Annotated in this window: 97 protein-coding genes, 1 tRNA gene and 2 pseudogenes (1 of these 100 running past the window's edge); 15 read left to right on the top strand and 85 right to left on the bottom strand. The window is 69.5% G+C overall.

Annotation, left to right across the window (positions count from 1 at the left end; all coding sequences use genetic code 11):
• The 10 genes from smc to NXI30_24660 all read right to left on the bottom strand — a co-directional run.
• A protein-coding gene (smc, locus tag NXI30_24705) for a chromosome segregation protein SMC (GenBank protein ID MCR9097431.1) crosses the window boundary here: on the bottom strand, positions 1-3,284 show its 5' portion. It extends 505 nt beyond the left edge of the window; 3,284 of the gene's 3,789 nt are visible here — the first part of the coding sequence; the start codon lies at positions 3,282-3,284; the stop codon falls past the left edge of the window.
• Positions 3,285-3,892: 608 nt separating this feature from the next.
• Complete coding sequence (locus tag NXI30_24700; GenBank protein ID MCR9097430.1) at positions 3,893-4,897, bottom strand: hypothetical protein; 1,005 nt, start codon at positions 4,895-4,897, stop codon at positions 3,893-3,895.
• Positions 4,898-4,937: 40 nt separating this feature from the next.
• Positions 4,938-5,468 carry a pilus assembly PilX N-terminal domain-containing protein gene (locus NXI30_24695; GenBank protein ID MCR9097429.1) on the bottom strand — a complete coding sequence of 177 codons (531 nt, stop codon included), beginning with the start codon at positions 5,466-5,468 and terminating at the stop codon, positions 4,938-4,940.
• Complete coding sequence (locus NXI30_24690; GenBank protein ID MCR9097428.1) at positions 5,468-6,568, bottom strand: prepilin-type N-terminal cleavage/methylation domain-containing protein; 1,101 nt, start codon at positions 6,566-6,568, stop codon at positions 5,468-5,470. The genes NXI30_24695 and NXI30_24690 overlap by 1 nt, the downstream gene beginning before the upstream one ends.
• Positions 6,565-7,014, bottom strand: coding sequence for a prepilin-type N-terminal cleavage/methylation domain-containing protein (locus tag NXI30_24685; GenBank protein MCR9097427.1), 450 nt, complete (start codon positions 7,012-7,014; stop codon positions 6,565-6,567). The genes NXI30_24690 and NXI30_24685 overlap by 4 nt, the downstream gene beginning before the upstream one ends.
• Positions 7,011-7,727: a prepilin-type N-terminal cleavage/methylation domain-containing protein gene (locus tag NXI30_24680; protein ID MCR9097426.1), complete on the bottom strand. Its 717-nt coding sequence runs from the start codon at positions 7,725-7,727 to the stop codon at positions 7,011-7,013. Before NXI30_24680 ends, NXI30_24685 begins: the two co-directional genes overlap by 4 nt.
• 368 nt (positions 7,728-8,095) lie before the next feature.
• Positions 8,096-9,628 (bottom strand): aldehyde dehydrogenase family protein, encoded by a 1,533-nt coding sequence (locus NXI30_24675; GenBank protein MCR9097425.1) that lies wholly within the window; start codon positions 9,626-9,628, stop codon positions 8,096-8,098.
• An 88-nt stretch (positions 9,629-9,716) separates the two neighbouring features.
• The gene (locus tag NXI30_24670; GenBank protein ID MCR9097424.1) at positions 9,717-11,669 is read right to left on the bottom strand and encodes an ABC transporter ATP-binding protein/permease; all 1,953 of its coding nucleotides are present in this window, start codon (positions 11,667-11,669) and stop codon (positions 9,717-9,719) included.
• Positions 11,666-13,486, bottom strand: a complete 1,821-nt coding sequence (locus tag NXI30_24665) for an ABC transporter ATP-binding protein/permease (protein MCR9097423.1) — start codon at positions 13,484-13,486, stop codon at positions 11,666-11,668. Before NXI30_24665 ends, NXI30_24670 begins: the two co-directional genes overlap by 4 nt.
• Positions 13,483-14,223, bottom strand: coding sequence for a TIGR04283 family arsenosugar biosynthesis glycosyltransferase (locus NXI30_24660; protein ID MCR9097422.1), 741 nt, complete (start codon positions 14,221-14,223; stop codon positions 13,483-13,485). Before NXI30_24660 ends, NXI30_24665 begins: the two co-directional genes overlap by 4 nt.
• A 150-nt stretch (positions 14,224-14,373) precedes the next feature.
• On the opposite strand from NXI30_24660, the gene purM reads away from it, so the two are divergent.
• The 3 genes from purM to NXI30_24645 all read left to right on the top strand — a co-directional run bounded on the left by purM (position 14,374) and on the right by NXI30_24645 (position 18,926).
• Complete coding sequence (gene purM / locus NXI30_24655) at positions 14,374-15,525, top strand: phosphoribosylformylglycinamidine cyclo-ligase (protein MCR9097421.1); 1,152 nt, start codon at positions 14,374-14,376, stop codon at positions 15,523-15,525.
• Between the two features lie 127 nt (positions 15,526-15,652).
• Positions 15,653-17,107 carry an FAD-binding protein gene (locus NXI30_24650; protein ID MCR9097420.1) on the top strand — a complete coding sequence of 485 codons (1,455 nt, stop codon included), beginning with the start codon at positions 15,653-15,655 and terminating at the stop codon, positions 17,105-17,107.
• A 10-nt stretch (positions 17,108-17,117) separates the two neighbouring features.
• Positions 17,118-18,926 (top strand): ABC transporter ATP-binding protein/permease, encoded by a 1,809-nt coding sequence (locus NXI30_24645; GenBank protein ID MCR9097419.1) that lies wholly within the window; start codon positions 17,118-17,120, stop codon positions 18,924-18,926.
• Positions 18,927-18,990: 64 nt separating this feature from the next.
• On the opposite strand, the gene NXI30_24640 is transcribed toward NXI30_24645, so the two are convergent.
• The 8 genes from NXI30_24640 to NXI30_24605 all read right to left on the bottom strand — a co-directional run bounded on the left by NXI30_24640 (position 18,991) and on the right by NXI30_24605 (position 27,487).
• Entirely contained in the window at positions 18,991-21,183 is a 2,193-nt protein-coding gene (locus NXI30_24640) for a bifunctional (p)ppGpp synthetase/guanosine-3',5'-bis(diphosphate) 3'-pyrophosphohydrolase (GenBank protein MCR9097418.1), read from the bottom strand.
• Between the two features lie 150 nt (positions 21,184-21,333).
• On the bottom strand, positions 21,334-21,987 hold the full coding sequence (gene gmk / locus NXI30_24635) for a guanylate kinase (GenBank protein MCR9097417.1): 654 nt from the start codon (positions 21,985-21,987) through the stop codon (positions 21,334-21,336).
• The gene (locus tag NXI30_24630) at positions 21,984-22,235 is read right to left on the bottom strand and encodes a DUF370 domain-containing protein (GenBank protein ID MCR9097416.1); all 252 of its coding nucleotides are present in this window, start codon (positions 22,233-22,235) and stop codon (positions 21,984-21,986) included. The genes gmk and NXI30_24630 overlap by 4 nt, the downstream gene beginning before the upstream one ends.
• 90 nt (positions 22,236-22,325) lie before the next feature.
• A complete protein-coding gene (locus NXI30_24625) occupies positions 22,326-23,213 on the bottom strand; it encodes a YicC family protein (GenBank protein ID MCR9097415.1) in 888 nt (295 codons plus the stop codon).
• The gene (locus NXI30_24620; protein MCR9097414.1) at positions 23,210-24,292 is read right to left on the bottom strand and encodes a PfkB family carbohydrate kinase; all 1,083 of its coding nucleotides are present in this window, start codon (positions 24,290-24,292) and stop codon (positions 23,210-23,212) included. The genes NXI30_24625 and NXI30_24620 overlap by 4 nt, the downstream gene beginning before the upstream one ends.
• The gene (locus tag NXI30_24615) at positions 24,289-25,299 is read right to left on the bottom strand and encodes a glycosyltransferase family 2 protein (protein ID MCR9097413.1); all 1,011 of its coding nucleotides are present in this window, start codon (positions 25,297-25,299) and stop codon (positions 24,289-24,291) included. Before NXI30_24615 ends, NXI30_24620 begins: the two co-directional genes overlap by 4 nt.
• Positions 25,296-26,375, bottom strand: a complete 1,080-nt coding sequence (waaF, locus tag NXI30_24610; protein ID MCR9097412.1) for a lipopolysaccharide heptosyltransferase II — start codon at positions 26,373-26,375, stop codon at positions 25,296-25,298. The genes NXI30_24615 and waaF overlap by 4 nt, the downstream gene beginning before the upstream one ends.
• The gene (locus tag NXI30_24605) at positions 26,372-27,487 is read right to left on the bottom strand and encodes a glycosyltransferase family 9 protein (GenBank protein MCR9097411.1); all 1,116 of its coding nucleotides are present in this window, start codon (positions 27,485-27,487) and stop codon (positions 26,372-26,374) included. Before NXI30_24605 ends, waaF begins: the two co-directional genes overlap by 4 nt.
• Before the next feature lie 117 nt (positions 27,488-27,604).
• Between NXI30_24605 and NXI30_24600 the strand changes: the two genes are divergently transcribed.
• The gene (locus NXI30_24600) at positions 27,605-28,735 is read left to right on the top strand and encodes an LptF/LptG family permease (protein MCR9097410.1); all 1,131 of its coding nucleotides are present in this window, start codon (positions 27,605-27,607) and stop codon (positions 28,733-28,735) included.
• A gap of 50 nt (positions 28,736-28,785) precedes the next feature.
• The gene (locus NXI30_24595; GenBank protein MCR9097409.1) at positions 28,786-29,589 is read left to right on the top strand and encodes a phosphotransferase; all 804 of its coding nucleotides are present in this window, start codon (positions 28,786-28,788) and stop codon (positions 29,587-29,589) included.
• Here the strand turns inward: NXI30_24595 and lpxK are convergent.
• The 16 genes from lpxK to NXI30_24515 all read right to left on the bottom strand — a co-directional run bounded on the left by lpxK (position 29,586) and on the right by NXI30_24515 (position 50,669).
• On the bottom strand, positions 29,586-30,731 hold the full coding sequence (lpxK, locus tag NXI30_24590) for a tetraacyldisaccharide 4'-kinase (GenBank protein MCR9097408.1): 1,146 nt from the start codon (positions 30,729-30,731) through the stop codon (positions 29,586-29,588). The two genes, NXI30_24595 and lpxK, sit on opposite strands and share 4 nt — an antisense overlap.
• 88 nt (positions 30,732-30,819) lie before the next feature.
• On the bottom strand, positions 30,820-32,100 hold the full coding sequence (locus tag NXI30_24585; GenBank protein MCR9097407.1) for a glycosyltransferase: 1,281 nt from the start codon (positions 32,098-32,100) through the stop codon (positions 30,820-30,822).
• Positions 32,081-33,253, bottom strand: a complete 1,173-nt coding sequence (lpxB, locus tag NXI30_24580; GenBank protein MCR9097406.1) for a lipid-A-disaccharide synthase — start codon at positions 33,251-33,253, stop codon at positions 32,081-32,083. The genes NXI30_24585 and lpxB overlap by 20 nt, the downstream gene beginning before the upstream one ends.
• Before the next feature lies 1 nt (position 33,254).
• A complete protein-coding gene (locus tag NXI30_24575; GenBank protein MCR9097405.1) occupies positions 33,255-34,175 on the bottom strand; it encodes a Gfo/Idh/MocA family oxidoreductase in 921 nt (306 codons plus the stop codon).
• 1 nt (position 34,176) lies between these two features.
• On the bottom strand, positions 34,177-35,010 hold the full coding sequence (gene lpxI, locus NXI30_24570) for a UDP-2,3-diacylglucosamine diphosphatase LpxI (protein MCR9097404.1): 834 nt from the start codon (positions 35,008-35,010) through the stop codon (positions 34,177-34,179).
• A 51-nt stretch (positions 35,011-35,061) separates the two neighbouring features.
• The gene (gene lpxA / locus NXI30_24565) at positions 35,062-35,874 is read right to left on the bottom strand and encodes an acyl-ACP--UDP-N-acetylglucosamine O-acyltransferase (GenBank protein MCR9097403.1); all 813 of its coding nucleotides are present in this window, start codon (positions 35,872-35,874) and stop codon (positions 35,062-35,064) included.
• 16 nt (positions 35,875-35,890) lie between these two features.
• Entirely contained in the window at positions 35,891-36,412 is a 522-nt protein-coding gene (locus NXI30_24560; GenBank protein ID MCR9097402.1) for an OmpH family outer membrane protein, read from the bottom strand.
• A gap of 187 nt (positions 36,413-36,599) precedes the next feature.
• Positions 36,600-39,974 carry an outer membrane protein assembly factor BamA gene (gene bamA, locus NXI30_24555; protein ID MCR9097401.1) on the bottom strand — a complete coding sequence of 1,125 codons (3,375 nt, stop codon included), beginning with the start codon at positions 39,972-39,974 and terminating at the stop codon, positions 36,600-36,602.
• Positions 39,975-40,243: 269 nt separating this feature from the next.
• Positions 40,244-40,984 (bottom strand): ABC transporter ATP-binding protein, encoded by a 741-nt coding sequence (locus tag NXI30_24550; protein ID MCR9097400.1) that lies wholly within the window; start codon positions 40,982-40,984, stop codon positions 40,244-40,246.
• Positions 40,977-43,007 (bottom strand): ABC transporter permease, encoded by a 2,031-nt coding sequence (locus NXI30_24545; GenBank protein MCR9097399.1) that lies wholly within the window; start codon positions 43,005-43,007, stop codon positions 40,977-40,979. The genes NXI30_24550 and NXI30_24545 overlap by 8 nt, the downstream gene beginning before the upstream one ends.
• A gap of 5 nt (positions 43,008-43,012) precedes the next feature.
• Positions 43,013-44,201, bottom strand: a protein-coding gene (prfB, locus tag NXI30_24540; protein ID MCR9097398.1) for a peptide chain release factor 2 whose coding sequence is annotated in 2 segments (ribosomal slippage) — positions 43,013-44,104 and positions 44,106-44,201 — 1,188 coding nt in all. Because the reading frame shifts where the segments join, the coding sequence is not laid out codon by codon here.
• A gap of 97 nt (positions 44,202-44,298) precedes the next feature.
• Positions 44,299-45,924 carry an apolipoprotein N-acyltransferase gene (lnt, locus tag NXI30_24535; protein MCR9097397.1) on the bottom strand — a complete coding sequence of 542 codons (1,626 nt, stop codon included), beginning with the start codon at positions 45,922-45,924 and terminating at the stop codon, positions 44,299-44,301.
• Positions 45,921-46,364, bottom strand: coding sequence for an rRNA maturation RNase YbeY (gene ybeY / locus NXI30_24530; protein ID MCR9097396.1), 444 nt, complete (start codon positions 46,362-46,364; stop codon positions 45,921-45,923). Before ybeY ends, lnt begins: the two co-directional genes overlap by 4 nt.
• Positions 46,361-47,362 (bottom strand): PhoH family protein, encoded by a 1,002-nt coding sequence (locus NXI30_24525; GenBank protein ID MCR9097395.1) that lies wholly within the window; start codon positions 47,360-47,362, stop codon positions 46,361-46,363. Before NXI30_24525 ends, ybeY begins: the two co-directional genes overlap by 4 nt.
• 295 nt (positions 47,363-47,657) lie before the next feature.
• Complete coding sequence (locus NXI30_24520) at positions 47,658-48,755, bottom strand: DUF4388 domain-containing protein (protein ID MCR9097394.1); 1,098 nt, start codon at positions 48,753-48,755, stop codon at positions 47,658-47,660.
• Between the two features lie 18 nt (positions 48,756-48,773).
• Positions 48,774-50,669: a hypothetical protein gene (locus tag NXI30_24515; protein MCR9097393.1), complete on the bottom strand. Its 1,896-nt coding sequence runs from the start codon at positions 50,667-50,669 to the stop codon at positions 48,774-48,776.
• Between the two features lie 241 nt (positions 50,670-50,910).
• Here NXI30_24515 and rpsT point away from each other — a divergent pair, with 241 nt between their 5' ends.
• Positions 50,911-51,180 (top strand): 30S ribosomal protein S20, encoded by a 270-nt coding sequence (gene rpsT / locus NXI30_24510; protein ID MCR9097392.1) that lies wholly within the window; start codon positions 50,911-50,913, stop codon positions 51,178-51,180.
• Between the two features lie 87 nt (positions 51,181-51,267).
• On the opposite strand, the gene holA is transcribed toward rpsT, so the two are convergent.
• The 25 genes from holA to NXI30_24385 all read right to left on the bottom strand — a co-directional run bounded on the left by holA (position 51,268) and on the right by NXI30_24385 (position 76,562).
• Complete coding sequence (holA, locus tag NXI30_24505) at positions 51,268-52,248, bottom strand: DNA polymerase III subunit delta (protein MCR9097391.1); 981 nt, start codon at positions 52,246-52,248, stop codon at positions 51,268-51,270.
• Complete coding sequence (gene lptE / locus NXI30_24500) at positions 52,245-52,817, bottom strand: LPS assembly lipoprotein LptE (protein MCR9097390.1); 573 nt, start codon at positions 52,815-52,817, stop codon at positions 52,245-52,247. Before lptE ends, holA begins: the two co-directional genes overlap by 4 nt.
• A 151-nt stretch (positions 52,818-52,968) precedes the next feature.
• Positions 52,969-53,349 (bottom strand): response regulator, encoded by a 381-nt coding sequence (locus tag NXI30_24495; protein ID MCR9097389.1) that lies wholly within the window; start codon positions 53,347-53,349, stop codon positions 52,969-52,971.
• 53 nt (positions 53,350-53,402) lie between these two features.
• Entirely contained in the window at positions 53,403-54,236 is an 834-nt protein-coding gene (locus tag NXI30_24490; GenBank protein ID MCR9097388.1) for a GAF domain-containing protein, read from the bottom strand.
• Entirely contained in the window at positions 54,233-55,333 is a 1,101-nt protein-coding gene (locus tag NXI30_24485; protein ID MCR9097387.1) for a chemotaxis response regulator protein-glutamate methylesterase, read from the bottom strand. The genes NXI30_24490 and NXI30_24485 overlap by 4 nt, the downstream gene beginning before the upstream one ends.
• Positions 55,333-56,265: a protein-glutamate O-methyltransferase CheR gene (locus NXI30_24480; protein MCR9097386.1), complete on the bottom strand. Its 933-nt coding sequence runs from the start codon at positions 56,263-56,265 to the stop codon at positions 55,333-55,335. The genes NXI30_24485 and NXI30_24480 overlap by 1 nt, the downstream gene beginning before the upstream one ends.
• Positions 56,266-56,274: 9 nt before the next feature.
• Entirely contained in the window at positions 56,275-58,374 is a 2,100-nt protein-coding gene (locus tag NXI30_24475) for a HEAT repeat domain-containing protein (protein ID MCR9097385.1), read from the bottom strand.
• Positions 58,371-59,576 carry a zinc-ribbon domain-containing protein gene (locus tag NXI30_24470; GenBank protein MCR9097384.1) on the bottom strand — a complete coding sequence of 402 codons (1,206 nt, stop codon included), beginning with the start codon at positions 59,574-59,576 and terminating at the stop codon, positions 58,371-58,373. The genes NXI30_24475 and NXI30_24470 overlap by 4 nt, the downstream gene beginning before the upstream one ends.
• 41 nt (positions 59,577-59,617) lie before the next feature.
• On the bottom strand, positions 59,618-62,116 hold the full coding sequence (locus NXI30_24465) for a methyl-accepting chemotaxis protein (GenBank protein ID MCR9097383.1): 2,499 nt from the start codon (positions 62,114-62,116) through the stop codon (positions 59,618-59,620).
• Entirely contained in the window at positions 62,113-62,616 is a 504-nt protein-coding gene (locus NXI30_24460; protein ID MCR9097382.1) for a chemotaxis protein CheW, read from the bottom strand. The genes NXI30_24465 and NXI30_24460 overlap by 4 nt, the downstream gene beginning before the upstream one ends.
• A 29-nt stretch (positions 62,617-62,645) precedes the next feature.
• A complete protein-coding gene (locus NXI30_24455) occupies positions 62,646-63,170 on the bottom strand; it encodes a chemotaxis protein CheW (protein MCR9097381.1) in 525 nt (174 codons plus the stop codon).
• A complete protein-coding gene (locus tag NXI30_24450; protein MCR9097380.1) occupies positions 63,167-65,374 on the bottom strand; it encodes a chemotaxis protein CheA in 2,208 nt (735 codons plus the stop codon). The genes NXI30_24455 and NXI30_24450 overlap by 4 nt, the downstream gene beginning before the upstream one ends.
• Positions 65,375-65,380: 6 nt before the next feature.
• The gene (locus tag NXI30_24445) at positions 65,381-65,767 is read right to left on the bottom strand and encodes a response regulator (protein MCR9097379.1); all 387 of its coding nucleotides are present in this window, start codon (positions 65,765-65,767) and stop codon (positions 65,381-65,383) included.
• A gap of 199 nt (positions 65,768-65,966) precedes the next feature.
• Complete coding sequence (locus NXI30_24440; GenBank protein MCR9097378.1) at positions 65,967-67,952, bottom strand: DUF4388 domain-containing protein; 1,986 nt, start codon at positions 67,950-67,952, stop codon at positions 65,967-65,969.
• Between the two features lie 314 nt (positions 67,953-68,266).
• Positions 68,267-68,845: a hypothetical protein gene (locus NXI30_24435; protein ID MCR9097377.1), complete on the bottom strand. Its 579-nt coding sequence runs from the start codon at positions 68,843-68,845 to the stop codon at positions 68,267-68,269.
• Positions 68,842-69,273 (bottom strand): transcription antitermination factor NusB, encoded by a 432-nt coding sequence (gene nusB / locus NXI30_24430; protein MCR9097376.1) that lies wholly within the window; start codon positions 69,271-69,273, stop codon positions 68,842-68,844. The genes NXI30_24435 and nusB overlap by 4 nt, the downstream gene beginning before the upstream one ends.
• Positions 69,274-69,434: 161 nt before the next feature.
• A complete protein-coding gene (gene ribH, locus NXI30_24425) occupies positions 69,435-69,914 on the bottom strand; it encodes a 6,7-dimethyl-8-ribityllumazine synthase (GenBank protein ID MCR9097375.1) in 480 nt (159 codons plus the stop codon).
• Positions 69,911-71,089: a bifunctional diaminohydroxyphosphoribosylaminopyrimidine deaminase/5-amino-6-(5-phosphoribosylamino)uracil reductase RibD gene (gene ribD / locus NXI30_24420; GenBank protein ID MCR9097374.1), complete on the bottom strand. Its 1,179-nt coding sequence runs from the start codon at positions 71,087-71,089 to the stop codon at positions 69,911-69,913. Before ribD ends, ribH begins: the two co-directional genes overlap by 4 nt.
• Entirely contained in the window at positions 71,086-71,598 is a 513-nt protein-coding gene (nrdR, locus tag NXI30_24415; protein MCR9097373.1) for a transcriptional regulator NrdR, read from the bottom strand. Before nrdR ends, ribD begins: the two co-directional genes overlap by 4 nt.
• A 29-nt stretch (positions 71,599-71,627) precedes the next feature.
• Entirely contained in the window at positions 71,628-72,899 is a 1,272-nt protein-coding gene (locus NXI30_24410) for a serine hydroxymethyltransferase (GenBank protein ID MCR9097372.1), read from the bottom strand.
• Positions 72,900-73,048: 149 nt separating this feature from the next.
• A complete protein-coding gene (gene fabF, locus NXI30_24405; protein MCR9097371.1) occupies positions 73,049-74,317 on the bottom strand; it encodes a beta-ketoacyl-ACP synthase II in 1,269 nt (422 codons plus the stop codon).
• Positions 74,318-74,365: 48 nt separating this feature from the next.
• Entirely contained in the window at positions 74,366-74,602 is a 237-nt protein-coding gene (acpP, locus tag NXI30_24400) for an acyl carrier protein (GenBank protein MCR9097370.1), read from the bottom strand.
• A 117-nt stretch (positions 74,603-74,719) separates the two neighbouring features.
• On the bottom strand, positions 74,720-75,685 hold the full coding sequence (fabD, locus tag NXI30_24395) for an ACP S-malonyltransferase (protein ID MCR9097369.1): 966 nt from the start codon (positions 75,683-75,685) through the stop codon (positions 74,720-74,722).
• A gap of 27 nt (positions 75,686-75,712) precedes the next feature.
• Complete coding sequence (gene rpmF, locus NXI30_24390) at positions 75,713-75,895, bottom strand: 50S ribosomal protein L32 (protein MCR9097368.1); 183 nt, start codon at positions 75,893-75,895, stop codon at positions 75,713-75,715.
• 82 nt (positions 75,896-75,977) lie between these two features.
• A complete protein-coding gene (locus tag NXI30_24385; protein MCR9097367.1) occupies positions 75,978-76,562 on the bottom strand; it encodes a YceD family protein in 585 nt (194 codons plus the stop codon).
• Positions 76,563-76,756: 194 nt separating this feature from the next.
• Here NXI30_24385 and gltX point away from each other — a divergent pair, with 194 nt between their 5' ends.
• Positions 76,757-78,178, top strand: coding sequence for a glutamate--tRNA ligase (gene gltX, locus NXI30_24380; GenBank protein MCR9097366.1), 1,422 nt, complete (start codon positions 76,757-76,759; stop codon positions 78,176-78,178).
• Positions 78,179-78,185: 7 nt separating this feature from the next.
• Here the strand turns inward: gltX and NXI30_24375 are convergent, their stop codons facing one another.
• The 5 genes and pseudogenes from NXI30_24375 to NXI30_24355 all read right to left on the bottom strand — a co-directional run bounded on the left by NXI30_24375 (position 78,186) and on the right by NXI30_24355 (position 82,523).
• Positions 78,186-79,058, bottom strand: coding sequence for a prepilin peptidase (locus tag NXI30_24375; protein ID MCR9097365.1), 873 nt, complete (start codon positions 79,056-79,058; stop codon positions 78,186-78,188).
• A gap of 85 nt (positions 79,059-79,143) precedes the next feature.
• Complete coding sequence (locus NXI30_24370; protein MCR9097364.1) at positions 79,144-79,920, bottom strand: ABC transporter permease; 777 nt, start codon at positions 79,918-79,920, stop codon at positions 79,144-79,146.
• The gene (locus NXI30_24365) at positions 79,920-80,891 is read right to left on the bottom strand and encodes an ABC transporter ATP-binding protein (GenBank protein MCR9097363.1); all 972 of its coding nucleotides are present in this window, start codon (positions 80,889-80,891) and stop codon (positions 79,920-79,922) included. Before NXI30_24365 ends, NXI30_24370 begins: the two co-directional genes overlap by 1 nt.
• Positions 80,888-81,871, bottom strand: coding sequence for a hypothetical protein (locus NXI30_24360; GenBank protein MCR9097362.1), 984 nt, complete (start codon positions 81,869-81,871; stop codon positions 80,888-80,890). The genes NXI30_24365 and NXI30_24360 overlap by 4 nt, the downstream gene beginning before the upstream one ends.
• 511 nt (positions 81,872-82,382) lie before the next feature.
• Positions 82,383-82,523 (bottom strand): annotated as a pseudogene (locus NXI30_24355) (prepilin-type N-terminal cleavage/methylation domain-containing protein).
• A 371-nt stretch (positions 82,524-82,894) separates the two neighbouring features.
• Here NXI30_24355 and NXI30_24350 point away from each other — a divergent pair.
• Positions 82,895-82,970, top strand: a tRNA-Glu gene (locus NXI30_24350).
• Positions 82,971-83,146: 176 nt separating this feature from the next.
• Positions 83,147-83,728 carry a 3'-5' exonuclease gene (locus NXI30_24345; GenBank protein ID MCR9097361.1) on the top strand — a complete coding sequence of 194 codons (582 nt, stop codon included), beginning with the start codon at positions 83,147-83,149 and terminating at the stop codon, positions 83,726-83,728.
• Here NXI30_24345 and NXI30_24340 read toward each other — a convergent pair.
• The 8 genes from NXI30_24340 to NXI30_24305 all read right to left on the bottom strand — a co-directional run bounded on the left by NXI30_24340 (position 83,677) and on the right by NXI30_24305 (position 92,534).
• Positions 83,677-84,324, bottom strand: coding sequence for a hypothetical protein (locus NXI30_24340; GenBank protein MCR9097360.1), 648 nt, complete (start codon positions 84,322-84,324; stop codon positions 83,677-83,679). The genes NXI30_24345 and NXI30_24340 overlap by 52 nt on opposite strands.
• Entirely contained in the window at positions 84,321-84,896 is a 576-nt protein-coding gene (locus tag NXI30_24335; GenBank protein ID MCR9097359.1) for a hypothetical protein, read from the bottom strand. Before NXI30_24335 ends, NXI30_24340 begins: the two co-directional genes overlap by 4 nt.
• Positions 84,897-85,082: 186 nt before the next feature.
• A complete protein-coding gene (locus NXI30_24330; protein ID MCR9097358.1) occupies positions 85,083-85,514 on the bottom strand; it encodes a hypothetical protein in 432 nt (143 codons plus the stop codon).
• Between the two features lie 234 nt (positions 85,515-85,748).
• Entirely contained in the window at positions 85,749-86,432 is a 684-nt protein-coding gene (locus NXI30_24325; protein MCR9097357.1) for a TetR/AcrR family transcriptional regulator, read from the bottom strand.
• 338 nt (positions 86,433-86,770) lie between these two features.
• The gene (locus NXI30_24320; protein MCR9097356.1) at positions 86,771-87,370 is read right to left on the bottom strand and encodes an RNA polymerase sigma factor; all 600 of its coding nucleotides are present in this window, start codon (positions 87,368-87,370) and stop codon (positions 86,771-86,773) included.
• Between the two features lie 426 nt (positions 87,371-87,796).
• Positions 87,797-88,354 carry a hypothetical protein gene (locus NXI30_24315; protein ID MCR9097355.1) on the bottom strand — a complete coding sequence of 186 codons (558 nt, stop codon included), beginning with the start codon at positions 88,352-88,354 and terminating at the stop codon, positions 87,797-87,799.
• Complete coding sequence (gene ppdK, locus NXI30_24310; protein MCR9097354.1) at positions 88,351-91,227, bottom strand: pyruvate, phosphate dikinase; 2,877 nt, start codon at positions 91,225-91,227, stop codon at positions 88,351-88,353. Before ppdK ends, NXI30_24315 begins: the two co-directional genes overlap by 4 nt.
• Entirely contained in the window at positions 91,224-92,534 is a 1,311-nt protein-coding gene (locus tag NXI30_24305) for a glycine--tRNA ligase (GenBank protein MCR9097353.1), read from the bottom strand. Before NXI30_24305 ends, ppdK begins: the two co-directional genes overlap by 4 nt.
• A 514-nt stretch (positions 92,535-93,048) precedes the next feature.
• Between NXI30_24305 and NXI30_24300 the strand changes: the two genes are divergently transcribed.
• Positions 93,049-93,312, top strand: a complete 264-nt coding sequence (locus tag NXI30_24300; protein MCR9097352.1) for a hypothetical protein — start codon at positions 93,049-93,051, stop codon at positions 93,310-93,312.
• Positions 93,313-93,367: 55 nt separating this feature from the next.
• Here NXI30_24300 and recO read toward each other — a convergent pair whose 3' ends face one another.
• The 4 genes from recO to NXI30_24280 form a co-directional block, all read right to left on the bottom strand.
• On the bottom strand, positions 93,368-94,174 hold the full coding sequence (gene recO, locus NXI30_24295) for a DNA repair protein RecO (protein MCR9097351.1): 807 nt from the start codon (positions 94,172-94,174) through the stop codon (positions 93,368-93,370).
• A 7-nt stretch (positions 94,175-94,181) separates the two neighbouring features.
• Positions 94,182-94,772 (bottom strand): helix-turn-helix domain-containing protein, encoded by a 591-nt coding sequence (locus NXI30_24290; protein MCR9097350.1) that lies wholly within the window; start codon positions 94,770-94,772, stop codon positions 94,182-94,184.
• A 99-nt stretch (positions 94,773-94,871) separates the two neighbouring features.
• Positions 94,872-95,708 carry a tetratricopeptide repeat protein gene (locus tag NXI30_24285; GenBank protein MCR9097349.1) on the bottom strand — a complete coding sequence of 279 codons (837 nt, stop codon included), beginning with the start codon at positions 95,706-95,708 and terminating at the stop codon, positions 94,872-94,874.
• A gap of 55 nt (positions 95,709-95,763) precedes the next feature.
• A complete protein-coding gene (locus tag NXI30_24280) occupies positions 95,764-96,804 on the bottom strand; it encodes a hypothetical protein (GenBank protein ID MCR9097348.1) in 1,041 nt (346 codons plus the stop codon).
• A 427-nt stretch (positions 96,805-97,231) separates the two neighbouring features.
• Between NXI30_24280 and NXI30_24275 the strand changes: the two genes are divergently transcribed.
• The 5 genes from NXI30_24275 (at position 97,232) to NXI30_24255 (ending at position 103,775) form a co-directional block, all read left to right on the top strand.
• Complete coding sequence (locus tag NXI30_24275) at positions 97,232-99,082, top strand: 2-oxoacid:acceptor oxidoreductase subunit alpha (protein ID MCR9097347.1); 1,851 nt, start codon at positions 97,232-97,234, stop codon at positions 99,080-99,082.
• An 82-nt stretch (positions 99,083-99,164) separates the two neighbouring features.
• The gene (locus NXI30_24270) at positions 99,165-100,190 is read left to right on the top strand and encodes a 2-oxoacid:ferredoxin oxidoreductase subunit beta (GenBank protein ID MCR9097346.1); all 1,026 of its coding nucleotides are present in this window, start codon (positions 99,165-99,167) and stop codon (positions 100,188-100,190) included.
• Positions 100,178-101,419 (top strand): MFS transporter, encoded by a 1,242-nt coding sequence (locus NXI30_24265; GenBank protein ID MCR9097345.1) that lies wholly within the window; start codon positions 100,178-100,180, stop codon positions 101,417-101,419. The genes NXI30_24270 and NXI30_24265 overlap by 13 nt, the downstream gene beginning before the upstream one ends.
• Before the next feature lie 540 nt (positions 101,420-101,959).
• Positions 101,960-103,366 carry an ATP-binding protein gene (locus NXI30_24260; GenBank protein MCR9097344.1) on the top strand — a complete coding sequence of 469 codons (1,407 nt, stop codon included), beginning with the start codon at positions 101,960-101,962 and terminating at the stop codon, positions 103,364-103,366.
• Between the two features lie 10 nt (positions 103,367-103,376).
• Positions 103,377-103,775: a response regulator gene (locus tag NXI30_24255; GenBank protein ID MCR9097343.1), complete on the top strand. Its 399-nt coding sequence runs from the start codon at positions 103,377-103,379 to the stop codon at positions 103,773-103,775.
• A gap of 138 nt (positions 103,776-103,913) precedes the next feature.
• Here the strand turns inward: NXI30_24255 and sucD are convergent, their stop codons facing one another.
• From sucD to dnaK, 9 genes and pseudogenes are all read right to left on the bottom strand, one after another.
• On the bottom strand, positions 103,914-104,792 hold the full coding sequence (gene sucD / locus NXI30_24250) for a succinate--CoA ligase subunit alpha (protein ID MCR9097342.1): 879 nt from the start codon (positions 104,790-104,792) through the stop codon (positions 103,914-103,916).
• A 4-nt stretch (positions 104,793-104,796) separates the two neighbouring features.
• On the bottom strand, positions 104,797-105,963 hold the full coding sequence (sucC, locus tag NXI30_24245) for an ADP-forming succinate--CoA ligase subunit beta (protein ID MCR9097341.1): 1,167 nt from the start codon (positions 105,961-105,963) through the stop codon (positions 104,797-104,799).
• A 9-nt stretch (positions 105,964-105,972) separates the two neighbouring features.
• Positions 105,973-106,902, bottom strand: a complete 930-nt coding sequence (gene mdh / locus NXI30_24240) for a malate dehydrogenase (protein MCR9097340.1) — start codon at positions 106,900-106,902, stop codon at positions 105,973-105,975.
• A 102-nt stretch (positions 106,903-107,004) separates the two neighbouring features.
• Entirely contained in the window at positions 107,005-108,840 is a 1,836-nt protein-coding gene (aspS, locus tag NXI30_24235) for an aspartate--tRNA ligase (GenBank protein MCR9097339.1), read from the bottom strand.
• 355 nt (positions 108,841-109,195) lie between these two features.
• Positions 109,196-110,641 carry a sensor domain-containing diguanylate cyclase gene (locus NXI30_24230; GenBank protein MCR9097338.1) on the bottom strand — a complete coding sequence of 482 codons (1,446 nt, stop codon included), beginning with the start codon at positions 110,639-110,641 and terminating at the stop codon, positions 109,196-109,198.
• A 131-nt stretch (positions 110,642-110,772) separates the two neighbouring features.
• Positions 110,773-112,215 carry a YCF48-related protein gene (locus NXI30_24225; protein MCR9097337.1) on the bottom strand — a complete coding sequence of 481 codons (1,443 nt, stop codon included), beginning with the start codon at positions 112,213-112,215 and terminating at the stop codon, positions 110,773-110,775.
• A gap of 38 nt (positions 112,216-112,253) precedes the next feature.
• The gene (locus tag NXI30_24220; protein ID MCR9097336.1) at positions 112,254-113,201 is read right to left on the bottom strand and encodes a PAS domain-containing protein; all 948 of its coding nucleotides are present in this window, start codon (positions 113,199-113,201) and stop codon (positions 112,254-112,256) included.
• Between the two features lie 4 nt (positions 113,202-113,205).
• Positions 113,206-113,769, bottom strand: a complete 564-nt coding sequence (locus tag NXI30_24215) for a hypothetical protein (protein ID MCR9097335.1) — start codon at positions 113,767-113,769, stop codon at positions 113,206-113,208.
• Between the two features lie 77 nt (positions 113,770-113,846).
• Positions 113,847-115,343 (bottom strand): annotated as a pseudogene (dnaK, locus tag NXI30_24210) (molecular chaperone DnaK).

Below are 115,343 nucleotides of genomic sequence, written 5' to 3'. Positions count from 1 at the left end.
TCGAGGTCTTCCTTCTGCTCCGACAGGAAGCGGAAGCGCTCGGCCAGCTCCTCGTGCTCCTCGATCGCGCCGAGGTTGACGTCACCGAGGGACTGGAGCGACTTGCGGACCTTCTCCGCCTCGCGCTTCCGGTCCGCGGTCGGAAGCATCGCGAGCTCGACGTTGCGCTTCGCCTCGCGGAGCGCCGCGGCCGGACTCATCGCCGTCTCGTCTTCGTCCTCGCTCTCTTCGGCGGCTGCGTCTGCGGCCATGCCGCGGGCGGCGAGCGCGTCGCTGGGAGCGGTCGCCGCGGCGGGCTCCGCGCCGTCGGACTCGGCCCCGTCGGAAGCCGCCTCGCCGTCCGCCGCGGTCTCCGTGTCCGCGGCCGGACGCGTGTCGAGCTCCGCGCCCGCTTCGAGCTCCTCGATCGTGGGCAGCTTCCAGTGCTCGATCTCGACGCTCCAGCGTTCGCGCACACTCGAGGCCTGGTGGTCGAGGCGCATGCGCGCTTCGGAGAGCTTGAGCTCCGCCTGACTCGTCTTCTCACGAGCAGCGCCGAGATCCCCCCGCATCTCGCGGGCACTGTCGTCGATCTCGGTCACCTTGGCCTGGATCGCCTCGAACTTCTCCCGGAGCGTGTCGCTCTCGACCCGAGCGACCTCCTCGGTCTCGAGTCGCCCGGCGAGCGTGTGCTCGGCCTCCTCGATCTCTTCGCGCAGGGTCTCGCGGCGGACCCGCGCGTTCTCGATCTCCGCGTTGCGGCGCTCGATCCAGGTCCGCGTCTCGCGCTCGGACTGTTCGGCGCGGGTCGCCGTCTCCCGGAGCCGGAGTCGTTGCTCGTCGCGGGCGCGGTAGGCGACGCGAAGCTCGGCGACCCGACTCTCGCGGCGTGAGAGCTCCCGGCCGGCGCTGCTGATCTGGAGACCGATCGCGTCGACGGCCCGCTGGCTCGCCTCGCGCTCCTGACGGCGATCCTCGAGCTGCCGGGTCAGCGTCTCGAGTTCCTCGCCGACGGCTTCCTGCTCGGCGAGCAGATCGGAGCGTTCGGCGGTCCGCGTCTGCTGAGCCTCACCGATCCGCTTCACCTTCTCGGTCGAGCGCTCGAGGTCCTTCTCGTGGTTCGCGACCGCGAGGGCGGCCGTGTGATGTCGGTTGCGAAGGTTCTCGAGCTCCTCGCTCGCCTTGGCGAGCCGGTCCTCGGCGGCTTCCTGGGCCGCCCGCTTCTGCTCGGCGACCTGATCGAAGCGCGCGACCTCGACCTCGAGCTCGCGCACCTCGCGCGCGCGGGTCAGCATGCCGCTCGCCGACGAGTCGCCGCCGCCCTGAACGACACCATCCGGTGTCGCGAGGTCACCTCTCGGCGTCACGAAGGTCGCCGGAAGACGCCCCGTCCCGAAGTGTTCGAAGGCCTGCTCGAGGCGATCGATCAGGTAGACGTCGCCGAGCAGCGAGCGGGCCACGCCCTCGCTGCCCGCTCGCGGGCGCACTCGCTTGAGGAGCGGATCGCCGAGCGGAACGAGACCGGCGGGCACCTCGGGCTGGGCGCGCTGGACGACGAAGACGCCGCGCCCGGCCTCGTCCCGCCGGAGCGCCTCCAGAGCGGCGAGTGCGCCTCGGCTCTCGTCGATCACGATCGCCTCGGCGCGGTCGGCGAGGACCGCCTCGACCGCGCGCTCGACCTCGGGGTCGGCTTCGAGGAGCTCACGGACGAGGCCGCGCAGGCCGTAGCGATCCGCGGCCTCCTGTCCGCCGCTCAGGAGATGACGTGCGCCGGCACCGATGTCCTGACGACCCTCGACGACCTCGCGCAGCGAGTCGTAGCGAGCCTGGCTCGTCTGCGCGGTCTTGACCGCCTCCTGTGCGGCTTCGGTCGCCGCCGCGAGGCCCTCCTTCGCCTCTTCGTGCGCGCGCATCGCCTCGCGTAGCTGATCTTGCAGGCGGTCCCGGTCGGCGAGCAGGTTGCGCAGCCCCTCCTCGAGGCTCGTCTGCTCGCGCCCCGCTTCGAGGGCCTGGGTCTGCTGGGCTTCGACGTCGGCGTCGACACCGCGCATGCGCTGATCGATCGAGGCGCGCCGGTCGCCGAGCCCCGCGATCCTGTCCTCGCTTCGTGCAACCGCAGTCAGCAGCTCGACGTGGGCCGTGTTCTTGGCATCGCGCTCCGCCTCCCGCGCGCGGAGCGCCTCCTGCGCGCCCTGGACCTCGCGCTCGGCCTCTTCGATCCCGGCCTGCTCCTGGGCGAGACCGCGCTCGAGTTGCTCGAGCTCTTCCTTGGCCGAGCGGTGCTCCTGCTCCGCGGTCGCGAGCTGCTCGCTGAGGGTCTCGAGCTCGCTCTTTCTGGAGGCGCTCGACTCCTCGAGGTTGTCGCGTTCGCGGCGCGCGAGCTCGATTCGACCTTCGAGGTTCTTGATCTCGCTGCGAAGGCCGTAGAGCTTCTCGGCGCCCGCGCTGACGGCCTTCTCCGATTCCGCCAGGGCGATGCGGTGTTCCTGGGCAGCGAGCTCGCGCTCGGCGAGATTCGCCTCGAGCGCGGTCATCTGATCCTTGAGCGTGCCGAGCGATCCGGACTCACGCTCGACTTCTTCGAGGAGTGCCGCGCGTTCGTCGGCCGCGAGGGACAGCTCGAGCACGCGCTGGGTCTCCTGGAGACGCTTGTAGCGCGCGGCCTTCTTCGCCTGGCGCTCGAGACTGGTGATCTGGCGACGGATCTCGTTCAGGACATCGTTCACGCGCGTCAGGTTCTGTTCGGTCGAGCGCATCTTGCTCTCGGCCTCTCTCCTGCGCGCCTTGTACTTGCCGATCCCGGCTGCTTCCTCGATCAGCCCTCGCCGATCCTCCGGCTTCGAAGAGACGATCTCGGCGACCTTGCCCTGCTCGACGATCGTGTAGCCACGCAGACCGATCCCGGTGTCCCGGAAGAAATCGTGGACGTCCTTCAGGCGCGCGGGCGCCTTGTTCATCAGGTACTCGGACTCCCCCGAGCGGTAGAGGCGGCGCGAGATCTCGATCTCGCTGTACGCCGCGTACGCGGCGGGGGCCTGGCCATCGCGGTTGTCGAAGGTCAGGCAGACCTCGGCCATGCCGATCGGCGGGCGGTTCTCCGAGCCGGCGAAGATCACGTCGTCCATGCCCTTGCCGCGGAGCTTGCGGGCCGACTGCTCGCCCATCACCCACTTGATGGCGTCGACGACGTTCGACTTGCCGCAGCCGTTCGGTCCGACGACGCAGGTCATGCCGTCATCGAAGCTGAAGACCGTGCGGTCGACGAACGACTTGAATCCGTGGAGCTGGAGACTCTTGATGCGCAAGCAACCCTCGATCGATCGACTGTCTACCGAGGTCGGGACGCAATTCGGGGGTGTTCCCCCCATCTACGTGTCGCGATCCCGAACCTCGTCCCTTCCCTGTGCATCACCGGACCGCGTGGGCTCTCGATGTCGCGCGCGAGAAGGAGTGGTTCTTCACCCCCGATTCTAGGCGTTTCCGCTTCGAACCGGTCTAGCCAGCCAGGCCAAGAGAACGAGTTTTCCCTGCCAGATCAGGTCCTTGCCGTGCTTCGGGAGCACGGCGGAGGCGCGAGCGGGCGGGGCTGGATTCGTTCTCGATCCGGGGATCTCCAAGGTCGACGAAGGCTGACTCGTCGACCGGAATCGTCTCTCAATGGGGGGATACGGAGTAGGTACCCCAATCTCGCGAGCCACGCCAAGCTCGGGAACGGAACATTTCCACGAGCCTTCTGTCGAAGAACGGCGTTTGGAATGCGCGGTCCGCTGCGCATTCGAGCAGAATGCGCACTGCGCGCGCCGGACACACCGCGGCACCGCGACCGATCCCGGATTCCGGTCCAGCGAACCGGCTCGAGAGCCGCGGGCCCGCGCCGATCGCGCAGAAGAGAGTCCGCTGAGACGCGCCGGACTCAGCGGGCGCTGGCGGGCGGCGCCGGGTCGTCGACCGTGATCGAGAAGGTCTGGGCGGCCCCGCTCCCCCAGCGATCGAGCGCTTGGACCTCGATGTCGAAGCGGCCGCGCTGGTCACGACCGGGGCGCCAGACGACGACGCCGCTCTGCGCATCGACGGTCATGCCGTCCGGCCCCTCGGCGAGGACGTACCGGACGTCGGCGGCGGCGTCGGCCACGCGAAGCTGATAGCGGAAGAGGCCGCCCTCGAGCGACGACGGCGGCTCGCTCGCGATCCGGGGCGAGCCCCCGCCGGAGAGCGTGAACGGCCTCGAATGAACGGGCCGCGTCACGCGGTCGTCGAACTCGAGGCGCGCGGAGAGGACGATCGGCAGGCCGGGCGCGATGTCCGACGTGTCGAGCTCGTCGTCTTCGCCGACGACCTCGTTGCCCACGCGCCACGTGTAGAGGATGTCGAAGGGCTGGGATTCGTCGGTCGTCTCGACCACGGCCTCGAGGATCGCTCCAGGACGCGCCTCGTCGGGGGCGTCGATCGCGACGAGGTCGATCGCGGCGGCCTGCTCACCCAGCTCGATCTCCACGGACCAGGGCTCGCTCTCGTTCTCGCCGTCGGTCGCGACCGCGACGAGCTCGATCGTGTCGCCCGACTCGAGACCGGTGGTCCGGAAGCGGCGTCCTTCTCCGATCTCGCGGCCATCGGCGGCGAGCCACCGGTAGGTGACCGTCGTGCGGTCGCCGTCGGCGTCGGAGACGGAGGCCTCCGCCTCGATCGTGCGGCCCGGCATCGGCGCACGCGGGGACCAGGACAGGTCGTCGATCTCCGGCGCACTCCCGCCGGATCGGCGCTCCTGCGCGGCCGGCGCCTGCCCGACCATCGTCGCGACACGCTCGGGCTCGCCGCCGCTCCCGCCCTCGCCGCAGGCGAAGAGGAATGTCGAGGACGTCACGACGAGTCCCGCGACGAGCATACGCGCAGACGCGCGGCGAAGGATCGACCCGGTCATCCTGTCCCCTCCCAGAGGATTCGAAGCGACTCCGCTCGGGCTAGTAGCCGACGGCCAGAAGCCGCGTGGCCACGACCTCGAGCCGTTTCTGGTCGCCGGAAGGCGACTCCCCGACGACGTTCACCTGCCACTTCGTGTGATTGAACTTGAGACCGCCGAGGGTCATGTTGCAGCCCTCGGTGCAAGGCGCGCCCTCGCCGACATACATGATCGGCGCTGCGGTCGGCGGATTCGGGTCCGCGTAGTAGATCGGCTGGTCGCCGGTCTCGAACTCGCTCGGATTCGAGAGCTCTTCCGGGTTGTCTTCGTCCGGGAAGTCGGCGGGGTAGTCCGGGACCTCGGAACGCTCGCCCATGTTCCGGATGACGGCCCGGGCATCGGCGATCCCGGCCTCGGCGGCATAGAACGCGATCTGTTCCTGATTCTGGAAGCCCGCGACCGTGCCGTCGCTCGCCGCCGTCTGCATCGTCGACAGCGCCAGCGCCGAGACCGCGACCAGCAGCAGGACCGACAGCATCAGGGCGATGCCTTCCTCTCGTCGGCAATTCGTTCGCGTTCGGCGATCACTCATCAGATGCTCCCATCGTTCACGACGTTGCGCGGTCGAACAGCACCGATCAGCACGCGGCGACGGAAGTTGTCGTTGCCCAGCACGTCGGCGCGGTTCTCGAACTCAATGAACTCCCCGTCGTCGTAGTCCGGATCATTCGACGCCGCACGAAGCACAATCGAGAAACGGACTTCGGCGAGCGAAGAGTTGTCCTGATCGGCCGGGTCGTACAAGCGCGTGGCGAGGTCGCCCCGCTCCTCGTCCGGCGGCGCGGGCGGTGGCGCCGACGCGTTGTCGATCACGCCGTCCCCGTCGTCGTCGAAGAAGTACGAGATCTGGAAGTCGTCTACGTCCTTGACCAGCAGGTCACTGTTTCGCTGGAGTCGTCCAGTAGCCACGTCCGAGACCCAGTAGTGCGCGGCGGGCACGATCACGACCTCCTCCGGTGCGTCTGAAGTCGCAGAGTGAGCCGTCAGCTGCCCAGCTCTCACGCGAAGCGTGATCGAGGTCGAGGAGGATTCTTTCACCGTGCCGCACACCGTTCCTCGACCGGGATTCGCCATGTCAGCGAGAATGAACCCGCCGTCATCGCGAAAGTCCGATTCAGGCGTACCGCTGTCGTCGTTGTCGTAGAAGTAGCTCCCGTCGTCGTCGAGGTCGGTGGTCGTAGCATCGAGGGCGAGCGTGACCTCCGTTCCTCCACCGATCGGAAGGAGCGGGCTGGCGGGTGGCGGCACGGTACCAGCAGCCCAGGAATTCAAGGCCGAGAGTCGCGCACCGAGCGTGCCGGCTCGCTCATCGTCCGGAACGATCATTTCGACCTCGGACAGGAAGAGTTCGTCCGGCGCGTCGGTCCGATCGACGCCGCAGACCGAGACCGCCGCCGGGACCATGAAGCCCGCCATGCGGATCTCGCGCTCGAGGAGCGACGAGACCGCGCGCACGTTGTTCTGGACCTCGACGATCTGCTCCGTGACGATCGAGGTCGTCTTCTGGCTGCGCAGACTGTCCAGCGTCAGATACATCACGACCGACAGCATGGTCACGACCAGCATCAGCTCGATGAGCGTGAAGCCGGCCCCGCGCCGGTGTTCGATCTCGTGAAGCTGGACGCGGCTCATTCGTCGACCTCCCGGAGGCGAGCGCTGGTGAGCAGCACCTGTCGGTTCTGGCGCTTCTCGTCGTCCCAGGTCACCCGGACCTCGATCGACTTGAGCTGCACCTCCGCCGGATCCGCATCGTCCCAGTCGATCCGGTCCGCGAGCGTGTAGGCGACGCCATCGAGACCCGTGATCGGGGTCGGGTCGGTGACCCAGGCGCCCGCCGAATCGTCGAGGTCGGTGTCGTCCCACGCGAGACGGCCGAGCTCTTCCACACGATTGCGCGCCATCGCGCTCGCTTCGGAGAGATGGCGCCCGCCCGAACCCTCGGTGATCGCGCGGACCTGCAAGCCGGCGACGCCGAGGAGCCCGATCGAGAGGATGATCATGGCGATCATCATCTCGACCAGGGTCAAGCCGCGCTGGGATCGCGTGCTTCGAATTCGTTCCGGCCGATCGAGACTCACGACGTCCACGCTCCGTTGTTCGCGTTCCAGGTATGCACGCGCACGCCGCCGAGCGGCGACAGCGTGATCGCGAAGTCCCGGTTCGACGTCCAGAGATAGATCGTGCCACCACCCGAACCGAGCTGGCCGGCGTTGCAGGCCGCATCGATCGCCACGGGGACGCCGTCCGGTCGGAACTGGACCCAGGTGGTGACCGCGCCGGTGGGGAGTCGGAGACTCGAACCGGCGGCGGGAATGTTCGCGAGCTCTTCGTCCGGCGGTGTGCTCGCCGCCGGCGGACCGTTGAAGCCCCAGCCGACGCCATCCTGCGCGTTGAAGGTCACCGTCTCTTCGCCGGCGTCGATCTCGCAGTTCTGGTCCGCGGAGCCGGGCCGTCCGTCGTTGAGCACGAGGATCGGGACGAGCCCGCCGTCGGGACGCTCGAGGTTGTTGCCCGCCGTGTCACCAGCCCCCCCGATCGAGAAGAACACGACGTGGTTGGCGCCGGTCCGGATGGCCTGGGCGCGGGCGTGCTGAAAGGCGTTGGCGACGGACCGCGCGGCCGCGCGGCCGTTCACCGCCTCGAAGTAGCGGTCCACGTTCGGCATGGAGACCGCGGTCACGATGCCGATGATCGCCAGGACGATCGCGACCTCGACCAGGGTGAACCCCGACGTCCGCCGGGCCCAGAGGTCCGCGTCCGCTCGCAGCTCTTTCGTCGCCTGCCGGTCCATCACGCTCCTCCGGTCGGCCCCTCGGCATCGCGCAGCGCGAACCGGAGGAAACCGACACGTCCTCGGAGTGTGTTTCGGCAATCCAGCGAAATGATTGAGTGTTTCGGCCCACTCGGTGCGACCTGGCGCACCCCACGCGCGCGCACCGCACGTGCATTTCCGCCCTCGCGGCCCTCAGCGCGCCTGGGGCGAACCCCCTACCCCGCCGACAGCAAGCAGCGTGTCCGCCAAGCGCCCCGGACGAGAAGTCCCGGCCCCGCAGAGCGCCCGCAAGCGATGGCCCGGCAGAAGCACAAGAACGCGCCGAGCGCCCGCAGGCGACGGCCCCGCAGAAGCCCGAAAATCGCCGAGCGCCCGCAGGCGACGGCCTAGACGAAGAGCTTCCGCAGGAACTTGTTGCCGAAGACGGTCCGCACCATCTTGCGCAGTCCCTCGGCGCTCTCTTCGGTGTACGGGTAGCCGCCCTGGGCCTTCTTCGTGGTGTCCACGATGACGGGGTGGACGTGGCAGTAGCCGCGAATGCCCACCTCGCCGTTCACCTGGCCGACGCCGCTCTCCTTGACGCCGCCGAACGGCGTCTCCGGGACGCCGTAGGTCACGGCGATGTCGTTCACCGACACGCTGCCGGTCACCATGCGCGCGCCGAGCCGTGCGCCCTTTTCCAGGTCCCGGGTCCACACGTTGCCGGAGAGTCCGTAGTCGGAGTCGTTGGCGAGCTCGAGCGCTTCGTCCTCGTCCCGGACCTTCTGGATCGCCACGATCGGCCCGAAGGTCTCCCGGCGCATCAGGTCCATCGTGTGATCGACGTCGGTCACGACGGTCGGCGGGAAGTAGTAGCCGGAGAGGCTCCGGTTGCGTTCGCCGCCGACGCGCACCTGCGCGCCCTTCTCCCTGGCGTCGCGCATGTGGTCCTCGATGATGTCCATCTGCTTGTCCCAGAAGACGGCGCCGACGTCCGAAGCCCCGCTCGACGCCTGGGTCAGGGGCTTCGTCATCTCCACGACCTTGTCGACGAAGGGCTCGTAGATCGATTCCGGCACGTAGACGCGCTCCGTCCCGCAGCAGTAGTGCCCCGTGTTGAAGAAGGAGCCGCGCACGGCCCCGTCCGCCGCGCGATCGAGATCCGCGTCCGCGCAGACGATCATCGCGTCCTTGCCCCCGAGCTCGAGGGTGCACGGGATCAGGTTCCGTCCGCAGGCCTCGCCGACCTTTCGCCCGGTCGCGACGCTCCCCGTGAAGGACACCTTGTCGACGCCCGCGTCGATCAGCGCCGCCCCGGTCGCGCCGTCGCCCTGGACGACCTGGTAGAGATCCTTGGGCAGCCCCGCCTTCTCGCAGATCTCCTGGAGGAGCACCGCCGAGAACGGAGTGACCTCGCTCGGCTTGTGGACGACCGCGTTCCCGGCCATCAGCGCCTGGGCGAGCGGGTTCGCGGCGAGGGCCACGGGACCGTTCCAGGGCGTGATGAGCCCGACGACGCCGAGGGGCTGGTAGTGGAGCGTGACCTTCTTGGCGAAGCGCATGACGCCCGACGGCCGCTTCGTCTTCGTCGCGAGGTACTTCTTGCCGTACTTCGCGTAGTGGGAGATCTGCATGCAGGGCGCGAGGACCTCCATGCTGATCGCCTCGTTGAGCGCCTTGCCCGTCTCCTTGATGACGAGATCGACGATCTCGTCCTGGCGTTCGACGAGACCGTCCACGATCGCCCAGAGGACCTGCGCACGGTCGTCGAAGGAGCGCGTCGCCCACTCGCGTTGGGCCTTGCGCGCGCGGTCGACCGCCGCCTTCACCTCGTCGGCGGTGGCCGACTGGAACTGCCCGATCGACTCGAGGGTGACGGGGCTCTTGATGTCGTAGCGACGGGCGTCGCCTTCGGAGGGGATCTCGGCGAAGAGGGCCATGACGGGAGACTCCTTTGAACCGTGCGCGGGTGGGGCGCATGGGGTCAGCGCCCGCAGTCTATCGAATGGAACCGGAGGCGGGCGGCGCTCAGGCGGGCTGGACGCTCGCCTCCGCGGCGCCCTCCGCGCCCCCCTGGTTCTCGGACTGGAGCTGGTGGAGCCGCGCGTAGTGACCGCGCTGGGCGAGCAGGACGTCGTGGGAGCCCGACTCGACCAGGCGGCCGTCCTTGAGCACGTGGATCGTGTCGACGTCCCGGATGGTGGACAGGCGGTGGGCGATCGCGATCGCGGTCTTGCCCTCCATCAGGACGTGGATGCCGCGCTGGATCGCGGCCTCGGTCTCCGTGTCGATCGCGCTGGTCGCCTCGTCGAGCACCAGGACGTGGGCATCGTGGGCGAGGGCCCGGGCGAAGGACAGGATCTGGCGCTGTCCGGTCGAGAAGTTCGCCCCCCGCTCGAAGACCTCGGTCTCGTAGCCCTCGGGCAGCCGTTGGATGAAGGGATCGGCCTCGACGGCCCGGGCGGCGCGCAGGACGGTGGTCTGGTCGAGGTCACCGCGGCCGAGGGCGATGTTCCTCGCGACGCTGCCGCTGAAGAGGAAGACGTCCTGGAGGACGGTCGCGACGCGGCGGCGGAGATCCTGCTGGGGAAGCTCCCGCACGTCGATCCCGTCGACGCGGATCGTCCCGCGGTCGACGTCGTAGAGGCGGGTCAGGAGCTTGATGATCGTCGTCTTGCCGGCGCCGGTCGCCCCCACGAAGGCGACCTTCTGGCCGACGTCGACGGTGAAGCTCACGTCCTGGAGGATCCAGTCGACCTCGTCGTCGGGCACGCCCGCGGTGTCCTGGTAGCTGAACCACACGTGGTCGAACTCGACGAGGCCGCGCTTCGCCGGATCGCCTTCGGGCGCGCGCTCCACGAGGTCGGCCACCTGCGGCTCGGTATCCAGGACCTGGAAGATGCGCTCCGCCCCGGCCATCGCCGACTGCATGACCGAGTACTTGGCGGAGAGGTCCCGGAGCGGCATGAAGAAGCGCTGCATGTAGTCGATGAAGACGTACATGATGCCGATCTCGGCGATCCCGGTTCCGGCCCAGATGATGACCGCGATCGTCACGTTGCCCGCGACCTCGACCGTGGCGAAGAGGAGCGAGTCGTAGCGGATCGACTTGTTCCACGCGTTGCGGTGGTCCGCGTTCATCGCGTCGAACTCTTCGAGGTTCCGCGTTTCCCGGCTGAAGAGCTGGACGACCTTCATCCCGGTCACGCTCTCCTGGATGTAGGTGTTGATCCGAGCGATCCGGACGCGGACCTCACGGAAGGCCTCGCGGACCTTCAGCCGGAAGAAGAAGGCGGCGATGGCGAGCACCGGTACGATCGCGAAGGACCAGAGCGCGAGCTTCGGCTGGAGCAGGAAGAGCACGGCCGCATAGCCGAACATCTTGATCACGTCGGTGATCAACGCGACGAGGCCCTGGGCGAACATCTCCGCCACGTTCTCGACGTCGTTGGTCGCGCGAGTGACGAGCCGGCCGACCGGAATCACGTCGAAGTAGCTCATCTGGAGCTTCTGGATGTGCTCGAAGACGTGCTGGCGCAGCTCCGCCATCGCGTACTGCCCCGTCGACGCCATCAAGACCTGATAGACGTATTGAAGGGCGCCGAGGATCAGGGTCGTGAGCACATAGACGAAGGCGAGCCATCCCGCGACCGACCAGCCCTCGGGCGCTTCGAGGACGCTGCCCACGACGCCGTCCACCGAGTCGCCGAAGCTCGACATCACGTTGCCCGGCGCCTCGCTCCGGTCGCCTTCGAGGGGCATCAGATCGTAGACCTCGACCACGTGGTCGATGCCGGACTTCACGATCCAGGCCGGTGCCAGCTCGAGGGCGAAGAGCGGCACGAAGAGCAGGAGCGTGCCGGCCACCTGCCGCCAATAGGGGCGCACGTAGGGCCACAGGCGCATGAGGATCCGCGTGTCGTAGGCCTTGCCGAGCTCGTCCTCGGAGAACGCTTCGCTCTGGGGATCGGCTGCGCTCATGCCCCCGCCCCTCCCGCCGCCTGGCGCCGTTCCTCTTCGGCCTGCTCCTCCGCGAGACGCGCGTAGAGACCGCCCTTCGCGAGGAGCTCCGCGTGGTTGCCGCGCTCGACGATCCGCCCACCGTCGAGGACGACGATCTGGTCGAGCTCGCGGACCGAGTTGACGCGACTCGCGACGACGACCACCGTTCGCCCGGCGAAGACGCGGCCCAGCTCCCCCTGGATCCGACGCTCGGTCTCGGCGTCGACCGCCGACAGCGTGTCGTCGAGGATCAGGATGCGCGGATCGAGGGCGAGCGCGCGAGCCAGGGCCGTTCGCTGGCGCTGGCCGCCGGAGAGCATGACGCCCCGCTCGCCGACCAGGGTGTCGTAGCCCTGGGGCAGGTCCTCGATGTCGTCCGCGAGCTGGGCCCGGGCGGCCGCGCGCTCGACGTCCTCGCGGCGGTAGTCCGCCGAGAGCCCGTAGGCGATGTTCGCGTGGATCGGGAGGGAGAAGAGGAACGAGTCCTGCGGGACCATCGCGATCGAGCTGCGAAGACGAGACAGCGAGATCTGGTTGACGTCGATCCCGTCGATGAAGACCTGGCCGTCGTCCACTTCGTAGATCCGCGGGATCATCGCGGCCAGGGTCGACTTGCCGGAGCCGACCGGGCCGACGACGCCGAGGGAGCTCCCGGCGGGCACCTTGAGCGACACGTTCTCGAGCGCGTTCTCCCGCGCGTCCTCGCCGTAGCCGAAGGACAGGCCTCGCAGCTCGACCTCGCCGGCGAGCTCACCGGGGTCGACGGCATCGGAATGGTCCGCGATCGCGGGCTCGATCGAGAGGATCTCGTCGATCCGCTGCATCGCCGACGAACCGCGCTGGAGCAGACTCACCGAGTAGCCGAGCATCATCGTCGGAAAGGTCAGCACCCGCGCGTAGATCGTGAATGCGAAGAGCGCACCCGGCTTGAGCGTCCCCGCGGCGATCATGTCGAGCCCGAGATAGAGGACCATGCCGAGACCGGCCGCAGGCAGGAGCCCCGTCACCGCCGGCATCGCCGAGCTCGCCCGCACGAGGGCGAGCTGCCGGGCACGGAGGTGGTGGTTCGCCTCTTCGAAGCGCGCCGCCTGATCCTCTTCCATCGCGTAGGCCTTCACGACGCCGATCCCGGCGATGTTCTCCTGGACCAGATTCGACATCGAAGCGAGGGATTCCTGGGCGGCGAGGCTTCGGTGGAAGAGGCGCGACCCGATCACCCGGGACACGACGATGAAGAGCGGATAGGGCAGGATCATGACCGTCGCGAGCGTCGTGCTGTAGGTCGACATCGCGACGAACGCGCCGAAGAAGAGGATCGGGCTCTGGGCCACCGACAGGAGCCCCGGCCCCAGCAGCAGACGGACCGAGTTGAGGTCGTTGACGCAGCGGCTCATGAGGTCGCCGGTCCGCCATCGGAAGTAGAAGGACTGCGGCTGTTTCTGGAGGTGGTCGAAGAGATCGTTGCGAATCTCGTACTCGACCTCGCGCGCGGCATCGAAGACGAGCTGCCGGGTGAAGAAGCGCAGCAGGCCACCGACGAGGGCCAGACCGAGGAGGACGTAGCACTGCTCGATCACGACCTCGGCCGGAACTTCGGGGTCGATCAGGCCGTCGATCGCGACGCCGACGAGGCGCGGAATCGAGACGAAGATCGCGACGTAGGCGACCACGGCGACGAACCAGCCCAGGTAGTAGCGCCAGTTTCGCCGCAGGTAGAAGGAGAGCCGCCGGAGCGCGTGGCGGACCGGGGATTCGCCTTCGGCGGGCGGTGCGATCGTCGTGCCCAGCGCGCTCATCGCCCCATCCTCGCTGCGAGCTTCGCGCGGTCCACACCGAGGAAGAAGCCGCCGAGCGCGACCGCGTGCCAGAAGACCGTCCTGAGCGGGCCGCGGCTCCGATAGCGCCGGGAGGACGTCGTCGCGGGCTCGGCGAGCACGGCGAGCCGCCCCGCGCGCTTGATTCCACGCACGAGGTCCAGGTCCTCCATGATCGGCACGATCGCGATTCCGCCCATCTGCTCCAACACGCTCCGGCGCACGAAGAGCGCCTGATCACCATAAGGAAGGCCGAAGACCGACACGCGGCGGCCGACCCACCACTCGATCCAGCGTTCCCAGCCGCCGCGCTCCGCGAAGCGGAACGTGAACGCTCCTCCCGCGCAGCCCGGCTCGGCCATCGCCGCCGCCACCGCCCGCGGCCAGCCCGTCGGAAGCCGGGTGTCCGCATGCAGGAAGAGCAGCGTCTCTCCTTCTGTTCTTTCACTCCCCAGCCGGAGCTGGTGGGCGCGTCCCCTCCCCGGCGGACGAGCGCCCTTCGCATCCGGGCACGCTTCCGCGAGCTCGAGGACCCGAGCTCCGGCCTCGCGGGCGAGCTGACAGGTCGCATCGCGACTGCCCCCGTCGACCACGAGCACGTCGACTCCGATCACGCCGTCCGCTCCGTCCGCGGCAGAACGTCGGTCGAGGGCACTCTCCACCGCCCCGACGATCTGCGTGGCTTCATCGAGGGTCGGGATCACCACCGAAATCGACACCGGGTCAGCCTAGCCCGGAAGCAGCGACCCGTCTCCGGCACACCCGGAACAGCGCGTTCCAGCGCCGTACCGAGCCCTCGAGGGCACGCCCCTTCGTGACCCCGGGGACCACGTTTGACGGGCCGGGGGGCTTTGCTCTATCACTGCGCCGTGAGCCGTACCCCCGACGACCCGAAGACGCCCTCGGGCAACACCCGCGGACAGACGTTCAGCGAGACTTCTGCACCCGCCTATGCGGCTGCCGGCGTCGATCTCGACCACGACGAGGCGTTCATCGACGACGTCAAGGCGATCGCCAAGGGCACGTTCCGACCCGAGGTGCTGAGCTCGATCGGCGGCTTCGCCGGGATGTTCAAGGCCCCCGAGCGGTACCAGAGCCCGATCTTCGTCGCGGCGACGGACGGCGTCGGAACGAAGCTGAAGCTCGCCGCGCAGATCGGTCGCTACGACACGATCGGGATCGACTGCGTCGCCATGGTCGTGAACGACCTGGTCGTGCAGGGGGCCGAGCCCCTCATCTTCCTCGACTATATTGCGATGGGGGACCTCGAGAAGACCACGGCTTCCGATGCCCTCCGCGGCGTCGTGGAAGGGTGCAAGCGCGCAGGCTGCGCGCTCCTCGGCGGAGAGACGGCGACCATGCCCGGGGTCTATCCGAAGGGCGAGCTCGAGATCGTGGGCTTCTCGGTGGGCGTCGTCGAGCGCGAAGCGGTGATCGACGGCTCGACGATCTCCGACGGGGACGTCCTGATCGGCCTGGCCTCGAGCGGCTTCCACAGCAACGGATACTCCCTCGTCCGCGCGGTCCTCGACGCGGGACTCGAGGCGGGCAAGTTCGACCTCTTTTCGGAGCCCGAAGGGATGCGGACGAGTCTCGCGAGCGCGCTGCTCGCGCCCACGAAGATCTACGTGAAGCCGCTGCTCAACCTGATTCGTGACTTCGACGTTCACGGCATGGTCCACGTCACCGGCGGCGGCTTCGAGGGCAACATTCCGCGGGTGCTGCCCGCCGGCGTGCGCGCCCGGATCGACACGAAGGCCTGGCCCCGTCCCGAGGTCTACGACTGGATCGCCCGGGAGGGAGCGCTCCCGGAGACCGAGCTGCTGCGCGTCTTCAACTGCGGAATCGGGATGATCGTCGCGGTCCCTGCGGAGCAGGCCGAGGACGTACTCGACCGTCTGCGCGGGCTCGGCGAGCGCGGCCATCGGATCGGCACGATCGAACGGAAGGCCGACGACGAGCCGCCGATCCTCTTCGACCCCGGCTTCCTGGGCATCGAACCGGGCATCGACCCGTCGTAGTCGCCCGCGGGTACGACTCGTCGACGAGCCGACACCGCCGAACTCCCCGATCCCCCCGAACCCCCAGAGCCCCTGAGACCCAAACCCCGGGCGCCCCGGCGGCACCCGGCGCCCCAGCGAGAGAGAGATGGTCGAGATTCCGACACTCGATCCGAGCGAGGCACCGCGAGCGCGCCGATGGGATGCGCTCGTCCTCGGCAGCGGCCTGTCCGCGCTCGTGGCGGCGGCCCGGATCAGCGCGGCGGGGCAGCGGGTGCTCGTCGTCGAAGAGGAAGCCCGCGCGACGCTGCCCGCGGCGCTGAAGGAGCCCTTCTTCCTGGGCGGGCTGCGCGACCAGGGGCTCCTCGACGCGACGCTCCGTGCGCTGACCGTCCCGCTGATCGACCGCCGACGGATCGCGAACGAACGCCTGGCCTATCAGGTGCTCGCCGACCCGATCCGGGTCGACATCGGCCAGCCCCTCGCGACCGCCGACGAGCTCGTCGCGTGGGGACTCGCCAAGCCCGACGAGGCCCAGCAGCTGATCCGGCGACTCGTCGAAGCCGCCGAGGCGGAGCGGACCCTCCTCTACGAAGCACACTTCGTCCGGATCGGCCGGCGCGCGAGTGGCGCCATCACGATCCCGCCCGGCGGCGTACCCCAGGCGGCCGAAGCCGGTGCGGCTCGACGAGGACTGCCCGGCGAGGTCTCCGCCGCGGAGGGGGCCCTCGCCCAGGTGATCGCGGCGCAGGTCCGCGCCCTCTCGAATACCGCGGGTGACGGGATCGCGCCCGAGGCCCAGGCGCGGCTCCTCGGACTCGGTCTCGCCGGCGGCGCGGGCTTCGCCGACGACCCGCCGTGGCTCGTCGACCTCTTCCGCAAACGCGTGACCGCGCTCTACGGTGACATGCGGATCGTGTCCGGGGACTTCGAGCTCGTCCAGGTCGCCGGCCAGCCCGGAATCCGGATCGCCCGGACGGGCGAGATCTGGCTGGGTCGCTGCCTCGTCCTCGGGGCCGCGTCGACGGCCGTGCGCGACACCTACGGCGACGATCCGCTCCGGCCCGCACCGAGCGTGCTCGACCGCCCCGGCCCACGCGCCTACCGCGGGGCGTTCCTCTTCCGCGTGCCGACCCGGATCCTGCCCGAGGGCATGGGCGCCCGCGTGATCCTGCCCGGGACCGAAGGCCCGGACGGGACCCGTTCGCCCACGGCGGCGGTCACCGCGTTTCCCTGCCAGACCCACCCGTCGCGGGTCGACCTCGTCGCGCGAGCCGTCCTCCCGGACGCGACCCCGGACACCCTCCACGAGCGCCTCGCGACGCTTCGAGCCGACGTGGCGGAACGACTCCTCGCGCTGATGCCCTTCTGTGGCGACGATCTCGATTGGGTCGACTACGACCGACCGACCTGGGACAGCGACGACGGCTGGCTCGAGACGGCCGCCCCGGACCAGGGGTGGCCTTCCGACATCGATCTCCGTCGGTCGACGCGCCCGACGGTCTACGGCCTCGACCGGGCGGCCGCGGGCGGACTCGGTCTCGAGGGCGACCTCCTCCTGGGCTGGCGGGGCGGCGACGCGATCGCGGCCGAGCTCGGGTGAAGCGGGCCCGATGACCGCGTCGGCCGAACCGACGAACGCCGGCCCCGCGCAGACGGAGGCGAAACCAACGTCCGCGCGCGCCCTGCTCTGGCGCCTGCTCCGGCGCGCGCGGGGCTACCGACTCGTGATCACCGCCCTCTTCGTCCTCGGCCTGATCGTGGCGGGCGTGCGCTACGGCCGCGCCTGGCTGATCCAGCCGGCCCTCGACGAGGTCGTCGTCCCCTTCTCGAGCGGACGCTCCGAGGCCGGTGAGGTCGGCTCCCTCGCCCTCTCCCTCGCCCTCGTCTACGCGGTCACCTACGTGATCCAGCCCTTCGCCGTCTTCTTCCGCTCGTACTCGGCCCACTGGGTCGTCGCGAGCGTCCGCCGCGACCTCGACCAGGACATCGCCCGCCGACTCCTGGCGGCGCCGCTCCGGGCCCACCGCAGCGGGACGAGCGGCGACTTCCTGGCGCGCGCGCTGACCGATGCCCAGCTCGCCTGCCAGGCCGTCCTGCTGGTCTTCAACGAGGTCATCCTCAACTCGCAGATCGTCCTGATGGGCTTCGTCGCGCTCGTCGTGACGAGCTGGCCGCTGACCCTCCTGACCCTCCTCGGCATGCCGATCCTGCTCGTCGTGCTCTCGTATTTCGGCAAGCGGGTCGAGACCCAGGCCCAGCGACGCCAGGAGACCCAGGGCGACCTCTCCCAGCGGCTCCTCGCGATCCTGTCGGGCATCAAGGTCATCAAGGCGTTCCAGGGACAGGAGGTCGAGGAGTCGGCCTACACCGTGCAGACCGGGAAGTATTTCCGACGCCACATGAAGGTCGTCTGGAACGGCGTCGCGTCCCGGGCCGTCGGGGAGTTCATCAATCCCCTGATCGCCTGCATCGTGCTCGGCGTCGGACTCTGGGCCGTCCTCGGCGAACGGCTCTCGCTCGGCGTGCTCTTCCAGTTCGGCGCCTGCCTCGGGATCATCTACAAGCCGCTCAAGACGCTGATCCAGCACTACCCGAAGATCGTGGAAGCCAGCGCGGGCGCGCGGCGGGTCTTCGAGGTGCTCGACCTCGAGGACGAGCCGCCGGATGCGCCCGGCGCACGCGCGATGGAAGGCCTGTCCCACCGCATCACCTTCCGCGACGTCCACTTCGACTACGGCGGCGATCCCGTCCTCCAGGGCATCGACCTCGAGATCGCCCCCGGCGAAGTCGTCGCCTTCGTCGGCCGGACCGGGACGGGCAAGTCCACGTTGATGGACCTCGCGCTCCGCTTCCACGACCCGACCCGGGGCGCGATCGAGATCGACGGTGTCGACCTCCGCGACTACGCCCGTCGCTCCTTCCTCGACCAGGTCGCCGTCGTGACCCAGGAGCCCTTCCTCTTCGACGTCTCGGTCGCCGAGAACATCCGCTACGGGCGACGCGACGCGACCGACGAGGAAATCCGTGCGGCCGCACGGGCGGCCTCCGCCGACGAGTTCGTCCAGGCGCTCCCCGACGGCTACGACACGACCGTCGGCGAGTTTGGCCTCCGCCTGTCGGGCGGCCAGCGCCAGCGCCTCACGATCGCCCGCGCGATCCTGGCGGACCCGGCGATCCTGATCTTCGACGAGGCGACGAGTGCCCTCGACGCCCGGACCGAGGCCGCCGTCCAGGAGGCGATCGAGTCCCTGCGCGGCGAGCGGACGATCTTCCTCGTCGCCCACCGCCTCTCCACGATCCGTCGGGCCGACCGGATCGTCGTCCTCGACGGGGGCCGCATCGTCCAGACCGGCACCCACGACGAGCTCGCCGGCCAGCCCGGCGTCTACCGCGACCTGATCGGCGCGCAGGCGGCGTAGTCGGCGCGGTCGGCGGGAAGTCCGCAGGCCTTCCCCGCCGAGCGCCCGCAGGCAGCGGACGAGCCTAGCCGCGAACGCGCTCCACGCTTCGGACGCCCCTGACCTTGCGGATCTCGCGCATGAGCTTGGCCAGGGTCTCGACGTCCTGGACCCAGAGCTCGAAGGTGAGCTCCGCGCCCTCCCCCGTCGTCGCGCCGGACCCGTCGGTCTCCGCGGTGGACACCCGCGCGGATCCGATGTTGATCGACGCGGCGGAGATCGTGTTCGTGATCTTCGCCAGGATCCCGGGCTCGTCCCGGCAGAGGACGCGGATCGCGATCGCCCGACGGGCCTCCGATCCCTCGTCCCAATCGACTTCGATCCGACGGTCCGGATCGAGGGCGAAGACCTTGACGCAGCCGCGGGTGTGGACGGTCACGCCCCGGCCGCGGGTCACGAAGCCGATGATCTCGTCGCCCGGGAGCGGCTCGCAGCAGCCGGCGAAGCGGACCATCACGTCGGACGTGCCGGAGACGCGCACGCCGGAGTCCGACTTGCGCCGCTCGCGCTGGAAGAGACGTCGGATGCGCTTCGGGACGACGTTCGCGGCGGAGGTCGCGACCGGCTCGGGCGCCTCCTGGCCGGCGAGCTTCCGCACGAGGGCGCTGGCGGCGACCTTTCCGTAGCTGATCGAAGCGAAGAGGTCGTCGACCGACTTGCCGCCGAACTCCTGCTCGACGTAGCGATCGAGAGAGCCGTCTTCCTGGACCGCGCCGAGCGAGAGGTCCGCCTTCTTGAGCTCGCGGCTCAGGATGTCGCGTCCGAGGTTGACGGCGCGCTCCTTGCCCGCCTGACGGATCGAGTGGCGGATGTGGTTGCGCGCCTTGCTCGACACGGCGAACTCGAGCCAGTCCTTGCGCGGGACCTGGTTCGCCCGCGTGATGATCTCGACCGTGTCGCCGTCCCGCAGCCGCGTCCGCAGCGGCATGAGCCGTCCGTTCACCTTCGCACCGGAGCACTGGGACCCGACCTCGCTGTGGATCGCGTAGGCGAAGTCGATCGGCGTCGCGCCGGCCATCAGGTTGATGACCTCGCCGGTCGGCGTGAAGACGAAGACCTCGTTCGGGAAGAGGTCGAGCTTGACCGCATCGAGGAACTCGTGCGGGTCCGAGAGCTCCTTCTGCCACTCGATCAGCTGGCGCAGCCAGTCGAACTTCGAATCGTCGCTCTCCGGCCCGAGCCGGCCTTCCTTGTACTTCCAGTGCGCGGCGATCCCGAGCTCCGCGTCGCGGTGCATCTCGCGGGTCCGGATCTGGACCTCCATCCGCTCGCCGAACTCGCCGATCACCGTCGTGTGGAGCGAGCGGTAGCCGTTCGGCTTGGGCAGCGCGATGTAGTCCTTGAAGCGGTTCGGAACCGGAGGCCACATCGCGTGGATCTGGCCGAGCACCGCATAACAGTCCTCGACCTCCTGGTCCACGACGACGCGGAACCCGATCGCGTCGTAGATCTGCTCGATCTCGAGGTCCTGACTCTTCATCTTGGCGTAGATCGAAGAGATGTCCTTGACCCGCCCGAGGACCTCGCCGGAGATCCCGACCTCCGCGAGCTTCGCCGAGATCACCCCGATCACGTTCTCGATGTAGGTCTCGCGCTCGTCGCGGGAGACGTGCAGCTGAGCCTCGAGCTCTGCGGCGGCGTCGGGCTCGAGGCACCGGAAGGCGTGGTCCTCGAGCTCCTGCTTCATCCAGTACACGCCGAGCCGGTGGGCGAGCGGGACGTAGATGTCCATCGTCTCCTGGGCGATCCGCCGGCGGCTCGACTCCTTCATGTACTGGATCGTCCGCATGTTGTGCAGTCGATCCGAGAGCTTGATCATCAGGATCCGGATGTCCTCGGACATCGCGATCAGCATCTTGCGGAAGTTCTCCGCCTGCTTCTCGCGCGCACTCCGGAACTCGATCCGCGCGATCTTCGTGAGCCCCTCCACCAGGAAGGCCACGCGCTCGCCGAAGAGACGCTCGATCTCCTCGCGAGTCGTGAGCGTGTCCTCGAGCGTGTCGTGGAGGAGGCCCGCGATCACCGTGTCCTCGTCGACGCGGAGATCGAGGAGGATCCCGGCGACTTCGAGGGGATGGATCAGGTAGGGCTCGCCGGAGAGGCGCTCCTGCCCGTGGTGGACCTTCGCCGTGAAGACGTAGGCACGCTGGAGCCGCTCGACGTCCGTGTCCGGATTGTATTCGAGCATCTGGTCGACGATGTCGTTGACGCGCAGCATGCGAGCGGGCTCGCCTCGACGGAGCGCGGGTCCGGGACCTGGGCGCTCCGACAGTTTCGCGAGGAGAATCGGGCAGTTGGCGCCCTTCTCCCACGGCGTGGGGCCCTCCGAAAGTAACGGTCGCCCTGCCCCCGGGCAAACGAAGCGCGTCTACCCGCCGGGCTGCGTCGCTTCCCAGGCGGCCAGAACGCGGGCCCGCCCGTGCTCCGCCGCCATTTTCTCGCGGGCGCCCTCGCGCACGCCGGCGATCACGTCGAGGACCTGCTGGACCGCGACCTCGAGGTCGTCGTTCACCACCGCGAAGTCGAAGTGCTTCGCCGCCGCGAGCTCCCGGTCGACGAGCGCCAATCGCTTCGCGATCACCGCATCGCTGTCGGTCTTCCGCCCGCGCAGGCGCTCTTCGAGCACCGCGAGGCTCGGCGGCAGCAGAAAGACGAGGATCGCATCGGGCATCCGCTCGCGGACCTGCTCCGCGCCCTGGACCTCGATCTCGAGGATGACGTCCCGGCCTCCTTCGAGCGGCGCTTCGATCGCGCGCCAGCTGGTGCCGTAGTTGTTCCCGTTGTACTCCGCGTGCTCGAGGAACCCGTTTTCGCGCACGAGTTCGAGGAAGGCCTCCTCGTCCACGAAGTGATAGTGGACGCCGTTCTCTTCGCCGGTCCTCGGCGCGCGGGTCGTGTGGGAGACCGAGAGGGTGAGCCCCGGGTCCTCCTCCAGCACGCGGGCGCAGAGCGTCGTCTTCCCCGTCCCGGACGGCGCGGCGACCACGAATACGTGTCCCTTCTTCGATCCGCCCCCGCTCACTCGTTCGACTCCCCGTCGAAGTCCGGCGCGAGGCGGGTCGCGATCGTCTCGGGGGTGATCGCCGAGAGGATCACGTGATCGCTGTCGGTCACGACGATCGAGCGCGTCCTCCGCCCCTCGGTCGCGTCCAGCAGCTTCCCGTTCCGGCCCGCCTCTTCGCGAAGCCGGCGCATCGGCGACGAGCTCGGCGAGACGATCGCGATCACGCGGGCGGCGGTGACCAGGTTGCCGTAGCCGATGTTCACCATCGTCGGCGCAGCGGCGACGTGACGGTCACGGACGCCGGGCTCCGGGGTTCGACTCTTGGGCGGCGGATTCTCGGGACTCACGGGGCGGCCCTACTCGACATTCTGGACCTGTTCCCGGATCCGCTCGAGCTCGGTCTTGAGCTCGACCACGTCCTGAGCGAGCGGCGCGTCGTTCGCCTTGGATCCCACCGTATTCGTCTCGCGTCCGAGTTCCTGGAGCAGGAAGTCGAGCCGCCGCCCGACCGGCTCGCCGGGGCCCGCACCGGCCAGGGTCTCGCGGAACTGATCGACGTGGCTGCGAAGCCGGACCAGCTCCTCGGTGATGTCGAGCCTGTCCGCCGCGATCACGATCTCCTGGTGCAGGCGGGCCTGGTCCATCAGACCGACCTCGCGCTCGATCTGCTCGGCGCGTTTGCGAAGGCGTTGCTTCGCGACTTCGACGACCTCGCCGGCCCGGGCCTCGAACGCGTCGGCGAGGCCCGCCACGGTCTGCAGTCGTCCCTCGAACTCGGTGGCGAGAGTCTCGCCCTCCGCGCGCCTCATCGCGATCAAGGCGTCGATCGCTTCGTCGACCGCCTCGTCGAGGGGACCGAGCAGGTGTTCGGGCTCGACCTCGGTCTCGACCAGGGTCGTGACCCCCGGCAGCGAGAGCAGCGAAGACACGTCGAGTCCCTCGCCGAGATCGTGCGCCGCGCGCAGGCGCCCCGCGGCCTCGACGTACTGAGCCGCGATCGCCTCGTCGATCTCGAGTCGCGTCGCCGCCGTTCCCATCACGAGGTTCACGGTCACGTCGACCTTGCCTCTGGAGAGACGGCTCCCGATCCGCTGCTTGAGGCGGTTCTCCTGGTCGGCGAAGGCGCGCGGCAGGCGGATGCGCAGATCGAGGTGTCGGTGATTCACGCTGCGCGCCTCGACCTCGAGACCGATGCGTCCGTCCTCGCGCGTCGCGCGACCGAATCCCGTCATACTGTGGATCACGATCTTCTCTCGTCCTCGTGCTGGGCTGCGTGCTGGGCCGTGTCGTGGGCATCGTCGCCCGACCGGTCCGCGCCGGCGACCGCGAGCACGCGCGGCAGGCGCGCGCGGAGCTCCGCTGCCGAAACCACCGCCGTCCCGATCTTCGTGACGGCCACCGACGCCGCGGCGTTCGCGACGATACAGGCCTCGCCCAGGGACGCACGGGCCCCTTTCGCGAGGGCCAGCGCCGCGACCGTCGTATCGCCGGCGCCCTGAACGTCGAAGACGGCCCGGGCCTCCGTCGGAACGTCGATCAGCACCCCGTTCCGATCGAGCGCGAGCATGCCCTCGCTCCCGCGCGTGACGACGATCTCGCCGCCGCCGATCGCCTCACGAAGCTTCTCGAGCAGCGCGCGGTCGACCTCCGGCCCGGCGCCGAGGGCCCTCCCGAGCGCCTGCGCTTCGGAGGCGTTCGGCTTCGCGAGCGCGACGCCCCGGAACCGCGTGAGATCCTGTTTCGGATCGGCGATGACGGGAAGATCCCGGGCGCGGGCGAGCGCGATGACCGATTCCGCGAGCCCCCCGGCCAGAAGCCCCTTGCCGTAGTCCTGAAGGATCACGGCGTCGCAGCCCTCGATCGACTCGAGGCAGGCTGCACGCAGCCGGGTCGTCTCGGCCTCCTCGAGCGGCCGGGTCTCCTCGCGGTCGAGGCGTACGACCTGACGATCTCCCGAGGCGACGCGCAGCTTGTGGGTCGTCGGTCGGGAATCGAGCGGTACGACCCCCGAGGCCTCGATCGACTCGGCCGCGAGTGCGCGCAGGAGCGTCTCTCCTTCGGCGTCGCGCCCGACCACGCCGACCAGGCGACAGCGCGCACCGAGGGACGCGATGTTCCGCGCCACGTTTCCGGCGCCCCCCGGTGCGGTGCGAAGCGATGTGACGCGCACGATCGGCACCGGCGCCTCGGGGCTCATCCGCTCGACCTCGCCCCCGCGGTCCTCGTCGAGCATCAGGTCGCCGACGACGAGCACGCAGCACCCCTGCCAGGCTCGGGTGAGGTCCTCGAGGGCGGCCAGTCCATCCGGCTCGATCGCGCTCATCGCTCCCCCTCCGCGCGCCCGGCGATCGGGCCATCCGGCACGGGCGCCTCGGCGAGGGCCCCGGCCAGGGAGGGCTCGGGCGGACGCCCCCGAAGATGCCACAGCACGAGACCGGCCCGCTCTCTCAGGCGGCGACGATCCCGCTTCGAGAAGGGCGCGGCCACGAGCGCGACGAGGATGCCGCCGGCGGCGCGGGCGAAGCGGATCGCGCGCACGACCCGCGCGACGGTCTCGCCGCGGTGACGACGGAGTGCGCGATCGAGGGAGCGCAGGTACTCGACCCGCGTCGCAAGCGGGGCGCGCGCCTTGCTGCTCGCGCCGAGGGCGTGCGGGACGACGAGACCGGGCACGAAGGCGACGCGATGGCCCGCAGCGCGGACGCGCGCGCAGAAATCGGTCTCCTCGAGGAAGAAGAAGAAGCCCTCGTCGAGCGGACCGACCTTCTCGAGCAGATCGCCTCGCAGGAAGAACACGGCCCCCCGGACCGCCTCGACCTCGCGCCAACCGAAGGGCGGCCCCACGTGGTCCCGCTCCGGCGCGCGAAGGCGCCGCGCGGCCCTCTCGCCCAGGAGCTCGCTGTCGAGTCCCGGCAGGACGTGCACCGATCGCTGGGGCCGTCCGTCCGGATGCGCGAGGGCGGGGCCGACGACGCCGACCCGCGGTTCGGCGTCGAGGAGCGCCACCCCGCCGCGCAAGGCTTCGGCCGTCAGCAGGACGTCACTGTTCAGCAGGAGCGCGTGGCGGCCGCGGGCGAGCCGGAGCCCGGCGTTCGCCGCGGCGGCGAAGCCCCGGTTCCGCGCGAAAGCGACGACCCGCGCGCCCGCTCCCCGCGCGTAGTGCGCACTCCCGTCCCGCGAGCCGTTGTCGACGACGATCACCTCGGCCACGAGTTCGGGACGACGTCGCGCCGCTTGCGCGAGCGAATCCAGGCAGCGCGCCAGGAGCGCCTCGGTCTCGAAGCTCGGGATCACGATCGAGAGATCGATCATCGGTCGCCCTTCGCTCATCCCACCTCCCGGGAGAGGGCCCGCTCGGTGGCGTCGAAGGCCGCGTCGACGGGGATCGAGCGTAGACAGCGGTGGTCGATCGGGCAGGTACGGCGGTAGCAGGGGCGGCAGTCGTGCGCGGTCTCGAGGATCTCGATCCGATCCAGGTTGTCCGCCGTCTTCTCGACCGACGTCGGCCCGAAGAAGACGACGCTCGGCACGCCGAACGCCGCCGCGACGTGACGCGCCCCCGCATCGTTCGCGACGAGCGACCGGGCCCCGCGAAGGAGCGCCTTGAGCGCCCCCAGATCGAGGCTTCCGTCGAGCACCGTCGGCGCCGCCTTCATCCCCGCCTCCACGGCGCGAACGCAGGCGGATTCGCCCGGCGCGCCGATCAACACGACGGAATGCCCCCGCTCCGCCAGGCGATCTGCGAGCTCGGCGTAGGACGTCGCCGGCCAGCACTTCGACGGGCCGAAGCTCGCCCCCGGCGCGATCACGATCGGCGGCGAGGCGGCGAGCACGGCGCCCGACGTCCCCGCTTCGGCCAGCGCCGCCTCGAGTCGCGTCTCTTCAACTTCGGTCACGCCGAGCGCGAGCCGAAGATCCGGCGAACCGACCGAGCGCGCTTCGGGCACCGCCGCCTCCACCAACGTGATCGCGAACCGTTCGCGGGAAACCAGTCGCCGCCGGCCCCAGGAAGCGGGCGCTTCGAGCACGTCGTGAAGGAGCGCGCGCCGCAGGGGGTCGCGGGCGAACCCTGCGACCCGGCGCACCCGGCCCGCGCGCAGGAGCCACGCCGAGGACACGGATTCGGGGAGCGCGAGCCCGAGGTCGAAGCGTCGTTCGGCGAGGCGCGCGCGATCCGCCCGCCAGGCGGCGAGTCCCCCGTCGCCTCTCGACGCGAGGGGCCAGATTTCGTCGACGACGTCGAGGCCCGCGAGCAGGGGCGCGAGGGGCGGCGGGAGCAGCGCAACGACGTGCGCATTCGGCCGCCCGCGTCGCAGCGCACGCAGCGCCGGCGTCGACATCACCACATCCCCGAGCCAGTTCGGGCAGCGCACGACGATCCGCTCCCCGCGCGACACCGACGTCACGCCCCGGACTCGCTCGTGGCGGACCGTGCCGCCCCGGTCGCTTCGAGCAGGTCGACGACTTCGGCGACGACGGAGGCGGGCGCGATCGAAGTCATGCAGACCGGACGCGAACAGCCCCCGCGACAGGGAGAGCACGGAGCGGGAACGTGGACCCTACGATGGGGCGAGCCCGTCCAGGGGGCGTTCTGGCGCGGATGCGTCGGCCCGACCAGCTGGACCACGGGAACGCCAGCGAGCGAGGCCGCGTGGAGCGGCCCCGAGTCTGCGGCGACGAAGACCGACGCGCGGGCCTGCAGCGCCAGCAGGTCGTCGAAGGAGCGCGTCTCGGGCGCGAGAACGAGGGCCCCTTCGGCGCGACGGACGATGTCCTCGGTCAGGCTGCGTTCGTGCCGGTTCGGGCCGCAGGCGATCCAGGCCTCGAGGCCTTCGGCGGCGAGCCCCCGGGCCACCGCGGCCCAGCCCGCCGCCGGGTAGCGTTTGTGGAGTGCGCGCACGCTGCTGCCCGGATGGAGCAGGACGAAGTCCCGCCCCCGCTCGCGACCGGCGGCGCGCAATCGGGCCGTGAGGCGCGCCTGCGCAAGGGGCGACGCCGAGAGGAGCGGCGTGTCGGGCACGCGCACGCCGGGCAGGATCGCGTCCACCAGCGACGCGTTGCGGGTGAAGCGCGAGGCTTCGGGATCGTGCAGGGCCGAGTGGCGGTTCGCGAAGAGCGAGGCCATCTCCCGCGAGATCGGCGGGGGGTAGCCGTAGCGGATCGGGGCGCCCGAGAGCCAGGCGAGCCAGCCGCTCTTGAGCAGACCGTGGAAGTCGATCGAGATCTCGAAGCGCCGATCCCTCAGGTTGCGGCGGAAGCGACGGAGCCGCCGCGCGAACTCCATCGGATCGCCGTCGCGGAGGGACTCCATCAGCAGCCGCCGTGGGAAGACCAGCACTTCGTCCACCAGGCGGGAGGCTTCGACGACGCCGGCGCTGGCCGGCTCGACCAGCCAGGTGAGGTGGGCCCCGGGGTAGATCGCGCGCACGGCCGCCACCGAGGGCAGCGTCCGGATGACGTCGCCCATCGCGCCGAGGCGAAGAATCAGGATGCGATCGGCGGGAGGCGGATTCGTCATGGGGCAAGGCGCGACCAGTGACGGAGCGCGGATTTCGACGGGCGCGGCGTGGAACGGAAAGCGATGGAGGACGCGACGAGCGGGCGCCGGTCCGACACCGCCGATACGATAAGGACCATGCGAATCGCGCGCACCCTTTCGCTCTACGTGATGCGCGAGACCCTGCTCTATTGCGCGCTCACCTTCGTGGTGATCACCCTCGTCCTGCTCACGCAGAACGTCCTGCGCCGCCTCGACACGCTCGTCGGCGTCGGCATGACGGGCTCCGACCTGCTGACGGCGCTGCGCTTCATCCTGCCGATCGCCCTCTCCTACGCGATTCCCCTGTCCCTCCTGATCGGCATGCTCCTCGCGATCCGACGCCTCTCGAGCGACGGCGAGCTCCTCGCCCTGCGCGCGAGCGGTTTCGGCCCCACCGCCTTCCTCTCCTCCTTCCTCGTGCTCGGCGCCCTCGCGACGGCGCTCTCCGCCTGGCTCCTCGGCAGCGTCGAGCACCAGGCCCGGCGCGATCTCGTGGCCCTCGTCGAGCGGGTGGCGGCGCGCGGAGCGGTCGTCGAAGCGGGGAAATTCCGACACACCGGCTCCCAGACGATCTTCGCCGAGGACCACGACCGGGAGGGCGGGCTTCGGGGCGTGATGATCTACGACCAGTCCCGACGGGACACGCCGCTCCGGATCTTCGCCGCCCGTGGGACGGTGGCCTTCGACGAGGACGCACGAGAGATGCGGCTCGAGCTCGAGAAGGGAGAGATCCACATCGAACCGCGGCCGGACGCGCCGGAGCGGTACGAGCGGATGCGCTTCGAGTCCTTCTCGTACCGCATCGATCTCGGGCATCTGCTCTCGCGACAGCTCTGGCCGGTCCGTCCGAAACAGATGTCGATCCCGGAGATCGAGCGCGTGCTGGAACGCGCCGAGCAGGGCGATCCGCTCGTCGAGCTCGACGAGAAGGACCCGCGCGAGTACGCCCTCGAGATCCATCGCCGCCGCGCCCTCCCCTTCGCCCCGCTCCTCTTCGCGGGGCTCGGGGTCCCGATCGCGCTGGCGAGCGAACATCGCCGGCGCCACCTCGGCCTCTTCCTCGGACTCCTCGCCGCGTTCGCCTACTACGGCCTCGGGTCCGCCACCGAGTCCCTCGCCCTCTCCGACCGACTCGATCCCGCCACCGCGCTCTGGCTCCCGAACGTCGTCGCCGCCGTCGCCGCCGTCGCGCTGATCCTGCGCGGTCGGGACCGGATTCCGTCGTGAGCGCCGGACCGGATTCGGTTCCCGGAACGGCGCGCGCTGATGCGGTGCGAGTGGTCATCGCCGGGACGTTTCGGAGCCGTGCGGCGGCAGCGGCCCTGGAGCGCGATCCGACCTCGGTCCTCGCCCGCGCACCGGAGGTCGCCGGAGGACGCGGACGCCACCGGCTCCTCTCCGAGAGCGATTGGGGGGCGACGGTGCGGGTTCGGCTGGGTCGGAGAGGGGGGTTGCTCGGCCCGCTCCTGGGAGACCGCTACGCGACGCCCACGCGGTCGCTTCGAGAGCATGCCCTCGTCGAGGGCCTCCACGCCGAAGGCCTGCCGGTCGCAACGCCGGTCTTCGCGGTCGCCTGGCGCGCCGGCCTCGGATGGCGATGCGCCATCGCGACGGTGGAACGCGAGAACGCACGGGACCTGGCCCGCGTCCTTCGGGACGAGCACTCGGGTCCGGTACGCCTTCGCGCCGCGCGGGCGGTCGCGCGGACGCTGCGGCGTCTGCACGATGCCGGTGTCACCCACGGCGACCTCCAGCTGCGCAACCTGCTCGTCGAGCCCGCCGAGGACGCGGAGGACCTCGTCTGCGTCGCGATCGACTTCGACCGCGCCCACCGCGGCCCCGCGTTGACCCCCTCGGCGCGCATGAAGGAGTGGATGCGGCTCGTCCGATCCTTCGACCGGACGGGTCATGGTGCCGAGATCACGCCGCGCATCGTAGCGACGGCCCTCTCGGTCTACTGTGCCGGCGATCGCGGCCTACGGCAGGCGATGCGCGCGTGCGAGCCACGGGAGCGGGCGCGGATCCGTCGCCACCGACTCGGGTGGCGCGTGCGCGATCGGCTCTTCACGCCGCGACGTTAGGCGCTTCGCTCGCGAGATCGGGTCCGATCGGAGCGGCGGCGGCCCACACGTTCGCCGATCCCTTCGAGGATCCGATCGGTCAGCGCGTCCGGCGTCTCGATCTCGAGCTCCATCCGCAGGACGGAGACCCGGATCCCCTCGAGCCACCGAGCCACGATCTTGTACGCATCCTTCTCGGTCGTGATCCAGTGGATGTCCGGAGAGAGCGCCGCGTGGCCGCGGCGTCCGACGAAGTCCCGCTCGGCGTAGGCGTGGTGGTCGGGAAAGAACCGCTCGGCGACGACCGTCGCCCCGAGCGCCTCGACGCTTCGCCGGAGCGAGGCCGGCCGGGCGATCCCGGCGAGCAGACCGACCTCCTGACCGTCGAGCGAAGCCGGCGCCACAGGCTCACCGCCGCCGAGGGGAACGAGCGCGCGCGGCGTGCGCGCGCCGCGATAGACCGGGACGTCCTCGGCCGTGACGCCACCGAGACCGGGGACGCCGCTGGGATCCGATCCGGTCGCCCCCGGCGCCCCGTCGACGACGAGCAGCGCATCGGCCTCACGGAGGGCGGAGCGCGGCTCACGGAGCGGCCCGGCCGGCACGACCCGTCCGTTCCCGAGTCCGGCGACGCCGTCGATGCAGACCAGATCGAAGTCCCGGGCGAGGCCATGGTGCTGGAAGCCGTCGTCGAGGACGAGGACCTCCGCGTCGAAGCCCGACACCGCCCGGTGTCCCACGACGACGCGATCCCGTCCGACGAGGACCGGAACCCCGGGCGCATGGGCCGCGAGCACGAGCGACTCGTCGCCGGTCCGCGCCGCCTGCGCCCGCACGTGCCGCCCGTCGGAGACCACGTTCACCGGATCCCGCGTCTTCCCCCCGTAGCCCCGGCTCGCCAGAACGACCCGCAGCCCGCGCGCGTGGAGCCCCCGCGCGACCGCCGCGGCGGCCGGCGTCTTGCCCGCGCCCCCGACGGTGAGCCCCCCGACGCTCACGACGGCGCAGGCCGGACGCCCTCGCGCGGCCCGGCTTCGGGTGGCGACCGCGCGATGGACGCTCGCCGACGCGGACCAGACCACGGACACCGCCCGCGCGGCCGCGGCGCGCAGCGCGCGTCCGATCGCGGCGCCCGGCGAGTCCTCGGACGGAGGCGCCGACACGTCGCCGTGGGATTCGTCAGACGGCGGAGCCTGCACGTCGCCAGTTGATTCGTCAGACGGCGGAGCAGGCACGACGTCCGGACGCTCTTCAGACGGCGGAGGCGGCACGACGTGCGAGCACCTCCTCGATCAGCCGCCGGGTCGCTTCGACGCTGCCGCGATGGGCCTCGAGGGCCTCGCGACCGATCTCGCCGCGCACGCGACAGGCCTCGAGGTCGTCGAAGGCCGCGACCAGCTCGGCGGCGAGTCCGGCGGCGTTCGGCACCTTCCTCCCCGCGTCCCCCAGCTCGAGGATCTCGACGATCTTGCGAACGTTCTCGACCCGCGGCCCGAAGAGCACCGGACAGCCGGCGTGTACGGGCTCGACCAGGTTGTGCCCACCGACCGGCGCCAGGGTCCCCCCGACGAACGCGATCGACGCCGTCGCGTAGAGCGCGGGCAGCTCGCCCAGCGTGTCGAGCAGGAGGACCTCGCCGGGCACGAGGTGCCGTCCCTCGAGCTCGCTTCGCCGGACCACGCGACGCCCGCGGGCCTTCACCAGGGATGCGACCTCGGCGCAGCGCGCCACATGCCTCGGCGCGAGGACCAGGACGAACGCGTGCCCCGCCTTCTCGGCCGCCGTCATCGCATCGAGGAGCGCCGCCTCTTCGCCCTCGTGGGTGCTGCCCCCGATCACGACCGGACAGTCCGCCAGCGCGCGGATCAGGTCGATCGACAGCGCGGGCTGATCCGGCGGCGGGTCGAGCTTGAGATCTCCGGTGACGGCGACGCGCGCCTCGGGAACACCGAGCTCGACGAAGCGCTCCGCGTCGAGCTCGGTCCGCGCGCCGACGGCGTCGACTCGCGCGAGCGTCGGTCGGAGGAGCCGGCGGACCCGGCGATAGCGAGGGAAGGATCGGTCCGAGAGACGTCCCGAGGCGACCACCACCGGCACGCCGTGCCGCGCACAGCCGGCGATCCAGCTCGGCCAGAGCTCCGTCTCGATCAGGACCGACAGCGACGGCTTCGCCTGTCGCAGCAACCGCTCGACGGTCCACGGGTGGTCGAGGGGGAAGAGATGGGAGTCGCCGTGGGGACGGTCGTTCCGCAGGACCTCGCGCCCCTCGACCGTCGAGGTCGTCGCGACCACGGGATGCCCGGCGGCTTCGAGCCCCTCGATCAGACGCGCCGCCGCCTTCGCCTCGCCGACGCTCGAGGCGTGGACGTAGATCGGGGGCTCCGCCGGCCCCGCTCCGAGCTCGGTCGAAGGTCGACCGAGGCGCTCACCGAAATGCGGACGCAAGCCTGGCCGGACGAGCCACGCGAGGGCGAGCACCGGCGAGAGCCCCGCGGCCAGCAGGAAGGCGACGCTATGCGCGATCGGCCCCAAGCATCTCCTCCGCGATCCGCGCCGCGCGAACCGAGGCCCCCGGTTCGCCGAGCCGACTCCGGGCCCTCCGGAGCGCTCCCACCTGTGCGACGGCCGAGGGCGACGCCCCGCTCGTCTCCGGCAAGAGTGGCCCAAGTTCCGCCGCGATTCGATCCGGCGTCGCGTCGTCCTGGAGGAGCTCCGGCACGATCTCCTCTTCGGCGACCAGATTCGGCAGGGCCACCCGCGCCCCGACGAAGCTCCGACGGACCAGCGCCACCGACAGGGCATGCGCGCGGCCGACGACGACCATCGGCCGCTCGCGCAGCATCAGCTCGAGGGTGATCGTCCCGGGCTTCGTGAGCCCGACGTCGATCGCGTCCAGCCAGTCGGGCTCTGCCGTGACGACGCGGATCTCCGGCCCGGCGCCCGCTTCGGCGAGCAGCGCATCGATCCGCTCCGGGTCGACCGAAGGCGCCCGGACGAGGACCCCGTCGAGATCGGGCCGCTCCGCCCGAAGCCGCTGGAGCGCACCGATCATCGGAGGCAGGTGCCGGACCAGCTCGTTCCGCCGGCTCCCCGGAAAGAGACCCACGAGCGGGCGCTCCGGATCGAGTCCGAGGCGGGAACGCGCAGCGACGCGGGCGGCGGGCGCCGGCGCCTGGGCGACCTCGCGATCGAGGATCGGATGGCCGACGAAGTCGGTCTCGACGCCCCACGCCGACCAGAAAGCGGGCTCGAAGGGCCAGACGACGGCGATCCGATCGGCGCGGGCGGCGATCCGGCGCACGCGGCCCGCGCGCCAGACCCAGACCTGGGGGGCCACGTAGTAGAGGATCGGCGCGTCGCAGAAGACGCGGGCGACGCGCATGAACGGCAGGTGGAAGCCCCCGGAATCGATCACGATGACGAGGTGGGGACGGCTGGCCCGGAGCCCACGGATCACGCGGCGCCAGATCCCGACGATCCGGCCGAGGCTCGGCAGCCACTCGAGCAACCCGCCGATCGCCAACGCCTCCTGGTCCGCGAAGCGCTCGAGCCCCGCCGCCTCCATGCCGGGGCCGCCGAGCCCCACGAAGCGCGTTCCCGGTCGCGCTGCAGCGATCGCGCGGATCAGGTCCGCGCCGATCGCATCGCCGGAAACGTCTCCCGCAGAGACCCAGACCGTCGCCATCTCAGACGCCCTGCCCGATCGCGGCGCGCACACGATCGACGAGCTCGAGGGTCGCGACGCCCTCTTCGCCGTCGTTTTCCGGCCGGCTCCGCTCCCGGCACGCGCGGACGAAATCCGCGAGCTGAAGGTCGAGCGGCTCGCCGAGACCCGCCACGACCGGCGCCGGCGGAATCGGATGGCCGTCGGGTCCCGTGACTCGCCCCGTGATCAGATCCGCCGAGACCGTCCCGCGATCACCCGACACTTCGATCGTTCGGCGCTTCGCCGCGTGCACGCGACTCGCCGCGAGTTCGATGCGTGTGCCATCGGTGAGGGTGAGGACGGCCTCGGCCTCGTCGACGCGATCGTTCGAGACGCATCGCCCCGTCGCCTCCAGGCTTTCGACAGCCCTGCTCTCCGCGTGGAGGCGCCGTCGCACACTGTCGAGGTCGTGGAGCATGAAGTCCTGCACGACGTCGATGTCGAGGCCTCGGTCGGTTCGCGGGTGGAAGCGGTCGACCCGGATGCGTTCCGGCGTCCCCGCCGCCTCGAAGACCCGGGGCCAGACCGGGTTCCACCACTCCGAGAGGCCAACGGCGAGGATCCGTCCGCGCTGCTCCGCCGCCTCGACCAGGCACTGCGCCCCCTTCGCCGATCCGGTCATCGGTTTCTCGACCAGGAGATCCATCCCCGCCTCGAGGACCCGACTCGCGACGGCCGCGTGCGCCGCTGCCGGAACCGCGACGATCGCCCCGTCTCCCTGGAGCTCGCCCCTCGCCAGCGCCCGTCCCCCGAACTCCCCAGCGACGCGCTCGCTCCGCGCGGCGTGCCGGTCGAGGACGCCGACCAGCTCGCAATCGCCGACCTCCTCCGCCCGACGCGCGACCGCGCGCGCATGCAGCCTCCCCATCGGCCCGGCACCCACGACGACGATTCGCAGCATGCTAGGCGTCCTCCGAACCTTCGCCCGGAGCGAACGCCCACACGATACGCCGGTGCGAGCCCGCCGCTCGCGCCACCTCCGCTGCGTCGATCACGAGCGTCGCGCCGGCTTCGACGGCGAGCGCCTCGACGCCCGCCTCGGCGAGGGTCTCGATCGTGGTCGAGCCGATGGCAGGGAGATCGAGTCGCGGGTCCTGTCCCGGGCGCGCCGCCTTCACGATCGTCACCCCCGGCCCGGCCTCCTGCCCCGCCATCCGGATCAGCGCATCGGTCCCATTCGCCGTCTCCCGCGCCACGACCTCGCCGTCCTTCACGGCAATCGCCTGGCCGAGTACGGACGCGGGCTGCGCGGCCAGAGCGGCGCGTCCGACCTCGAGATCGGCGCGATGCGCGCGGGTGGGCGCCTCGGGACCAAGCGGACCGGGCGATGCGAGAAGCGGCGCGAGCAGGGTGTCCTGACGCGCGAGCGGAAGGCCGAGGTCCTCGAGGAAGTCGGCGATCGTCGACATCCAGGCCACGTGCGCTTCGGGTGCGGCCCCCTGGAAGAGCCGGCGGGCCGTGTCGTCGGGCTCGAAGAGCGGCGACGGAGAGCGGACGAGTGCCGGATCGAAGTGCCCCACGATCAGGAGCGTATCCACCCCGCGCGCGCGCATCCGTTGCACGAGGGCGTCGACCTGCCCCAACCGGATCCGCGCCTCCGGGGCGACGAGCGTCGGATCGCTGATCCCCTCGAAGCCGAGGAGATCGAACGTCACGCCCGACTCGGAGAGACATCGCGCCGCCTCACCGGGCAGCGCCCCGCCTCCGGCGATCAGACCGACCCTGCCCTCTGCCAACCGCGGCTCCTCCGGTCCAGCGCGCGTTTCCGTCGATGCCCTCGCCTGCGCCTAACGACAGAAACCGCGTTCGGTCTTCCGCAGGAAGGTCACGAGGCGCTCCACCTCGGGAACGGCTCCGATCTCCTCGTCGATCCGGGCGAGCGCCTCCGCGAGGGGAAGCTTCGACTGGAGGAGCAGGTGGAACGCGTGCTTGATCTCGGCGCGGGTCTTCGCAGGAAAACCGCGACGCCGCATCCCCACGGCGTTCAGCCCGACGATCTTCGCCCGGTCCCCGGCCACCATCGTGAAGGGCGGCGCGTCCTGGGCCACCTTCGACCCGGCCGCCGTCATCACCGATTCACCGATCCGCGTCCTCTGGTGGAGGCCGGTATAGGCACCGAGAACCGCGTAGTCCTCGACGAGCACGTGGCCGCCCAGCCCGCAGAAGGGACTGATGATCGTGTGATTGCCGATCTGACAGTCGTGCCCGACGTGCGCCCCGTTCATCAGGTAGTTGTCCTCGCCCACCCGGGTGCAGCCGCCCCCGCGCGCCGTCCCGACGTGGACCGTGACGTGCTCGCGCAGCACCGTCCGCGCCCCGATCTCGAGGCGGGTCGCTTCACCGGCGAACTCGGTGTGCTGGGGCTCTCCGCCGAGCACCACGTGCGGGAAGATCCGACAGTCGGCGCCGACGCGACTCCGCCCGATCAGGGTGGCGTGCTGTCCGACCAGGGCGCCCGCGCCGAGCTCGACCTCGGCGCCGATGAACGAGAAGGCTCCGACGACGACACCGGCCCCCAGGATGGCGCCGTCCTCGACGCAGGCCGTCGGATGGACGGACACGTCGCCTCTGCGCGGGGACTCTTCGATCGTCGAGGACACCAGCGGGCTTCTCCGACTAGCTCTTCTTGTCGAAGGTCTTGATGACGAGGTCCGTCAGGTCGAGGGCTTCCCTCCGGTAGATCAGACCCGGCGCATCGGAGAGCATGATCGCGGAGAAGCCGTTCTCCTGCCCGACCTCGCGAACGACCTCGATGAACTTCTCCTGGAGCGGGCCGAAGAGGCGCTGTTGGTCGATCTCGATCTTGCCCTGCTCCTCGGCGTTCACCCCCTTGATGCGATTCTCGAGGGCCTGCAGGTCGAGCACCTTCTCCTTGAGGGCATCCTCGGAGAGGGCCATCCGCCGGGCTTCGAACTCCTGCTTCTTGGCCTCGTACTCCTGGATCAGCGGCGCCATCTTGCCCTCCGCTTCCCTGAGCTTGCGCTCGAGCTCTTCTCGGGCAGTCTTGCCTTCCTTCACGGTGGCGATGACCTGCTGGGCATCGACGAACCCGATCTTCGTGGGCTCGTCGGTGGCTCCGATGCCCCAGCCGAGCATCAGGCCGAGGGCGAGCAGCAGCGCGGCGCGTTCGAATCTCATTTCTCTGGGTCTCCCGCGCGCCGCCCGGATTCGACGGCGCGGATTCTCTTGCCAATGGCGTTGTTTCGATGGGGCGAGCCGCTCTGGCTCGTGGTGGATTCTGGGTCTGTCTGGCGGAGCCGCTCGGATGCCAGGGCCGGCTGGGCGGGTCACGCCTTTGAGGGACGTTGGCCGGACGTGGTTTCGATCAGATCCCCAGGCCGCCGACCGAGAACTCGAAGATCGGGCTCGACTCGTCGGAGCGCGGATCGATCGGGAAGCCGAGCACGAGCTGCAGCGGGCCGAAGGGGGAGAACCACAACACCCCGCCGCCGTAACCGTAGCGCCACTCCGTGGCGTCGAACAGCAGCTCGCCCTCCCGGAACGCGTTGCCGCCATCCAGGAAGCCGATCCCGAGCAAACCGATCTCCTCCGAGATCGGGAAGCGGTACTCGAAGCTGTTGCTGATGAACGCGCTGCCGCCGATCACCTGCGCTTCGTTGATGTCGTCGAAGTCGTCGTAGTCCTTGTCGCTCGTCGAATTGCAGCGGCCGTTCCGGTTCCCGAAGTTGACCGGCGACGCGCGATTCGTGTCGTCGCACACCGCGATCAGCTGTCCCGTCGCGGGATTGCTGCGCAGCACCGTGCCGACCGGGTGGAAGACGCGACCGGTGGCGAGCGAGGTCGACTGCAGACGCGCGCGGCGCGGACCGAGCGAACGCCCCTCGTAGCCACGCAGCTGTTGACGCCCGAGACCGCCGAGGAAGTAGCGTTCCGTGAGCGGGAGCTCGACGTCATCGTCGAGGTTTTCGAGGTTGCCTGCGTTCGTGCAGTTGCTGGGGTCTTCGCACACGGTGGCGCCCTCGACACCGAGGTCGAAGTCGCTGACGTCGTTGAACGGGAACGCGTGCCCCATTCGCGTGGCGATCACGAAGGTCGACCGGTCGAAGAGCCAATCCGGCGCGCCGAAGTAGTAGCCCGCGCGGGCTTCGAGCGTGACGAAGTTGCTGAACCCGCCGAGCCCGGCGTAGTCCATGCTGGTGCTCACGATGTAGCCGCTGGTCGCGGCGAAGCGGTCGTTCCGCGTATCGACCACCGTGGAGACGCCGAGCCGGCTCGTGCTCTGCCTTCCCTGGAGCACCTGGCGCAGGACCGGGGAAGCGAGGGAGTTCAAGTTCGTGTTCTGGCGCACGCGCTGTTCGGCGAAGCTGTAGTTGAGGAAGATGCGCGCGCGGTTGTCGACGGTCAGCGCATGCCCCACGCCGAGGTCGACGCCCTGACGATCCTGCTCGAAGTCGTCGAAGCGGACCTCGGTCAGGAACGCGGTGGCGCTGAAGCTGAAGCTCGAGCCGAGGAAGTAGGGATCGGAGAGCGAGACGAAGTAGCGGCTCGAATTGCCGCCGATGTCCGCAGAGATGTTCGCACCGTAGCCACGACCGAAGAGATTCGACTGCGAGAGCGACGCGGTGAAGATGAAGTTGTCCGCGCTCGAGAAGCCGGCGCCGAAGCTGAACGCGCCGGTCGGCCGCTCGACCACGTTCACGTCCAGGTCCAGCTGGGACGGATCGTCCGTCGTGTTCGGTTCGAACGCGACGTCCTCGAAGAAGCCCAGCTGCCGGATACGCGTACTGCTCACCTGGAGCGCGCGCGCGGAGTAGAGCTGCCCCTCGACCAGCCGGATCTCGCGGCGGATCACCGAGTCGATCGTCCGCGTATTCCCGCGCACGTCGACGTTGCGCACGAAATAGAGGGGGCCCTTCTCGACGGTGAAGGCGACGTCGACGGTCAGCTCTTCCTGGTTCGTCTGGGTCAGCGGATTCACGTTCGCGAAGAAGAAGCCGCGATCCGTGTAGTGGGACTCGAGGATCTCGACGTCCGAGGTCAGGTCCGAGCGGCTGAAGATCTCGCCCTCTTCGAGCCGGATCTTCTCGCGCAGGACGTCGAGGTCGATCGTGTCGTCGCCCTGGACGGAGAGCTCTCCGACCTTGAACTGCGGGCCTTCGGTGATCGTGACCGTGACGAAGAGACCCTCCTCGTTCGCCTCGACGTCCGGCCCTTCGACGCGCGCCTGGACGTAGCCGTTGTCGGTGTACTTCTGCTCCACGAGGCGGAGGTCGCGCACGAAGACGGGCTCGGCGTACTTCCCGGTCCGGTCATACCAGCTCGTCGCCCAGGAGTAGAAGGGATTCCAGAGCTTGGTCGTGAAGCCCTTCATCAGCTCGTCGTCGGGGAAGGCATCGTTCCCGACGAAGATGACTTCACGAAGCTTCAGCTCCTCCCCTTCTTCCACGTCGAAGTTGATGGCGACGGAGCCATCGGTGATCTCCTCGATCTCGTAGGAGACCTCCGCCAGGTAGTACCCCTCGGTCCGGTAGACGGCCGCGACCCGCTCCTTGTTCTCGCGCAGCAGGGGATAGTCCAGAGGCACACCGGTCGTCAGGGTGAGCGCCTCCTTGATGTCTTCGCCGTCGATGTTGTCGTTGCCGGAGATCGTGATCTCGCGGATCACCGGGCTCTCCTCGACGTCGTAGATCACGCGCAGACCGTTCGGCCCCTCCTCTCGGAAGACGCGCACGTTGCGGAAGAAGCCCTGCGCGAAGATGGCTCGGACGTCGCGCGCGATCTCGGCGGCGTCGGCGGGTTCACCGACCGTCGTCCGGAGACGAGCGCGGATCGCGTCCTCCTCGACCCGTCGATTGCCCCGGATCACGATCTCCGCGACCGGCGTCCCCGAACTGCGCGCCGAGCCTCCCGCCAGGATCTGATCGGCGCGAACGATCTGGAAGAGCACGGTCACGCCCTCTTCCTGCTGCAGGGAGCGCGCGACGACGTTGGCGACCCGCGGGTCCCCGGAGAGGGTCCGGCGATCTGCTTCGACGGCGGCCGCGTCGAACCGCGCGCCGGCGCGAACGGTCAGCAGGGCACGCAGTGGCTCCTCGATCGGCCCGGCCCCTTCGAAGCGCACCTCGACGACGCGTTCGGGGAGCCCACCTCGAATCGTTCCGGCGATCTGATCCGCGAGCTCGCCCAGACGGTCGAGCAGCTCACGATCGCTCGCCGCGGTCAGGACGTGGGAGGTCGCGCCCGCGGATGCATCGACCGGCACGACCCGCACGTCGACACTGAAGCGCCCAGCCAGCTCCGTGACGGAGCCGGTGACGAGCCCGTCGAGGCCGAGGGCCGCGGCGCGTCGGCGCAGCGTCGCATCCGAGCGGTCGTCCCCGCCGAGCGCACGCGCGTCCGGCCCCTCGAGGTTGCGCGTCGCGACGGCCCCGACCTCGCCGCCCGCCTCGATGCGCTGGGCGAGCAGCTCGTCGAGGGAATCGGTGAGAAATCCGAGTGCGCCCTGGCTGTTGAGGCGGAAGGGCAATACGGCGATCTGCTTGCCGGCCCGGGTCGTCTCCTCGCCGGGAAAGACGATCGCGCCGTACTCGACGGGTCCTTCCTGCGCGAGCGCTCGGCCCGGCGCGAACGAAACGATCGCACCCGACGCCAGCGCGATCCACGCGACGAGCAGCAGGGTCAGGCGCGCGGTCGTCGACCGCGGCACGAGTCCTGCGCTTCCCCCCCTGGTCGCCGGCACGTCCGTTCCTCGTCCCGAATCCGCGGCGGGCGCGGAGTCGGCCTGGTTGCTCTCGAGAGGTGTCGGGGAAGAAGAAGTGGAAGGGGCGCCGTCTCGACCCCACCGACGGTCGGCTGCCCGGAGTCGGCCGGAGGGTATGTGAGCCCCGGAGCGCTTTCAATCCCGATTTCGACCGGGAAACGCTGACTGGACGCGGGGTTACGCGACTCCCGACGTGCAACCGGAAGCCCGCCAGCGGTGTCTCGCCGCGAGCCTCCGCAGCCGACGGTTCAGACGACGGCGCTCCCGGCGTCGCCTTCGTGGAGGCGGCCCTCGTTCAGGACGAGGACGCGGCCCAGCTGATCGGCCATGCGCTTGCTGTGGGTCACGACGACGAGGGTCGTGCCGCGCGTGCGATTCATCTCGAAGAGCAGCTCGGCGACCTGATCGCCGGTCGCCGGGTCGAGGTTGCCCGTCGGCTCGTCCGCCAGGACCAGCGGCGGGTCGAGGACGAGGGCCCGCGCGACGGCGACCCGCTGGCGTTCGCCACCCGAGAGCTTCCCGACCGCGTGCTCGATTCGATGGGCCAGCCCGACGTCCTCGAGCATCGCCTCCGCGCGCCCGCGCATCTCGTCGGGCGCGAGCCCCTGGATCAACCCGGGCATCATCACGTTCTCGACGGCGCTGAACTCGGGAAGCAGATGATGGAACTGGAAGACGAAGCCGAGAAATCTTCCGCGAAGCGCCGAGAGCTCTTCCCGTGACCGGGCGAAGACGTCCTCGCCTCGAAAACGCACGACGCCCGCAGTCGGGTGATCGAGGGTCCCCAGGATATGGAGGAAGGTCGACTTGCCGACGCCGCTCTGGCCGACGATCGCGATCCGGTCGCCTTCGGCGATTTCGAGGTCGAGTCCCGTCAACACGTCGACGCGGCCGCTCGCGGTCTCGAAGGAGCGCGCGAGGTCGCGGATCTCGACGAGCGGCGTCCCGCTCTCCGGGGAGCTCGTGGGTTCACGCAGATCGTCACTCATGTCGAAGCCCCGCCGCGGGATCGATCCGCGCGCCCTGCCGACTCGGGAGCAGCGTCGCCCCGAGCGAGAGGATCATCGCGATCGCAGCCACGCCCGCCACCTGGACCGGGTCGACCCGAGAAGGCAGCTCGCTGAACTGATAGACGCTCGCGGGCAGCGTATCGATCCCCGTGACCCGCTCGATGATGTCCTGGATCCAGGAGAGTTGGCCCGTCACGGCGATCCCCGCCGCGACGCCGATCGCCGTGCCCGCCAATCCGATCAACGTCCCTTCGAGGGCGAAGATCCGCTCGATCAGCGCGTCCTCGGCCCCCATCGCCTTCAGGATCGCGATGTCGCTCGACTTCTCCATGATCATCATCACCAGGGTCGCGACGATCACGAAGGCCGCCACGACCATGATCATCGTGAGCAGCAGGAACATCATCACGCGCTCGGTCTTGAGCGCCTGGAAGAAGGCCGGGAAGACCGCCTTCCAGTCCCGTGAATACCAGGGATAGCCGTCGAGCGCCGAGACCACCTGGTCGCCGACGATCTGCGAGCGGTAGTGGTCGGTCGTCCGCGCCTCGATCCCGTCGACGACCTCTCCGGTCTTGCGGAAGTCCCGGGCGGCCTCGAGGGTCGTGTACGTGAACGCCTCGTCGTACTGGTAGAAGCTGGACTCGAACACGCCGACGACGGTAAAGCGCTTGAGGCGCGGTCCCGGGCCGAGGGGCGTCGGGGGGCCGCCGAAGGGCGAGATCAGGAGCATCGTGTCGCCGATCGCGAGGCCCATCGACATGGCGAGATGGCCTCCGACGATGATGCCCGGTGCCTTCGGATCCTCGCCGAGGGACGCGAAGCGGGCCACGAGACTGTCCCGGTCCTCGCCGTCGAGGCCCAGGGCCTCTCGCCCCTCGTCCCAGAGTGGCCGCAGGTCGTTCTCGAGATCGGTCACGTCGCCGACCGTCGAGGGATCGACCCCGCGCAGGCGGACGCTCGCGATCTGCCCCTGGCTGCCGCGGACCATGCCCTCCGCATCGAGATAGGGACTCGCCGCTTCGACGCCGGGGGTCGCGACCACCTTGGCCAGCACTTCTTCGTGATCGAGGAAGGGGCCGAAGCTGCTGTGGACGGTGAAGTGGGCGCGGTTGCCGAGGATCTCCTCGCGCCAGGTCTGCTCGAAGCCGTTCATCACGGAGAGCACGACGATGATCAGCCAGACGCCGGCGGCGATCCCACCGACGCAGATCGCCGTGATCGCCGAGATGAAGACCTGCCTTCGCTTCGCAACCAGATAGCGAATCGCGATGAACCACTCGACGCTCCGGCGCATCGAGACGAAGCCCGCGATCGCGAGGGGCACGAGCCCGAGAACGGTCGTCCCGAAGAGCAGCCCCAGGAGGATCGCCGAACCCTGGGCCGCCGGCGCGAGCAGGGAGCCGTCGGGGAACCAGGCGACGAAGACGCCGGGCAGGAGCCCCGCCGCGGCGACGGCGAGCAGGATCTCCAGGTTCGAGCGCCCCTCCCCGCCGCGCACCCGTCGCACGACGAGAGCGAGGGCCGCGACGACGAGCGCCACACCGAATGCGGCCGCCGGCGGCATCATCTCCCCCGGCGAGCCCAGTGCGAGTCCGACGCCGAGCGCAGCGAGCCCGGTCGCGAGACGACTCGTCGTCCCCTGCGAGAGGAAGTGGAGCAGCGCTCTCGCGAGGGCCACGAAGAACACGCACGACGCGCCCCCCCGGACGAGGTTCCCCACGAAGACCGAGCGCCACTCCGCCTGCGTGTAGACCGCGTCCGTCGGGAACGCCTCGACGGTCGAGAGCAGCGCGACCCCGAGGCTCACGAAGACCGCGGCCAGGACCGGCGCCAGCACGCCCTCGGCGACCCGCGCAAAGCGGTCGAGCACGAGCAGCGCGGAGCCGAGATAGACCAGGGTCATCACGAGGATGCCCAGCGCGAGGGTGACGATGAACGCGACGGCGAGGCTTCCACCGGCCGCGTCGAAGCTCGCGGCGAGGCTCCCGATCAGTCCCTCCACGCGGCTCAGTCCTTCCCGCCAGCCGGAGCGACCTGCCCGCCCTGGGCGCCGCCGGCGCGTGCGGCCACCTGGCCGCTCTGAGAAAGCAGGGTCGCCCGGATGAACGCATCGAGATCCCCGTCGAGCACACCCTCGACGTTGCCGATCTCGAGATCCGTGCGGTGATCCTTGGCGCGCTGCTGCGGGTGGAGCGTGTACGAGCGGATCTGGCTGCCGAAGCCGATCTCCCGCTTCTCGCCGGTCAGCTCCTCGACCTTCGCCTGCTGCTGCTGGCGCTCGAGCTCGAAGAGCTTGGCGCGCATGATCTTCATCGCCGTCGCGCGGTTCTTGTGCTGGGACCGTTCGTTCTGGCACTGGGCCACAATCCCGGTCGGGAGGTGCGTGAGCCGGACGGCGGAGTCGGTCTTGTTGACGTGCTGCCCTCCGGCGCCACTGGCCCGATAGGTGTCGACACGCAAATCGCTCTCATCGATCTCGACCTCAACCGCGTCGTCGATCTCCGGCACCGCCGTCACGCTGGCGAAGGCCGTGTGGCGCCGAGCGTTCGAGTCGAAGGGCGAGATCCGGACGAGACGGTGGACCCCCTGCTCGGTGTTCAGGTAGCCGTAGGCGAACTCGCCTTCGATCCGCAGGGTCACGCCCCGGATGCCCGCTTCCTCGGCTTCCTGGATGTCGAGGATCTCGGTCTTGTACTCGTGGCGCTCGGCCCAACGCAGGTACATCCGGAGCAGCATTTCCGCCCAGTCGCAGGCGTCCGTGCCGCCCGCCCCGGAGTTGATCGAGAGCAGCGCATCGCTCCCGTCGTACTCGCCGCCGAGGAGCTGCTGGACCTCGGCCTGCTCGAGCACGCCCTCGAGCTCGTCGCACTGGGCGATGCCCTCGGCGAGGAGCGAAGCGTCCTTCTCTTCTTCCGCGAGCTCGAGGCTCGCCTCGGCGTCGTCGAGGCCGGATTCGAGCCGGTCGTGGAGCTGGAGCTCCGCCTCGAGGGCGTTCTTCTTCCGGCCGACGGACTGAGCGGCTTCGGGGTCGTCCCAGAGATCAGGGCGCGCCATCTCCCCTTCCAGCTCCTCGAGCTGGCGGCGCAGACCCGCTACGTCAAAGACGCCCCCGGAACTCGTCGAATCGGCCCCGCAGATCGCGGATCCGGTCGGCGAGCTCCCCGACATCGAAACGTGCGTCGTTATCCCCACTCATCTCCCGATCCTTCTCTCTCGTACTCGCACTCGTGTCGGTCGACTGCGGGCTCGGCACGATCGCCCGGATCGTGCGCTCCGACACCCGGGTCCGCGCGTCAGTGCGCCGCGGTACTTCTTTTCTGGCGAAGGAGCGCCCAACCGACCCCCGCGAGCCACAGGATCGTGCAGCCCGCGGCGAACACGTCGCCGTGTCGGGCATAGAAGGTCGGCTCGCGTTCCTTCGGAATCTCGATCCGGCCCTCGACGATCGCCCGTTCGAAGAGCCCGCTCTGCTGGGTCACTCGCCCCCGCGCATCGATCAGCGCCGACACGCCGGTATTCGCGGCCCGCACGATCGGCAGACCGTTCTCCGCCGCGCGCATCGCCGTCATCGCAAGGAATTGATGGGGGGCTCCGGTGCGACCGTACCAGGCATCGTTGGTGATCGCGAGGAGCGCCCCCGCCCCCTCCCCGCCCATCCGGCGCACCAGGTCGGGAAAGATCAGCTCGTAGCAGATCGGCACGCCGACGAGGCGCCGGCGCTCCGGCGATCCGGGCCAGACCAGACCGAGGTTCCTCGGGCGAGCGCCTGCGGTCACGTCGCTGGAGGACAGACCGGTCGCCAGGGCCTGGAAGAAGCGACCGAGCAGATCGCGCAATGGAACGTACTCGCCGAACGGGACCAGATGGGTCTTGTCGTAGCGGTCCTCGAGCGCGCCGTCGGGATCGAAGAGGAAGGCGCTGTCGTAGAAGGCCGAGAACCGGCGTGCCTCCCAGTCGACGTCGACGCCCATCCCGCCGACGACGAGACTCGCGCCGGAGTCGCGGGCGAGCTCGGCGATCCGTCCGCGCAGGATCGCGTCCTGCTCGATCAGCCCCGGCACCGCCGTCTCCGGCCAGACGATCCAGTCGGCGTCCGGCCCCGCCTGCCGGCTCATCGCGAGATAGCGGGACAGAATCTCCTCTCGCCGCGCGCCGTCCCACTTCTGGCCCTGATCGACGTTGCCCTGGACCGCAGCCACCCGAACCGTCTCGGTCGGCACGTCGCCGTCCCCCCCGAGCCCCCAACCGACCGGATGCAGGACCGCCACCACGACCACGACCGCGAGGAGCTCGCGCCGACGGGCGGGGCTGCGATCCACCCACCAGGCGGCGACCGCGAGGCCGACCGCAGCCGCCAGGAACGAGAGGACGTAGACGCCGCCGAGCCGCGTCCAGCCGAGGAGCGGCACGTCGAGATGGAGGCCGTACCCGAGCGTGGCCCAGGGGAAGCCACCCAGGAAGTGTCCGCGCGCCCAGTCGACGGCGACCCAGAGCGCCGCACCGAAGACGACCCCCAGCACCCCCTCGCGCGGGAAGCGCGTGAAGCCCCACGCGAAGAGCGCCGTGAACGGTGCGACGTAGAGCGCCGGCACGAGCGGCGCGAGCACGCCCAGGAAGAAGGGCATGCCGGCGTAGATCACGACCACGACCATGAACCAGTAGAAGAAGACGGCGTGAGCGAGGAAGCTCGTGACGAGCGCGACGCGGAAGGCGCGGCGCGGCGACAAGCCCTTCAGGCCGACCGCGAGGGCGGCGGGCGCCAGCCAGGTCGCCAGCAACCCGAAGTCGAAGGCGGGCGTGCCGAGCGCGGAGGCGAAGGGGAGCTCGTGCGGGAACGCCAGGAAGGTCAGCAGTCCGTAGAGCGCCAGCGCCCGGCGATCGGCGGCCGGCGCGTCGGAATCCGCGGTCTCGGAGGTCATCGCGGGAGCGCCCTCAGGAGCCTCCGCTCCTCGGCCTGCATCTCCCGCGCTTCGACGTCGTCCTCGTGGTCGTGGCCGATCAGGTGGAGGACACCGTGGACGAGCAGGCGCGCCACCGTCTCGTCGAGGCCGCGATGGCGCTCCGCCGCCTGGGCCGCCGCGGTCTCCACGGAGATCACGACGTCCCCGAGCATGCCGCCGCGGTGGTCCGCAAAGTCGCCCTCGACGAGAGAGAACGAGAGCACGTCGGTCGGGCGCGGCTTCGCGCGATACTGCTCGTTCAGCTCGGCGATCGATTCATCGTCGACGAGCGCGACGGACAGCTCCGCCTTCGACTGACCGATCCCGCGCAGGATCTCGTTCGCGGCGCGGTGCAGACGGGCCACGTCGACGCGGGATCCCCGGATCGCGTCGGGCGGTCCGGAAATCTTCACGCTCATGCCGACGAATCCACCTCGCCGTCGGTCGCTTCGACCGACTCGTCCGCATCCCGGGGCACCTCGTCGCGCCGCCCGCGGCGCGACTGCGAACCGCGCGCGCGGTCGTAGGCCTGGATGATCGACTGCACCAGCGGGTGACGCACGACGTCCTGCGGTTCGAAGCGGATGAAGCCGATCCCGCGCACGGACTGGAGCACGCGGGTCGCCTCGACCAGACCGCTCTCGGTTCCGGCGGGCAGGTCGATCTGCGTCACGTCGCCGGTGATCACCGCCTTCGAGTTCTCGCCCAGCCGCGTGAGGAACATCTTCATCTGCTCGCCGGTCGTGTTCTGGGCCTCGTCGAGGATCACGAAGGAGTCGTTGAGCGTCCGTCCGCGCATGAAAGCGAGCGGAGCGACCTCGATCGTCCCCCGCTCGATCAGGCGCTGCGCCTTCTCCATGTCCATCATGTCCCGGAGCGCGTCGTAGAGCGGACGCATGTACGGGTCGACCTTCTCGGCGAGGTCACCGGGCAGGAAGCCCAGCCGCTCTCCGGCCTCGACCGCGGGTCGGGTCAGGATGATCCGCGAGATCTCCTTGCGGTGGAGCGCGGCGACGGCCATCGCCATCGCGAGGTAGGTCTTCCCCGTGCCCGCCGGTCCGACGGCGATCGCGACGTCGTGCTTCCGGATCGAGTCGACGTAGCGCCGCTGGGCGAGATTCTTCGCGCGGATCACGCGGCGGGAACCGCGCTGGAGGATGTTCTCGTAGACGTCGTCGAGCTGGACGTCCGGCGCATCGGAAAGCATCCGGATCACGTGGCGCACGTCCGCGTTTCGCACGGCCTGGCCGCGCTCGATCTGTCCGTAGAGCTCCTGGAGAACGCGCACCGCGAGGGCGACCCGGTCGGGCTGGCCCTCGACGCTGAGCTCGTTGCCCCGCGCGTGGACACCGACGCCGATCGAGCGCTCGATCAGGCGGAGGGTCTGCTCGCCGTCGCCGTAGAGCGCGACCGCCATCCCGTTGTCGTCGAAGACGAGGGATTCGCGGGTCTCTTCGGCACCCGAAGGGCCGACCGGCGCGGCGAGGGGGGTGGAGGAGGGATCTTCGACCGAGGCGAGGGTCGAAGGGGCGTTCCTGGGCGGCTGCGCTTCGCTGCGTTGTCGAGCCAGAGGGGGAGCTCCTGGCGCCCTTCCTCGTCGCGTCGAGTCGCCCCTTGCGGAGTGCGGTTCGCGACCTCGGCCCGCCTCTCGGGCCTTCGGTCGACGACCGCCTCGTCCTGCGCGGGTGACTCGGCTCTGGGGGACGCCGAATTCAGTCCAGATTCACGTTCGTGGGCGCGAGCAGGACGACTTCGTCGTCCCGGACCACGTAATAATAGGCTCCGAGCCTCTCGGGCGAAACCGTTCCCGCCGTTCCGACGAGGGATTCGAGTCGTTCCGGGTAGCGCCCCTGCTCGAAGAAGTGGGTCTCGAGGGCACCCCGGATCAGCTCACGCTCGTACCGGACCCCCTGCGCCTCGATCATGCGGGCCGGCAGTGCCGTGCCCGGGAGCCCGCCGTCGTTCTGTGCGCGTTCGAGCGCGACGACGCCGAGGGCCGCGAGGGCCGCGAAGGGCACGGCCGTGGCGAGCGCGGCCCGGAGCAGCGGCAGGACCGGGATCCGCGGCCCCGACTTCGCCCGCCGTGCGCGGCTCTTGCGCGGGGCGTCGACGATGTCGATCACGCCACCCTGGCGCAGCTCGGCGAGGGCGCGGGTCGCCTCGAAGGTGCCGATCCGGGAGAGATCGATGATGCGCTGGACCGTGAGCCGACCGTCGACGAGCTGCAGCACACGCTCGACGTTGCCCTGGCGCGCGGTGCCCAGCTGTCCGACACGCCGGAAGACCGTGTCGCCACCGGGGATGCTCGAGGAGAAGGTCTGCCACTCGTCGAGCATCCGCAGACCGTCCATCAGGATCTGCTCGGCACCGAGCAGACGTTCCGGCGGCGAGTCGTGGGAGATCGGCTCGGCGACGAAGTTGAAGTCCCCGCTGCTGCGGCGCATGACGTCGAAGACGGTTTCCCTGGTCAGCAGATGCTGGACCTCGTCGAGCGTCGACGGCTCGATCAGTCCGGCGGCGAGCAGCAGGTCCGGCAGAGGGCGCGCCGAGCGCTCGCTCTCCTTCTGGAGGTCCGCCCACTGCTCCCGGGTCAGGTACCCCGACTTCACGAGCTGCGGGCCGAGAGGCTCGCGCTCGCCGCGGGCGCCGTCGGGGCCGCCCCGCACGACGCGTCCCTGGTCGAAAGCGAGAAAGATCGCCCCGCCGTCGCCTTCGACGACGAGGGTCCCCGTCTTTCGCTGCTGACCGATCAGCTGGAAGACTTCGGCGATCCCGAAGTCCGTGAGGTTGCCGTGGAGTGCGACCGACATCGAATTCCCCTCCGCCGCCTAACGGCTCTTCCGAAGGATGAGACCCAGCACGACGACGCCGGCGTAGGCCAGAGCCGCGATCGCGCCGGGCAGCGCGAAGGCCACCCAGGCGGCGCCGCCCATCAGCAGTGGATCCTCGAAGGGACCCGACGGCCACACCAGGGCGGCGGCGATCCACGAGAAGAGCAGCAGCCCCATCATCGCGAGGTCGGGCCGCCTCGCGGCGAAGCCGGCCATCCCCGGGATCGCGATCGAGAGCGCGAGCCAGATCTTGTCGAAGACGGCCTCGCGCTCGGAGAGGGCCTGCAGACGGGCCATGCGAAGGGACGGATCCGTCGCCTCGGGAGACTGGAAGAGGTGGTGGCAGTCTTCGCAGATCTCACTGCTCCAGACCGTCTCTTCACAGCGGCCGCAGATCCGGTGGCCGCAGCGGGAGCAGAGGCTCGCGTGGTCCCAGCGATCCGCGACGAGCAGCCCGAGCAGGGCCACCACCGCGAACGCCCCCGCGGTCACGTACCACGCCCCGGCCAGCAGACCGGGCGCCAGGAACGCGATCACTTCCGATTCCCCCTCCGCCGCCAGCAGGTTCCCTGCGAAACGCTCCCGCAGCTGGAACGTGGGGAAGGCGAGATCGGCGACCAGCGACGACTCGCCGAGATTCGAGAGCGCCGCCACCGCCTGGTCGTCGACGCTCTGGGCCCGTTCGAGGGTCGCTTCGTACTCCTCCATACGGAACGCGCCGGCGTAGGCCTGGCTGAGGTCGAAGAGCAGGGTCGCGTCGTACTCGACCGCGGCGGCCCGCTCGTAGTAGTCGATCGCCCCGGGAAGGTTGCCCCGTCGATGTTCGAGGTTGCCCAGATTGGCCAGCGCGACGTAGTCGCTCGGATGCGTTTCGACGATCGCCCGCAGACGATCCCGGCTCGATTCCATCAGTCCGTAGCGCCGATCGCGATAGGCGAGCGCGTGGGCCGCGACCGGGTCGGTCGCCGCCGCGACTTCGAGCCGCTCGAGGTCGGCGGTGGTCGACTGATCGGCCAGGACCCGGAGCGTGCTCGCGACGACCGGATCACCGTCGACGAGCTCGCGGGCCATCGCCTGGAGCTGCGCGACCGGGTGGACACCGACGACGAAGAGGATCGCCGCCATCACGAGGGCGTTGCGCTGCCCCCCGGTGCCGTACCAGAAGCCGACCGCGAAGAGCCCGAGGGCGAGGCCGAGCAGTCCCTCGCCGAGGGCGAAGGGCGCGAGCACGGCTGCCGCGAGCGCAGCGTGGCGCGCGAAGACCGGCATGTGCGGACTCAGCACGTCGCCGAGATCGTGGGCCGCGTGGCTCCAGACGAGGAGCGCGGAGAGCACGAAGAGCGCGAAGGATGCGCTCACCAGACAGATCAGCAGCAGGAAGGCCGCGTTCTCGACCCACCAGAGCTGGGCGAGCAGATTGGAGGCGAGGGCGAGCCCCGCTTCCCCGACCGCGAGGGTCGCCGCTCCGGTGTCCCCGGAGCGGAAGAGCGCGAGCGCACGGTCGACCTGGAAGGCCGGGACACCGGGCGCGAGATCCCGGGCGAGCTCTGCGTGGACGTGGGGTTCTTCCTCGGTCGCGTCCGCCGCGATCACCATCGCCGGGCCGACGAGGTCCCCGAGGCCGTACTCGAGTCGAGCGCGGCGGAGCGCCGCCGCTCGTGCATGCGGAGTCTCGGCGGCGTCGTTCCAGGCCGCCGCGACCCGCTCCCGGGCGACTTCGACGGGCTTCGCCACGACCGGGGCCTGGTCCGTGAGCCACGGATCGTCCGCGGGGTCGACCGAGGCCGCCAGCCCGCCGGGCGTTTCGGACAGGGCGGGCGAGCCCGCCGCCAGGGCGAGGAACAGGCTCGTGAGCCCGATGAGCCAACATGCAGTAGACCGGCGACTGGACAACCGAAGCCCCCTCCGAACGGATGGATTCGGTCAGGAACATCGGCGCTCCGGGGCCTCGGCTGAAGACCGGACCCGACACCGGGCCGCCCTGCCCGGCCGTCGGGCCGATCGGACCGGCCCCCCTCCCCTCGCGGGGATCCTCTACACGGATTGTGATGGGTTCTCCTCCCGATCGGACCACCCTCGACGACAGGGGCGACCGCGCCTATGATGCCGCGCCCACAAGCAAGGAGAGGCCACGTTGGCCAACCACAAGTCCGCTCTCAAGCGAATCCGCCAGTCCGAGACCCGCCGCAAGCGCAACCAGCACATCCGCACCCAGATGCGGACCGTGGTGAAGCGCTGCCGCGAGGCCTTCGAGTCGGGTGACGCCGACAAGGCCACCCAGGCCTACGCCGACGCCGAGCGCGCCATCCGTCGCGCCGCGACCAAGGGCGTCATCCCGAAGAAGCGCGCCGACCGCAGCGTCGGTCGCCTCGCCAAGCGCCTGAACGCGGTGAAGTCCGCGTAGACGCGGGCGCTCCTGCCCGCCGCGCCTGCCACGGCGGGCGCCGGCCGCTCGCGCACGGCCGCCCTCGCGGCCCTTCCGCCCCCGGCCCTAACTCGCCAGTCCCAGCACCAACTGTTCGAGTGCCCGCTCGGATCGCATCACGCTCGCGCCCTTGAGCTCGACGTCGGCGCGGTGGATCGCGCGCAGACACGTCACGAGTCGCCGCGCGGGATAGCGGCGCGCCTGTGCGGTCAGCTTCTTGACGACGAAGGGCGGTCCCGCGACGGACTCGCCGTGGCCGACGCGGACCAACCGCCGGAAGTGCGAGGCGAGCGCCCCGAGGATCGCGGGCGGCGCCGCGCCCTGGGCGATCAATCGCGACAGCAGATCGACGGCCTCGGCGGTTCGCCCCTGCCCGATCGCGTCCGTCAGGTCCCAGATCGGCTCCTCGGCCACCGTCGCCACGGTCGCCTCGACGTGCTTCCGGGTCACCGTCTCGCCCGGGCCCGCGAGGAGACTGGCCTTCTCGATCTCCTGCCGGAGCAGCAGGAGCTGCGGCCCGACGCGGTCGGCGAGGAGCGCGGCGGCCTCCGGATCGAGATCGACGCCCTGCCACTTCGCCTCCGCAGCGAGGAAGCCGGCGAGCTCCCGGGCCTTCTTCGGCGCCTCGCACTCGACGAGGATCGCCGGGTCCTTGAAGGCCTTGACCCACTTGTTGCGCTTGTCTGCCTTGGCGCAGACGATCACGAGCACGCTCGGCGAATCGGGGTCCGCGTCCGCGACGTAACCCTCGATCGCTGCCCCCCAGCTCGCGTCGAGCTTCGGCCCGCGGCCCTCGGTTTCGCGCACGACGACGAGCCTGCGCTCGGCCATCACCGGCAGCGTCGCGAGCGCCTCTTCCAGACGTCCCGGCGTCGCCGGCCCGACCTCGAGGCGGTCCAGATTGAAATCGCGCGGACCGCTCCCGAGGACCGTCTCTTCGATCGCGGCCAGGGCATCGTCCCGCAGGAGCGGCTCGCTCCCCGCGAGCAGGTAGGCCGGGCGGACGTGGCCCTTCGCGAGCTCGCCCTGGACCTTCGCGATGCTCATCCGCCGGTTCCTCCCGCGGGCGCGGTCGTCGGCTCGGCGCGCGGCGCCGACAGGAACTCGACCCGATCCACGATCCGGGTCGCGAGCACGTCCGAAAGGTGTCTCAGCGCTTCGAGCCGGTTGGTGCGGGTGACCTCGATGTCCTGGCTCGCCAGATAGACGTCGCTCTCCGAGAGCGCCCGCGCGGGCAGCCGGATCACGTCCCCTTCCTTGCGGAGCAGCTCGAGCTCGAGACGGAGCGTGACCTGGTACTCGAGGGCGACGACGAAGCTCGAGAAGCTGTTGCTACGCAGGTCGAGGGGCAGGACGCGACCGCGCAGGACGTAGTCGGCCCGCTTCGGGTCGGCCTCGAGTCGAAGCGCGCCGCGCAGACCGAGCTCGCGCCGGAGCGCATCGGTCACGACGCGGTCGATCCAGGGCTCCGGAGAATCGTTGCGGAGCGCGACCACCGCGACGGTCGCCTGGGCCTCTCCGTCTCGCCCTGTCGGGGACGCCGCGCCGAGGCTCCGGTAGCCGCAGCCCGTCGTGATCGACGCGAGAAGCAGGGCCAGGCAGGCGGCCGTGGCCAAGGGAAGGAGGGAACGCCCGGAATGCGGCATGCGAGAGGGATAGCATGCGTCGTCGGGTCGGGCGCGCGGTCGGGGCTCCCCCGCACGCGAGCGCGGTCTGCGCGACCGGAGATCAGCCCTCGAGCTCGAGGAGCACGTTCGCGACCGGAGATCAGCCGTCGAGCTTGAGGAGCGACTTCGCGACGGCCAGGACCTTGTTCGCCTGGATCGGCTTCGTCAGATACTCGTTGGCGCCGAGGCCGATCGCGCGCTCGCGATCCTCCTTGGCACCCTCGGTCGTGATCACGCAGATCGGCATGTCGGCGAGGTTCTGCTCGCCGCGGATCAGGCTGATCAGCTTGAGTCCGTCCATGACCGGCATGTTGATGTCGACGAACGCGAGGTCGAAGTGGTCGCTCGTGACCTTGCGCAAGCCGTCCATGCCGTCCTGCGCTTCGACGATGTCGACGCCCTTCATGCGCTTCAGCGCGAAGACCAGCAGCTGCCGCATCGTGGGACTGTCTTCGACGATCAGGATTCGCTGACCCGCCATGTCCTACACCTCACTCGAAATTCGTGCGCGTTCGCCGTCGTCCATCGCAAACGTCACTTCGTCAGCAGATCGATGAACCCCTGGATGGTGCTCAGCTTCCGCTCGGATTGCGCGTAGAGTCGGGACGCGAAGATCGCCGTCGCCGCGTGCCCGGCCAGCAGGGTGAAGAGCTCGTTGTCGAGGGCCGAGAAGCCGTCCTTCTGCTGGAGCAGCTTGTAGATCACGATGGCGCCCACGGGCTTGTCGTCAACGCGGAGCGGGATCGACACGACGGGCTCACCCCCGTGGCTCGGCGCGCCGCCCGAAACGCCGGGGTCGCCCAGCTGGACCTCGCCCTCTGCGACGCTCTTGCCGACGAGGCCCTCACCGACGTGAAGCACCGGGAAGCGCGCGACGACCTCGCCCTCGGCGGCGACCGGTCGCAGCTCGTCGGACCCCTCTTCCGAGACGTAGACGGCAAAGATCTCGGCGCCGATCAGGTTGATCACGATCTCGAGGATGACCTTCACGACCTCGCTCGGGTCGAGGGTCGAGTGGAGCTGGTAGCTGGCGACGTAGAGGTTCGCGAGGTTGTTGTTCTCCTCCTCGACCTCCACGTAGCGCTCGGCGAACTGAAGATTCTCGCCTTCGACCGAGCGCAGCTGTTCCAGGATGTCCTCGTTCTGGCTCTCGAGCTCTTCGATCTTCGAGATCAGCTCGGAACGGAGCTTGTCCCACTCGGCATCGCTCTGGGCGGCCTGTCCGTGGCGCAGCTGAACCTCCGAGAGCTCACGCCGGAGGCGCGTGTTCTCGTCCAGGATCTGCTTCGTGAATTCGGCGCCTCGTTGGAAGATCGCCAGCACGGCTTCCCCGCGATCGTTCCCCTGGGCCTCGTCCGTCTCGCTCATCCGCGACCTCGGTCTCTCGTCTGGTGGGCCCGGATCTCTCCGATCCCCAGTTGGACGGCGGTGGGCACCTCCTGCAGCGGCAAGACCGCATCGGCCACGCCCGCGTTCACCACCTGTTTCGGCATCCCGTAGATCACCGCCGTCTCTTCGGACTCCGCTATGACTCGTCCTCCGGCAGCCTTGACTTGACAGGCGCCTTCGCGGCCGTCGTCCCCCATTCCCGTGAGGACGACGCAGACGAGGCGATCTCCATACACCTTGGCTGCAGAGATGAAGAGTCGATCGACGGAAGGCGTGTACTTGTCCCGCCCGTCGTCGTCGTGAAGCACGGTCACGACCCGATTCCCGCGGGCCTCGAGCTCCATGTGCTTTCCGCCCGGCGCGATCAGCACCGTGCCCGGCTCCGGCGCCTCACCCCCGACTGCCTCCCGGACCCGGAAGGGCGTCAGCCGATCCAGGCGCTCTGCGAAGCCGCGTGTGAAACCGGGCGGCATGTGTTGCGCAACGAAGAAGGCGCAGGGCGGGACGTCGGTGAACGCCCCGAAGGTCTGCATCAGGGCAGCGGGCCCTCCCGTCGACGATCCGATCGCGACGATCGGTAGCCGCGCGTCCGGTCGGACCGACGGACGCCGAGCGGCTCGATCGGCCAGAATCGGCGGGGCCGCCTGGATCCGCTCCGACACCTTGTCGATCCGCAGGTCGCGGGTCGCGTGGACCTTCCGGATCAGCGCGTCCTGGATGGTCTGGAGATCGAGCGCAGCGCGCGCGGTGGGCTTCGCGATGAAATCGACGGCGCCGAGGTCGAGGGCCTTGAAGACGTCGTCCTCCCCTGCCCGCCCGGAGACGACGATGACGGGCGTAGGGCGCTTCGCCATGACCAACCGCAGGAAGGTGAAGCCGTCCATGCGCGGCATCTCGAGATCGAGCGTGATCAGGTCCGGCTCGAGCTCGAGGGTCTTGCGAAGCGCGTCCTCGCCGTCCCGCGCGCAGCCGACCACCTCGACCAGCGGAGAGGTTTCGAGCATCCGGGTGATCGTCTGACGCGAGAAGGCCGAGTCGTCGATGACGAGAATCCTGACGGGGCCACGACGCTCCATCAGGGCAGCTCCGACCCGTCGGTCTCGCCTTCCGCGATCCCCACGCGCGCGAGGGCGTGGAAGGCGTCCTCCTTCTCCTCACCCGGAACCGGCCGGCGATACACCAGATCCCGACTCAAGTGCTTCAGCTCGAAGTCGGAGGTCACGTTGATCAGTGACTCGGAGTGACCGAGGAGCAGGTAGCCACCGGGCCGGAGCTTGTCGTGGAAGGTCGCCATCACCTGCTTCTTGGTCTCGAGGTCGAAGTAGATGATCACGTTCCGACAGAGAATGACGTCCATCGTACCGAGGAGACTCGTCTTCGCCGGATCGAGCAGGTTCATGTGCACGAAGTCGACGTGTCGCTTCACTTCGTCGGAGATGCGGAAGAGTCCGTCCTTCTCCGCGAAGTAGTGCATGCGCGTCGACGGATCCGTCTCGCGGAACGACGCCTCGCGGTAGATGCCGCGGCGGGCCTTCGCGAGCACCGCCTTCGAGATGTCCGACGCGTAGATCCGGAAGTCCTGCCCGGGAAGCAGATTCGCCTCGAGCGCCATCATGACGATTGAATAGGGCTCTTCTCCGCTGGCACATCCCGCCGACCAGATCGACACCGGCCGGGTCCGGGCCATTCGGCTGGCGCGCACCTCCGGAATGATCTCGTGGATCAGCGCGTTCAGCTGCGACCGCTCGCGGAAGAAGTAGGTCTCGTTCGTCGTGAGCAGGTCGACGAGCTGCGAGAACTCCGCCTCGGCATTGGCGCCGTGGCGCAACTCGTAGAGGTACGACGCGAAGCTGACCGCGTCCGACTCCTCCAGGCGACGTGCCAGGCGCTTCTCCACGAGGAAGCGCGTGTCCTCGTCGAAGTTCAGTCCGCAACGGCTCCGAATGAGATCCGCGAACATGCGGAACTCGGCGTCCGACAGCGCGAGCGTCCTGGCATCGTCCAGCATCGCCTTCGACTACTCCTCGAGCCTTCCGACGGCTCTCAGAATCGCCTCGCGCACGAACGCGTCGTCCTCGACCTCGAGCCTTCGAAGGAGCGCGGGCAATCCCTTCCGGTAGGCGCGGTCGGACACCATCTGCACCACCTCGGCGCGAACCGCCCAGTCCGCATGGGCGACCGACGGAAGGAGCTCGGCGAGCGAACGCTCGTCGCCATGGGCACCGGCGCACGCGACCACGGCGCGAACGACGTCCGCCTCGGGACGCTGGATCGCCGAGAGCGCGAGTCGCGCCGCCGACTCGCCTCCGACTTCGATCAGCGCCTCCAGGGCGGCGAGCGCCACGAGCGGCTCACGATCGAGCGCGGGACCGATCAGATCTTCGAGGCGCCCGGAAGACAGGCCCCGTCCGCGATGCAACCGGCCCACCGAGCGAAGCGCCACCGCCACCACCCGCTCGTCCTCGTCCCCCATCTGCCGGGCCAGGTCTTCCGCCGCCTCGTCGCGATCGGATCGGCCGAGCACGGTCGCCGCCGCGATCCGGACGGCACTCGACTCGTCGACCAGGGCGACTCGAAGCGCGTCCCGGGCCCGCTCGAAATCGAAGCGTTCGAGGGCCTGGACCGCCGCGCGGCGAACCGTCGGGGCGGCGTCCTTGAGCAGGAAGCCGATGATCTCTTCGTCCTCGTCCTGCCCGACCTTCGCGAGCACCTTGGCGATCGCGAGCCGAACGGGCTCCGGTGCACCGGCCAGTCGGCTCGACAGCATCCCCACGAGCTGGGCGTCCACGCCCGCGGTGATCGCCTCGGGATGTTCCGCGAGGGCGACGATCGCGCGCACCACCACGTCGACTTCGTCCTCTCCGTCGACCTCCGCCTCGCGCGCTGCGCCCTCGAGTCGACGCACGAGCTCCGGCATCCGATCGAAGAAGCCGCCCTGCCCGAGCGCCGTCGCGGCGATGCAGCGAAGCCCGGGATCGCCCTCGGCGAGCGCGTCCGCGAGCAGACGCTCGGCCACCTCACCACGGACCCGTCCCAGCACGGCACACGCCCGGGTCTTCAGATCGAAGGGCAGGTCCGACCAGGTCGGTTCGAGGGCTTCCGGCAGGACCCTGCCGAAGGATTCGAGGGTCCGGTCGGCGAGCTCCTCGACCGCCTCGTCGCGGCCCGACTCGAGAATCGGCACGATCGCGCGCGTGTCGGCGAGCAGCCCGAGGAACTGGATCAGAACCATCCGGCTGCCGAGATCCGCCTGGACGAGACGTTCACAGCCGAGCTCGACGAGGCGTTCGTTGGCCGCCGCAGCGGCCCGCAGGCGTTCGATCAGACGATCGTGCTCGTCGGCGTCGAATCGCGACAGCGTCCTGAGCAGCGCCCCCATCGCCCCCTCGCGACTCGAGCGACTCCCGCTCGCGAGCCCCTTGATCAGCGTCTCGATCGCTTCGGGATCCGCCGAGAAGCCGAGAAGCTCGAAGCAGGCGGGTCGCAGCAGCGATTGTTCGAGGGCGTCTCCGAGACTCGCGACCCCGACGCTCGCTTCCATCCGAGAGAGCGCGCGCAAGGCAGAGAGCCGAACCAGGACGTCCTCGTCCTGCGCGGTGACCAGGTCGAGCAGGCTGCCGATCTCGTCCACGCCCCCGACGACGCCGAGGGCCTCCGCAGCCGCCGCACGGACGTTCGCATCCGGATCCGCGAGCGCGCTGCCGAGCGGCGCCCGGCTCTCGGGATCCCCGATCGCCGCCAGCGCGTCCACCACGAGCTTCCGCACGTCGACGTCGTCACTCGTCATCTCGCCGACGAGCCGCGGCGTCACGCCGGACCCGCAGGCCACCAGCGCTTCGAACGCGGCATTGCGCCGACCCGGGTTGTCGCCATCGGCGAGGGACGCCACGAGCATCGCCTGCACCTTCGGGTCGTGGCGACGGCGGACGAGCCTCGCGACGGCGGCCTTGCGGACGCGCCATCCCGGGTCGCCCAGAGACTCGCAGAGTCGGGCCGCCGCCTCGTCGGCCGGCAGCAGCAGGAGCTGCTCCACCGAGAGACGGCGCACTTCCTCGTCGGCGCTCTCGAGGCCTTCGAGGATCGCCGCGCGTTCTTCGCGAGAGACGCCGCCGGTCATCCCTGACCGTTCCGTTCCGCGGCGACGCGATTCAGCTCGTCCATGATGAAGTCGGTCTCCTCGCGCACGTCCTCGCGGATCCGCTGGCGGAGCAGCGCACGCGCCTCCTGAATCTCGAGATCGAGGGCCTGCTCGAGGTTCCCGTCGCGACTCGCCTGCTCGAACTTCTCCGGCTGATAGAGGAGCATCTCCGAGACGGCGATGCGCGCGAGCCGCAGCGCCCGTTCACGCTCCTCGGTCGTCTCCGGATCCTCGTCCGCGGCGGGCGCCGGCGCCTCGGTCTCGACCGGGGCTTCCTCGAGGACCGGCTCCGAGGCCGCCGGGGCTTCGTCGAGGATCAGCTCCGGGGCCGCCGGCGGCTCGGAGACGAAGTCGAGGTCCAGCTCCTCGCCCGGCGTCTCGAAGCTCGGCTCCGGCGGCTCGGGTGCGTCGGCGACCGGTTCGGGCACCGGCGCGGGGGCCTCCTCGATCGACGGCGGCGGCGAAGGAGCGGCCGAACCGCCTCCCATCGGCAGTCCGCCCTCGCGCAGGATCGCCTGCAGGCCATCGGGAAGGTCCGGCTGCTCGATGTAGACGTCGGCACCGTAGAGATCGGCCGGGGCGCGGCGGTAGCGATCCTGGTGGTGGATCGCGCCGACGAGCACGACGACGGTCTCGCGCAGGCTCTCGTTCCGCTTGACGACCTCGCAGACCTGGAAGCCGAACATCTTCGGCAGCGCGGCGTCGAGCACGACGGCCCGCGGCAGCATGCGCTGGATCGCGAGCATGGCCTCGACACCGTCCTGCACGAGATGGGGCTGCAGCCCCCAGCGCTCGACGGCGTCGGCGCTCGCCTTGCCGCGCGCGTCGTCGGGATCGGCGATCAAGACGAGGCGCTCCCGATCGGCGGGTGCCATCGGCTCGGACGGAGCCGATGGCGCGTCCGCGACGCTCGACTCCATCGGCGAAGACGGTGCCGCTGCCTCGACGGGTGCGGGCGTCGGTGTCGGTGTCGGCGCGGCGGCCCCGACGGGCTCGAGGGCAGGCTCCGCTTCGGCGGCCACGACGGGCTGGGGGACAGGCTCCGCTTCGGCGGCCACCCGGGGCGCGCGCACGAGGAAGACCGCCGAGCACTTCGTGCAGCGCAGCTTCGCGCCGTCCGGACCGATTCGATCCGCGTCGACGCGGTAGCGCGCACCACACTTGGGACATCCAGCAACCATCTTCTCTCTCCCCCTCCCGGAGCTCCGCTCCGGGCTCGTACCTAGCAGCGGAAGCGCTCGACGTTCCCGCGCAATACCTGTGCTTGACCGACCAGCGTGCGCATCGCCTCGTCGACCCGTCGTGCGGTCTCTTCGTTCGAGCGACTGCCTTCGGCCACGTCCGCGAGGACCGTGGCGACCTGCTCGCAGGCTGCGGACTGGTCACCGAGTGATCCGGTGATCTGCTCGACGGCACCGCGCACACCGTGTACGTTCTCACGGATCCGGCCGAATCCCGCCGCCTGGTCCTCGGTCGTGCGACGGACCTGCTGCGCGACCTCGCGCATCGTGAGCGCCGAGCGGTAGACGATCTCGTTGCCGCGATCCTGCTCGCTGCTCGACTCGCCGATCTGGTCGGCGGACTCCCGAACCTTCTCCATCAGCGCCACCACGTGGGACGCGGCCTTCGTCTGCTCGCGGACCGAGTTCACGATCTCGCTGATCCGGGTGCCGGCCTCGCGGCTGGCATCGGTGATCTCCTCGAGGGTCCGGCCCGCCTCTGCGGAGAGGTCGACCCCCCCCATCACGCTGGCGGAGCCCGCTTCGATCGCCCCGATGGCGTTCTCGCTCTCCTCCTGGACGGCGCGGATCAGCCCTCCGATCTCCTTCGTGCTCGCGAGCACGCGATCGGCCAGCTCCTTGATCTCGTCCGCGACGACCGAGAAGGCCTTGCCCTGCTCTCCGGCCTGCGCAGCGATGATCGCGGCGTTCAGCGCGAGCAGGTTCGTCTCGTCCGCGACGTCGTCGATCACGTCGAGAATGCCGCCGATCTCCTTGGTCCGCGCGCCGAGGCCGCGAATCACGCTCTCCGCCGCATCGGTCGCCTCACGAATCGCTTCCATGCCCGCGATCGTCTGCACGACCTTCGCCTGACCGAGCTCCGCCTTGTCGACCACGTCCCGGGAGAGACTGGCGGTGGTCTCGGCCGAGGTGTCGACGGCACGCATGGCGCTGGCCATCTCTTCCATGCTGGAGGAGGTCTCTTCCGAGGCTTCTGCGAGGCGGTCGGTCGTCGCGCCGACCTGCTTCACGCTCCGCACCATCTGCTCGAGGGAATCGGAAACGGCATCGACCTTCGACGTCAGGACCGAGGCCGTCTCGTTCAGCTCGTCCCCGGCCGCGCCCAGCTCGAGCACGGAGTTGCTCGACTCGTCGATCACGGCGGTGAGCGCCGTGGCGCTCCCCTGGGCCTCGCCGACCCGGTCGCTGATCGAGGCCACGAGGGCGTGGACCTCCTCGATCTGGCGTGCGTGGGCGTTGCTGGATTCGACGATGCCACCGAGCGCCGACCCGAGCTCGGCGATCGTCGATTCGACCCCCTCCGCCGCATTGCGCGCGGCGTCCAGGGTCGAACGGAAGCTGTTCGCGGTGCGGACCAGCCCGAGCTCGAGCGCCCCGAGCTCGTCGTCCATCACGCTCACGCCCTCGCTTCTGAGATCTCCCTCCGCGAGACGATCGGCATGGGTCCGGACATGGGCGATCGAGCGGTCGAGGTCGTTGCCGACACGGGCGGCGAAGAAGACGATCAGGATCCCGGAGGCGAGCAGGACCCAGATGCCGCCGAAGATCGCCGTCCCCGCCTCTTCGGGCGCGACGAAGACGGCGAACGGCTGCCCGTCCCCGCCCGTCTGGAACCGACCGACGCCGCGGCCATCTCGCAGTCGGATCTCGCCGGCGACCTCTCCCTGCGCGAGAGCCGCGTCGACGGCGATCACGAACGCCTCCGGAACGTCCTTCATCGCCGCCGCCTCGAGCTCGTCCGATGCGAGGGGAACGACGATGACCTTGCCGGGACGAAACGCCGACGCGGGAAGCGAAGCCTCGGCGCGCTGGGCGAGCGAGCCTTCCGCCTTCGCGATCGCCTCACCGGCGGCCTCGGCGAAGGCGAGCGTTCGCGTCGCGGCATCGCGAAGCGCGAGGTGCCCGGCCACGTCGAGGAGCAGGAGCATTCCGGCGATGGCGGGTGCCACGATCGCCACCTTCAAGCGGCTGACCATGCGCGGACGATCGGCCTCTCGAGACGGCGCGTGTCCGGCGAGGGGCGCGCGCCGTACGTTTCGGAGTCGTCTACGGGCTCGATAGAAGGCGACCTGCGAAACGGCCACCGCGTTCAGAACGGCGTAGAGCGCGACGCTGCGAAGCACGATCGGCGAGAGCCAGCCGCCCGAACCGACGAGCGAAACCAGAGCGGGGGCGAGCACGACGGCGATCAGGCTCGCGATCAGAATCGTGCGGTGGACCTGCAGCGGGATCGTATGGGGCGAACGCATGTCCGCGGCGCGCTGGGCGAGCTTGCAGCCGACGACTCCCGGAAACGCGTAGCCGATCGAGAGCGCGAACCACTCGACGACGTCGGCCTCGAAGAGCGCGGCGACACAGCCGGCCGTCGCGAGCGACAGGGGAAGCGGAAGGCAGAGGTCCAGCAGCCGGTTGCGGCTGCGAACGGTCGGATCGACCACCGCGGGCTGCACTTCGAAGGCATCGTCTCGAGGGGCGCTCAACGCATCTCTCCTTGGTCCGCCTGCTTGCGCAGGGCGGATCGGTAGACACTCTCGACGAGGGTCTCGAGGGACAGGACCATGACCGGGGCCTCGCCGTCACGGCGAACCACGTGACGAACCGCGTCGTAGCCGGCATGAGTCGCGAGCACGGGCACGTCCTCCAGGCGGCTTGCGTCGAGGGTCAGGACATCGGTCGCGGCATCGACCTGGAGCCCGAGCACCAGTCCGTCGATCTCGAGCACGACGATGCGCGCGTTCAGGCCGCCGTCGGTGCTGCCGCGTCCGAGGACCTTCGCCAGGTCCAAGACGGGAATCACGGCGCCACGCAGGTCGACCACGCCCTCGATCAGCGCCGGTGCATTCGGGAGCGGCGTAATCTCCTGGATCCGCACGATCTCCCGAACCGTCGCGACCTCGAGCGCGTAGATCTGCTCCTTCACTTCGAAGCAGGCGAGGTTCACCGTCGACCCTTCGTGGATCGAGTGCGCAGCGCTAACCATGGGCGCCCTCCCCCCGCGTGATGGCCCGATCAGACATCGGCCCCCCCGAGCGCGCGATCCACGTCGAGGATCGAGACGAATTCGTCGCCGCGTGGACAGACTTCGGACACACTCGGCGTGTCGAGGCCCTGCGCCGGAAGAACGGCCTCGTCGGCGATGCGATAGACCTCGCTCACGGAGTCGACGAGCAGGCCGGTCACGCGATCGGCGTCGCCGTGGAGCACGATGATCCGATTCGACCGATCGGGGATCGACGCACCGAGCCCCAGCCGCCGGCGCAGGTCGACGACTTCGACCACCTCGCCGCGCAGGGCGACGACGCCGAGTAGCCAGGCCGGCGCGCGCGGAATCATCGTCAGTTCGCGCATGCGAACGATCTCGCGGACGCGCTCGACCGGAACTGCGTAGGCGGATCGATCGAGCCCGAAGACCAGCAGCTCGCGCAAGAGAAAAACGCTCTCTTCGCCCTCGCCCCGGAAGTCGCTCGCCGCGCCTCGCGCCAGGCTCTCCCAATCCGCACCGCCCATCGCCTCCGTCGTCGTCGACTCGCTCACGCGGCCTCCCTTCGACGAATGACGTCGCCCACGATCGCGGACACGTCGATCACGAGGATCGCGCCCCGATCGGCGAGCTCCGTCGCGCCGGCGATGCCGCGAATCTGCTGGAGCGGTCCCTTGATGGGCTTGATCACCGTGTCCTGCTGCCCTTCGAGCCGATCGACGAGCAGACCGAGGCGCTGCTCGCCCATGCCGAGGACGACGACGAACTGGCGCTCCTCGGGTCCGGCGCAGGGAATCTCGAACTCCTCACCGAGACGGCGGAGCAGCAGGGGCTCACCGCGCAGGTTCAGGACCTCGCGTCCCTCGCTCCTGCCGATCTGATCAGGCTCCACGACCATCGTCTCGAGGACCGAGTTCAGCGGGATCGCGAAGCGCTCCTCGCGGATGGCGACGATCAGCGCCTGGATGATCGCGAGGGTGATCGGAAGCGTGATGGTGACCGTCGTGCCGCGTCCCGGCGTCGACGCCAGATCGACCATGCCGCCCATCTCCGCCAGGTTGTTCCGGACGACGTCCATGCCGACCCCACGGCCGCTGGTCGCCGAGATCTGGGATGCCGTCGAGAGACCCGCTTCGAAGACGAGATTGAGGATCTCCTTCTCGGAGAGCTGATCCGACTCCGCGACGAGCCCCCGCGCGATCGCCTTCTCGAGAATCGCCGCCGGATCCATACCGCGACCGTCGTCCTGCACCTCGATCACGACGTGGTTCCCGCGCTGGGACGCGGCGACCGTGATTCGTCCATGCGGGTCCTTGCCCGCCGCCGTGCGTTCTTCGGGCGTCTCGAGCGCGTGATCGAACGCGTTGCGCACGATGTGGACGAGCGGGTCGACGAGCTGCTCGACGATCAGCTTGTCGAGCTCGGTGTCGGCGCCGACGAACTCGAGGTCGACCTCCTTGCCGAGGTCCCGGCGCAGGCGGCGCACGACCCGGGAGAGCTTCTCGAAGATCTGTCGGAGCGGAACCATGCGAACGTCGAGGACACCCGTCTGCAGCTCCTTGAGCTTTCGGTCGAGCGCCTTGTGGGTCTTCGCGAGCTCGGCGCCGATCCGCGCCGTCGCGACGTCCTCGGTCAGGCGCTGAGCGACCGTGCCGATGGCGTTGCGCTGGATCACGAGCTCGCCGACGAGGTTCATCAGCTCGTCGAGCTTGCGGATGTCCACGCGGACGGTGTCACTGATGGAGCGCAGGGATTCGATCTCGGGTGCGTCGCCGCCTCCATCGGCCGGCGGCGACGGCTCGGACGCCGAAGGCCCCGCCGGCGCGGGCGCTTCGGTCGAGGCCGGCTGCGACGCGTCCGACGGAGGCGCCGGAGACTCGGCGGGCGGGGCCTCGGCCGATGCGTCGCCCTCCTTCACTAGATGGACCTCGGTATCGGGAAAGTCCAGACGGGAAGCGAGGCGCGCGGCGTCCACGCTCGTCGCGACGAGAAGCGAGAAGCGGATCTGGCTCTCGGGCGCATCCCCCGGCGAAGGCAGGGTCGAGACGACCTCTCCGACCTCGCGAACGGCGGCGGAGAGCTCGGACAGACCTTCCTCGAAGGCGGCGATCTCGAAGGTCGAATCGACGAGCGCGAGGTGGCGCCCCCGTCGCAGGTTCTCCTTCAGGCGGTGTTCTTCGTATTCGGTGAGCGCGCGCAGGAGGGATGCGTCGAGGTCGAGCGACTCGAGGTCGTCGCTGGGTTCGGGGACTGCACCGGCGATCGCGGCGTCGATCTGCGCGACGAACCCGCGCGCCATCTCGACCTCGTCGTCCCCGTTCGCATCGCCCCGCTCGAGCCGCGTCATCATCGTGGTGAGCAGCGATACGCCATCGTCGAGGAGGTCGACGGCCGGCGAGTCGAAGGCGACCTTGCCGAGTCGCAGTCCGTCGAGAATGTCTTCGAGGCGATGCGAGAGCTCGCTGATGGCGTCGAGGCCGAACATCCCTGCGAGGCCCTTCAGCGAGTGGGCCGAGCGGAAGATCTGGTTCACGAGGTCGGGATCGACCTCACCCGACGCACTCTCGTGTCGCTGATCATGGAGCTCGGCGAGGTCCTCGAGCATGCGCTCGAGGATCTCTTCGGCCTCCGCGACGAACTCGTGGTTCTCGTTCGACGCGGCCGGACCGCCGGCGGCGCCTTCCGGCGCGCCGGTCGTGGCCTTCCCTTCGGCGGGCGACCCCTTCGCACCCTGCTTGCTCGAACGGCGTGCGGCCAAGTCGGGCTACCCCTCGCTCCCGCTCGTGTCGAGCAGGTCCATCACGACCCGTCGCAGATCGTCCGGATCGAAGGGCTTCACGAGATAGGCGTCGGCACCGAGGTCGAGTCCCTTCTCGCGATCGCGCTCGCTGCCCTCCGTCGAAACGATGACGAGCGGAATCGAGGCGTACTTCTCGTTGTTCTTGATGAACGACACGAGCTCGAGCCCGTTGATGTCGGGCATGTTGATGTCGGTGACGACGAGGTCGAAGTCCTCCCGCGGCAGGAACCGCAGGGCTTCGAAACCGCTCTCCGCCTCCACGATCTTCGTGGGGGCCGGAAGGTCCTCGAGGCTCGAGGCCAGGAGCGATCGCATCGTCGCCGAGTCCTCTACGATCAGAATTCGCTGCAAAAGTCGTCTCCCGGACGCGGGTCCACGCGCGGACGGATTTGCCTACTCGTATCGGCAAATGAGACGCACTCTTGAGAACGCGCCCGCGCACCGGATTCGCGAAATCCCGCGAAAACGCGATGGTTTCGGGAACGTCCGCAGCGAGGGCTTTCCCCTGCGAATCCGGCGATTCCAGTGCCGGAGAGGGAGCCGGCGAGGCTCAGCGGGCCTCGGCGTCGGCTTCCCAGAGCGCCCGCTCGAGGGCGGCCCGGTCGAGCGCGAGGCCGGCATGGTGCAGCACGACCTCGAGGCCGTGGGTGTCCGGCATCGGTGCGTCGCTCGTCGACTGGTCGGCGTAGAGCATCGCGATCACCGCGTCGCCGCTCTCGATCGGCCCGACGTAGGCGCTCTGCGGCACCTCGCCGCCGAGCTTCTCGAGGAGCAGATGATCGGACGGCTCGTCGGGCGTGGCCACGAGGGCCTTGCCCCCGTCGAGCACGCGTCGCAGCCAGCCGGTATCCGGCGTCGGCATCGTGACCGGCTCGGCGCTGCCGAGCGGATCCACCTCCAGGCTCGAGAAGCCGCGACCCGCGACCGCGAAGACCTCGTCGTCGCGCACGACGAGGATCGCCACGCGCGCGAAGATCTCGGCCGCGAAGTCGAGGACCACGGGCAGGATCTCACCGCGGGACGAGGCCTCCTGGAGCTGCGCCGTCGCATCCCGAAGCCCGCGCAGGCTCTCGGCCGAATTGGGGGCCTTCGCGTTTCCCTCGACCTGCTGGGCGAGGATCTCGAGCAGCGCGCGGGAGAGCCCCTGGCTCGCGGAGGTGCTTTCCGGAGAGAGCGTGTCGGCGAGCAGCCGGCGCGGCGGCCGACTCAAGACGCCGTTCAGCACGCCCGGCATCGCCGCCGGCGCCACGCCATCGTCCTCGCGCAGACCGATCACGACGATGCGCGGTGACTGGGACTTGAGGCGCTTCACGAAGTCGGCGAGGCCGTGGATGCCCGACAGCGGATCGATCGGCGTCTCCGGCGAGACGAGCACGAGCGGGGTCGTCCCCCGGATCAGATACTGCCGGATGCGTGTCAGACCCTGATCGGCCTTCTGGAACATGTGGACGCGCGCGAAGTCGTCCTCGATCGCGGTCTTCACCCACTCGAGGACCGTGACGTCCGGATCGATCAGCACGACGGGCATGCGTCTCGCGTTGGCGGCCGGCGCCGAGGCCGGAACGCCGGGGGCCGGCGCGGCCGGCGTGCTCTCCCGGGCCTCTCCGGGCACGGACGCCGGCGCCGTGTCTTCGTGAGCCTCGACCGGCGTCTCGACCTCGTCTTCGGGGACCCGGGGCTCGGGATCGGGGACCGGACCCGCCGTCGCGCCGGGCACGGATTCGTCGCCCCCCGCGCCGGCCCCCGCCGTCGCCACCGGATCGCTGTCCAGCGGCATCGCCTTCGCGATCTCGTCGATGCTCAGCTCGCTCGTCTCGTCGGCACGAGCCAGAATGCCCTCGACGAGCACGTCCGCAGGAGTCGTCGCCCCACCGAGCGTCTGGGCGTTGGGATCGAGGGGTTCGACCTCGAGCACGGGCAGCGTGTCTTCACCGCCCCCTTCGTCGACTTCGAGAATGTCGGAACCGAAGAGCGGATCCTGGTCGGCCCCGATGTTCGGATTCGTGTCTGCCTCGGGATCACTGCCGGTCTCGCCACCGCCGTCCCGGGCGCGTTCGTCGCGAATGCGCAGGCCTTCCATTGCCAGGTACTGCGCGTTGATTCCGTTCGGGAGGATCAGATGGGGATCCTCGGGATCCAGCTCGTTGCGAACGTCGAAGCTGAAATCGCCGGAGGGCCAGGAGAACATCTCGAGGATCGCGTTCTCGGCGGCCTTCGTGATCAGCGCGTCGATCTCCTCGCGGGTGATCGATGCTTCGCTGGAAAGGGCGTCCTCGACGGGGATGCCCTGTTCCTGCGCGCGTGCGAGGGCGGCGTCGTAGCCGGCGGGATCGATGACCGCTTCGCCGACGAGCAGCGCACGCAGGTCGTTCGGGTGTCCCTTCAGGCAGGCCGCCTGGACCATGCCGTTGCGGAAGACGATGCGACCGGACCCGAGATCGCTCGAGAGCGCGAGCACACCCGACTTCTGGGAGAGGCTGATGATCTGCAGAATGTCGCCGAGGCTCAGATCCTCGAGATTTCCGACCAGACTCATGACTTCCCCTGCACCCTGCGCGACGCGCGCCGTCGACTCGTGCGGGACGCGCACGCCCCGCCGCCCGGACGAGGGGATGGCCGCTCCGCGAACACGCCGCTCGTCCGCTCTCTGAATCGGCCGGCGTGGGTGGGACTTGACCCGGACTCGGCCCCGCGAGCGACCTCGGCCGGGGTCGGGGCGCGTACCTCGGTCGACGCGGCGGTCCTCCTCCGGCGCTGCGCGCAGGTTGCCGGCCGCCTGCCTCTTCGTGGCGCTGCGCGCACGTTGCCGGCCGCCTGCCTCTTCCTGGCGCGGTCGAGGCGCGGTCGTCGCTAGCGTGCTTCCAGACTGGAATCGTCCGTGGCGAGCCGAATTCCGGTCTCGCCCGCGGCGTCGCGAGCGCTCTCGAAGGCGCGATAGACGCCGGCGACTTCGGATCGCGGTACGCAGAGCGTGAGCGTCATCGGATCCGGCACCTTCGACCAGGCGCCGATGATCCCGGCGACGACGGCGGCGGCGTGACGCGGCACGTCGTCGGGCGCGATCCCGAGCGGCGAGAGCGCGACTCGGGGCACCCGGAGCTTGCGACAGCGCTCGAGGGCGCTCCGGAACTCGTCGCTCACGCGGAGCCGGTCGTAGCTCCCACGCTCGCCGAGACCGAGTAGCATGAGCCGGGGCGCGAAGAGCGCGCGCCCACAGGCGATCAGCATCGCTTCGCCGCTCTTCCCCGAGAGATCGCCGCTCTCGATCCGCCGCGAGAGTCCACCACAGAGGCGCCAGTCGGCGCGGGCCGCCCCCCCGCGCAGCGGACGCTCGTCGGTGAAGAAGCCCGCGACGGCGACGTCGCTCTCGACCCGCTCGAGCGGGAGCGCCGTGAAGACGACGTCGACGGATCCGGTGACCTCACTCATGCGGCGCGCAGCTCCCGCGCGATCGCATCGAGCACGCCGTTCACGAAGGCGGGCGACGTGTCGCTCCCGAAGCGGCGGGCGAGATCGACGGCTTCGTCGATCACGACCGGAACCGGCGTCTCGGTCTCGCGCAGCTCGAACGCGCCGAGCCGGAGCACGTTGCGATCGACGGCGGCCATCCGTTCGACGCGCCAGTTGCGGGCATGCTGACCGACGAGCGCATCGAGCTCCGCGGCCCGGGACACGACGCCGGCGACCAGTCCCCGCGCGAACTCCCTCGCGCTCTTCGGCACGTCGAAATGCTCGACGATCCGATCGAAGGCCTCCCCGCTCGCGTCGAGCGGGTCGACGTCGCCGACCGAACCCGTCCCGACCGCTTCGGCATCGACCTCGACCGCCGTCGCCGTCTTTCGCGGCGCCGGTCGCATCGCCCTCGGCGCGCTCGGCGGCCTCGCCGCGTCCTCCGCCGCCTTCACGGCCCGGGCATGGGCGGCATCCCGCGGTCCGGTCTCCCCGAGATCGATCGCGTAGAGCACCTGGAGCGCGACCTCGCGGCCCGCGTGCCGTCCGCCGCTGGCTTCCGCGTCGGTCATGCCGACGCTCCCGCGGCGATCGCCTGCATCAGCCGCGCCTGCTCCACGGCGGCGAGGGCCACCTCGCCCCCCTTGTTGCCGTCGCTTCCTCCGGCGCGAGCGAGGGCCTGATCGATGGTGTCGGTCGTGAGCACGCCGAAGCCGACCGGGACGTCGCTCTGCTGCATCAGCGCCCGCAGCCCGTCGGTCACGCCCTCACAGACGTAGTCGAAGTGGGGGGTGCCTCCCCGGATCACCGACCCGAGGGTCACGATCGCGTCGTAATCCCCGGTCTCTGCGAGCCGGCGCGCGGCCTGCGGGATCTCGAAGGCACCGGCGACCCAGTGGAGGACCAGGTCCGCGTCGCGCGCGCCGTGTTCGAGGAGCGCATCGCGGGCGCCGTCGATCAACCGGATCGAGATCAGGTGATTGAAACGGGACACCACGAACGCGATCCGCAGACCCGCCGCATCGATCGAAGGCTCGACGACCTTCATCCCCTGGTCCCCTTCCGATTTCGCCCGCGTCCGCCCTTCGCGAGCAGCGCGTGCACGTGTAGATCCTCACCGCGCCGGGTCACCCGTTCGGGCGAGAGCGCGACTGCGTCCCTGAGCCGACGCAGCTCGAGCCGCCCGAGCCCCGGACGACCGTCGCTGCCGATCAGCTTCGGCGCGAGCATCCAGTGTACCTCGTCGACGAGGCCTGCCCGCAGGAGCGCGGCCGCCAGGCCGCCCCCGCCTTCGACGAGGACGGTCGTGAGGCCTTCCTTCGCGAGGGTCGACATCGCCCGCGTGAGATCCACGTGCCCTGTCCCGCTCCGCCGGATCGGCAGGACCCGCCCCGCCGCGTCGCGGACCGCGGCGAGACCACGCGCCCGCTCGCCGCACACGACCCAGGTCCGGGATGCATCCCGGTCCGACAGCAGCTTCGCCTCGAGGGGCACCCGGAGTCGGCCGTCGAGCAGGACGCGGATCGGCGTCCGGAGCGACTTCGTGCCCCGGCGCACGTCGAGGTGCGGGTCGTCCGCGAGGGCCGTCTCGGACCCGACCATGACGGCATCGGAGGCATCGCGCAGGCGATGCACGAAGGCGCGGCTCTCGGGGCCGGTGATCCAGCGGGATTCGCCGCTCGCCGTCGCGATCCGCCCGTCGAGGGTCGTCGCGAGCTTGAGGGTGATCCACGGGCGGCCGCGTTCGATGGCCGAGAGGAAGCCGCGGTGCTGGTAGCGGCACGCCTCTTCGAGGAGGCCGGTCACGACCTCGATGCCCGCCGCGCGCAGCTTGCGGAACCCCCGCCCGCCGACCCGCGGATGCGGATCACGGCAGCCGGAGACGACCCGACCGAGCTTCGCAGCGACGATCGCATCGGCGCAGGGACCCGTTCGCCCCGTGAAGCTGCAGGGCTCGAGCGTCGTCGCGATCGAGGCCCCGCGCAGCGCACGCTCGCCGTGACGTCGCCGAACGGCTTCGAGGGCGACGATCTCCGCGTGCTTCCCCGGCGGCGGCTCGGTCGTCCCGCGCCCCAGGATCCGGTCGCCTCGATAGATCACGGCGCCGACGCTCGGGTTCGGGAAGACGCGTCCGTCCCCGCGGCGCGCCGACGCCAACGCGGCCCGCAGCATCCGTTCGTCCCGCTGGGCGGCACGCTCGTTCGAGGATCGCGCCGGACTCACCGACCGTCCCGGAGTGCGCGGTCGGCGGCGCTCGCGCCGCCCTGGCCCCCTTCTCCCTTGTCCGCCTCGATCTCCTCGAAGAAGGCCTCGTAGTCCCGGGGACTCGAGAAGTTGTGGAAGACCGAGGCCCAACGGACGGCGGCCAGGACGTCGATGGCGGAGAGCTCGTCGAGGACGCGCCGACCGATGTGCTCGCTCGTCACCTCGCGTTCACCGCTCTCCTGGAGCGAGCGTTCGACGCGCTCGATCAGGCGCTCGACCGCCTCGGTCGAGACCGGTCGCTTCACGCAGGCATGCTCGACACCGCGCAGGAGCTTGTGGCGATCGTATTCTTCTCGCCGCTCGTCGCGCTTGATCACGCGCGGCAGGATCTCCTCGATCCGCTCGCGGGTCGTGAAGCGTCGACCGCACTCGTCGCACTCGCGACGCCGACGAATCTCGGAGCCGTCCCGCGCGAGGCGCGAGTCGATCACCCGATTCCCGTCGTCTCCGCAGAAGGGGCACTGCACGGGTCGGCCCGCCTTCCCTCGATAGGGGGTTAGTCCGTCTCGTTCCAGCGCGCCGGGTAGAGCGGGAACTGGCGACAGAGATCCGCGACCTCGTCGCGCACGGTCGAGAGCAGCTCCGAGTTCTCGTGGTCCTCGAGGACACGCGCCAGGAACGCTCCGATCTGGATCATCTCGCCCTCGCGCATGCCGCGGGTCGTGACCGCAGGGGTGCCGATCCGGACCCCCGACGTGATCGCCGGCTTGCGTGGATCGAAGGGGATCATGTTCTTGTTGGCCGTGATCCCGGCCTCGTCGAGGGCGATCTGCGCCGCCTTGCCCGTGACCTCGCGTCCGACCAGCGAGAGCAGGAAGAGGTGGTTGTCGGTTCCGCCCGAGACGACCTTGAAGTCGCGGCCGAGGACCGCGTCCGAGAGCGCCTTCGAGTTCGCGACGATCTGCTCCGCATAGGCGCGGAAGTCGGGCGACAGTGCTTCCTTGAACGCGACCGCCTTGCCCGCGACCACGTGCATGAGCGGGCCGCCCTGGAGTCCCGGGAAGACCGCGCTGTTCAGCTTCTTCTTCCAGTCCTCGTCGCAGAGGATCAGGCCACCGCGCGGACCTCGCAGGGTCTTGTGGGTCGTGGTCGTGACGATGTGCGCTTTGCCGACCGGCGTCGGGTGGACGCCCGCGGCGACGAGGCCTGCGATGTGCGCGATGTCCGCGAAGAGCACCGCGCCCACCTCGTCGGCGATCGAGCGGAACGCATCGAAGTCGATGGTTCGTGAGTAGGCGGTGGCACCGCACTGGATCATCTGCGGAGAATTCTTGAGCGCGAGCTCGCGAACCTGGTCATAGTCGATCCGCTCGTCGGCTTCGGAGACGCCGTAGGGCACGATCGTGAAGTGCTTGCCGGAGAAGTTCACGGGGCTGCCGTGGGTCAGGTGGCCGCCATGATCGAGGTTCATCGCCAGCACGGTATCGCCGCGATTCAGGACGGCCTCGTAGACCGCCGCGTTGGCCTGGCTGCCCGAGTGGGGCTGGACGTTCGCGTGGTCGGCGCCGAAGAGCTCCTTCGCGCGCTCGATCGCGATCTCCTCGATCTCGTCGACCTCTTCACACCCGCCGTAGTAGCGACGGCCGGGATACCCCTCGGCGTACTTGTTCGTGAGAACCGAGCCGACCGCTTCGAGGACGGCCTCGGAGACGAAGTTCTCGCTCGCGATCAGCTCGATCGAGAGACCCTGACGGCGGCCCTCGCGACGCACGAACCGGGCGACGTCGGGATCGGTCTGGTCGAGATGGGGGGTGACGGACTGCGACATTTCGAAACCCTTACGCTGGTCTTCGCGGACGCCGATCCGGGCCAGCCGGCGCTCGGCGCGCGAAGAAGGGAGGAGCGACAAAACGGGGCGTCTGGGGGGGCGCGGATCCAGCCGGACAATAGCGGCGAAACCGAAGGAAATCAGGGATTTCAGGCAGTTCCGGCGTTCGGATCGGCAAGGATCAGGCAACCGTTGGTCCCGCCGAACCCGAAGGAATTCGACAGGACCCGCCGTACTCGCGCCGGGCGGGCCTTGCCCACGACGTGGTCGAGCTCGCAGCCGTCCGCGACGCGGTCGAGATTCGCGGTCGGCGGCAGGCACTGTTCGCGAATCGCCCGGATGGAGAGGATCGCTTCGAGCGCCCCCGCTGCGCCGAGCAGGTGGCCCGTCGTCGACTTCGTCGCCGAGACCGGCGGCGGCGTCGGGCCGAAGACGGTCCGCAGTGCCAGCGCCTCGACCGGATCCCCGGCCGGCGTCGCCGTCGCGTGGGCGTTGATCGCATCGATCGAGGCCGGTTCGAGTCCCGCCCGTTCGAGAGCGCTCCGCATCGCGCGCACGGCACCGCGCCCCTCCTCGTCGGGGGCACTCAGGTGGTAGCCGTCCGCGGAGGCCCCGTAGCCCTCGACGACCGCGAGGATCTCGGCACCCCGCGCGAGCGCGTGCTCCTCGGCCTCGAGCACGAGCACGGCTGCGCCCTCCCCCAACACGAACCCGTCACGATCCGCATCGAAGGGGCGACTGGCCCGAGCGGCGTCCGGGTTCGGGGAGAGCGCGCGCATCGCAGCGAAGCCCGCGATCGAGAGCGGCACGATCGGCGCTTCCGCACCGCCCGCCAGGGCGACGTCGGCTGCCCCGCGCGCGATCGCCTCCGCGGATTCACCGATCGCGTGGCTGCTCGTCGCGCACGCGGTCGAGTGCGACAGATTCGGACCGCCGAGTCCGTAGTGCACGCCGACCAGTCCGCTCGGCATGTTCACGATCGAGTACGGCACGACGAAGGGCGAGACCCTTCGGGCGCCCCTGGTCTCGAGGATCCGCTGGTTGGCGAAAAGCGTCTCGACGCCCCCGACCCCGGAGCCGATGGCCACCATCACGCGCTCGCGATCGGTCCGGTCGAAGTCGATGGCTGCGTCGGCGACCGCCTGCTGCGCGGCGTGGAGCGCGAAGCGCAGGATCCGGTCGAGTCGCCGGGCGTCCTTGGCGGACACGTCTGCGAGGGGCGGCTCGTTCTTCACCTCGCACGCGATCCCCACCGGCAGATCGCTCGTGTCGAAACGGGTGATCGGCGCGGCGCCCGACTCGGCGCGCGCGACGCCATCCCAGGTGGAGGGCACGTCGGGGCCGATCGGCGTGATGCAGCCGAGACCGGTGACCACGACGCGGCGATGCGCGGCGGGCATGGCGGGCGACGACGCCATCGGGGTCGGGGGCGGCGCTTCGGAGGGCGCTTCGGGAGGCGGCGGCGCCTACTCCTCCACGCGCTCCTTCAGGTAGCCGATGGCGTCGGAGATGGTCTGCATCTTCTCGGCGTCATCGTCCGGAATCTCGATGTCGAAGGTCTCTTCGAGGGTCATCACGAGTTCGACGATGTCGAGGGAGTCCGCCCCGAGGTCGTCGATGAACGACGCGTTGGCGACCGCCTCCTCCTTGGAGACACCCAGCTGTTCGACGATCAGATCGGTGACGCGAGCTTCGAGAGACATGGTTCGAGGACCTCCAACAGACTTCGTCCTGAATGGGTGGAAAAGGCTAGCGCCGTACCCCCCGTACGGCATGCCTGTGGACCTCAGGCGGGGTCCGGAATCGCGTTCCAAGCGGTGCTAGGAGGCGTTTCCCTGAAGGAATTCGCGGACTTCGTCGAGCTCCGCGAGAGAAGAGAAGTTCGCCCTGCGGGCGCGGCGCTCGATGCGCGCGATCAGGCCCGAGAGGACCCGGCCGGGCCCCACCTCGAGGAAGGCGTCGACGCCTTCGGCCTTCAAGGTGGCGATCATGTCGCTGAAGCGGACCGGCGCCGTCACCTGCTCCTCGAGCAGGCCGGGGATCCGACTCGCGTCCGCGTTCGGACTCGCCTCGACATTCGTGATCACCGGCGGATTCGCCTCCGAGAAGACCAGCCTTCCGAGTTCCGGGGCCAGCTTCTGGGCGGCGGGTTCCATCAGTGCACAGTGGAAGGGCGCGGAGACCTGCAGACCCACGGTCTTCTTCGCCCCGAGCTCCTTCGCCTTCTCGCACGCGGCTTCGACGCCGGCGGCGTCCCCGGCGATCACCGTCTGCTGCGGCGAGTTGTAGTTGGCGGGCGTCACCACGAGGCCCGTCGCCTCGGCTGCGGCGGCGCAGGCCTCGACCACACCCTCGGGCGCCAGACCCAGGACCGCGGCCATCGCGCCCTTCCCTTCCGCGACCGCCTCCTGCATGAGCCGACCGCGCAGATTCACCGTCCGGACCGCATCCTCGAAGTCGATCGCTCCGGCGGCGACCAGCGCGCTGTACTCGCCGAGGCTGTGACCGCCCACGAAGGCCGCATCGAGCGGCCCCGCCGCCTCCTCGAGCGCGCGCAGCAGCGCGATGCTCGTCGTCAGGATCGCGGGCTGCTGGATCTCGGTCCGACGCAGCTCGTCCTCGGGGCCCTCGAAGCAGAGGGTCGAGATCTTCGCGCCGAGCACGGACTCGAGCGCGGCGTCCGCCGCATCGAACACGGCACGGGCGGCCGGGGACGCGTCGTACGCGTCCCTGCCCATACCGACCTCCTGGGAGGCCTGGCCGGGAAAGAGAAGAGCGAGAGTCATGGGGCGCTATCCAACCGGAAGGAGCGACTAGTCGTCGTCGATCTCGAGGATCGTGCGGCCCTTGTAGGTGCCGCAGCTCCCGCACACCCGGTGCGGCGCCTTCGGCGCGCCACACTGGGGGCAGACACTCGTCGCCGGTGTGTTGAGCGCGTCGTGTGCGCGGCGCTTGTCGCGTCGCGCCTTCGAGGTCTTTCGCTTCGGTACGGCCATGGGATCCGTTTCCTTCTGTCGCCGGCGGCGCCGGCCATCGTCGTGAATGTTCTCGCAGGGCCCCCCGCCCTACGTCGTATTCCTAGTCTCGACGTTCCGACTCGAGCTCCGCCTTCAGCCCGGCGAGCGCGGCGAAAGGCGATTCGATCTTCTCGTCTTCACAGGTACAACCGGAGTCCTGCGACGCACCGCAGTGCGCACAGAGTCCCGGGCAATCTTCATCACAGAGGGGTTGGAGCGGCATCGCGAGCGCGATCACCTCTCCGAAGAAATCGTCGAGACCGACCACGGCCCCGCGGTACGAGCCGACCTCGAGATCCTCCCCGAGGCACACCCCGTTCTCCGCCAGCCCCTTCTCCCCTTCGGGATCCGGCGCCTGGCCACCGAGCGGCTCGAGCACCAGGCGGTAGGGCTCGCGAAGCGCGTGAGGATAGCGCTTGCCGCATCGGCTGCACTCGAGTCCGACCTCCCCCTCCAGATCGCCCTCGATCACGATGTCGTCGGAAACCCGGGACGCCTCCAGGCCGAATCGGAAGGGCGCCTCGACGACCACCGAGTCGTCGCCTTCGACCTCGTTCCGGGCGATCCACCACGCCGCCGGCACCTCGAAGTCGAAGCGCTCCTTGCGGTCGGTCAGCCGCTCGATCTGGATGCGGAAGTCGGGCATGGCGGCGGATCCGGAGGAACTCCGAAGGCGAGGGGCGCTCGGGGCGCGAAACGGTTGAGAATTCAGTGGCTTGGCCGGCTCTGCAAGGACTGCGGCGGCGCGCGCCGCTGGATAGCAGACGCGCCCGGCGGCGATCAAGGGGTGCGCTGAAACGGCACCGGACCGCACGAGAGCTGCGATATGCTCCGCGGCCCATGAGCCCCATTCGCACACGATTCGCCCCCAGCCCCACGGGGTTCCTCCACATCGGGGGCGCCCGGACGGCCCTCTTCAACTGGGCCCTGACCCGCCAGCAGGGGGGCGCCTTCATCCTGCGGATCGAGGACACGGACCTCGAACGGTCGACCCGCGAGTCCGAGGAGGCCGTCCTCGACGGACTGCGCTGGCTCGGAATCGACTGGGACGAGGGGCCCCTCCGGCAGACGGACAACGCGGAACGGCACAAGGCGGTGGTCGAGCAGCTTCTCGAAGAGGGGAAGGCCTATCGCTGCATCTGCACCCGGGACGAGCTCGAGGCGAGGCGAGAGGCCGACATCAAGGCCGGCGGCAAGGGGATCTACGACGGGCGCTGTCGGAACGCGCGCCTCGGTCCGGACTGCGGCCCGCATGCGGTCCGCCTGAAGATCGACCCGAACGACTCGCTTCGCTGGGACGACCTGGTCTTCGGCCCGAGCGGCCAGGACGCTTCGGAGATCGGCGACGGCATCATCCGGCGAACCGACGGCACACCGCTCTATCACCTGGCCGTCGTGGTCGACGACATCGACATGGGCATCACCCACGCGATCCGCGGCGCCGACCACCACAGCAACACGCCCTTCCAGCTCGCGATCTACCGGGCACTGGGGGCCGCCCCGCCGACCTTCGGCCATGTCCCGCTGATCGTCGCCGAGAGCGGTCGCAAGCTCTCGAAGCGAAAGGACCCGGTCTCGATCCAGCAGTTCAAGGCGGACGGATTCCTGCCCGACGCGATGCTCAACTGGCTGGTGCGTCTCGGCTGGAGCCACGGCGACCAGGAGATCTTCTCCCGGGCGGAGATCGTCGAGCACTTCGGCCTCGACCACGTGGGCCGCGCCGGCGCCCAGGCGGACCTCCAGAAGCTCGAATGGCTGAGCCAGCACTACCTCAAGGAATGCCCGGCGGACGCGCTCTTCGAGGCGGCGAGCCCGTTTCTCGATGCCGTCGCCGGACGCGCGGTCGAACGCGACGCCAACCTCGACCGGACCCTCGACCTCCTGCGCGAGCGAAGCAACACCCTCGTCGAGATGGCCGAAAAGGCGCGCTTCGTCCTGTGCGACGAGATCGAGATCGATGCGGGCGCCGCGAAGAAGCACCTGCGCCCGGTCGCCCTCGAACCTCTGGAAGCGCTGATCCCCGCGCTCGAAGCCCTCGACGAGTGGAGCGAAGCGACCCTCGAGCCCGCGTTCGAGTCGACCTGCAAGGCGCTGGACGACCTCAAGCTCGGCAAGCTCGCCCAGCCCGTGCGCGTCTCCGTCACGGGTACCGGTGCGTCGCCCGGCATCTACGAGACCCTCGAGGTCGTGGGCCAGGCGCGCACGATCGCGCGGCTGCGCGCCGGGGTCGAGGTGATCAAGGCGCGTATGGCGGAGGGTTAGGCACGGCCTAGAGCACGTGCAGCAGCCACATCCTCGGCAGGAAGAGGATGGCGACGGTCCCGACCGCGATCGCCGGGGCAAAACCGAACGGGCGGCCGAGGGCACCGCGGCTGAGTGCCTGGGCCGTGCCGAGCACGAGGCCGACCAGCGACGAGGCGAGGATCGTGTCGAGGACGCCGAGCGGGCCGACGACGGCCCCGATCATGGCGAGGAGCTTCACGTCGCCCAGCCCCAGCCCCGGGAACCAGAGCCAGTAGTCGGCTTCACGGGGCGTGGGCAGCGATTCGCCCTCCCCCGGCCAGTGCTCGAAGGTCCGGCCCATCGCGACGGAGACCCGCGCATGGACGAACGCGACGGTCCAGAGCACGCCCGCACCGATCGCGGCGCCCAGCGCCGAGCGAACCAGAGCGGCGACGAAGTCGCCGCCGGTCCACACGGTCACCGACGGGACGAGCACGAGCGCCGCCGCGAGACCGCCCAGCGAGATCGAGTCCGGAATGATCTGATGGTCGTGATCGATCATCGCCGCAGCGATCAGGGCCGCGCCGAAGAGGCAGTAGAGCGTCGTCCACGCCGTCGGGCCGAAGCGCCAGGCGATCGCCGCGAAGAGCAGGCCCGTCACGAGTTCGACCGCGGGGTAGCGGACCGAGATGGGCGTCCTGCATGCGCGACAGCGACCGCGCAGGAAGAGCCAGGACAGGACCGGGACGTTGTCCCAGGGCTTGATGGGGGTTTCGCAGCCGGGGCAGTGCGACGGCGGCGACACGATCGAGAGACCCTCGGGAACGCGGTGGATCACCACGTTCAGGAAGGAGCCGACCAGCAACCCGAAGACGAGCGCGACCGGCAGGAGCGCCTCTGGCGCGATCTCGATCGTCATGTTCCCCTCATCCGACCGTCTTCGGCCGATCCCTGCTGCGCAGACTCTAGGGCGACCCCGTTCCGGGCGCCCACGACGTTCGCTTCTACTTGAAGTCCCGACGACTGAAGATCATCGAACCGAGCAGCAACGTGCAGCCCGTGTACCCGATCGCGTAGGCGACGGCGAGACCGACCTCGCCGCGCTCGATCGGAAGCCCGTGCACCGCCTCGAGGGTCTTGTTGAAGACCTCGAAGTCCGGGAGGAGCTGGAAGACCCAGCTGCCGACGAGGCCGACGCTCTCGAGATCCGACTGCTGGGCGAGCGCGTGCAGGTCGCGGGTGAGATGGCCGATCATCCAGAGTCCGATCGTGAAGAGCGCCGCGAGCATCGGCGACGTGAACGCCGAGAAGAGCGTGGCGATCGCGACGAGCACCATCAGCTCGAGGCCGATCAGCGCGATGGCCAGGAAGTGGTCGCTCACCAGCGGCGCACCGGCGAGCGCCGAGACGATCGCGAAGGCGATGCCCATCAAGGCGAGCTGGAGCCAGACGGTGAAGGTCAGCCCGGCCCACTTGCCGAGCAGGAACTCGGTCCGGGAGACCGGCTTCGACAGGATCGTGAAGATCGTGCGGCGGTCGACCTCGTTGTGGATCAGGCCGATGCCGACGAAAGTCGCAATGCCCGCGCTGAAGAAGCGGATCGCCGACATGCCCATGTCCTGGAGGATCTCGTCGACCTCGACGTAGGAGAGCGTCGCCAGCAGGACGCCGGACGCGATCATCAGGAAGCTGAACCCGAGCAGCGTGTAGAGCAGCTTGTTCCGGATTGCCTCGCGGAACGTGTTGGTCGCAAGGGCGTGGATGCGAAGCAGCGAAGCCATCAGCGCTCTCCTCCCGGCGCGGTCGCCCCTTCGTCCCCGGCGCGCACCGCGTCGAGGAACACGTCTTCGAGGGAGCTTCGATGGGGCGTCACCGAGACGACCTCGGCGCCCACGCGCATGACCGCATCGAGCACGCCATTGACGTCCTTCTCCGCCACGCGCAGCTCGAGGCGTTCCCCGAGCCCCCGCATCTCGAGATCGAAGCGCTCCGCGAGCTCGTCCGCGGTCTCCGGCGGCAGGCTCGAGATCAGGACATCGGTCTCCCGCCGGTCGGTCGGGAGGAAGTCCTCGATCTGGCCCTGGTGCCGGATGCGCCCCTTCACGATGATCGCGACGCGATCGCAGATCGACTCCACGTCCGAGAGGATGTGGGTGTTCATGAAGACCGTCTTGCCCTCCGCGCGAAGCGAGAGGATCAGATCGCGAATCTCCATCCGACCGAGCGGATCGAGCCCGCTCATCGGCTCGTCGAGGAAGACGACCTTGGGGTCGTGGATCAGCGCCTGGGCGATCCCGACCCGCTGCAACATGCCCTTCGAGAATGTGCGAAGGCGCGCGTCCATCGCGTGGCCGAGGTTCACGACCCCGAGCAGACGGTCCACGCGCGCCGCGCGCTCGGAGGCGGGCACGCCCGACAGCCGCGCATAGAAGTCGAGGATCTCGCGGGCGGTCAGGAACGGGTAGAAGTAGGGGTTCTCGGGAAGGAAGCCGACCTGATGGCGGAACTCGGATTCGCCGACGTCGCAGCCGAGGATCCGCGCCCCGCCTTCGGTCGGTCGGATCAGCCCCATCAGCACCTTGAGCGTGGTCGTCTTGCCGGCACCGTTGGGTCCGACGAATCCGAAGATCTCGTTGTCCTGGACATCGAAGGTCACGCCGTGCAGCACACGCTTCCGGCGCAGCCCGAAGCCCGGCCGGAAGTCCTTCACGATGCCGCGCACGCGGACGATCTCGTTGCCCCGATCCGTCACGCACCTTCTCCTTCTGCGTGTTCCCTGACGTCGTCTTCCGGGGCGGACGCCTCCGGGCGATTCGTCTCTTCGCCGAAGAGCGCGCCTTCCTGTCCGCCGTAGTGCGAGTAGTGGACCTCGTATCGCGCCCCGAGATAGCTGGAGACGATGCGGTCGTCTTCGATCTGCCAGACCGAGCCGCGGCGCAGCGGCGCCGGGATCGCCTCGGGCTCCGGATCCGGGAGCTGCTCGATCACGCGATGCGGTCCGGTCACGAGGTCCTCGACCCGCTCGATGTCGCGACCGGTGAGCGCCCGATAGGCCGCGCGCGCCCGGTCCAGGAAGCGCGCCTTGTGCTCGATCTCGATCTCGTCGAGGCCGGTCTCGTACTTCACCCGCTCCTGCGGGTCGTCGGTGCCGGCGAGCATCTGGCGGAGGAAGACTTCGGCGACCTCGATGTCCCCGGTCTGACTCTTGAGGCGCGCGACCAGGCGCGGCAGGTAGCCGGGGGACCCTTCGAGGTCCATCGCGGCTTCGAGCGCGTCGGCTGCGGCCGGATAGTTGCCGAGATAGTAGAAGTGGTTGAAGCCCAGGTAGAAATGATTGCGCCAGTCGTCGGGATGGAACGCGATGGCGCGCTCGAGCAGCCGGTTGGCCTCGAGGACCTGTGCCCGGGAATGCGTCATCCAGACCGCGGCGAAGCGATAGGGATGTCCGACGTGCGGATTCAGCGTCGTCACGACGTCCACGAGCCGACCGAGGTGACGCGCGACCCGCTCGTCGACGGCCTGCTGGGACCCGGCGACCTGCACGGCCTGGAGCCAGTAGTAGTCGGCCAGCAGCGCATCGAAGCCGAGGCTCGCCGCGTCGACGGCGGCCGGCGCCGGCACGAAGTCCTCGCCCCGATCCGCGCGCGTCTCGAGCGGCACGCGCGCGTGCGCCCAGCCCGTGAGGAACACGAAGCCGAGCATCGCGAGGATCTGGAACGCTTTGGACGACACCCCTCAGGACTCCGAAGGCGGTGGACGCGAAGCGGGGGCGCCGAACCAGGCGCCCTCCACCCGGTCGACGCGACTAGTAGTCGTCCGCGACGAGGACCCGCGCGACCTGGTCGAACATGCGTGACCCGCTCTCGAAGGGCGGCGTCTGGTTGCCGCCCTGCCCCGTCTCGCAGAAGCCGCCGAGGCGGTCGGGATGGGTGTAGAGCAGGACCGAGAGCGACGCGTCGCCATCGAGGTTGCCGTAGGCGGTCGCCGTGAAGCACGCCTCGGTGCAGGTGCACGCCCCCGTCAACGGGTCGGCCGGCGTCGCGGTGTCGTAGTCGAAGAAGACGTCGCCTTCCGGGACCCAGCCGACGGTCGCGAAGGCCGTGCCGACCGACGCGCTGTCGCGAACGAAGGTCGTCGGCGCCTGACCGAGCGTGAAGCTCGGCTCGGCGGCCACGGGGACGTAGTCGTTGAACTCGGCGAAGTAGGCCTTCTGGGCCTTGCCGAGGGACGCGAGATTCGCGAACGCCTCGGAGCGCTTCGCGGTGAGCTGGTAGTTGAGATAAGACGGAATCGCGACCGAAGCGAGCACACCGATGATCGCGACGACGATCATGAGCTCGACGAGCGTGAAGCCTCGATTCCGGTTCTGGTGCGTGCGTGCCATGCGTTTCTCCCTGTGGGGTCGCTCGCGTCGCTGCGAACGAAGACCCACGCCCCACCCATCCAGGGGAGAGCAACCTGCGTGCCAGAGCGCACGCGACGCCTCTCTGATCGGCAAGAGTCGGCGCAGCCTTGAGACGGGCCTTCGGGATCCGCGGCGCGTGTCGCAGATCACCGCGCGAGACGATCCTGTGAGGCCGCACACAGGGTGACGTTCCACGTCACCGGCGGACGACGGGCGTCACTCCCCGGGTTTCCCTGCAGGGCGGGTCGGACGAACCCACCCGCAGCACGAGCGCAACCGTTCGAGCGCGATCCGCCCCCCGGGTTGACCCCTACGGAGGCGCCGGCTAGTCTCGGCCGCCGTCCGGATGCGCTCCCATCGTCTAGTGGCCTAGGACGCGGCCCTCTCAAGGCTGAAACACGGGTTCGAGTCCCGTTGGGAGCGCCATTTTTCGCGTGGCGCGGACGCCCTTCGAGGGCGTCCGGCGCCTCGCGCGCCGCGGGCGCTCCGTTCAGGCCATGGGCCATGGATGTCGGCGGAGCGAGCTGGACCCGACGCGCCGGAACGCTTCTCGCCGAGCCGTCCGACCTCCCCGCCTCCCCCCGATCGATTGGAACGAACCGTTGAGTGCTGAGTTTGCCTTCGCGTTTCTGGACTGCGAGTTCGGGGGGCTCGACGTCGAGATCCACGACCTGACCGAGGTCGGGATCATTCTGACCGACGCGCGCCTGAACGAGTACGCGGAAGCGCAGTGGCGCGTGCGGGCGCGGCCGGAACGGATTTCGCCCGAGGCGGCGGAGATCTTCGGCTACGACGAAGCCCTGTGGGCCGAGGCGCCGGGTGTGCGACAGGTCCTGTCCGAGATCGTGGAGATGCTGCCCAAGGACCGGAAGGTGATTCCGGCGGGCCAGAACGTGCGGATGGACGTGATCTTCCTCGAGCGCGCGTTCAAGAAGTGCGAGATCCCCTACCCCTTCGATTACCACGTGATCGACCTGGCCACGCTCTTCTACTCGTGGTCGCTGGTCGCCGGAGAGCCGGCCCGGGCGATCTCGCTTCGCCAGGCGGCGACGACCGCCGGCCTGCTCGGCGAGGGCGGCGTCGCCCACCGCGCCCTCGAAGACGCGCGACTGACGCTCGAGTGCTTCCGGCACTACATCGGCCGGCTCTCCCCCCGCGAGCCCGCCGAGCTTCCCACCGACTGATCCCCGTTCTCCGGGATCGGGATCAGCCGCACGCGCCACTTCTCGAGGGCACGCCGGTCGAAACGGCCGAGCGCCGCGCAGAGGGCGCGTCCCCAGGGCTTCGACACGTCGAAGCGGAGCGCCGAAGCGAAGTCGATCAGGACCGGATGCCCGTCCTCGCCGGCGAGGACGTTGCTGCGATGGCGCAGGTCGAGGTGGACGACGCCGCGACGGTGCATCTCCGCGATCGCCGACTCGAGCTCCGGCAGGAACGTCTCGGGCAGCATCCCGCGCAGCGATCGCGAGAGCAGCTGCCCCGGTCGGTATTCGAGGACGAGCGCGAGTTCGTCGACGCAGCCGAGCAGGCGCGGCACCGCCGGGACGCCCTCCAGCCGACGATAGGCACGCGCTTCCCGCCGCAGGAGCGAGGGCGCGAGAAACCGCCTCACCCACTCGGCCCGGGGCGCGTAGTCCTTGACCACGACGGGCGGGTCATCCGCTCGCTCCCCCTCCACGAGCAGCACGTCGGGGTTGCCGCTCCCGCCTTCGTTCAGAATCGAACGGGGTCGCATTGCCAGCGCCTCGCGCGTCAACACGACCGGCAGGGGATCCCTCACCCGAGCGCTCCGGCCCGCCACCAGATGACGAGCCACCCGAACACGACCGCCAGCAGAGTCCCGAGCTCGTTGTTGTCGGAGTAGCGGTCGAACCCCCAGCCGACCGCCCGCGGGTTCACGACGTCGTCGCGCCAGGGGCGCAGCGCTGGCCAGAGGGCCGGCACCGCAGCCCGATAGCGCGCGAACCGTTCGCCGTAGCGCGCCTCGAGGCGCCCGCTCTCGGCGCGTTCCTTGCGCGGGAAGTAGTGGAACGCGAACCAGGGCCACAGCACCGCCAGCACCGCCAGAGAGACGAGTCCGCCGACGGCGATCGCGAATCCGGTCCCGATCAGCAGCGTGCCCAGGTAGAGCGGGTGCCGCAGATGGGCGTAGGGCCCGGTCGTCGTGAGGACATCGTTCTTCACGAGGTGCCCGGCGCCCCAACCACGCACTGCCAGCCCGAACAGGATCGGGGGAAGCGCGGCCAGGAGTGCGGCGCGATTCGGAACGTGCAGCAGCAAGAGGGCCACGCCCGCGACGTAGAGCGGCAGGTAACGCACGCTCAGGTTCTTGAGGCGGATCGGGTTCCGCATGCGCGGAGGCTAATCAGCGTGCGCCGTCCGAGCAATGCGCGGAGGCGGATCGGCGTGCGCCGTCCGAGCAACGCGGGCCCACCCGCGCACCTGCGGAACCCACGGCTCGCGCCGCCCGAGGTCGCCCGCATCGAGGCCCCTGATCAGCGCCTCTTCAGCACCTCTTCAGGGCCTGGTCGACCGCGGTCAGAGATCCTTGCCGTCACCCGGCATTCGGCGTCCTTCGGAGACGACCATCTCCCACAGCTCTTCGCGAAGCCGCTCGCGGAAGGCCGGGTCCGCCGGCACCGGATCGACGTCCGCCGCCAGGAACTCCAGGAGCTCGGCCTCCTGACCGGATCCGAGATCGGCCGGGTCGAGAACCGCTTCGGCCGCGTGTCGGCCGGGAAACGGGATGACCTCTGCCCCGCCCTCGGCGTCGATTCGTGCCCGCGTCGCATGGCGGTCGAAGACGCGGGCGTTCTCGCGGCCTGGATGCTGCGTAGCCGCTCGGGACGGGGAGGAATCGGAAGCCTCCTGGGAAGGAAGAGTCTCCTCCCGCGAAGCGTTCGACTGGGGCGCGCGATCGACGGGCCGAAACCAGTCCCGAATCCCCTGCCAGACTCTGCCGCGCGCCACGTCTCGTTCTCCCAGCCACCTGTGAACCGCCCGGGCCGGCCTCGCTCGTGCGAAGCCCGGTCGGCCGCCGCTGCCGGCCCTCACCCTGGGCCCGATGGCGGGCACTTGGTTCGGGCTGACGTCATTTCAGAGTGGTGCCTTCCATACGCATGTGTCACCGGAGGAGCATTTTTTTTGTCCGATCCGACATCGCCCGGGCACATGCCCCTCAGGGAACAAGGGCCTCCCCGGACCTCAGTCCGCGGGCGAGCTCCCCGGCGCGAGCCCCTCGACGAGGAGCTCGATCAGGTCCGCGCAGGCCTCACGGAGCGCCTCGCCCGGGGAGACGCGGGTGTAGATTCCGAAGAGGCTGCTCATGAAGACGATCGCGACCTGCTCCGGCGGCAGGGACGTCCTCATCTCTCCCCGCTCGGCGGCGCCGCGCAGATGCCGCGCCAGCTCGTCGGCGAGGGACGGGACGTTGTGACTCGGATCGTGGACGTCCATCGGACGCCTCACGTAGAGCGCGAGCATGTCGGCCAGCAGATCCGCCTCGCCGACCCGGCTGTGCTCGTCCATGATCGCGTCGTTCACGCGCAGCAGGAGTTCGCGGAGCGTCGGTTTCGATTCGCCGAGAACCGCGACGCGCCGGGCGATCCGCGCGTTGATCCGCCGCGCCAGCTCCACCAGGACGTCGTCCTTGGTCGCGAAGTGGAAGTAGAAGGTGCCCCGCGCGACGCCCGCCGCCTTTGCGATCCGGTCGATCTGCGCGGCCGCCACGCCGACTTCGCGGAACTCGCGCAGCGCCATCTCGAAGAGTCGCTCGCGGGTCTCCGCGCGCTTTCGCGCGCGGGCGTTCCGGGCCTGCGGCGGATCCTCGGCGCTCCCCGATCGGCCTTCGCGGCCGCCTCCCGGGGTGATGGGGGTGGGGCTGCCCATGCGCAAGAGATACGCAAGACACTGACATGTGTCAACGAATGCTCATGCGCCCTCGGAGCCGGTTTCCGGTCGCACGAGCGCTCGCGCGCGATCGGGAAACGGACGCGTGGAGTGCCGGCCGTGCGCCCGCCTCGAGCGGGGTGCGCGCCCGGCGGCCTCTTGCGTGCCACACGTCGGCGACCGGGTCGGGCACGGGGCGGCCCGCGCCTCCGGCCCCGGCCCTTCACAGCATTCGAGGCGGCTGCGAAGGGCCGGCGAGGCGGCCGGGGCGGTGGAGCGACGCGCGAGGGAAGGAGCGGCGCGCTCCGGGGTGGGGACGAATCGGGAAGGGTTCGCGCCTACGAGCGGAGCAGCCCCTCGAGACCGGGGGTGCCCGCAGAGATGGCGCGGCGCATGCGGTAGAGGTTGGCCTTGACCGCATCCTCGCTCTTGCCGAGGGCGTTCGCGATCGAGCGGATCGGCTGCTGGCGCAGGTGCTTCAGGTGGAAGATCCGCCGCTGGAGCGGCGTCAGGTCGTGGGCGATCACGTGCTCGCAGCGTCCCAGGACCCGTCGCGCGTCGACGGCTTCGTCCGCCGGCGGCTCGAAGGCCTGCACGTCGAGCGCCCCGCCCTCTTCCAGCGGCTCGAGCCGCGGGCGCGGCTTGCGGAAGCGGCGGTTCACCTTGTTCCGGGTCACCCCGAAGATCCAGACCAGCAGCGCCGACTCGCCCTTGTACGACGCGAGCGCCGTCATCAGGGTCATGAAGACCTCCTGAGCAACGTCCTCGGCCTCGCCCGGATCCCCGAGTCGCTTGAGCGCGAAGCGGTAGACGCGCGGAAAGTAGGTCTCGTAGAGCAGGTCGAAGTGCTCTCGGCTGCCGGCCAGGATCTGGTCCACCAGTTCCCGGTCGCAATCCCACGCCTTCTGCGCACGCTGTCGAGTAGAAGAATCGGCCACGTTATCGTTCCTCGATCTCTCCGAGGACTCGCGCGGGCCTTCCCTGCCTAGCGCCCACGTCCGGTTGAACCGGGCGGGTCGGCGGTGGAAAGAGTTCGGTCTCCCTGACTCGCTTCCAGTGGTTCCGGCAGGTCCCTGAACTCCTGCCGGGCTGGTCGCGAAAAACCGAACCGGGTGCCCGCTCGAACTCGTCGAGCATATGGATGGCTTTTCGAAAGTCCGCCCGATCACTCGGGCTTCGGCCAGTCTAAGAGCAATCGCCGTGCCAGAGCAAGCGTTTTCTCGACGAGGCCGTAAGTGCCTGTATTCAAAGGGTTGTGACCTGGATCACGGTCCGCAGAAAACTGCATGGCGGGGTGCGGTGTGGGTACTTTCCTACCGTTCGAGGAAAGTTCTCTTCCCCGTCGCCCTCGGCGGCCGGATCGATCAGATCTTGCCCGGGACGACGAACCAGCGCCCCTCGCGCCAGCTCCACTCGTCCGTCCGCAGAAGGGTCGCGTTCCACCACCGCAGGGGCAGATCGTTCTTCCCCGTGAAGCGCAGGGAGAGGAGCAGATTCCCTTCCGGCCCGACCTCGACGCCGAGCAGGTCGATCCGGGTCGGCCGGTTGAACTCGATGTTTGCGCGATCGAGCTCGTCCACCAGGGCCGCGTAGTAGTCGGAGTACGCGGCCAGGGTCGGAAAGAACTGGCGAACGCTCGGATCCTCGAAGGTCGCCCGCGAGTTGAAGCGACGACTCGTGATCCGCTCGTAGAAGAGACTCGAGAGCGGCAGCAGCTCTTCGATCGCCTCGGGCGGCAGGGCCGCTGCGACCGAGGCGCGCTCGGTGTCGGTCAGCTCCGCGGTCCAGCCTGGGGTCCCCGCCCCGCCCGGCGGCGTCGCGCACGATGCCAGGGCCCACAGGAGCAGCGACGCGCCCAGGACGCGCACGCCCGGGGTGGAGACGCGAACGCGCGCGCGTCCACGTGTCCCCCGGACGTTCATGCGTCGCTCTCCGCCCGGCCGACCGCGGCCTGGGCGGCCGCGAGGCGTGCGAGCGGCACGCGGTACGGCGAGCAGGAGACGTAGTCGAGACCGACCTCGGCGAAGAAGCGCACGCTGGCGGGGTCACCGCCGTGCTCGCCGCAGACACCGAGCTTGAGGTCCGGGCGCGTCGAGCGGCCCCGCTCGGCGCCGAGACGGACCAGCTGGCCGATGCCGTCGGCGTCGATCGAGACGAAGGGATCCGCATCGATCAGGCCGCCGTCCACGTAGTCGGGCAGGAAGTTGCCGGCATCGTCGCGAGACAGCGCGTAGGCCATCTGCGTCAGGTCGTTCGTCCCGAACGAGAAGAAGTCCGCGTGGTCCGCGATCCGATCCGCGGTCAACGCGGCACGCGGTACCTCGATCATCGTGCCGATGATCGGCTTCACCCGCGTCCCCGCGTTCTCCTTCCTCACTTCCGCGATCACGTCCTCGGAGAGCTGCCGAAGCTGCTGCAGCTCCTTCTCGTGGGCGACGAGCGGGATCATGATCTCGGGCTTCACGCGGACCCCGTCCGCGGCGACATTGACCGCCGCCTCGGTGATCGCCCGCACCTGCATGGCGTAGATCTCCGGGAAGGTGATGCCGAGGCGACAGCCGCGATGGCCGAGCATCGGATTGAACTCGTGGAGCGACTCCAGCGCGTGGCGAACGTCGCCGATCGAGCGACCGAGCGAATCCGCGACGGCCTGGATGTCCTCTTCGGTCTGGGGCAGGAACTCGTGGAGCGGCGGATCGAGCAGGCGGACGGTGACGGGCAGCCCGTCCATCGCCCGGAAGATCCCCTCGAAGTCGCCCCGCTGCATCGGCAGCAGCTTGGCGAGGGCCTCCTCGCGGTCCGCGATGTTCGACGCCAGGATCATCTGACGCACGGCCAGGATCCGACCCGGCTCGAAGAACATGTGCTCCGTCCGGCAGAGGCCGATCCCCTCGGCGCCGAACGAACGGGCGACTTCCGCATCCTGTGGTGTATCGGCGTTCGTGCGCACGTTGAGCTGCCGGATCTTGTCCGTCCAGCGCATCAGCTCGGAGAACGCGCCGCCGAGCTCGGGCATCACCGTCGCTGCCTGGCCGAGCATGACCTCCCCGGTCGATCCGTTCAGCGTGATCCAGTCCCCGGCGTCCACGACGGCGTCTCCGACCCGCATCGTGCCCTTCTCGTAGTCGATCGCGAGCTGACCGCAGCCGGCCACGCAGCACTTGCCCATCCCACGCGCGACGACCGCGGCGTGGGAGGTCATGCCGCCCTTGGCGGTCAGGATCCCCTCGGACGCGTTCATCCCGACGATGTCCTCGGGCGAGGTCTCCGTCCGGACCAGGATCACCTTCGCGCCCCCCTTGGCCTTGGCCTCCGCTTCCTCGGCGGAGAACACGACCTGGCCGACGGCCGCGCCGGGCGACGCGGGCAGGCCGCGCGCGACCACGTCCGGCGCCTTGTCCTTGTCGATGGTCGGGTGGAGCAGCTGATCGAGGGAGTTGGGCTCGATCCGCGAGATCGCCTCCTCCTTCGTGATCAGGCGCTCCTTCGCCATGTCGACGGCGATCTGGACCGCTGCGCCCGTCGTGCGCTTGCCGGCCCGCGTCTGCAGCATCCAGAGCGTGCCGTCCTGGATGGTGAACTCGATGTCCTGCATGTCCCGATAGTGCTTCTCGAGGCGCTTGTAGATCGCCACGAGCTGCTTGTACGCCTTCGGCATCTCGGCCTCGAGCGTCGGCAGGTGCTTCGTATCCTCGGCCCGGCTCGCCTCGTTGATCGGCTGCGGCGTGCGAATCCCCGCGACGACGTCTTCGCCCTGGGCGTTCTTCAGGTACTCGCCGTAGAAGTTCTTCTCGCCGGTCGAGGGGTTGCGGGTGAACGCCACGCCGGTCGCGCAGGTATCACCCATGTTCCCGAAGACCATCGACTGGACGTTGACCGCCGTGCCCCAGTCGTCCGGGATGTCGTTGAGGCGTCGATAGGCGATCGCGCGCGCGTTATCCCAGGAGCCGAAGACGGCCCCGATCGCGCCCCATAGCTGCTCGAGCGGGTCCTGCGGGAAGGGGGCGCGGGTCGTCTCCTCGACGATCTGGAGGTAGTCCGCGACGACGCGTCGCAGGTCCGCCGCCGTGAGCTCCGTGTCGTTCTCGACGCCTCGACCCTCCTTGGCCGCGTCGAGGCGCTGCTCGAAGCGGTCGTGAGGCACACCGAGGACCACGTCCCCGTACATCTGGATGAAACGGCGATAGCTGTCGTACGCGAATCGCTCGTCCGCGAGCTTGGCGAGGCCGGCGACGGTCGCGTCGTTCAGGCCGAGATTCAGGACCGTGTCCATCATGCCTGGCATCGAAGCGCGGGCCCCCGAGCGGATCGACACGAGCAGCGGGCGATCCGGGTCCCCGAAGCGCATCTCCATCAGCTGTTCGACGTTCGCCAGCGCCGTCAGCACGTCCGCCTTCACGTCCGGCGGGAGCTTGCCGCCGCGACGGTTGAACTCGGCGCAGACCTCGGTCGAGATCGTGAAGCCGGGGGGGACCGGGATCCCGAGCGAGGTCATCTCGGCGAGGTTCGCGCCCTTGCCGCCGAGGGTCTCCTTCATGGCCGCGTGACCGTCGGCCTTGCCGCCGCCGAACGAGAAGACCTTGCGCTGGCTCGCTGCCTTCGCGGCGGCGCTCTTGGCGCTCTTGCGCGCCGCGGCGGCCTTCTTCTTGGCCGCCGCCTTCTTCTTCGTGCCGCCGGCCTTCTTCTTGCCGGCCGCCTTCTTGGCGGTCTTCTTCCTGGTGGTCTTCTTCTTGGCGGCCTTCTTCGTGGCCTTCTTCTTCGTGGCCTTCTTCTTGGTGGCCTTGCGAGCGCTCACAGCCCCTCCTCCAGACGATCGCGCAGGGTATGGACGAGCGTGTCGATCGGGACGCGCTCCTGGTTCATCGTGTCGCGTTCTCGCACGGTCACGCAGTTGTCTTCCTCGGAGTCGAAGTCGTAGGTCAGGCAGAAGGGCGTTCCGACCTCGTCCTGGCGCCGATAGCGTCGCCCGATGTTGCCGGCGTCGTCGTAGAAGGTGTTGAACTGGCCGCAGAGCTGCTTGTTCAGTGCTTTCGCCGGCTCGGCCAATTTCTTCGACAGGGGCAGGATCGCCGCCTTGATCGGCGCCAGCGCCGGATGGAACTTCATGACCGTCCGGGACTCACCGTCCTCGAGCTGTTCTTCCGTGTACGCCGCCACGAGGAGCGCGAGGGACGTCCGGTCGACGCCGACGGACGTCTCGATACACATTGGCGTGTATCGCTCCTTGGTCTGCTCGTCGGTGATCGCGAGCTCCTTGCCGGAGTACTCGGTGTGCCGGGAGAGGTCCCAGTCACCGCGATCGTGGATGCCCTCGATCTCCTGCCAGCCGAACGGGAACAGGAACTCGATGTCCTCGGCCGCGTTGGCGTAGTGCGCGAGCTCGTCGTCGGCATGAGGTCGCATGCGCAGCAACGAATCGTCGAAGCCGATGTCGCGGTGGAACTGGTAGCGATACTCGCGCCAGTGCTCGAACCACTGGTCCCGCTCGGACGGATGGCAGAAGAACTCCATCTCGGCCTGCTCGAACTCGCGGCTGCGGAAGGTGAAGTTCCGCGGAGTAATCTCGTTTCGGAACGCCTTGCCGATCTGGGCGATGCCGAAAGGGACCTTCTGACGGGCGGATTCGCGAACGCGCTTGAAGCCGGAGAAGATCGGCTGGCAGGTCTCGGGCCGCAGGAACGCGGTCGTCGATTCCTCGACCGAGGCCCCGATCTGCGTCGAGAGCATCAGGTTGAAGTCCCGCGCCTCGGTCAGGTCGCAGTCGGTCACCGCCCGCTTCTTCGGCGCCTCCGGGCAGCGCTCTCCCTCGATCTGATCCGAGCGGAAGCGGCGCTTGCAGGTCCGACAATCGACCATGGGGTCGCTGAAGTTCTCGACGTGTCCCGAAGCCTCCCACGTGCGCGGGTGGGAGATGATCGAGCTGTCGATGCCGACCACGTCTTCGCGTTCGCGCACCATCCGGCGCCACCAGAAGGTCTTCAGGTTGTTCTTGAGCTCGACCCCGAGCGGGCCGTAGTCCCAGAACCCGGCGATGCCGCCGTAGATCTCGCTCGCGGGGTAGATGAAGCCACGAGCGGCGCAGAGGGAGACCAGGGTCTCCATCGCGAGGGGGTGGCGCTCGCGATCCTCTTCGGGCGTCGCGGCGTCGGTCGGCGCCGCGGCACCAGATGATGTATCGGACATGGCGGGTGGAGAATCCTGTGGGAGCCGACGCTGGTAGGGGTCGTTCCTTGGGGGTTCGAGGCTGATGGAGGCGACGCCGACAGCGGTCGGTCCGTGGGGGTCCGAGACGGATGGAGGCGACGCGGAGAGCGGAGCCTCCCGGCGGCCCGGGCGCCGGGGCGGCGGAGTATCCCCTATTCCGGGGAGCCGGTCGAGAAGCGCCCGGAGACCCGCTTGGATCTGCCGTGAGATTGCATCCCGGCGGGCTCTGATCGCGCGAAGGCCGGCGAGGCCGGAAATGAAACACCGTATGGCGATCTGCGGCGGGCCTGCGCTGCGGGGAGAGACGCCCTCGGGTAGCCTTGGCGCCGCTCCCGTCGGATCCACCGACGACGGCCGGAATCGCCCGTGCGCCCGAGCCGCAGAGAGCCAGGAGTAGAGGCAACGGCCCGCCATGGAATTCTTCCAACAGCTTGGTGATCGGACGGGCGCGCTCTGGGCCTACTTCCAGGACGACAAGACCGGTGACCTCTCCCTGCTCGGCGCGTTGCTGCTGGCAGGGCTCGCGCTGGCGACGGCGGTGCGATGCGTCCGCGCGATCCAGCCGGCGCTCGGCGACGAGGAGCTGGGTTCGGTCGTGGCCGTCGGTGGGGCCATCGCCGCGGTCTTCGGAACGGTCGGTCTCTACTTCCTCTACGTGGCCGTCGGCACGTTCTGATCCCCAGCCGCGCGACGTGGCCGTCGGCACGTTCTGATCCCCAGCCAAGCGCGTCTCAGGACGCGACGGCGGACTCCGGCGACGCGACGGGCAGGACCTCGTCGAGGAATCGCTCGCTGCGGAGCTCCACGCCGACGTGGAAGCGCTGGAACCGGAACACGAGGCGAGCGGCCTGCGCGAGCATGCGCGGGGAGAGCGTGATCCGATCGACCTGCTCCGCCGGCGAAGCGAGACCCGCTGCGAGGCTGCGAAGCGTCCCGAGCTCGACCGGGACGAGGCCATCGAGTCTCAAGCTGCAGGCCGTACACACGATCCCGCCGTCGGGCACGTAAAAGTGCACGCGATGATCCTGGGCGATCTCGTCGCCCGCGACGCGCCCACAGCGCACGCAGCGCCCGAGCTCCGGCCGGAGCCCCAGGGCATCGAGCCCCCGGAGCTCGAGCAGGAGCCGAAGCGACGCGGTCGGGGCGACCCGTTCGACGAGGCGGAGGCTGTCGGCCGCGTACGCGAAGAGGCGCTCGGCGTCCTCGCCGACCAGGCCCTCGGGCGCGAGTCGGTCGAGCATCTCCACGAGAAAGTTCGCGAGGGCATAGCGCGCCGGATGCCGGCGAAGTCCCAGGTAGGGATCCACCAGGGTCGCCTTCTCGAGGAAGGCCATCGACGCGCGCGGCTTCAGGCGCCCCTCGATCCGCAGGTGATTGAAGACGTCGAGCGTCCCGGGGAATCGGCGATGACTGCGGCGGGCGGCCTTCGCGATCGCCGTGAGGCGCCCTCCGGACTCGGTCAGGAGATGGACGATCCGATCGCTCTCGCCGTAGTCGACGGCGCGCAGGAGGATCGCCTCGCAGCGGATCGCGGGCATCGCCGGCTCAGCGACCGGCTGCGGCCGGCGGTTCGACGCGCGAGCCCCGTGCGGGATCGATCTCGCGGGCCGGGTCGACCTCCGCCCCCGCCGCTTCGGCGAGGGCCCGCACCGGATCCCGCCAGACCACCACGGCCCTGGACGGATCGTCGGCGCTCGCCCCCACGAGCATCTGCCAGCCCGCTTGCAGGACCAGCAGTGTCACGACGAGGATTCCACCGAGTGCGACGAGCGCGGCGACCTGCTTCGCGCGACGCGAGCTGGCCCGGCGTTCCCAGGCGCCGACCGACGGCTCCTGGAGCATGCGCGCCACCGCATCGTCGACGTCGAGCCCGAGCGCGATCGCCACCGTGCGGACGAATCCGCGGACGAATCCGTCGGTCTCGCCGTCGAACTCCCCGCCCTCGAGTCGTTCGAGGGAGCGCAGCGGAATCCGCGTCATCGTCGCGAGCTCACCCAGGGAGACCCCGCGCAGGACGCGCTGTCGGCGCAGGTACTCGCCGATCGGCACGTCCTCGAAGGTCCCCGCGACCGCGACCGACGGCCCCTCCGGCTCCTCGGTCGTCCCGGACGCGACCCCACCGCGCGTCGGGGGCACCCGTCGCGCTGTGTCTCGTCCCGACTGTTGCGTCTCGTGATCGATCATGCCCCGCCTACCACGTCGAAGCGTAGCAGCGGGCGCCCGACACGAGCGGGTTCAGCGCAGCAGATCGAGGTAGGCCTGGGACTGCGAGCCCCAGTCGTCGTCCGGCGCGATCTTGGCCGCCGCCTTGAAGTGATCGACGGCCTTCTCTCTCCGCCCGAGCCCGACGAAGAGCTCGCCGAGTCGGTAGTTCGCCTCCGCGTGACCGGATGCGTTGAGACGCCCGGAGTCGAGCGCCTTCTGGAGGGAACGGATCGCCGCCACCGTGTGCCCCTGCTTCGCCTCGAGGATGCCGAGGTTGAGGAGCGCCGGGCCGAACCGCGGGAAGAAGGAGAGCGCTTCCTGGAACTTCGAGCGGGCCTCGTCGAGGCGGCCGAGCTTCATGAGCGCCCAGCCGCAGTTCGAGAGCGGTCGCCAGGGCGTAGAGATCGTCGGATCGGCGGCGAGCGCCTCGCAATACTCGAGCGACTCTTCGTAGCGACCGAGCTGGGAGAGCAGCGCCGACAGGTTCAGCTGGGCCTGCTGCTTGGTCTCGTCGTCCCGGAGACGGTCCGACAGCTTGATGGCGTCGCGCAGGTAGTTCTCCGCGACCTCGGTCTGCCCCTTGCGGCGGAAGGCCTCGCCGAGCCAGAGGTGCGTCTTCGGATCGCGATCGCTGAGCTCGAGCGAGCGCATCAGCTCGCGAATCGCCATGCCCGTGCGATTCGTCGACAGGTAGTCCACGCCGAGATCGCGCTTCGCTTCGGCCTCGGTCACCTGGTAGAGATCGGGACCCTCGGCCGGGGTGGTCGTCGTGACGCAGCCCGCGGTCACGGCCATCGAGAGACATCCGAGCACGAGCATCGTCGCGCGACGCGCGACGGTCGACGTCGACGGAGTTCGGTCCTGCATGATCCAATCCTCTCTCGGACCTCCGGGTCGCGGTCATCCCGCGCCCCGAACGGCCTCAGAAACTCGCGAGCAGCCGAGCGAGGGTCGATGGCTTCTTCGCGCCATCGCGTCCTCGTCGCACTCGCACCAGCGGAATCCGCCCGAGCTGATTGCCGCCGTGGGTCGCCTCGTTCTCATCCACGCTCGTCGCCTCGGCGTGACGGAACTTCGAGAGCGTCTGTCGCGGCGGGACCTGCGGCGGCGGTGGCGCCACCCGGCCCGACGCGGCTTCGACCTTCGCCCCCTTCGCCTTGCGGGGCGCCGGTTCGGCGCCCTCCAGACGTTCCGTCTCCTGCGTCACCTCCAGCGAGGGTGATGCCCGAGGCGACGAGGTCTGCCCTTCGACGACCACCCCTTCCAGCTCGAGGTCGAGCTCGGGAACGAGATCATCGAGAATCATCGTGTGGGATTCGGGCGGGTCGACCGCGGACGCGGCCGGCGGCGGGGACGGGGGCTCCGCTCTGCGGACGGGTGCGACCGGCGGCAGGGACGAGGGCGCCCGCCCTTCGGCGGGCGGCTGGGACGGATTCGCGGCCTTCGCCGTGGGCGGCGGAGAGTCGGGTGTCGTCGGGGAGGCCGGCGGAAGCGGGGTCGTAGCGGGGCGCTCCTCCGCGAGCCGGATCGACTCGCGCGCTGCCGGCTCGGCCGGTACGGCGCGAGGCGTCGGCGGGAGGTCGAGCTCGCCCATGAGGCGCCCCCAGAGCTCCATTGCCTGGACGCGCCCGGTTCCGTCGCCCGCACTGGCCACCATGTCCTCGTCGAAGAGGAATCCCATCCGCTCCGCTTCGGCGAGGATCGGCTCGAGGGCGGTGGCGACGGCCACATCCGGCTCGATCGATTCCTGATTCCGGAAGACTGCCACCTGCCCCGACTCGTTCGAGCGGATGCCGAGCGCGAGCCCGATGCCGCCCCATTCCTCGCCGAAGGCGACGATCGCGGCCCGGGCCGGGCCCACGGGCAGGAATCCGACGTTGAGGACCGGCGCGTTGAGCGCGGGGCGCAGCGCCAGCAGGCTCGCCTCGCTGAGAGGCAGCGGCTCGGAAAGACGTCGGAACATGCCTTCTGCATCGGCCCGCCGGCCGGATTCTTGAGCGTCACGGGGTGGCAGCGAGGCGCCGGAAACCCTCGACCCGACAAGCCGTTTTCCGATCGCTGACGGCCTCCTGGATCGGTCCCGGGGACCTTTCGCACCCCGATCAGCGGGATACAATCCCCAGAGGCCGGGCCCTCACGGGCACGGCAGCCTTTCGAGCCGCGAGGCATCATCCTCGGTGGAGCGTTCGCGTGTGCGCGAAGCTTCGCGATCGGCCCGAGCCAGACGGGGTGGATACGGCATTCGCCCCCGCCCCGGAGAGAAAATCCCACGACGTGTGCCGCCCGCGGGCTGCACGATGAATCACCGACGAGCGCGGCCTCCGCATCGCTGCGCTCCCCAGCCCACGCCTCCGGTACGACACGGTCCGGAGACGGCGAGACAGCCCAGCGTGCCTGCAACCGACTCCGCGCCTCACAAGAACTCCGAACAGCTCGAGAGCGTCGCCATCCGATTCGCCGGAGACTCCGGCGACGGCATGCAGCTCACCGGAACGAAGTTCACCGACGAGACCGCCCTCGCCGGCAACGATCTGTCGACGTTCCCCGACTTCCCCGCAGAGATCCGCGCGCCCGCCGGAACGATGGCGGGGGTCTCCGGCTTCCAGATCCACTTCTCGAGCCGGGACATCCACACGCCGGCGGATCGCCCCGACGTACTGATCGCGTTCAATCCCGCGGCGCTTCGCGCCAACGTCGACGACGTGCGTCCGGGCGGGACGGTGATCATCAACATCGACTCGTTCAACGAGAAGGCGCTGAAGCGCGCAGGCTACGAGGGGGACCCGCTCCCGGATCTTCGCGAGCGATACAACCTCGTCGAGATCCCCTTCACGACGCTCAACCGTGAGGCACTCCAGGGCCTCGACCTGTCGTCCCGCGACATCGACCGCTGCAAGAACTTCTTCGCGCTGGGCGTGCTCTGCTGGCTCTACGGACGCCCGATGGATGCGACCGAGCGCTGGCTCGCCGGCAAGTTCAAGGACCAGGTCCTCGAGGGCAACATCCGGACGCTCCGCGCCGGCTACGCCTTCGGCGAGACCACCGAGCTCTTCCCGACCTCGTTCATCGTCCCGTCGGCGAAGATCGAGAGCGGGACCTACCGGAACATCACGGGCAACCAGGCGCTGGCCTGGGGCCTGGTGGCCGCCGGCGTCCAGATGGACCGCGAAGTCTTCCTCGGCGCCTACCCGATCACCCCGGCCAGCGACGTGCTCCACGAGGTCGCGCGCTTCCGCCACTTCGGCGTGAAGACCTTCCAGGCCGAGGACGAGATCGCGGCGGTCTCGTCGACGATCGGCGCCGCCTTCGCTGGCAACCTCGCGGTCACGGTCTCGAGCGGTCCCGGCTTCATCCTGAAGCAGGAGGCCCTCGGCCTCGCGGTGATGACGGAGCTCCCGCTGGTGGCGATCAACGTCCAGCGCGCCGGTCCCTCGACCGGCTCGCCGACGAAGACCGAACAGGGCGACCTCCTGGCGGCCCTCTACGGCCGACACTCCCAGAGTCCGCTGCCGATCATCGCGGCGTCCACGCCCGGCGACTGCTTCCACACCGCCCTCGAGGCGTTCCGGATCGCGGTCAAGTACATGACGCCGGTCGTCATCCTCTCGGACGGCTACATCGCCAACTCGGCGGAGCCCTGGCTGATCCCCGACGTCGACTCGCTCGAGCGGACGGAGATCCAGTTCGCCAACCCGATCGACATCGGTGAGTTCCTGCCCTACTCGCGCGACCCGGAGACCGGCGCGCGGCCGTGGGCGATCCCGGGAACGCCGGGCCTCGAACACCGGATCGGGGGTCTGACCAAGGCCGACGGCTCGGGCAACGTCAGCTACGAGGCGGACAACCACGGCAAGATGATCCAGCTCCGCAAGGACAAGATCGAAGGCATCGCGGCGGACCTCCCGCCGGTCGAGGTGGACGGCCCCGACAGCGGCGAGCTCCTCGTCGTCGGCTGGGGCGGCACCAAGGGCTCGATCACCGCCGCCTGCGAGAGAGCTCGGGAACAGGGCATGTCGGTCTCGCAGATCCATCTGCGCCACCTGAACCCCTTCCCGAGCAACCTCGGCGAGGTCCTCGGTCGCTTCAGCAAGGTGCTGCTGCCGGAGCTCTCCGACGGCCATCTCGCGATGCTGCTCCGCAGCAAGTACCTGGTCGACGTCCAGATGCTCAACAAGATCGAAGGCCAGCCCTTCAAGATCTCCGAGCTGATGGACGCGATCACCGAGCTCTACAACCGCTAGCCACCCGGGCTCACGCACTCTTTTTCTTGCGCCCTTCGGCGCGGACAGGACCAACGGCGCCACGCGCGCCAGGAGATTCGTTATGGCAGCCGACGCGGCGGTCAAGGTTTCCCGCAAGGATTTCGTCTCGGACCAGGACGTCCGCTGGTGCCCCGGGTGCGGGGACTACTCGATCCTCGCCAACGTCCAGCGCGTGATGCCCGAGCTCGGGGTCCCGCGTGAAAACGTCGTCTTCGTCTCCGGAATCGGCTGCTCGAGCCGCTTCCCCTACTACATGAACACCTACGGCTTCCACACGATCCATGGCCGCGCGCCCGCCTTCGCGACGGGGATCAAGGCGAGCAACCCGGACCTCTCGGTCTGGATCGTGACCGGTGACGGCGACGGCCTGTCGATCGGCGGCAACCACCTGCTCCATACGATCCGCCGCAACGTGAACACGCAGATCCTGCTCTTCAACAACAAGATCTACGGCCTCACGAAGGGCCAGTACTCCCCGACCTCCGACATCGGGACGAAGACGAAGTCGACGCCCCAGGGCGCGATCGACCACCCGATCGATCCGATCAGCTTCGCCCTCGGCTGCGGCGCGACGTTCATCGCGCGCACGATCGACGTCGACGCGAAGCACATGCAGCAGGTCCTGAAGCGCGCCCACGAGCACAAGGGCACGGCCTTCGTCGAGATCCTGCAGAACTGCCCCGTCTTCAACGACGGCATCTGGGACGAGCTCCAGGATCGCAAGACCCGCGCGCAGTCCTCCCTCGTGCTCGAGCACGGCGAGCCGCTCGTCTTCGGCCCGCCCGGCGAGAAGAAGGGCATCGCCTTCAGCAGCGGCATTCCGAGCGTGATCGACCTCGCCGACGACGACGATCCGGTCGCGAAGGGCGTGGTCGTCCACGACGAGCAGGCTCCGGCCGCCTCCTACGCGGGGGTCCTCGCGACGCTCCAGCGCCCGGACTTCCCGCTCCCGGTGGGCGTCCTCCGGGCCGTCGAGAAGCCGACCTACGAAGACGATCTCCAGGCCCAGGTCGACTCCGCGATCGCGGAGCGGGGCAAGGGCGACCTGAAGGCGCTGCTGCACTCGGGCGACACCTGGCAGATCTAGCTCCGGCCGCCGGCCCGCCGCGACCTGCTGGACCGCTCGCTCCCTTCACCTCGAGGTCCTTCCTCGCCTGCTGGACGATGGGGGGTCTCTCCTCGTCCGCGAACTGGATGCTCACCCTCGCGGTGCCCGTCCTGGTCTGGGAGCTCAGCGAGTCGGTCACCCTCGTCGGCACCGCCGCGGCCGTCGCGAACCTGCCCTCGTTCGTGGGATCGCCGCTGGGCGGCGTCTGGGCCGACCGCTATTCGAAGCGCGTCGTGCTCCTCGTCGCACTCGCGGCACAGGTCCTGCTCGCGCTCCTGCTGGTGCAGGCGAGCCAGGACCCGGAGCTCACGATCCCGCGCCTCTTCTCGCTGACCGCCGCCAACGGCCTCGCCTCCTCGATCAACCTCTCCGCCTATCAGGCGCTGGTCGCCGACATCGTCCCCGAGCACGCGGTCCGACCCGCCTACCGATTGAACGCCATCCAGTTCAACGCCTCCCGCGCGATCGGCCCCGCGGTCGCCGGCTGGGTCCTCGCCACCTGGGACGCGCCAGCGGCCTTCCTCGTGAACGCCTTCGCCCACCTCCCGCTCTTCCTCGTGCTCTGCCTGATCCGGCCTCGCCCCGTCCCGCGGGCGGAGGCCACGAACGTCTTCGTGGAGATCGTCGCGGCGGCGCGGGTCACCTGGCGGAGCCCTGCCCTGCGCCACTCCCTCATCACGATCGCCATGAGCTCCGCCTTCGGCATGAGCGTTCAGCAGCTGGCAAAGGGGCTGACCGAGCGGGTCTTCTTCGTGGACGACGCCGGACTCGGCCTGCTCGTCGCCTCGATCGGGATCTTCGCGGTCCTCGCGAGCGTCAGCCTCGCCTACGTGGGGGAGCGATTCCGCGGATCCGTCCTCGTGCGCGCCGGCCTCGTCCTCTACGGCGGCGGGCTCTTCGTCGTCGCGGCGACCGGCGACTTCCGGGTCGCGCTGGCCGGCTTCGCGATCACGGGCGTTGCCCACGTCCTCGTGAACATCTCGGTCACGATGGCGATCCAGAGCCACGTGCCCGACGCCTACCGCGGTCGGGTCACCTCGCTCCAGCTGATGACGATCATCCTCTCCATGGCCGCCGGCGCCCAGCTCGGCGGCGTGCTCGGCGACCTGCTCGGTCTGCCCTTCGTCGTGGCCGGCTACGGGACGGCGCTCGTCGGCTTCGCCACCGTCGGGCATTGGTCGATGGGCCGCCTCCACGCCCTCGACTGAAGGGCGACCAGGTGATTCCGTCCTCGAGACGGGATTCAGGCCAAAGCGACCCGAGCGATCCGCCCAAGTGGTCGAGAAAGCCCTGGGCCCCCGGCATGCATTCACGACGGCGCACTCCGGGGCCGGCGCGATCAGCCCAGGGCACCCCCGATCGACGACACCCAGGGCACTGCCCAACCGAACGATCGATCCCCACGCGACACCCCGCTCCGAGCCGAATCCGTGCTAGGCGGCGATCACCCTTCTCATCCCGTCGGCCACGGGCTGATCGAGACGCCCCACCCGGAACTTGCACTCGGTCCAGGGATCTGGACGGTAATGTGCATACAGTCTCGGCCTGGCACACCCGATGACCCAGAATGAAACCGCGCTGGATCACGTCCAATGACAGTGGACTCTACACGCGCCAGATCCCAGGAGCCGCGAATCCGCGTACGCCATCAGCCACGACTCGTGTCCGTTCGACCCCGTCCGCGTTGCTCGACGACTTCCCTTCGCTCGAACGCGCATGCGGCTCGAAGCGAGGCTTGATCGCCCGCCATGGACGCGCAAGCGGACGCTTACGAGCCGACGGGCGACTCGATCAGAATCTTCGGCGCGTCACCGAGCCTCGTTCTCGTCGGTGGCGCGACCGTTCTCCTGATCGCGGCTTCCATCACCTTGTCACTGCGACAGGCGGAGCAGCACCAGCAAGCGACGGCGCTGGCCGAGGCTTCCCGGCGATTCGACCGCACCATCGGATACGGCGGCTTCATCCACCACTTCAAGAACGCCGTATTGCGGCCGAACGAGCCCGTCTACCTCCATCGGGCCCAGCGCGAGCTCGCCGACGTGCAGCGCCAGCTGGTCGATCTCGAGCAGCGGTTGCGAGCGCTGGGTGTCGCAGGCGACCTGGAGAAAGTGCGCCGAACGTTCGATGAGTACGGCGAGAGACTCCGGATCCTGGCGGAGCATGATCGGGGACTGACCGCGCGCGATCTGGACGCGCTCGTGCGCGTATCGGATGACGCGGCGTTGCGGAGTCTCGCCGATGTCTTGTCGGCCTTGGACACGAAGCTCCGGGAAGAGTACCGGCAATTCAATCGTCTGATCGCGCTCGACCTGACCTTGATCGCGGTCTTGCTGCTGGTGGGGTTGTACCTGGCCGCGCGTGTCGACCAGGTTCGGCGGCGATACTCGCAGGTGTTGACTCGGGAGAACCTCGAGCTGACGCACGCGAACGACGACCTGCGGTCGTTCTCATACGCGTTGACGCACGACATGAAAGCGCCCAGCAACACGGCGCGCATGCTGCTGCGTGAAGTACGAGATCACCCGACGCGGGAACTTGCGCTCCAGGACAAGGCGATGCTGGACAAGGCCGACGGGGTGCTGGCGCGAGCCCAGACCTTGATCGCCGACGTACTGGACTATGCGCAGCTCGCGGGCGAGGAGCAGTTCCGGCTCGAGCGCACCGACCTCAACGCCGTCTGTCAGGAGGTGGTGGCCGCGCTCGAGTCGGACATCCAGGAAGCCGAGGCCGAGGTCATCGTGGCGCCCCACATGCCCGTGATGGAGGCCGATCCGCTTCAGATTCGCCTGCTGCTGCAGAACCTGATCGCCAACGCCGTCAAGTACCGTCGACCCGAGGCATCCTGCCAGGTTCACATCGCTGCCGCGCGGTCGGCCGATCGCCGTCGCGTCGACATCCGTGTGGCCGACAACGGACGCGGAATCGCACCGGAGTTCCATGGCAGGATCTTCGAGATGTTCCAGCGTCTCGAGGGCCCGTCGGAGATCGCCGGCTCCGGTCTGGGCCTGGCCATCTGTGCCCGGGTTGCCGTCAACCACGGCGGTTCCATCGCGGTGGACTCCCACCCGCCCGCGCCCGGCTCAGCCTTCACCGTGACCGTTCCGGATCACGTTCCCCGTCGCACGCGGAACGGACCGTGCAACGGCTCGCCCTGAGGAGGGATCCATGGTCGAATCGATCGGCACCCTGATGATCATCGACGACGACGAGGTCGACCAGATGCTCTACGCGCGCGTCGTCGAGCGTTCGGGCCGCGTCGAGAACCTGATCCAGATGGAAGCGGCGGATCTCGCCCTGGCGTTTCTGCAGTCCGACGACTGCCCCGTGATCGACGTGATCCTGCTCGATCTACGGATGCCGCGGATGGACGGCTTCGAATTCCTCGAGGCGTTGACCGCCATGGGCGACGCCGCCGCGAAGGTCGGTGTGGTCGTCGTCGTACTCACGACTTCGATCCATCCGAGCGACCGAGCAAGGGCCGCCCAGCATCCCCTGGTCGCGGAGTTCTGGAACAAGCCGCTGGACGAAGGAATGATCGTCGAGCTGTGCAAGCTGCTCGACTGAGTCCGCCGGCGCCCGGCGGGTCGAACTTTGCGCGGCCGGCCGGGCGCGCGCGAACCGAGCGAGTGCCGCTCGCTCCCCCACGTGCTGAAGGGAAGCGGCGGCATCCGATCGGGGCGCTCTCCGTCGAGCCGGATCCGTCTAGCCGGCGAGGCCCGGCGCGTGCTTGGCCAGCGTCTCGCCGATCTCGGCGGGCGAAGGCGACACGGCGACGCCGTTGGCCTCGAGGGCGGCCATCTTGTCGCTGGCCTTTCCCTTGCCGCCGGCGATGATCGCGCCGGCGTGGCCCATGCGCTTGCCGGGCGGAGCGTTCTGGCCCGCGATGAACGCGGCGACCGGCTTGTCCATGTTCGACTTCACGAACTCCGCGGCCTCTTCCTCCGCCGAACCGCCGATCTCGCCGATCATGACGACCGCCTTGGTCTCGGGGTCTGCCTGGAAGAGCGTGAGGGCGTCGATGAAGTTCGTGCCGATGACCGGGTCACCACCGATCCCGACGCAGGTCGACTGGCCGATGCCGAGACGCGAGAGCTGGTCGACCGCTTCGTAGGTCAGCGTGCCCGAGCGGGACACGACACCGACCGGTCCGGGACGTGTGATCGCCGCGGGCATGATGCCGATCCGACACTGCTCGGGCGTCACGACGCCGGGGCAGTTCGGGCCGAGGAGTCGGGTCTTGCTCCCGCGGAGCGCGGCCTTCGCTCGCGCCATGTCGACGACCGGGATGCCCTCCGTGATGCACACGGTGAGCTCCAGCTCGTTCTCCGCCGCCTCGAGGATCGCGTCCGCGGCACCGGGCGGCGGCACGAAGATGCAGCTCGCGGTGGCGCCCGTGGCGGCCTTGGCTTCGGCGACCGTGTCGAAGATCGGAATCCCGTCCTTCTCGGTCCCCCCCTTGCCCGGGTGCACGCCGCCGACGACCTGCGTGTGGTACTCGCGGGAGAGGCCGGCATGGAACGTGCCCATGTTGCCCATGCCCTGGATGATGAGCTTGGTGTTCTTGTCGCAGAGGATCGCCATCGGGTCAGGCTCCCTTCACGGCGGCGACGGCGAACTCGCCCGCTTCCTTGAGCGTCTCGGCCGGCGTGATGTTGAGATTCGACTGGGCGAGGATCTCGCGCCCTTCCGTCGCCATCGTGCCCTGCAGGCGCACGACCAGCGGGACCTCGACGCCGAGCTCGTCGGCCGCGGCCACGACGCCTTCGGCGATCAGGTCGCAGCGGACGATGCCGCCGAAGATGTTCACGAGGATCGCCTTCACGTTCTCGTCCCGGAGGATCAGCTTGAAGGCTTCCTTCACCTTCTCCTTGTCCGCGCCGCCACCGGCGTCCAGGAAGTTCGCGGGCGTACCGCCGCAGTGGTGGATCATGTCGAGGGTCGCCATCGCGAGGCCGGCGCCGTTCACCATGCAGCCGATCGATCCGTCGAGACCGACGTATGCGAGGTCGATCTCGGCCGCTGCACGCTCGCGCGGATCCTCTTCCTCGGGATCGCGGAGTGCCGCGATGTCGGGGTGTCGGTAGAGCGCGTTCGAATCGAAGTTGACCTTGCCGTCGATCGCGAAGAGGTCGCCCTCTTCCGTCACGATCAGCGGGTTGATCTCGACCTGGGAGCAATCCTTCTCGATGAAGAGATTGAAGAGCCCACGCACGAAGGGCACGAGCTTGTCGACCAGCGCCTTGTCGAAGCCCAGCTGGAAGCCGAGATCGCGGGTCTGGTAGTCTCGGAGCCCGACGTTCGGGTCGACCAGCACGGTCAGGATCTTCTCGGGAGTCCGCTCAGCGACCTCCTCGATCTCCATGCCGCCCTCGGTCGAAGCCACGATCGCGAACTTCTCCGCCGCGCGATCGAAGAGGATCGCCAGGTAGAGCTCGTCCTTGATGTTACTGCCCGCCTCGACGTAGACCTTGCGGACCAGCTTGCCTTCCGGCGGCGTCTGCGGCGTGTGCAGCGTCATCCCGAGGATCTCACTCGCCGCCGCCTTCGCCTCGGCGGGGCTCTTCACGACCTTGACGCCGCCGGCCTTGCCGCGGCCACCCGCGTGGACCTGCGCCTTCACGACGACCACGGGCGTCCCGAGGTTCTTCGCGGCGCGTTCCGCCTCTTCCGGCGTCGTGGCCAGCTCGCCTTCGGGCACCGCCACGCCGAACTCCCGGAAGAGCTCCTTCGCCTGATACTCATGAACGTTCATTGGGGACTCCTAGAGCTCGATTTCGGAGACGAGCTTGCGGACGTGATCGACGGACTCGTCGAACGCCTTCTTCTCTTCTTCGTTCAGGTCGAGTTCGATGATGCGCTCGAGGCCGTCTGCGCCGATCACGCACGGAACGCCCACGTAGAGACCGTCGACGCCGTACTCGCCTTCGCAGAGGCAGGCGCAAGCGAGGACGCGCTTCTTGTCCTTGAGGTAGGACTCGGCCATCTCGAGGGCGGACACCGCCGGCGAGACGAAGGCCGACCCGGTCTTGAGGAGGGCGACGACCTCGCCGCCCGCCCCCTTGGTCCGCTCGACCATCGCGTCGATCTTGTCCTTCGAGATCAGCTTCTCGACCGGGATGCCGGCGACCGTCGTGTACCGCACGAGCGGGACCATCGTGTCGCCGTGGCCACCGAGGACCAGCGCCGTCACGTCCTTGACCGAGACGCCGAGCTCCCAGGCGATGAAGCTGCGAAAGCGGGTCGAGTCGAGAACGCCCGCCATCCCGATCACGCGGTTCTTCGGGAAGCCGGAGACCTCCTTGAAGGTGTAGACCATCGCGTCGAGCGGGTTCGAGATCACGATCACGAAGGCGTCCGGCGCGTTGTCGCGCACGCCCGCGGCGACCTGCTTCATGATCGACAGGTTCGTCTTGAGCAGATCATCGCGGCTCATGCCGGGCTTGCGCGCGAGGCCCGCCGTGATGATCACGACATCGGCCCCGGCGATCCCCTCGTAGTCGTTCACGCCCGTGATCTTCGCGTCGCTGCCGACGAGCGGTGCACCCTCGGCCATGTCGAGCGCCTTGCCCTGCGGCATGCCCTCGACGACGTCGAAGATGATCACGTCTCCGAGCTCGCGGTAGGCAGCCTGCTCCGCGAGCACGCCACCGATGTTTCCACCCCCGATCAATGCGATCTTCGGCTTCGCCATTCGTCCCCTCTCCAGATTTCGTTCGGTTGGGTGGCCGAGGAGAACGCCCCGACCCTTCTTCGTGTAGAAAAACGTGCTTTGCGGCTCCTTGCTCGGGCCGCATCAATCCTTCTTCGTCTGCAACCTGACCCGCAGCGACAGCTCGTCGAGCTGATCCGCGTCGACGCCCGACGGCGCCGCCATCAGCAGATCCTGTCCGCGCTGGGTCTTCGGGAAGGCGATCACGTCGCGCAGGTTGTCGACCCCGATCAGCTTCATGACCCAGCGATCGAAGCCGAACGCGAATCCGCCATGGGGCGGCGCGCCGGTCTCGAGGGCGTCGAGCATGAAGCCGAAGCTCTTCTCCATCTCCTCTTCGCTGTACCCCATGATCTCGAGGATCTGGCGCTGGATGTCCGCGCGGTGGTTACGAAGGGAGCCGGAGCCGAGCTCGGTCCCGTTCAGCACGACGTCGTAGTGGGTCCCGCGGACCTTCTCGGGCTCCGTCTCGAGGAGCGGGATGTCCTCCTCGACCGGCGCCACGAAGGGCTGGTGGACGTAGCCGAGCTTGCCGTTCTCGTCGGGCTCGAGGAGCGGGAAGTCGACCACGAGCAGCGGGTCCCAGTCGCGCCCGTCCACGCGGCCGAGCCGGACGCCGAGATCCTCGCGGAGGCGAGAGAGAATCGTGTTCGCGCGATCCTTCGTGTCCGCCTGGAAGAAGATGACCATGCCGGGCGACGCCTTACAGCGCTCCTGGATCGCCGCGAGCTCCGGCTCGCCGAGGAATTTCGTGATCGGCGACTTCCACTCGCCGTCGTCCTCGACCCGGATCCAGCCGAGGCCCGCAGCACCCAGCTCCTTGCGGACCCTCTTCTCGAGGCGGTCGATCTCGCCGCGGGTGAGCTCCTTGGCGTCGGCGATCGGCAGCGCCTTCACGATTCCGCCATCCTCGACGACGCCCTTGAAGGCCTTGAACTCGCTGGTCGCGAAGACGTCGGTCAGGTCGACCAGCTCGAGCAGGATCCGCGTGTCCGGGCGATCGGAGCCGTAGCGGTCCATCGCCTCCTGGTAGGTGATCCGCTTGAAGGGCGCTTCGAGCTCGACACCGCAGGCGCGGGAGCCGTCGACCGTCGTCTTCTCGAGGACGGCGAGGATCTCCTCCACGCCGACGAAGGAGAGCTCGAGGTCGACCTGGGTGAACTCGAGCTGACGGTCGGCGCGCTGGTCCTCGTCCCGGAAGCAGCGAGCGATCTGGTAGTAGCGGTCGCAGCCGCCGATCATGAAGAGCTGCTTCATGATCTGGGGCGATTGCGGGAGCGCGTAGAAGTCGCCGGGCTGGAGCCGGGACGGCACGAGGAAGTCGCGGGCGCCCTCGGGCGTGGCCCGCGCGAGGATCGGCGTCTCGATCTCCGTGAAGTCCTGCTCGTTCAGGGAGGCGCGCACGGCCTGGGAGAGGTCGTGACGCGCCTGGAGCGCGCGCTGGAGCGGGGGTCGCCGGAGGTCGTGCAGGCGGTTCTTGAGCCGCACCTGCTCGTCCACCTCGGTCTCTTCCTCGATCGAGAAGGGCGGGACCGTCGCCGAGTTGAGGATGCGCAGCTCGCGGACGTTCACCTCGATCGTGCCCGTCGGCATGTTCGGGTTGATCGTCTCCTCCGAGCGTTCTTCGATCTCGCCGCGGACCATGAGGACCCACTCGTTGCGCAGGCGGTGGGCGCGTTCGTGGGCCTCCGGGGCGGACTCGGGGCGGAACACGACCTGGACGATGCCGGTCTTGTCGCGCAGGTCGATGAAGATGACGCCGCCGTGGTCCCGACGGACGTTGACCCAACCGCAGAGGACGACTTCGTCGCCGACCGATGCCGTGACCGACCCCTTCCTTGCGTCGCTCGCGAGCTCGCCGCACTTGTGCGTGCGCCGGAGCGATCCCATTCCATCGAGCTCGACGCTCTGCGTGCTCATCTCGGCTCCCGGGGTCTCTTGGTCGAGGCGGTTGGCTGGCCCGCGTACGAGCGGCGTCCGGGCCTGGTCGGGCCCGTGCCTGGCAGGCGCGGATCATCGGGTGGTCAGAGGGACGGTTTGCCGGTGCCAGGGCCCCGCGCCAGGCTCGTCCGCGCGTCGCTTCCGCGCGGCGTCCGGGCCTCTCCGAGGGAGGGCGCCGAGGCCTGGCAGGGGGGCGGGCTGGTCGAGGTGGCCGGGGGGGCTCCGAAGCCGGAAAACGTCGAGAAATCGGCGAGTTGGATAGCAACGGGGCCGATTGCTGTCAATCGGTTTCGAGCCCTCCCGGAAGCGCGATCGCGGATGCGCGTGGCGCGACTCAGTCCGGGAGATCGTTCGCCGAGGCGACCCTGTTCCGCCCGTCGCTCTTGGCGCGGTACATCGCCTTGTCCGCCGCGTCGAGCAGCGGCTCCCGGGTGTCCCCGTGGTTCGGGCAGGTGGCGACGCCGATGGAGATCGTGAGCTGGAGCGTCCCCTGTGCTCCCGCCTCGAAGAGATGGGACTCGACCGCGGCGCGGATCCGCTCGGCGACCTTGAGGGCGACCGCATGGGGCGTGTCGACGAGCAGGATCGTGAACTCGTCGCCGCCGTAGCGCGCGAGGGTGTCGACCTGGCGCACGCACTCCCGCAGGAGCTTCGCCAGCGTCCGGAGCGTGTCCGAGCCGATCAGGTGGCCGTAGCGATCGTTCACGAGCTTGAAGCGATCGAGATCCAGGAAGAGCACCGAGAGCGGGTTGCCGTAGCGCTCTGCGCGCTGGATCTCGTTGTCGACGGTCGCCAGCAGGTAGCGCGCATTGTAGACGCCCGTCACGTCGTCGATGAAGGCGCGCTCCTTGGCGTGGTGGTACCGCTCGGCGGTGCCGAGGGCGGCGCTCGCCCGGCGCGCGATCGTCCGCGCAGTCTCGAGGTCCGCGTCGTCGAAGCGACGGCCTTCCGACAGGATCCAGACGTGGCCGGTTTCGCGATCGTCGCCCCGAAGCGGCACCGAGAGCAGCGCGCCCGGCGATTCGAGGCCGACCTGGCCGAGGACGTGGTTCAGTGGCCCCCAGGGCACGACGCCGACGTCGCCCCGTCCCATGGTCGACTCGAGGCTCTTCTCTTCGATCAGGAAGCGCGAGAGGCGGTCGCGGGTCTCGGGGTCGAAGCCTCGGGCCGCGACACCCGCGCCCTGGGGCGCGGGGCTGGGCGAGAAGAAGGCGATGCCGCGGCGGCAGTCGAGGCGCTCGAGCAGGAGCTCGAGGGTCATCGGATAGATCTTCCCCGGCTCGAGACACTGGGCGAGCGGCTCACAGGCGCGCTCCGTCTCGAGCTGGCTGTGCAGCTCGGAACGCGAGCGTTCCGCCTCGAGGAGCTGGGCGACGACGATCGTCGCCATCGGGAGCGCCTCCGCCTGCGCCATCGGCAGCCGATAGGTCTCGAGCTCCCCCGCGCGCGACGGCGGCGGGGTCTCGCCGGCATCCGCCGACGCGACGTGGTCGGACAGCGCGATCCGGGCCATCGCGGCCCCCGGTCGCCGCCACTCCGCCCAGACCCGATCCTCGAGGATCGCGTCGGCGTCGGCGCCGAGGCCCACCAGGATCAGATAGGGCGCGCCCCGCGAAGCGTCGGCGGCCGAGGCCGAAGTCGGAAACGGTGCGCAGGAGAAACGATGGGCCTGCCCGCCGGCGACGAGTCCCGCAACGAGCGTCGAGGCGATCGACTCCGCGCCCTCGCCCACCAGCAGGACGGGGATCAGGGCGCGCGGATCGGAGTCGAGCTCGGACATGCGGGGGACCTCCCCATCCATGGGCCAACCGGCGAGTCTCCGGCAACGAACCGGCAACTCCCCGCGGAAAGCCAACGATTACCGAATTATCGGAAAAGATCCCGATCGGCTTGAGTCGAGGGGTTCGAGCCTCATTCAGACACGGTCTCCGCGGCCTTCGGCGCTTCGAGGCGCCGCCACGCGTCGCCGCCATCCCCCGTACGCGCCATCCGGCCGGCATCCCCGACCGTCCATCCGATCTCGCTCCCCGGGACGAAGGCCACGTCGCGCAGCGTCTCGAAGAGGGCCCCGCCCGGGCCGACGACGGTCGCGGGCTCGACGCCGAGCCCCGGGCGGCTTCGGCGCAGGACCAGGACCCCGCCCTGCCGGCCGACGGCCACGACCCGCTCTCGCGTCCGCGCCATCGCCAGCAGGCCGTGGGGCGCTGCGCGTTCGACGAACGCCAACGGCGCGACCTCGCCCTCTGCTTCGAAGACGCGGCCTTCCGAATCGCTCACGAGGATTCCGTCGCCCGTCGCGATCACCGCACGCAGATCGACCGATTCGCTCGCCCGAACCGACGCCGAGGGCACGGGTGCGAGACGCCCCTGCCAGTAGCGATCGAGAAAGGCGGGATCGTCGGCGAGATGATCCTCGTAGCCCCAGGGTGGCGTACCGAGGACGGTGATCCGCTCGCTGGCGACCCCCGCCGCTTCGAGATGTCCGACGATCTCGCCGACCCGCGCCTCGATCCGATCGAAGAGCGCACTCGGGTCCTGATCCTCGGCGTAGCGCCGGCGTTCCTCCCGCGTGACCGCGGCTTCGACCTGCCACTCGACGGAGCGTGGCGCAAGGAGCCTGGCCGCCGCGCGGAGTCGATCCACGTCTTCGTCCGACAGCTCGACGCCGCCGAGGCGGAAGCGGAACGGCGACAGACCGGCGGCATCTGCGAGGGCACGGACGGCGAACTCGTTCCTCGCGGGATCGATCTCGACGACCCGATCCCCGACCGCCCAGCACTTCGAGGGCGGAACGCGCGCGCAGGCGACGGCCGCGAATCGCCCCGGATCCGTCGGCTCCGCGTCCCCTGCCCGAGCCGGGGCCCGCCAGACCCCGCCGCCGTCGTTCGTCGTCAGCCAGCGGCCGTCTTCGCCGACGGCCACGGCGAGCTCGGCATCCACCGCCGCCACCGCGACCAACGGCCAATCCGCCGCTCGCCCCGGGAGTCGCTGCCGCTCCCAGCGCGCGCCACCGTCATCGGTCCGCAGGATCGCTCCGGGCCCGACCGCCCAGCCCCGGTCGGCGTCGACCATGGCCACGTCCGAGAGTCCGTCGGACGCGGGTGTCCGCGTGCGCGACCAGGTCTCGCCACCGTCGACGCTGCGAAGGATCCGCCCCGCACGCGTCGCGACGAGGACGACGTCGGAGGCCGGGGCCGCCACCGCCACCAGGTCCCCCGTCGGCCACTCCGGCGGGCCGTCCGGCGCACCGGCGTCTTCGTCGCCCGCGCACCCGACGAGCCAGAGCACGGCCGCGATCGCACACGCCGTCCGGCCGGACGGGACGCGAGACGACATCGAAGGCGACCAGGGCATCGCGACCAAGGATAGTCCCGTGGGCCGCGAATGCGCGGCTAGGCGCTCGCGACGGCGAGACGCATCGAAGTCACGCGGCCGAGGCTCCCGTCCTCGACGCAGACCGCTTCGCCCCCCATCTGGCCGAGGCCCTGTTGGACGCTCTCCGGGGGGTGACCCGTGGGCCCGCGACGATCGGGCTCGGGGACGTCGACCACCGAGACCAGCACGCCCGACGGGCGGTCCCCTCCGATCGTGCGCGCCAGGATCGTGATCGGCTGTTCCGGGCGGGACTCGTCGATCCGCTGACGCACGAGCTGCGAGAGCAAGCGCTCGAAGACGACCGTGGCCCCGGAGACCCGCGGCAGGTTCGGCGGCATCAGCACGTCGAGATCGACGCTCGAGGGAATCTCCTGGGAGATCCGCTCGGTCACGCGGAGGATCGAGCTCGACACGTCGAAGCGCCCCTGCTGGGCCTTTCCGCCGCGCAGCGCCATCGACAGCTCGCGCAGCCATTTCTGAGCGGTCTCCATCTGATGGATCCCGCTCAGCATGAGCTGCTGCTGGCGATCGTTGAGGCGCCCGTCCAGCTCCGCGTTCAGGGCGCTCATCGCCTGGAGCGCGTCCGAGAGCGGCTCCCCGAGCTCGTCGGCGAGGCTCGTCAGATGCTCCTCGTTCGAGTGCTCCTCGAGCATGACCATGACGACGCCGACGCGGTCGTCTTCGGCTTCGATCGGTGAACACAACCCGGTGTAGGCGTGCCCACCCTCGCGGATCTGCAGGCGAGAGGGCTGGCCCCGTTGGAGGACCTGAGCGGTCGCGGTCAGCACGACTTCGCGGGCGCCCCCGCCGAAGACCATCGCGAGGGGCTCGCCGACCGGATCGCCCGACATCTGGCAGAAGCGGTCGCGGAACGACGGGTTGGCGTAGACGACGCAGCCTTCCGGATCACCGACGAGGATCGGAGCGTCGAGGTGGCCGAGCAGCGAGATTTCTTCAGCGCCCATGATGTCAGTCCCACTCCAGGATGCCGGCCTGAAGCATTCGGTGGATGGAACGGAGGGCCTCGAAGCGGTCCATGCCGGACACGCTCACGAGGTCGGAGAGCGGCGTCGAGCCGTCGACCATCGAGAGCAGGAAGCCCGCCGACGGGGGCAGATTCCGCGCCTGCAGGTCGCCCCCCTCCCCCGCCACGCGGGGAATCCGGGCGAGGTCTCCGAGTTCGATCTGGTAGCGGCGGAAGAGTCGCGCCCGCAGGAGCTCCACCATCGCGTCCGCTTCGAGCGCGCCACCGGACGAGATGCTCGTCAGCAGCTCGAGGGCCGCCTCCTCGTTCTCGTTGTGCGCGAGTCGACGCGCCTCCTCGACGATCGCGACCGCTCCGTCTCCGGTGTCGCCTCGGGGCTTGGAGCGCCGGTCGGCGTCGCGCATGTAGTCGAGCGCTTCCTCGTTGCCGGGGTCGAGCTCGAGCACCTCGTTCCAGAGCAGGAAGGCGCGGGCGATGTCGCCCGTCCCGTAGCTCTCGAGGCCCTGCTGGAGCAGGGTCGCCACCTTGTCTTCGTTCGCTTGGGTCATCGGCCGTCCCTGAGGCGTCGCTCTCCCGTCGGAGTCGGAGCGAATGAGCATCAGTCCTTGATCTGGACCTCGTAGAGATCGTGCTCTTCGATGATCTCGTCGATCTCGGCGTCGCTGAGCGTGCCCGTCGAGCTGACCTGGATCGACTGTTCCTTGCCGGTCGCGAGGTCGCGCGCGGACACGGAGACGATGCCGTTGGCGTCGATGTCGAAGCTGACCTCGATCTCGGGCTCGCCCTTGGGCGCCGGGCGGATGCCGGACAGCACGAACTCGCCGAGCAGGTCGTTCTCCGCCGCCATGTCGCTCTCGCCCTGCAGGACGCGGATCTTCACCGCCGACTGGTCGTCGCGCGTGGTCGTGAAGATGTGGCCCTTGCTGACCGGGACCGTGGTGTTGCGCTCGATGAGCCGCGCGAAGTGACCCCCGTAGGTGCCGATGCCCAGCGAGAGCGGCGTCACGTCGAGCAGCAGCATGTCGTTGTCGCTGTCGAGGAGCGCCGCGGCCTGCACCGCTGCACCGAGGCCGACGACCTCGTCCGGGTTGACGCCCTTGTGCGGGCGCTTGCCGAAGTACTCGGTCACGCGCTTCTGGACGAGCGGCATGCGCGTCTGCCCGCCGACGAGGACGACCTGATCGATGTCCTGAGCCTGCACGCCGGCGTCGACGCAGCACTGCTCGACGCTCTTGAGCGTCCCCTCGACCACGTCGTGGACGAGGCTCTCGAGGTTCTCGCGGGTCAATTCGTAGTTGAGGTGGCGCGGGCCCTCGGCGTCGCTCGCAATGAAGGGCAGGTTGATCTCGACGACGTCGCGCATCGAGAGATCGCACTTGGCCTTCTCCGACGCGTCCTTGAGCCGCTGGAGCGCCATCGTATCGCCGCGGAGGTCCATGCCCTCGGTCTCTTCGAACCACTCGACGAGGTGCTGGACGATCCGTCGATCGAAGTCCTCGCCGCCCAGGAAGGTGTTGCCCGAGGTCGCGAGGACCTCGATCACGCCATCGCTCATCTCGAGGATCGAGATGTCGAAGGTGCCGCCGCCGAGGTCGTAGACCGCGATCTTCTCATCGCCCTGCCGGTTCATGCCGTAGGAGAGCGCCGCCGCCGTGGGCTCGTTGATGATCCGGAGCACCTCGAGGCCGGCGATCTTGCCCGCGTCCTTGGTGCACTGGCGTTGGGTGTCGTTGAAGTACGCGGGAACCGTGATCACCGCTTCCTGCACCGTCTCCGACAGGTACTCCTCGGCGACCCGCTTCATCTCACGCAGGATGATCCCGCTGATCTCGGGGCACGTGAACGTCTTGCCGCCGATCTTGATGCGGGGATCGTCGTTCGGGCCGCGGACGATCTCGTAGGGGCAGAGGTCGATCGACTTCTGGACTTCCGGATCGTCGAAGCGGCGACCGATCAGCCGCTTCGAAGCGAAGATCGTGTTGCGCGCGTTCGTGATCGCCTGGCGCTTCGCCAGGTGACCGACGAGGCGCTTGCCGTCCTGCGAGATGCCGAACATCGAGGGGGTCGTCTTGTACCCCCGCGCGTTCGTGATCGCCTGGCGCTTCGCCAGGTGACCGACGAG

Source organism: bacterium, assembly GCA_024742285.1.
Lineage (GTDB): Bacteria > Myxococcota_A > UBA9160 > UBA9160 > UBA4427 > UBA4427.
The sequence above is the reverse complement of the archived record's forward strand: the minus strand, read 5'-3'. Positions and strand labels throughout refer to the sequence as shown.

Excerpts from the sequence above, each read along its gene's own strand:
- NXI30_24700 (MCR9097430.1), bottom strand. The coding sequence starts at position 4,897 with ATGACCGGGTCGATCCTTCGCCGCGCGTCTGCGCGTATGCTCGTCGCG.
- NXI30_24695 (MCR9097429.1), bottom strand. The coding sequence starts at position 5,468 with ATGAGTGATCGCCGAACGCGAACGAATTGCCGACGAGAGGAAGGCATC.
- NXI30_24690 (MCR9097428.1), bottom strand. The coding sequence starts at position 6,568 with ATGAGCCGCGTCCAGCTTCACGAGATCGAACACCGGCGCGGGGCCGGC.
- NXI30_24680 (MCR9097426.1), bottom strand. The coding sequence starts at position 7,727 with ATGGACCGGCAGGCGACGAAAGAGCTGCGAGCGGACGCGGACCTCTGG.
- NXI30_24675 (MCR9097425.1), bottom strand. The coding sequence starts at position 9,628 with ATGGCCCTCTTCGCCGAGATCCCCTCCGAAGGCGACGCCCGTCGCTAC.
- NXI30_24670 (MCR9097424.1), bottom strand. The coding sequence starts at position 11,669 with ATGAGCGCAGCCGATCCCCAGAGCGAAGCGTTCTCCGAGGACGAGCTC.
- NXI30_24665 (MCR9097423.1), bottom strand. The coding sequence starts at position 13,486 with ATGAGCGCGCTGGGCACGACGATCGCACCGCCCGCCGAAGGCGAATCC.
- NXI30_24650 (MCR9097420.1), top strand. The coding sequence starts at position 15,653 with ATGGTCGAGATTCCGACACTCGATCCGAGCGAGGCACCGCGAGCGCGC.
- NXI30_24645 (MCR9097419.1), top strand. The coding sequence starts at position 17,118 with ATGACCGCGTCGGCCGAACCGACGAACGCCGGCCCCGCGCAGACGGAG.
- NXI30_24640 (MCR9097418.1), bottom strand. The coding sequence starts at position 21,183 with ATGCTGCGCGTCAACGACATCGTCGACCAGATGCTCGAATACAATCCG.
- NXI30_24630 (MCR9097416.1), bottom strand. The coding sequence starts at position 22,235 with ATGGTGAACATCGGCTACGGCAACCTGGTCACCGCCGCCCGCGTGATC.
- NXI30_24620 (MCR9097414.1), bottom strand. The coding sequence starts at position 24,292 with ATGAGCGCGATCGAGCCGGATGGACTGGCCGCCCTCGAGGACCTCACC.
- NXI30_24615 (MCR9097413.1), bottom strand. The coding sequence starts at position 25,299 with ATGAGCGAAGGGCGACCGATGATCGATCTCTCGATCGTGATCCCGAGC.
- NXI30_24605 (MCR9097411.1), bottom strand. The coding sequence starts at position 27,487 with ATGACGAATCCGCCTCCCGCCGATCGCATCCTGATTCTTCGCCTCGGC.
- NXI30_24600 (MCR9097410.1), top strand. The coding sequence starts at position 27,605 with ATGCGAATCGCGCGCACCCTTTCGCTCTACGTGATGCGCGAGACCCTG.
- lpxB (MCR9097406.1), bottom strand. The coding sequence starts at position 33,253 with ATGGCGACGGTCTGGGTCTCTGCGGGAGACGTTTCCGGCGATGCGATC.
- NXI30_24575 (MCR9097405.1), bottom strand. The coding sequence starts at position 34,175 with ATGCTGCGAATCGTCGTCGTGGGTGCCGGGCCGATGGGGAGGCTGCAT.
- NXI30_24560 (MCR9097402.1), bottom strand. The coding sequence starts at position 36,412 with ATGAGATTCGAACGCGCCGCGCTGCTGCTCGCCCTCGGCCTGATGCTC.
- NXI30_24550 (MCR9097400.1), bottom strand. The coding sequence starts at position 40,984 with ATGAGTGACGATCTGCGTGAACCCACGAGCTCCCCGGAGAGCGGGACG.
- lnt (MCR9097397.1), bottom strand. The coding sequence starts at position 45,924 with ATGACCTCCGAGACCGCGGATTCCGACGCGCCGGCCGCCGATCGCCGG.
- ybeY (MCR9097396.1), bottom strand. The coding sequence starts at position 46,364 with ATGAGCGTGAAGATTTCCGGACCGCCCGACGCGATCCGGGGATCCCGC.
- NXI30_24525 (MCR9097395.1), bottom strand. The coding sequence starts at position 47,362 with ATGGCGGTCGCGCTCTACGGCGACGGCGAGCAGACCCTCCGCCTGATC.
- NXI30_24520 (MCR9097394.1), bottom strand. The coding sequence starts at position 48,755 with ATGTCGGTCGCACTCCACGGCAACCTCACGGACTTCGGGATCGCCGAA.
- holA (MCR9097391.1), bottom strand. The coding sequence starts at position 52,248 with ATGAGCATCGCGAAGGTCCAGGGCGAGCTCGCGAAGGGCCACGTCCGC.
- NXI30_24495 (MCR9097389.1), bottom strand. The coding sequence starts at position 53,349 with ATGGCGGGTCAGCGAATCCTGATCGTCGAAGACAGTCCCACGATGCGG.
- NXI30_24490 (MCR9097388.1), bottom strand. The coding sequence starts at position 54,236 with ATGAGCGAGACGGACGAGGCCCAGGGGAACGATCGCGGGGAAGCCGTG.
- NXI30_24485 (MCR9097387.1), bottom strand. The coding sequence starts at position 55,333 with ATGGAGCGTCGTGGCCCCGTCAGGATTCTCGTCATCGACGACTCGGCC.
- NXI30_24480 (MCR9097386.1), bottom strand. The coding sequence starts at position 56,265 with ATGCTGGACGATGCCAGGACGCTCGCGCTGTCGGACGCCGAGTTCCGC.
- NXI30_24475 (MCR9097385.1), bottom strand. The coding sequence starts at position 58,374 with ATGACCGGCGGCGTCTCTCGCGAAGAACGCGCGGCGATCCTCGAAGGC.
- NXI30_24470 (MCR9097384.1), bottom strand. The coding sequence starts at position 59,576 with ATGGTTGCTGGATGTCCCAAGTGTGGTGCGCGCTACCGCGTCGACGCG.
- NXI30_24460 (MCR9097382.1), bottom strand. The coding sequence starts at position 62,616 with ATGGTTAGCGCTGCGCACTCGATCCACGAAGGGTCGACGGTGAACCTC.
- NXI30_24440 (MCR9097378.1), bottom strand. The coding sequence starts at position 67,952 with ATGAGTCTGGTCGGAAATCTCGAGGATCTGAGCCTCGGCGACATTCTG.
- NXI30_24435 (MCR9097377.1), bottom strand. The coding sequence starts at position 68,845 with ATGAGTGAGGTCACCGGATCCGTCGACGTCGTCTTCACGGCGCTCCCG.
- nusB (MCR9097376.1), bottom strand. The coding sequence starts at position 69,273 with ATGCGACCGGCGCCGCGAAAGACGGCGACGGCGGTCGAGGTCGATGCC.
- ribH (MCR9097375.1), bottom strand. The coding sequence starts at position 69,914 with ATGAAGGTCGTCGAGCCTTCGATCGATGCGGCGGGTCTGCGGATCGCG.
- NXI30_24410 (MCR9097372.1), bottom strand. The coding sequence starts at position 72,899 with ATGTCGCAGTCCGTCACCCCCCATCTCGACCAGACCGATCCCGACGTC.
- fabF (MCR9097371.1), bottom strand. The coding sequence starts at position 74,317 with ATGGCGTCGTCGCCCGCCATGCCCGCCGCGCATCGCCGCGTCGTGGTC.
- acpP (MCR9097370.1), bottom strand. The coding sequence starts at position 74,602 with ATGTCTCTCGAAGCTCGCGTCACCGATCTGATCGTCGAACAGCTGGGT.
- fabD (MCR9097369.1), bottom strand. The coding sequence starts at position 75,685 with ATGACTCTCGCTCTTCTCTTTCCCGGCCAGGCCTCCCAGGAGGTCGGT.
- rpmF (MCR9097368.1), bottom strand. The coding sequence starts at position 75,895 with ATGGCCGTACCGAAGCGAAAGACCTCGAAGGCGCGACGCGACAAGCGC.
- NXI30_24385 (MCR9097367.1), bottom strand. The coding sequence starts at position 76,562 with ATGCCCGACTTCCGCATCCAGATCGAGCGGCTGACCGACCGCAAGGAG.
- gltX (MCR9097366.1), top strand. The coding sequence starts at position 76,757 with ATGAGCCCCATTCGCACACGATTCGCCCCCAGCCCCACGGGGTTCCTC.
- NXI30_24375 (MCR9097365.1), bottom strand. The coding sequence starts at position 79,058 with ATGACGATCGAGATCGCGCCAGAGGCGCTCCTGCCGGTCGCGCTCGTC.
- NXI30_24370 (MCR9097364.1), bottom strand. The coding sequence starts at position 79,920 with ATGGCTTCGCTGCTTCGCATCCACGCCCTTGCGACCAACACGTTCCGC.
- NXI30_24335 (MCR9097359.1), bottom strand. The coding sequence starts at position 84,896 with ATGCGGAACCCGATCCGCCTCAAGAACCTGAGCGTGCGTTACCTGCCG.
- NXI30_24325 (MCR9097357.1), bottom strand. The coding sequence starts at position 86,432 with ATGGGCAGCCCCACCCCCATCACCCCGGGAGGCGGCCGCGAAGGCCGA.
- NXI30_24315 (MCR9097355.1), bottom strand. The coding sequence starts at position 88,354 with ATGAACGTCCGGGGGACACGTGGACGCGCGCGCGTTCGCGTCTCCACC.
- NXI30_24305 (MCR9097353.1), bottom strand. The coding sequence starts at position 92,534 with ATGGAGACCCTGGTCTCCCTCTGCGCCGCTCGTGGCTTCATCTACCCC.
- NXI30_24300 (MCR9097352.1), top strand. The coding sequence starts at position 93,049 with ATGGAATTCTTCCAACAGCTTGGTGATCGGACGGGCGCGCTCTGGGCC.
- recO (MCR9097351.1), bottom strand. The coding sequence starts at position 94,174 with ATGCCCGCGATCCGCTGCGAGGCGATCCTCCTGCGCGCCGTCGACTAC.
- NXI30_24285 (MCR9097349.1), bottom strand. The coding sequence starts at position 95,708 with ATGCAGGACCGAACTCCGTCGACGTCGACCGTCGCGCGTCGCGCGACG.
- NXI30_24280 (MCR9097348.1), bottom strand. The coding sequence starts at position 96,804 with ATGTTCCGACGTCTTTCCGAGCCGCTGCCTCTCAGCGAGGCGAGCCTG.
- NXI30_24270 (MCR9097346.1), top strand. The coding sequence starts at position 99,165 with ATGGCAGCCGACGCGGCGGTCAAGGTTTCCCGCAAGGATTTCGTCTCG.
- NXI30_24260 (MCR9097344.1), top strand. The coding sequence starts at position 101,960 with ATGGACGCGCAAGCGGACGCTTACGAGCCGACGGGCGACTCGATCAGA.
- NXI30_24255 (MCR9097343.1), top strand. The coding sequence starts at position 103,377 with ATGGTCGAATCGATCGGCACCCTGATGATCATCGACGACGACGAGGTC.
- sucD (MCR9097342.1), bottom strand. The coding sequence starts at position 104,792 with ATGGCGATCCTCTGCGACAAGAACACCAAGCTCATCATCCAGGGCATG.
- sucC (MCR9097341.1), bottom strand. The coding sequence starts at position 105,963 with ATGAACGTTCATGAGTATCAGGCGAAGGAGCTCTTCCGGGAGTTCGGC.
- mdh (MCR9097340.1), bottom strand. The coding sequence starts at position 106,902 with ATGGCGAAGCCGAAGATCGCATTGATCGGGGGTGGAAACATCGGTGGC.
- aspS (MCR9097339.1), bottom strand. The coding sequence starts at position 108,840 with ATGAGCACGCAGAGCGTCGAGCTCGATGGAATGGGATCGCTCCGGCGC.
- NXI30_24230 (MCR9097338.1), bottom strand. The coding sequence starts at position 110,641 with ATGTCCGAGCTCGACTCCGATCCGCGCGCCCTGATCCCCGTCCTGCTG.
- NXI30_24225 (MCR9097337.1), bottom strand. The coding sequence starts at position 112,215 with ATGCCCTGGTCGCCTTCGATGTCGTCTCGCGTCCCGTCCGGCCGGACG.
- NXI30_24220 (MCR9097336.1), bottom strand. The coding sequence starts at position 113,201 with ATGGGCGCTGAAGAAATCTCGCTGCTCGGCCACCTCGACGCTCCGATC.
- NXI30_24215 (MCR9097335.1), bottom strand. The coding sequence starts at position 113,769 with ATGACCCAAGCGAACGAAGACAAGGTGGCGACCCTGCTCCAGCAGGGC.